The sequence below is a fragment of the Duganella lactea genome, assembly GCF_009857505.1.
Classification (GTDB): Bacteria; Pseudomonadota; Gammaproteobacteria; order Burkholderiales; family Burkholderiaceae_D; genus Rugamonas; species Rugamonas lactea.
This window is the reverse complement of the sequence record NZ_WWCP01000005.1, coordinates 56820-171421: the sequence shown is the minus strand read 5'-3', so window position 1 is coordinate 171421 and position 114602 is coordinate 56820. Positions and strand designations below refer to the sequence as shown.

Sequence of the window (114602 nt, the reverse complement as noted above, 5' to 3'; positions counted from 1 at the left end):
CTGGTGCAGCAGGCGCTGGAAGTGCTGATGAAGGGCCGCACCACGGTGGTCATCGCCCACCGCCTGTCGACGATCGAGAACGCCGACCGCATCGTGGTGCTGGAGCGCGGCCGGATCGCCGAAGCCGGCAGCCACGCCGCGTTGCTGGCGCAAAACGGCATCTACGCCCGCCTCTACCAAACGCAAAAAAGCACCACCACCTAAAAAAAACGGGTGTCAGACCTGACACCCGTTTTTCAGTTGGCGTCGTGGAAGATCAGGCCGAGCGTGTGGCGGGTGCCGGTCCGTAGCCGGCTGACGCCGTGCCGCAGGTTGACGCGGTAGATGCCGCGCGTGCCTTGCACCGGCCGCTGGTGGACGGCGAAAATAAGCAGGTCGCCCCGCTTCAACGGCACCACTTCGACCCGCGATTGCATCCGTGGCCGCTGTTCGGTCAGCACGAATTCGCCGCCGTCGAAGTCCTGGCCAGGCTGGCTGAGCAATACCGCCGCCTGCAACGGGAAGACGTGCTCGCCGTACAGGTCCTGGTGCAGGCAGTTGTAGTCGCCGGCCTGGTATTGCAGTAGCAGCGGCGTGGCACGCGTCTGGCCGGCGGCGTGGCAGCGGGCCAGGAAGTCGGCGTGCTCGGCGGGGAAGCGGTCCGGCAGGTCCATCAGTTCGTGCCAGCGGTTAGCGATGACGGCCAACGGTCCATACAGCGCGCCGCGCAGGGCGGCGATCAGCGATGGCAGCGGGTAGCGGTAGTATTGGTATTCGCCACTGCCGAAGCCGTGCTGCGACATCACCACGCGGCTGCGGAACAGTTGCGACTGGTCGTACTGCGCCGCCAGCGCGGCGCATTCTTCGGCGGCCAGCATGCCGGGCAGGATGGCGTGGCCGTGCGCGTTAAGCTCGTCGGCGATCGCCTGCCAGTCCAGTCCCGCGACGTGGACCGCGATGCCGGCCGCCGCGCCAGCCGTGGCCGGGCGCGCGGCCGGCGTGGGCTTGGGCCGGCGCGCGGCGGCGGCGTCGCCGAAATCGAGCTCGCCGTTACCGTCGCTGTTACGCATTGCCGGCCTCCCGGTTCAACAGCGCCGCCTTGCGGTCGACGCCCCAGCGGTAGCCGGACAGGCCACCGTCGTTGCGCACCACGCGGTGGCACGGTATCGCCACCGCGATCGCATTGGCGGCGCAGGCGCTGGCCACGGCGCGCGCGCCGCGCGGCACGCCGGCCAGTTCAGCCAGTTCGGCGTAGCTCACGCGCCGGCCGGGCGGGATTGACCGCAGCACCTGCCACACGCGCTGCTGGAACGCCGTGCCGCGCACGTCCAGCGGCAGTTCCAGCCCCAGCGACGGCTGTTCAACCATGCCCACCACGCGCGACACCACCTGCTCATAGGCCGGCTCGGCGCCGATCAGCTCCGCCCTGGGGAAGCGGTCCTGCAGGTCCTTCACCAGAAAATCCGGGTCGTCGTCGATCAGGATGGCGCAGATGCCCTGCTCCGTGCTGGCCACCAGGATCGGCCCCAGCGAACACTCGGCGATCGCGAAGCGGATCCGCTCCCCCGCTCCGCCGGCGCGGAAGGCTGACGGTTTCATGCCCAGCACCGCCGGCGATTGCGCATAAAACCGGCCGCTGGAGTTGAAGCCGGCCGCGTACATCGCGTCGGTCACCGAGGCCTTGGCCGCCAACCCGTCCTGCACCCGCCGCGCCCGCGCCGCGTTGGCGTAGGCCTTGGGTGTGATGCCGGTCACCGCCTTGAACAGGCGGTGAAAGTGGAAGCGGCTGACGCCCACCGCCGACGCCAGCCGGTCCAGATCCGGCATGGTGTCGGCGTCGGCGTCGTCGATCAGCCGGCAGGCCTGCGCCACCATGGCGGCATGGCGCTCGGCCAGCGGCGGCTGGTCCGGCTTGCAGCGCAGGCACGGCCGAAAACCGGCCCGCTCGGCCGCCGCGCGGCTGTCGTGGAAGGCCACGTTCTTGCGCAACGCCGGTCGCGCCGCGCACGATGGCCGGCAATACACCCCGGTGCTGCGCACCGAGTACCAGAACACCTCATCAGCGCCGCCGTCGCGCCGCTGCACCGCGGCCCAGCGTTGTTCGTCATTTCCGTACTTGCCCATTTCCGACTCCGTCTCAGGGGAATGCGGCCATCTTAGCCAGCGCAAAAATGTCACGCACTCCGCCTCTTGCTTTTGAATTGTACAAGCATGCGATGCTAGAATCAGCGTTCACCAGGAGACAGCCGTTTGGACGACCAGATCACGCAAGACAGCACCCCGATATTCCAGCGCATCAAAGATTACCTGCTGGCCGAAATCGCCGCCGGCACCTGGAAGGAAGGCGATGTGATTCCGTCCGAGCAGGCGCTGGTCAAGCAGTTCGGCGTCTCGCGCATGACCGTCAACCGCGCCGTGCGCGAACTCACGGCGGAACAGGTGCTGACCCGCCGCCAGGGTTCCGGCACCTATGTCGCCCAGCCCAAATACCAGGCCACGCTGCTGGAGATCAAGTCGATCGCCGACGAGGTGCGCGCGCGCGGCCACGCCCACCGCAGCAGCCTGCAACAACTCGAACGGGTCCGCGCCAGCGATCTGATGGCCAAGCAGTTCGCGCTGCCGGCCGGCCATCCGCTGTTCCATTCGGTGATCGTGCATTTCGAGAACGGCGTGCCGATCCAGGTCGAAGACCGCTGGGTCAATCCGCAGTGCGCGCCAGACTACATGCAGCAGGACTTCGCCCAGATCACGCCCAACGAATACCTGATGCGGGCGGCGCCGCTGCAGGGCGCCAGCTACAGCATCGAGGCGCTGGCGGCGCCGCGCGACATCGCCGAGATGCTGGCGATCGATACCCGCCAGGCGTGCCTGGTGCTCAAGCGTCAGACCTTCTCAGCCGGTCTGATCGCCTCGCTGGCGACCATGTGGCATCCCGGCCACCGCTACCAGTTCGCCGGCAGCTTCAATCAATAGCCCCGCCCGGCTAGCGTCACGCTAGCCGGGCCGTCGCGCGCATTTCCACATTTTTGTCACAAACACCGGCTAAAAATGTGAAATATGACGTTGTTTTGAGCTGGCACAATATGCAATCGTTTTCTTGTCGTAGCCGAGTCTGCCGACCTTGCTTCGATGCTATAGTTTCAACTGTACAGTACGCTTAGAGCACGCTGAATCGACCGAAAGGGATCCCTTGCTTCACTGCCGTCCGCGCTTGCGCCAGCTCCGTTGGCAACGTCTGCCGCACACGGTGGCGGGGCTGCTGCTCGCGCTCGTGCTGGCGCCGGCGCCGGCCGCCGAGAAGGTCGCCATCCAGCTCAAATGGCAGCACCAGTTCCAGTTCGCCGGCTTCTATGCCGCCCAGGACCAGGGCTATTACCGCGACGCCGGCCTCGATGTGACGCTGCTCGAAGCGGGCCCCGGTGTCGATCCGCTGCACAGCGTGATGCGGGGCCAGGCCCAGTACGGCGTCGGCAACACCTCGCTGCTGCTGGCGCGCGGCATCGGCCAGCCGGTGGTGGTGCTGGCGTCGCTGTTTCAGCATTCCGGCACCTCGCTGCTGCGCCGGCTCGACGCCGCCGGCAAGCCCGCGCCCTGGCCCGGCATGCGCCTGATGATCGCGCAGCACAACGAGGAACTGACGGTCTTCCTGAAACAGCAGGGCGTGCGCATGGACACGCTGTACCAGATCACGCACAACCACAGCCTGGACGACCTGCTGGCGGGCCGGGTCGACGCCTTGTCGGTCTACAGCACCGAGGCGCCGTATGCGCTGGACCGGCTGAACCTGAAATACGAATTGCTGTCGCCACGCGCTCACGGTCTGGATTTCTATGGTGACGTGCTGTACACCACCGAGAGCGAATTGCGCGAGCACCCGGCGCGCGCCCAGGCGCTGCGCGAGGCGACGCTGCGCGGCTGGGACTACGCCCTGCGCCATCCGGGCGAGATCGCCGACCTGATTCGCGCCCGCTACCCGGAACGCAAGAGCCGCGAGCACCTGATGTTCGAGGCGCAGCGCATCGCCGAACTGATGGAACTGCCGCTGATCGAACTAGGCTACAGCAATCCGGAACGCTGGCGCGCCATCGCCCGCGCCTACATCGAACAGGGCATGCTGCCGGCCAACTTCAGCCTCGACGGCTTTCTGTACCAGCCGCCCGGCGGCCATCCGCTGCTGCGCTACGGCGGCGCGCTGGCCGGCGCCCTGCTGCTGCTCGGCGCGTGCGCGCTGGGCTGGCGTCTGCGCCAGCAGAGCCGCGCGCTGCGGGCGGCGCGCGCGCAACTGGACAGCGCCGCGCTGGCGCTGGAAGGGACCGGCGACGGCACCTGGGAATGGCATCTGGCGGCCGGCAAGCTGGTGCTGTCGCCGCGCTACTGCGCGCTGCTCGGCTACAGTACCGAGGAATTCCATCCGACGCTGAGCGAGTGTCTCGCGCACGTGCATCCGGACGACCGCCCGCAGGTCGAGTGCGAGATCCAGACCTATCTGGGCAGCAGCAGCGACGCCAACGGCCAGATCCACAGCGAACACCGTATGCGCGCCAAGGACGGCAGCTGGAAGTGGGTGCTGGCGCGCGGCCGGATACTGTTACGCGACGCCGCCGGCCTGCCGCTGCGCGCGGCCGGCACGCTGACCGACATCAGCCAGCGGCTCGCGGCCGAGGAGGCGCGCCTGTGGACGGTGGTGGACGCCACGCCGGGCGCGGTGCTGGTCGCCGACAAGCGCGGCATCGTGCGCCACGCCAACCCGGCCTGCGCCCACAGCTTCGGCCACGACGGCGACATGGCCGGCCAATCGGTCGAACAGCTGGCGCCGGAGGCGATGCGCAGCAACGGCGGCGCGCGCGAATTGTTCTCGCGTCCGATGCTGCCGGGGCGCGTGCTGTGCGCGGTGCGCGCCGACGGCAGCAGCTTCCCGGCCATGGTGCATCTGTCGCCGGTACGGCTGGGCGAACAGGCGCTGGTGCTGATGGCGCTGCGCGACATGAGCCAGCGCCAGCGCGCCGAGGAAGCGTTGCAGGCGTCGGCGGAACGCTACCGCCAGATCGTGCAGACCGCCGCCGAGGGTATCTGGATGACCGACGCCGACGACCGCACCACCTTCGTCAACCCGACGCTGGCCAAGATGCTGGACTACGAGGTGGACCAGATGATGGGCCGCGCCATGACCGAATTCATGGACGACGCCGGCCGCGCGCTGCTCAAACAGCATTTGCGGCAGCGGCTGTCCGGCCAGGCCGGCCAGGTGGGCCAGGACGACGTCTGCTTCCTGCGCAGCGACGGCAGCACCGTCTGGTGCCTGCTGTCGACCACGGTGATGAACGCCGACAACGGCCACTACGCCGGCACGCTGGCGATGCTGACCGATATCACCGCGCGCCGCCAGGCCGAGCAGGCGCTGCACGGCTCCAGCCAGCGCCTGGCCTCGATCTTCAACGCCGTCACCAACGGCCTGGTGATGGTCGACGGCCACGGTGTGATTTTGGAGCGCAACGTCGCCGCCGCGCGCATGCTGACGCACAGCGCCGAGCTCAGTCCCGGCGGCCTGTGGGCCGGCGTGCGCGAGGACGGCACGCCCTACGACGGCGCCAGCCATCCGGTGCAACTGGCGCTGGTCACCGGCATGCCGGTGCGCGACGTGGTCATGGGCCTGTGCCAGCAGGACGGCGCGCGCCGCTGGCTGTCGGTCAACGCCGAGCCGATTGCCGACAACAGCGGCGCGGTGCAGCTGGTGGTGGCCAGCCTGACCGACATCACCGACCGCAAACGCGGCGAGGACGCGCTGCGCGAGCTGAACGAACACCTGGAGGAGCGGGTGGCGATCCGCACGCGCGAGCTCGATCACGCGCGCCGCGCGGCCGAGGAGGCCAGCCAGACCAAGGGCCAGTTCCTGGCCAATATGAGCCACGAGATCCGCACGCCGATGAACGGCGTGATCGGCATGGCCTATCTGGCGCTGAAGACCGAGCTCGATCCGCGCCAGCGCGACTACCTGGAAAAGATCCGCTTCGCCGGCGAGCACCTGCTGGGCATCATCGACGACATCCTCGACATCTCCAAGATCGAGGCCGGCAAGCTGGAGGTCGAGCAGGTCGACTTTGCGCTCGACCATGTGATCCAGACGCTGCTGACGGTGGTGGCGCCGAAGGCCGCCAGCCGCGAGCTGGAACTGCTGGTCGACCTCGACCCGACGCTGCCCAGGGTGCTGCGCGGCGATCCGCTGCGGCTCGGCCAGGTGCTGATCAACTACACCAACAACGCCATCAAGTTCAGCGAAAAGGGCCGCATCGAGGTGCGCGTGCGCCAGGTGGTCGGCGACGCCCACGGCTGCCTGCTGCGCTTCGAGGTCAGCGACTGCGGCATCGGCCTGTCGGAGGCCGAGATCGACAAGCTGTTCCAGTCGTTCCAGCAGGCCGACACCTCCACCACACGCGAATACGGCGGCACCGGCCTCGGTCTGGCGATCTGCAAGCAGCTGGCGCAGCTGATGGGCGGCGAGGTCGGCGTGCGCAGCCGCCCCGGCCACGGCAGCACCTTCTGGTTCACCGCGCGGCTGGGCATTTCCAGCGCCAGCGTGCCGCAGCTGATCGACCGCGTCAAGGACGCCGCCGCCGAGCTGCTGGCCTCCTCGCGCAGCGCCGCGCTGATGGCGGCGCTGAAGAACGCCCGCATCCTGCTGGTGGAGGACAACACCTTCAACCAGCAGATCGCGCTGGAGCTGCTGGAGGAAGTCGGCTCGTCGGTGTGCCTGGCGGCCAACGGCATGGAGGCGCTGGAGCTGCTGCGCCAGACCGCCTTCGACTGCGTGCTGATGGACGTGCAGATGCCGCTGATGGACGGCCTGGAGGCCACCCGCCGCATCCGCGCCGACCCGCGCCTGGCCGACATGCGGGTGCTGGCCATGACCGCCACCGCCACCAGCGAGGACCGGGTGCGCTGCATCGAGGCCGGCATGGACGATTTCATCTCCAAGCCGATCCAGCCGGCGCTGATGTACCAGACCATCGCCAGTTGGCTGCCCGAGCGCGACCACAACGCGGCGCCGGCGCCGCTGCCGCACAAGCCGGCGCGGGCGGCGTTCAAGAGCACGCTGGGCGGCGACCCGGCCGTGATCGATTTGTCGATTCTGGCCAAACTGCTGGGTTATCATCCACACAAGGTGCGCAAATTCGCCTTCAAGTTCCTGCAAAACACCCAAGACGGCCTGAACCAGATGGAGGCCGCGCTGCGCCGCGGCGACCTGGCCACGCTGCGCGAGCTGGGGCACCGGCTCAAATCGCCGGCGCGCACCGTCGGCGCGCTGGGCATGGGCGAACTGCTGCTGGCGCTGGAACAGCTGCCGCCGGCGGCCAGCGAGGCCGACAACCAGCAGCGCGCCCAGGCGCTGCTGCAACAACTGTGGCCGCTGCTGGAGCAGATCACCGAACACATCATGAACAACACCACCTTCGCCGACGATAACTGAGCGCCGTGCGACAAACCTGCGACAAACCACCGCACTTTTAAAAAATGGGTTATTATTTACGCCATCCCTCGCCTGCCGACCTTGTTGCCACCCCCTCCAGACATTGAAATCGCGCAAATGGCACCCAACTGCTGCCCATGCAGCGTTTGAGGCCCGTCCCCAGGCGTTATTACTGACATCACCTCGATTGAGGAAAATATGAGCGAAAATATCAAACACATTACCGATGCTTCCTTCGACGCCGACGTGCTCAAATCCGACCGCCCTGTGCTGGTCGACTTCTGGGCCGAATGGTGCGGCCCATGCAAGAGCATCGCGCCGATCCTGGAAGAAGTAGCAAAAGAATACGAAGGCAAGATCCAGATCGCCAAGATGGACGTCGACGCCAACCAGGCTGTGCCAGCCAAGTTCGGCATCCGCGGCATCCCGACCCTGATCCTGTTCAAGAACGGCGTGGCCGCCGCGCAGAAAGTCGGCGCGATGGCGAAAGGCCAACTGACCTCTTTCATCGACAGCAATATCTAAGTAAGCTACCCAGATAGCGCTGCGTTGTACCAGCGGCGCCGCGCTCGCGGCAGCCGCTGAATAATACGAGACAACCCACGTAGTCCCCTCCCCTACCTTTACTTTCCCGTCACGGGATACTCAACAATATGCATCTATCTGAATTGAAGGCCTTACACGTTTCGGCGTTGTTGGAAATGGCCATCGGACTCGATATCGACAATGCGGCGCGCCTGCGCAAGCAAGAGTTGATGTTCGCGATCCTGAAAAAACGCGCCAAATCCGGCGAACAGATCTTCGGCGACGGCGCCCTGGAAGTGCTGCCGGACGGCTTCGGCTTCCTGCGCTCGCCGGATGCCAGCTACATGGCCTCGACCGACGACATCTACATCTCGCCATCGCAGATCCGCCGCTTCAACCTGCACACCGGCGACTCGATCGAGGGCGAAGTGCGCACCCCGAAAGACGGCGAGCGCTATTTCGCGCTGGTCAAGGTCGACAAGGTCAACGGCGAATCGCCGGAAGCGTCGAAACACCGCATATTGTTTGAGAACCTGACGCCGCTGCACCCGAACGAGCCGCTGCGCCTGGAGCGCGACATCAACGGCAGCGAAAACATCACCGGTCGCATCATCGACCTGATCGCGCCGATCGGCAAGGGCCAGCGCGGCCTGCTGGTGGCCTCGCCGAAGTCCGGCAAGTCGGTGATCCTGCAGCACATCGCCCACGCCATCACCGCCAACCACCCGGACTGCACGCTGATCGTGCTGCTGATCGACGAGCGTCCAGAGGAAGTGACGGAGATGCAGCGCTCGGTGCGCGGTGAAGTGGTGGCCTCCACCTTCGACGAACCGGCCACGCGCCACGTGCAAGTGGCCGAGATGGTGATGGAAAAAGCCAAGCGCCTGGTGGAAATGAAGAAGGACGTGATCATCCTGCTCGATTCGATCACCCGTCTGGCGCGCGCCTACAACACCGTGATCCCGGCCTCGGGCAAGGTGCTGACCGGCGGTGTGGACGCCAATGCGCTGCAACGCCCGAAACGCTTCTTCGGCGCCGCCCGCAACATCGAGGAAGGCGGCTCGCTGACCATCATCGCCACCGCGCTGATCGAAACCGGTTCGCGCATGGACGACGTGATCTTCGAGGAATTCAAGGGCACCGGCAACATGGAAGTGCACCTGGAGCGCCGCCTGGCCGAGAAACGCGTTTACCCGGCCATCAACCTGAACAAATCCGGCACCCGCCGCGAGGAATTGCTGATCAAGCCGGACCAGCTGCAAAAGATCTGGATTCTGCGCAAGCTGCTGTACTCGATGGACGAGATCGAAGCGATGGAGTTCATCCTCGACAAGATGCGCGCGACGAAGAACAACAACGAGTTCTTCGACATGATGCGTCGCGGCGGCTAAAAACCGCCAACCGTCGTACCGGCGCGGGCGGGTACGACGAAAATAACAAACAGGCAACTCCGGTTGCCTGTTTGCGTTTACGGGCGTATAATCCCTGATCGCATTAAATTTAACCCTGGCAAGTGAGCGGCAATCGGGTCGAGAAGCAGGTAAGACCGACGAAGTGCTGTTTGGCTACCAAACTAACCGAGGCTACACAATGAAACCAGAAGGTCACCCAGACTACCGCGAAGTTGTTTTCCACGACCTGTCGTGCGACTTCAAATTCATCACCCGCTCGACCATCGGCACCCGCGAAAAAATCGAATTCAACGGTAAAGAATACCCACTGGTCAAGATCGAGGTATCGGCTGAATCGCACCCGTTCTACACCGGCAAACACAAAATCGTCGACACCGCTGGCCGCGTTGAGAAATTCCGCCAGAAGTTCGGTTCGGTTGGTTCGAAAACCGCCGTCGCAGCCGGCTAATCTCCGCCGCTTCGCTAAAAAAAGCAGCCTCTGGCTGCTTTTTTCGTTTGATGCCGTCATACTCCGGTTCTACTCTTAAAAACACACGATCGATGAAGCCAGTCCGTCTTGCCGCCGCCGCCACGTTGGCCTTACCGCGCTGGGCCCTGTATGCCCTGGGCCTGCTGTACATCCTGCCGGGCCTGATCGGCCGCGAGCCGTGGAAGAACGACGATGCCGCCAGCTTCGGCATCATGTGGAGCATGGCCCACGGCAACTGGCAGGACTGGCTGTGGCCCAACATCGCCGGCCTGTCGGCGCCGGACGAAGGCCCGCTGGCCTACTGGCTGGGCGCCGTCTGCATCAAGCTGTTCGGCTGGCTGCTGGGCGACGTGCTGGCCGCGCGCGTATCGACCATCGGCATCTTCCTGCTGGGCGTGCTGTCGCTGTGGTACGCCACCTTCCACCTGGGCCGCCGCCAGGACGCGCAACCGCTACGCCTGGCCTTCGGCGGCCAGCCCGAGCCGGACGACTTCGGCCGCACGCTGGCCGACGCCGCCGTGCTGATCTACCTCGGCTGCCTAGGCCTGCTGCAACACAGCCACGAAACCACGCCCGCCGCGCTGCAGGTGGCCAGCACCGCCTTCCTGCTGTACCGCACCGTGCGCTATGTGGAGAAGCCGTCGCTGCGCAACGCCGGCCTGAGCGGCCTGGCGGTCGGCCTGATGACGCTCAGCGGCGGCTGGATCGCGCCGGTGTGCCTGATGCTGGCCCTGTTCGCCTGCACCCGCTTCCTGGCACAGCCGGCGATCCGCGCGGTGCGCGACCTGGCCGCGATGATCGTGGCCGGCTGCGCCATCGCATCGCTGTGGCTGATCCCGGCGCAACTGCTGGAACCGTATCACCAGCAGCCGCTGAACGCCTGGCTGGGCTGGAACTGGCTGCAACTGGAATGGCCGAACTGGAACGCCGTCAAATTCTTTTTCCGGGTCGGGGTCTGGTTCTTCTGGCCGGCGTGGCCGTTTGCCGGCTGGGCCGTGTGGGCCTGGCGCCGCCAGCGCGGCGCGCTGCACATCGTGGTGCCGCTGGCCTTCGTGGCCATGGGCCTGGTGCTGACACTGTGCAATCCACAGCCCGATCAGGGCCAGTTGCTGGTGCTGCTGCCGCCGCTGGCCATCATGGCCGCGTTCGGCCTGCTGACGATGAAGCGCGGCGCCATCAACGCCATCGACTGGTTCTCGGTGATGGCGCTGACCCTGTGCGCGGCCATCATCTGGATTTTCTATTGCGCCAAGCTGATCGGCTGGCCGGCCAAGGCCGCCAGGAATGTGCTGAAGCTAGTGCCGGGCTATACGCCGGAGGTGGGCTGGGTGGCGTTCTTCGTGGCGCTGGCCGCCACGCTGGGCTGGTTTGCGCTGGTGCACTGGCGCGTGTCGCGCCGGCCGGCGGTGCTGTGGCGCGCGGTGGTGCTGTCCTCGGGCGGACTGATCCTGATCTGGATTCTGTCCGCGACGCTGTTCCTGCCGGAACTGAACTACAGCAAGAGCTACGCCGGCGTGGCACACCAGATCGCCGCCAACCTGCCGCAGGGCACGAACTGCATCGAGACCAACGTCGGCCCGGCGCAGCGCGCCTCGTTCGCGTTCTACGGGCAGTTGCCGTTCGTCGGCGTCGAGGGTGGCCGCTGCGACCTGCTGCTGCTGCAAGACAGCACGCGCCTGCGCGACGACCGCGAGATCGCGCCGCAACACCGCGGCAAGCAATGGAAACTGCTATGGGAAGGCCGGCGCCCGGCCGACCGCGAGGAACGCTTCCGCCTGTACCGCCGCGCCGACTAGCGGCGTGCCGCCATCATCAGCGGGCTGCCGGCGACGACTTTGGCCATCGGCAGCTTGGCGAAATCGGTGATCGCCACCGTCTCGCCCTCGTCGCGGAACTCGAAGCGCACGCCGTCGTCGGACACAAAGGTTTTGGCCGAGGTGGGGTAAATGCGCACATACTGGCCGTCATCGAGGATCGCGTAGCGCATCGTCATCACTTGCTTGAAGCTGAGTTGCTGGCCGTTTTGCAGCTGGTAGCGATTGGCGTACTGGCGGAATTCCGACTGGTCCATCAGATAGCGCTTGGTCACGCGCGGGGCTTTGACATCGACGCTATCGTCGGCGTGAACAGCAGGCAAGGCGGTCAGGGTGAGGGCGGCGACTACGCTCAGCAGAATGGTTTTCATGGTGTGCTCCTGGAGTTGTATGGTTTCGGGGCGCCACCGCTGGCTTGATCAATGCAGCGGGGACATGTGCAGATTAACAAACCTTTTCGCCAACATCCGGCGCATGCGACGAGCCGCAAAAGCGCGGCCACCAAGCGCAAAAAAACGCGATAAACGGCGCGCCGCCCGGCCGCTGTTGCACGCCACGGCTTTTTATCGGGCCGACGTGATACAAAACCCGCCAACCGGTCTATAGTTGCGCAATGAGTTGCCGCAAGGCACCAAATCGATCCCACCCGGTTGCGCCTCCAGTTCGCGCACCGGTCACGGCGGCCCAAGCTGCTGCGCCCCACCCTCGCGCCCAGCCCCGGCATCATGCTCCCGATGGTGCACTATGTTTGCTTTTTATAAACTTCAAACCGCGCTGCGCAACAACTACGTCCGCGCCGCCGTGCTGGCGATGACCATCACGCTGACACTGCTGCTGGGCCTGCGCGCCGAGGTGCCCCAGGACAGCAGCCCGATCCTGCGCACCCAGGACATCGCCCAGATCACCGCGCTGCCGGCCAAGCGCGCGCAGCTGGCCTATCTGCTGATCGCCGCCCCGCAGTCGGAAACGCCGCGCTACGTGTTCAAGTTAAAGAACGACAACACGCTGTATGTGGTCAAGGTGCCGGGCACCACCCACCTGAGCCTGGAGCGCGAAGTCCTGCTGCGCAACAACCTGCCCTATGCCATCGCCCGCGACGACTATCTGGCGTCGCACAAGGCGGTGATGCAGGACGACGACGTCAGCATGCTGGCCAACGTGGCCGCCTTCGTGGTGCGCCACCTGGTCGACATCCTGCTGATCGGGCTGGCCTTGTTCCTGCTGCGCCAGGGCCTGCCGGGCATGGGCCTGAACGCCACCGTGCTCACGCCGGACCAGTTGGGCGGCAGCATGGACGACCTGATCGGCATGGACGACATCAAGCAGGAAGTGCTGCACCTGGAAGACATGATCCGCAACCGCGCGCTGTACAAAGAACACGACATCGACAAACCGTTCAACGTCATGCTGACCGGGCCGGCAGGCACCGGCAAGACCAAGCTGGCCGGCTACCTGGCCAAGCGGCTCAACATCCCGCTGATCCAGGCGTCCGGCTCGGCGCTGGAATCGGGCTACATCGGCGGCGGCTCGAAGGCGCTGCACGCGCTGCACCGCAAGGCGCGCGCACGCGGCCAGTGCATCATCTTCCTCGACGAAGCGCAAAGCCTGTTCATGCCGCGCGGCCGTGGCGAAAAGAAATGGGAAGACGACACCGCCAACACCCTGCTGGGCCTGCTCGACGGCGTGCGCAGCGACCAGGGCGACGGCGTGATCTGGGTGGTGGCCTCCAACTTCGACGACAGCTCGACGCGCATGGACGAAGCGATGCTGCGGCGCTTCTCGGTCAAGATCAACTTCCGCTTGCCGAACAAGCACGAGCGGCGCGAACTGCTGCGCTCCTTCCTGTCGCGCAAGGCCGAGGGCTGCGTCGATTGGCAAGAGTTGAATCTCGACCACGTGGCCGAGATCACCGCCAACCTCAGCCCTGCCCTGCTGCAGACAGTGGTCGAGCGCGCCAGCATGCTGTCGATCCAGGAAAAGCAGATCATCAACACCGACCTGATGTTCCGCGCCTTCGAACGCGCCACCATCGGCCTGACCGACCGCGCCACCACCGCCGAGAAAACGCGGCAGCGCGAACGGGTCGCCCTGCACGAGCTGGGCCACTTCTTCATGCAGATCGACCCGTGGCTACGCGCCGGCATGACGCTGGCCGAGGTCAAGGCGCGCTCGCCGTTTCTGAAGATCTCGACCGAATCGGTGTCCAAGCTGGGCGCGCTCGGCTACGTGCTGTCGGCCTCGGACGACATGGCCCTGCGCACGCTGGAGGAACTGGAACACGACGTCATTCAGCTGTACGGCGGCGTGGCGGCGGAAGAACTGTTCTACGGCGCGCGCGGCATCTCGGTCGGCAGCCAGAACGACATCGAAAAAGCCACCTCGATGCTGGACCTGATGGTCAACAAACTATCGATGTACTCGCGCTCGAAGATCGACCACAGCCAGTTCAAGGACAAGGAAGCCGGCCTCGGCCAGGTAGAGGCCAAGGCGGACGAGCTGTACAGCTACACCCTGCGCGCGATCGCCGACTATCGCGGGCAAATCGAAGCACTGCAGGGCGTGCTGATGGAGCAGTACGTCCTATCGAAAGACCAGCTGTTCGCGCTACTGGAGCAGCAACAGCCGCTGAAGAGGGCGGCTTGAGCTGTCGTTGTTGGAGCCGAACCGGCGGCGAAATCCAGAGACGTGCGCCAGCAGGACAATTTACCAAAAAGACAAAATTGGCTGACAGGGTTGCGGGGCACCTCCAAATGAGTGATAATGCGGGTCGCATTGCAATACACCTGCCTCGGTGGTGGAATTGGTAGACGCAGCGGACTCAAAATCCGCCGCCGCAAGGCGTGCCGGTTCGATTCCGGCCCGGGGCACCAACAGTCTGTATTACGCAATCCGACCCAATCCAAGAAACCCGCTCCCCTCATAGGGCAGCGGGTTTTTTCTTGTCCAAAGCTTTCCAACCGGATAGCATCAGATACCAACATTTTCATGGCATTTTTGTTGGTACTTCTTTCCAATCTCAAATAAGTACCAACAGGAGAAACCAATGGCCTTAACGGACACCTTCGTTCGCCAAGTCAAACACAGTGGTGCGCCAGCAGGCGATAAGTACACCGATGGACAAGGCATGTTCCTGCTTGTGAAGGCAGCAGGTAAATACTGGCGAATGAACTATCGCTTTGCCGGGACGTGTAAGAAATTCTGTGTGTGCGGGGCCGGGTTTTAGTTAATCGCGTTTGTGAAGCGTTCGCCAAACATAATGGCAAACTGATTGGCCGCCAGCTTCCAAGTCCGCTGCGGCATCTTCCAATCTTTTTCGATATTACGCAAGGCCAGGAACAGCAGCTTGGTCGCCGCCTCATCGCTGGGGAAATGACCACGATTCTTGACGATCTTTCGCAGGCGCATATGCAGGCTCTCGATGGCGTTCGTAGTGTATATGATGGTGCGCACCTCTGGCGGGTAGGCAAAGAACGGAATCACCTGCTGCCACTGGCGCCGCCACATGGCCGCCACGGTCGGGAATTTCTTACCCCATGGCCCGGCTTCAAATTCGTCCAGTGCCGCCGCGGCCAGGTCGGCATTGGCGGCTTGGTAGACGGGTTTCAGGGCCGCAGCCAGTTCCTTGCGGTCCTTCCAGGCCGCCAGCGTGGTCGAGTTGCGGATCAGGTGCACAATGCAGGTCTGGATCTGTGCCTGTGGATACACCGCCTCAATGGCATCAGGGAAGCCGCGCAGGCCGTCAACGACGGCGATCAGGATATCGTCCAGTCCACGGTTCTTGAGCTCGTTAAATACCTTCAACCAGAACTTGGCGCCCTCGGTCTGCTCGATCCACAGCCCCAGCACCTCCTTGCGGCCGTCGGCGCGGATGCCCAGCGCCAGGTAGACGGCCTTGTTCTTGACAGTGCCCTCGTCGCGGATTTTCAGGCGCAAGGCGTCAAAGTAGACAATCGGGTACATCGTTTCCAGCGGACGTTGCTGCCACTGGGTGACTTCCTCGATCACCTCGTCCGTGATGGTCGAGATCAGCATCGGCGACACCTCGGTGCCGTACAGCTCCAACAGGTGCCCCTGGATCTCGCGCACGCTCATGCCGCGTGCATACATGCTGATCACATGATCATCGAAGCCCGGCATGCGCCGCTGGCCTTTGGCCACCAACTGCGGCTCAAAGCTGGACAGGCGGTCACGTGGAATGTCGAGGTGCAGTTCGCCGCCCGGCGCCAGAACCTTCTTGGGCGTGGTGCCGTTTCTATGATTCTTGCTCGTCGCGTCCTCGTTGGCCAAGTGATGTGTCAATTCGGCCGCCAGCATCCGCTCGGCGAGCATCTTCTTGAGCTGGCCGACCAAGCCAGACTCACCGAGGATAGACTCGGCGTTCTTGTCCTGAACTTGGGCCAGCAGCTGGTCGATCAGCTCAACTGGGAATGGATACGGCTCTTTCTTCTTGCGGGGTTTCTTGGTGGTCATCGTGTCGGTCATGGAACATCCCTTTCGGTATTATTTCATGACCCCGTTTCACACAGAAATTCTTACAGGCTCGCGGCGCTGGGTGAATTAATCGATGAGAACATCCTCGACAACTTCGTATGCCAGTCCTGCTACTTCAGCTTTGGGAAGACTGGCGCCACAGTAGCAGAACCATTCCTTGAAGATCCGTAATATGCAGTGATCTGGGCAAAGCAAAAACCGCAATTATTTCGGAGCAGGTCTACTGCGGATGTGAATTGTCCCTGCTTCAACGAATCGTTCGAATCGCTTCATGAGATTGTAATCCAGTCTATGCGCCTGTCCGCTACTGCATTTAAGAAGCATTACCAGCTCACGCAAGTCGAAAACATGAAAATAGTCACCTGTTTCCATTGCTGCGCTGCGGATTGCGTCTTCAACTTCAGTCCAGTCACCCTCATGGATCAGCTCCGTCAGCAGGACGATACAGTGAAGAGGCTTGTCTAATACAAGAGGTATCTGACTCCCCTTAGCATTGAATGCTTCTACCCCTCTCTTTGCAGTCTTCGAAGCCCCAACTAGTTGCCCTATCGCTTTTTCCGCCTGCTTTTGAACACCTAGCACTCTTCGTTCTCTCGTTCGATCCAATCCAGCAGCGAACACGGACAAGTCCTTGGCTTCAATAAAGAAACTTCCATATTGGTAAAAGGCAACAACATCAATCAATTCTCGCTGCTTTTTCCCAATTTTAACTTGTGGCGATTTATGCAAACCAAAAGGGAAAACTGATTCAAGTGAAGCCCATATCGATTTTTCTAAAACTCCGCCTTCATCTCTATCATCTAAAACAATCGTTTGTAGGTCATTATTTCCAGCAAAGGAAACCATATTCGACACCCACTTTCCATACTGAATAGGGGTTTCAATAATAGCCATCACATCGGAAGCAAGAACCTCAGTCATTTGGTTTGTGATTGAGCAGAAATTATCCAAGGCCTTAATTGCTTCTGCACTGTATTCGCCAGAATACGGAATTGGGTGCTTGGACAAGAATTCATTCAATCCAATCCGGTCACCCTCCGAAAGAATGCCATCAGACCAAGCAACGCAAACGTCCAGCTCGTTAAAAAGAAATATAGGTGTTTTTCCAACGGATGCAACTTTCCGAAGAGCGCAGTGTTCCTCTTCATGCCTTTGAATATTGCACAACAATAGAGGTTCCTCAGGTACGTCGTACACCCGAATTGCACTGCAAAGATAGCTCTCTTGGAAGGCGTAAACCATACTCATTTTAGCGCCAGAAACGATTGCCTTCAGAGCATTTGTCGGAGCCTTAATTAGCAAAGCTGTTTCTTTCCCTCCATTCGCGGGAACAATCCATGTGCCAACCTCTTCGGAGCGCATCTCCTTATAAATTCGTTCACTTGGAAGATGCATCGTAAATCTCCTAAAAGGTTAATAAATCAATGAGTTTCGTTGATCAAAGCGAAGGATAAAACGCTATTGAGCTACTTGCTCAAGGATATCAAACGAATCTTGGGAAACTCATCGGTAATCGACAGGCAACATTACCACGTTACCAGATGAGCAGGGTCAAGTGATCTGTCGCCTCCCCCCCTCCAAAAACTATCAAAACGGCACTTAATTTTAGAGACTATTGATAATTTAACCACATCTAAAACCTATTGATAGAAAGGAACTGTATGACAACATACGGCTACACACGCACCTCGACCGTTGAGCAGGTCGCGGGTCTCGCAGACCAAATCTCAAAGCTTAAGGGCACGGGCTGCACAGATCAGTCGATTTACCAGGAGCAGGTCAGCAGCGTAAAGATGGAGCAGCGTGTTGAATTTACCAAGCTGCTATTCACGTCGAGATGACTGCGGATATTATGCGAGAGCTACAAGCTCTGGACTCGCGTCTGCAACGAACGGACGACAAGATCGCGATACTCAAGTCCGAGATTGAGGCCAAGATTGCCGACACCCGAACCGACATCGTTAAATGGGTCGTCAGTGTCGGCATACTGCAATCCTCACTGATTGCAGCTTTGCTGCTCAGATTAACCTAAGCTCGGTCGCGGTGATGCTACCTGCACAGGGTCGTTATATCGTGCTGCCCGGCCTTCGCGCCCTTTCGGTAAGTGAATTTACACTCCTGTGTGTCATCGGGCAGACGGCGAGACAAGGTGACCTGATTGCGTTCGCCGTAGGTGCATTGTAGCCATTTCCCTTGCGGGAACGTCCCTTCCAGGGCATAGGTATAAGACCACTCCTTTTTGCTTCTCGACTCCTTGAAGTCTGCAAGGTCGCCTTTCATTTCAGGCGGTCCGGACATTGGTGCGGCGGCGTGCAGATACAACGGCGATGCAACATAGGGCACCCAGCCAGCTTGGGTGTCACTTAACTGGATGGCGGAGGCAGGAATAAATGCCGGGCACTGCACTGTTGCCGCTGAAACCAGCATCGGGGACACAATCAGGGACGCAAACATCAGTCTCTTGATAAACATGGTCTGCTCCTGTTATTCGATGACGAAGAAGGAATCCGCGTTGTCACTCGGACGAACATAGGCGCCACTCTTAGTCTTGCCGCGCCGTGGAATAAACCGTGACGATACCGCTGTCTTTTTATCATGCTTCCACTGGTCCATTATCCATATGCCGTTAGGACCATATCGCAGGAAGAAGGCTGCGTGATTGCCATGATCCCTGTTGGGGTAGCGGCCGTTCACAAAGGTCGCTATGGCGGTACCTTTCTTCAGCGTGGCGGCATCAACCACATGCAGCCCCTCTCGCCAGGCGGACGAGACGGGAACCTTCGCGTAGTGCTGGACAAGCGCAACACACTGACGCGTTCCAACGGGCTCCGTCCCCTCCAGATCCTCGACTTTGGTGTAGACGTAAGGCACTTTGAACCTCCCTATCAGGTGGTGGAAAATGCTTTTTACTCTAGACAGAATGCGCCGGAGGATATTGAAGCTCAACAAGCTGTACCCAACTTCGCTGCGGATTAGCTTGAACGTATCTTCTGGCGTTCTATGGATTCCAACTTTCGTGGGAATGACGGTGGTGGCGGCGGTGACGGCAGTGGCTCAGCCCAGGCTTGGGCGCTTCGGCGAGTAGGTCCAGCCGGGGACCAGATAGCGCATCGCCATGGCGTCGTCGCGCGCGGTGGTGGCGACTTTTTTGTACAGTTCGTGCGCGGCGGCGATGCGGTCCAGGTCGGGCTCGATGCCCAGGCCCGGCTTCTTCGGCACCTGCACCGCGCCGCCGACGATCTGCAGCGGTTCCTTGGTCAGGCGCTCCTGGCCTTCCTGCCAGATCCAGTGCGTGTCGATGGCGGTGATGGTGCCCGGCGCCGCCGCGGCCGCGTGGGTGAACATCGCCAGCGATACATCGAAGTGGTTGTTCGAATGCGAGCCCCAGGTCAGGCCCCACTGCTCGCACAACTGCGCCAGCCGCACCGAACCCTGCATGGTCCAGAAGTGCGGATCGGCCAGCGGAATGTCGACCGCGCCCAGCAGATGCGAGTGCGCCATCTGTCGCCAGTCGGTGGCCACCATGTTGGTGGCGGTCGGAATGCCGGTGGCGCGGCGGAACTCGGCCATGATCTCGCGGCCCGAATAGCCGTTCTCCGGTCCGCACGGGTCTTCGGCATACGCCAGGATGTGGCCCTGCCCTTTGCAGATTTCGATCGCTTCGCGCAGCGACCACGCGCCGTTCGGGTCGAGCGTCACGCGCGACTCCGGATAGCGCCGCTTGATGGCGGCGATGGCTTCCATCTCCACCGCGCCCGGCATCACGCCGCCCTTCAGCTTGAAGTCGCGGAAGCCGTACTTCTCCACCGTCGCCTCGGCCAGTTCGACGATGGCGGCCGGCGTCATCGCCTCCTCGTTGCGGCGCTGGTACCAGCCGCGCTGGCCTTCGCCGCTTTGATACGGCAGGTCGGTGCGCTGGCGGTCGCCGATGTAGAACAGGTAGGCCAGCATCGGCACGCTGTCGCGCTGCTGGCCGGAGCCGAGCAGTTCGCACACCGGCACGCCCAGGTGCTGACCGAGCAGGTCGAGCAGCGCCGCTTCGACGGCGGTGACCACGTTGTCCAGCCGCAGATTGATTTCGTGCGGCTGCTTCAGCACTTCCGCCTCGGCCGCCGACGTCACCTGATGCTGGCCGCCGATGGCCGCGCGGATCGCGTTCAGCGTGCGGTTGTACAGGCCGATCTGCGTGCCCACCACCAGCGGCACCGAGCGCTCCAGCGCCGCCAGAATGCCGGCGCCGCCCGGCACCTCGCCGATGCCGGTGTTGCCGGCGCTATCGGTCAGCAGCACCAGGTTGCGGGTGAAGTAGGGCGCGTGCGCGCCGCACAGGTTGAGCAGCATGCTGTCGAAGCCGGCGACCGGGATGACCTGCATGGCGGTGATGACGGGGGAATTGCTCATGGTTTAACTCCGATAAGTTCAGTTCAGCGATAGCGGTACAACTTCACACGCTGTATGGTATAGCCATCGCCAGGCAAATTGATATGGCGCCCCTGGTGGGTCTGGTCGCCGTTCAGCCAGCGCCCCGCCTTCCAGCGGCCGTTTTCGTAGGTGCCCTCGGCTGCGTGCTCAATGCCGACCAGATCGCCATTTTCGCTGCCGAAAACAAAAGTCAGACCCTTGCCCGCCACCAGGAATTCATCGTCACCGGTCTGAATCACCAGACCGCCGCGCGTCTGCACCTCGGCGGGTTTGAGTTTCTCCCACGGCGCGTTGAAGCTGACGGTCAGCATGTAGCCGCCCAGCCGCACCTTCTGCGGCGCGGTGTCGACTTCACCGTCAAACGACATCGGCGCCTTGAAGCCGTGCATCTTGCCGCCGCCCTGATGCTGGTTGATCACCGGCGCAATCTGCTTCAGCACGCGGAAAGCCTGCGGCAGCGAGTAGCCGCCATCCTTGACCTCATCGATGGCGAACGGCGAGAAGCCAAACGCATCGTGCTCGCCGATGGCGTAGAAAGCATCGGCGCCGGCGTCGCTGCGGTCGGCCTGATTGCCCTCGGGGACAAACAGCGGATTGTCCGGCCGCTTGAACTGTCGGGCCCAATGGGCAAAGTTGGGGAAGTAGATATCGATCGCCAATACATCCAGCGACGGCGCGCCCGCCTTCCACACATCAAACAGATGCGGCAGCGGCCCGGCGCTCGGGTATTCGCCCGGACGCTTGCCGGGACGCGGCAGCGCCACATTCACATACATCGGCAGCGGATACACCGCCTTGCCGGCGGCGGTCAGCGCCTCGACAAAGCGCGCGTAGTGCCAGGCCTGGAACACCTCTTCGGTTTCGACGGTGTCGCCAAACACCTCGGCCCAGCTGCCGGCGGTGCGCGCGCCGCGCGACTCCCACGCCGACTTCAGCGCCGGCTGCAGCGTTGCCTGGTTGGCGGCAAGATAGGCGGTCAGCGCGGCCGGCACCGGCGCGCGCCAGGCGGCGTTGGCGGCGGCGCTGTAGTCGCGCACCTCAGGCAGCATGCCGATTTCATTCTCTACCTGCACCATCAGCACCGTATGCTGCGTATCGACCTGCTTCAGGTGGGCCATCAAGGCGCGATAGGCAGCGATATCGGCGGCCAGCGTGGCCGGCGCGAACGGCGTCAGAATCTCTTGCGCGACGCCGGCGCGGGTACGCGCGCGCGGGAAGCGCTGCAGGTCTTTTTTCACCCAGGCCGGCACGTAGGTCGACATGGAGTTCTTCCATGCGCCAAACCACAGCAGCACCAGCCTGGTGTTGTTCGCGCGCGCCTGTTTCAGCATGCCATCGAGCACGCTGAAATCGAAGCGGCCCTCGGCCGGTTCAATCTGGTCCCATTCGACCGGCGCCAGCACGGTATTGACTTCGGCCGCCTTCAGGGTCGGCCACAGGGAATTCAGGAATTCCAGGTTAGAGGCGGACGAGTTGTTCAACTCTCCGCCCAGTATCAGAAACGGTTGATCGTCAACGATCAGCTGCGTCGCGCTACCCTGCTTGCGCAGGTGCGGCAAGGCGTTGGCCTGGGCCGCGCTGACGGCCATCGCGCCCAGCAAGGCGACGGCCACGGCGCAAGCGGCGGCGCGGACTTTGCGGGTCGATGCAAACATGGCTGCTCCTAAAAAAAACCGCCCCATGTAGGGGCGGGCTAAAAAAGGCCCCGCAGGGAGACGGGTGGGGCCAGACGATCAGAACTTGGCGCGCAGACCCAGCGAGTAGGTACGGCCAGGCGAGTACTGCGTGAACGGCGCGTTGGCGAACTGGAAGTAGCCGCTGCGCGAGTTGTTGTTCAGGTTGACAATGTCGAAGCTGAGCGTTGGCCAGTTGTCCTTGTCGAACACTTCCGACAGGTCGATGCTCGACGAGAAGTCCAGCTGCTTGTAGTCGTTGCTGAACAGCGCCGCTTGCGTGATGCCGTTCTGGTTGGCGCTGGCGGTCTGGCTGCCGGTCGAGAAGGTGTGCGACAGACGCGCCATGTAGCCGTGGTTCTCGTAGTAGACCGAGAAGTTGTTGGTACGCTTCGGTACACCCAGAGCGATGAAGCCGCTCGCGCCCTCGCCGCTGGCGCGCTGGTTGATGAAGGTGGCCGTTTCGTTGATGCCAAAGCCGCGGATCGGCAGGATCTTGTCGAGCGGCTGCACCCAGCCAATTTCCAGGCCGCGGATGCGCAGGTCGCCGTCGGCGTTGCGGGCACGGGTCAGCACCACGGTGGCCGCGTCAGGACCGCCACGCGAGTTGATCGCGGTCTGCTGGTTCGGCGTCAGCGTGTTGTAGTTGATGCCGTAGGCCGCCAACGAGCTGAATGGCGCGGTGATGTTCTCGTTGACGGTGAAGCCTTCCACCGTTTTCTGGAACACGGTCAGGCTGACGTAGCCTTCGCGGCCGGTGTACCAGTCCAGACCCAGGTCGATATTGTCCGACAGGTAGGGCTTGAGCGCCGGATTGCCGATCGAGCCAACGTCCGCCGACACCGACGAGAAGCTGACACCTGGACGCAGCGCGTTCGGGTCGGCGCGGGTCATGCTGCGCGACAGGGCGGCGCGCGCCACCAGGTTGTCACGCAGGCTGACGGCGACGGTGCCCGATGGCAGCGTGTTGTTATAGGTGGTGTCCTGATACACCCACTGGCTGATGTTCGGATACTTGCTGCCGTTCAGCGTCAGGCTGGCGTTGCGCGGATCGGCGATCGAGTTCAGCGAGCCCACCGACTGCTTGGTGCGGACGTAACGCACGCCGGCGTTGTAGCGGGTCGGGAAGCCCGCCAGTTCGGTCTTGCCGTTGGCTTCGAAGTACAGGCCGGTGGACTTCTCGCCGATGAAGCCGGCGGCGGCGCCGGTCGACGACGAGCCGCTGGCCGGCGCGTTGTTGTAGTAGCTCTGGTAGTTCGAATCTTTCGCGAAGCGGTCCCAGTCCACCACCACCTTGCCGTAAGGACCAGGCACGATGTAGCTGGCCAGCGCGCTTTGCGGGATCAGCGAACCGCCGTAAGTCAGCGGCGTGGTGGCGCCGGCGGTGTAGCCGGTGCCATAGCCTGGGTACAGCGCGGCGGCGCTGGCGCCCGGGGTCGAGGCGCCATCGCAGTTCGGCGCGCCGTTCGGACCTTGCAGGAACACGCTAGGATTGTTGCCGCACACCGCAGCCTGCCATCCGGCCGAATTGTCGGTGGCGCGGATGGTGCGGCTGATGTCGTCATAGGCGACGCCGCCCTTCAGGTTGAACTTGTCGTCGCCCCAGGTCAGATCGCTGTGGAAGCCCTTGGTCTTGGTGTCGCGGAACTCGTTCTGAATGTTGACGCGACCGGTGTTCCAGACATAGCTGGCCGGGTTGTTCAGATCGGTGCTGGAGACGATCGATGGGATGCCGCCTTTGTTGCTGTAGGTGACGGTGTTGCCGCTGTTCGGCGCGGTGATCAGGTAGACCGTCGGCGCTTCGTGGCTGAACTTGCTCTTGGTGTAGTTGACTTGCGCGTCCAGTTTCAGGGTCGGGGTGATCTTCCACTCCATGCCTGGATTGATGCCCAGCATGTCGACCTTGTCGCGACGGTAGCCGTGCTCGAAGAAGTTCTGGGTGTTGGCGAAGGTGCCGCCGGTGACCGTGCAGCCGTTGGCGCAGTCGGCTTTGTCGACCGTCATGTTCAGCGGAATCATGCCGCCGTTACGCACCGACCAGTCGTAGTCCATCCGGGTCATGTTGTCGTCGCGCTTGCTGTACATGGTGTCCAGGTAGAAGTGCAACGCCTCGCTCGGACGGTATTCGGCGCTGAAGATCGCCGAGCCCTTGTCCTTGGTGCCGTAGTAGTCCATGGTGCGGCCGAGGCGCGGCACGATGGCCTTGTTGATCTGGTCGATCGTCAGGCCGGGATTGTGCGCCAGCAGCCAGGCTTGATCGATCACCTGGCCGGTGACCAGGCCATTGCCGGCGCCGGCCGGCACGGTGGCCGGAATGGTCCAGTTGCCGCCGCCGGTGCTGTTGCGGCCCGGGCCCGTGTTCTGCGCGGCCGACAGGTTGGCGTTGGTGTAGCCGACGGTTTCCCAGCCGGTGGTGTGGATTTGCTGGCGCGACAGGGCGATGCCGCCCAGAATGCCCCAGTTGCCGAAGGTCTGGCTGGCCATGATCGAGCCGCGGCCGCCGGTCTTGTCGGCGATCTGCTGCTTGGTGGCGGTGATGCTGGCGGTGACGTACTTGCCTTCCTTGTCGAACGGCCGCGCACTGCGCAGGTTGACCACGCCGGCGGCGCCGCCTTCGATCATGTCGGCGGTCGGGCTCTTGCTGACGGTCAGCTTGGTGAACAGGTCGGTCGGCAGCAGGTCGAGGTCGACCTCGCGGTTGGTGTTGGCGCCGTCGATCGGGCCCGACGAGGCCACGGCGACCGGCGCGCCGTTCAGCAGAATCTTGGTGAAGCTCGAACCCAGGCCGCGGATCTGGATGGTCGAGCCTTCGCCGGTGATGTCGCGCGAGACGCCGACGCCGGGAATGCGGCTCAGCGATTCGGCGATGTTTTTGTCAGGGAATTTACCGATGTCCTCGGCGTTAATCGAATCCTGGAAGCCGACCGCCTCTTTCTTGTCCTTGGCCGACGACAGCAGCGAATTGCGGTAGCCGCTGACCTTCACCACGGTCATGCCGGCGGTGTCGTCCTGCGCCGGAGCGACGGTTGGGACAGTGTCCTGAGCATATGATTGCGCAATCAGGCCTGCCATGATGGTCAGGGTGAACGCGACTTTCCGGCCAGCATGCCGGGTTTGCTGTTGCTTAACTAACATTGACAGTCTCCTTCGGGGTTAATCACCGTGGTTATTGTTATGAAACGCGCAATTTATAGCCAAATGGTTGCGCGATCATTTGAGTGTAAGAGTTTTGAAAAGTTATTGTCAACAAAAATCACGCATCAAATGTTATGCGCTACCATTTGATGTAAAAGTGCTACCGCGATAGTCGCATGCTCAGAGGGGAAGCCGGTTTTCGGGGCAAAACCGGGGTGTGGCGGCGTAACAACTGCTTACGTTCGAAACACTTTTTAGGTCACCGGTGATGAAGCCGGCTGCGTTTTATCGGTAAGCGCCGCTGTTGGCGCGTACAGGAGAAAATAAAATGGAACATTCCCGCATGCACCCAATGATGATTGCCGCCGCCGCTTCGGTAACGCTGGTCAGCCTGCTTGGCGCCGCTTCCATTGCCGGCATCCTGCCGAATTCGCAGGCAAAACAAAATGACACTGCTATGCCTGTCGCCGCGACGATGGCGACGCCAGCCGGTGGCACCGCGCTGGCCGCCGCGCCAGTTGCCGAGGTGGCACCGGCACCGCGCCGCGTGGTGGAGCATAAGACTGTGGTGCATCACACCTACGCGCCTCAGCCGCAGCAGCAAGTGGTGCAAGCGCCGGCGCCCGCGCCGGTAGCGCAGAACAGCCCGTTGGGCATGGGGATCGGCGCGGTGGTGGGTGGTTTGCTGGGTAATCAGGTTGGCAGTGGCAACGGCCGCAAGCTGGCGACGATCGCCGGCGCCGTAGGCGGCGCTTACGCCGGCAATGAGATCGCCAAAAACCAGCAACAGCAATAAGGCCAAGCCCGTCATTCCGCCTACTGGGCGGAATGACGGGCGCTGTCATATCAGTATTTGGCTGGCGCGTTCGGCGCCGGCGTCGACGAGCGGATGAAATCGCGCAGGTCATCGTTCGACGTCGCCAGGTCTTCCGAACGCAGATACATCATATGCCCGCTACGATAGCCTTCAAAGCGCAGACGGTCCTTCATCTTGCCGCTCGGGTCCAACTGCCACATGGTGTACTTGGCGTCGAAGTAAGTGCAAGCGCCGTCGTAGTAACCCGACTGGATCATCACCTTCAGATACGGATTGGCGGCCATCGCCAGGCGCAGGTTCTCGCCGGTGTTCTCGTTCTTGAAGTCCCAGGGATGCACATCGCCGAACAGGTTGTACTTGATGTCGGTCTTGTAGCCCAGGTCATTGCGCAGATACTGATTGATGGCCGGCGTGAACGAATGCAGCCACGACGTCAACTCGGCGTTGTAATCGACCTTGTCGCCCGACTCGGTCTTGTCGATGCCAAGGTAGCGCGAATCCAGCCGCCCCACCGTTTTGCCCTGCTTGCGCAGCAACTCCTTCCAGAACTGCTGCGGTTGCACCGACAGATTATTCTGCAACACGTATTCCTGCGACAGACCGGAGTAGCGCGCGATCTTCGCGGCGATCTGCGCCCGCTTCTGCGGATCGAGGAAACCGCCCTTGGCCAGCGCCGGCAGCAATTCGTCGGTGGTGAAGGCCTCCACTTCCGGCAGCAAATCCTTCAAATCACGCGCCTGCAGGTCGGCCGGCAGCACCTTCTGATACCAGGCGGTGGCGGCGTAGTAAGGCACTTTCAGCGCATCGTCCACTACGCCGTCGCGCTTCAGGCCCAGCTCCGTCGGCGACACCAGCACCACGCCATTCAGATACATCCACTGCGCGTTCTGCAGCTCCAGCGCCAAACCGGCCACGCGCGTGGTGCCATAGCTTTCGCCGATCAGGTACTTGGGCGACGTCCAGCGCCCTTCGCGCGAGACAAAGGTGCTGACCCACTCGGCCAGGTACTGAATGTCCGCATTCACGCCAAAGAAGCGCGCGCGGTCCGCCTTGCCATCCAGGATGCGCGAGAAGCCGGTGTTGACCGGATCGATGTACACGATGTCCGCCACGTCCAGGATCGAATGCGGATTGTCCTTCACGCCGTAGGGCTGCACCGGATACCCTTCGGCATCCAGGTTAAGCACTTTCGGGCCGGTGTAGGCGATGTGCATCCACACCGAGGCCGAACCGGGACCGCCGTTAAACGACAGCACCAGCGGACGCTTGCTCTTGTCGCTGACGTCCGTGCGCTGGTAGTAGGTGTAGAACAGCGACGCCGTCACCTTGCCCTCCTTGTCCCACACCGGCTGCGTGCCGGCGGTCACCTTGTACGGCACCGACTTGCCCTTGATGGTGACCTGGCCGGTCTTGCTGACCTGGGAATCGGCCTTCAGCAAACGCTCGCTGGCCTGTAGCTCGGCGGCGCGTTCTTTGCTGAGGGCGGGCGCCTTGTCGGCGTCCTGCGCGTGGGTGACAGCGCTGACGGCCAGCAGCGCAAGGAGGGCAAGCTTGGATTTCATGGCATCTCACAAGGTTGAAAGAGCCTATGGTAGAAGTTCTACGGTTTCCAGTCCAGCACTTGTACCGGCTGCGGCGCAACCCGCGCCTGCCCTTCACCGTCCACCTGCTGCACGTTCTGCACAAACAGGCTCAATGTGCCGTCAAGGCGCCACCGTTCGGTGTCGAAGCTCGGCTCCCACGCGCCCACCGTGGTGTCGGTCAGGTCCCTCACCCGCCACACGCCGCGCGCGACATCGTCCGTGCTGGCCACCGACACCTTGCTGCCGCGTTCCTCGTCGCGGAACACCAGCAGCGCGCCGGCGTCGTTGACCATGATCTGCGGCCGCGCGATGGGAATGCGCTTGGTGCCCTGGCCGCTGAGCGAGAACGGCGTCTTGCGGAAGTCCAGCGCGCGCACCCGCCACGCCTTGCCGTCGTTGAAGATGACGTGATACTGCGGCACGCTGGCGCCGGCGTCGCGCCAGTAGCTGGCGATGTACGGGTGGCCCTGGCGGTCGGCCGCCATCGAGGTCTGGTTAATCAACTCGCTGCTCCGAGGAATGCGCAGCGCATATTCGGCGCTGGCGGCGCTGATCGGCAGCGTGTACGGCGTGCCGTCCGATCGCTCCCAGGTCACGCCGCCGTCGCGCGAGCGCGCGTAAGCCATGTCATGGTTGCTGGCCACATCCGGCGACTCGCGCCACACCCACGACAGGTGCAGCGTGCCGCGATGATCCAGAAACGCCTGCCAGTAGGCGTTGCGGCGGCCCTCGCCGGTGATCAGGTTGGTGTGCAGGCGGGTCCACTTGCGGGTGGCGGTGTCGTAGCGGTTGATGATCAAGTCGCCGCGACCCGAGCCACCAAGGCGATAAAAGAACAGCAGGTTCCCGTCCGGCAGCCGGTGAAACTCGGGGTAGGACAGCTCGTCCTCCTCGGTGCCGACCATCGCCAGCTTCGGCCCCAGTTCCAGCGATCCGGGCGCCACGCCACGCGCATAGCGCAAAGGATTGTTGTGATGGTCCCACGCCACATGCAGATAGCCGGCGCCATCGACCATGATGCTGATGGTGTTGTGCGCGTCGGCCGCATTGCCCTGCCATGCCGTGCGCCGCACCGTCCACCGCGAAGAACCCAGCATGCGCTTGCCCAGCACCAGATAGCGCTCGGCGTCGTAGTAGGCGACGTACTGGGTATCGCCCTGCGTCACCAGCGAATTTTTGCGGAACACCACCGCGTTGACGGAATTATTGGCCCAGCCTTCGCCAACCACCGATACCACCGGCGGCGGCGAAGCTGCAGCGGCCGCCTGCAAAGTCGCGGCCAGCAAGGCCGCCGAGAGTAGACGTGTGATCATGTGTTGCATGCTACGCAAACGCTCGACCTAGATCAATACCTGCAACATTTCTTCGCGGAAAATATGAGATAATCCCGCCAGCGCCCTCAAAAATTGCCGCTATGACTACGCTACACAACCACACTCTCTATCTCGACCAACTGCAAGACGATCCGCACAGCTTCTGGACGGCGCGCATCCGCGCCTGCCGCTGGATGATCTTCAAGACCTTCTGCCTGGGCGCACTGGCGGCCACGCTCGGCGTGCTGGGCCAGGGCTGGCTGGAACAGGCCGCGCCGATCTTCCCCTTCATCAGCCAGAACTACGGCATCTGGCAGTCCGCCTATCTGCTGTCGCTGCTTGTGGCGTTCCTGCTGTGGGCCTTCGCCATGCGGCAGAAAATCGGCCTGCTCGACAACAGCAAGCGGGGCCTGAATACGCAGCGCCGCATCGACCAGCATAACGCCCGTGTTGAAGAGCGGCGCCGCGCCAACAGCGCACGCCGCGAAGAGGTGCGCCAGGACCGCGAAGAGCACACCATTTACTTCAAGGCCAGTGGCCGCAGCAAGAAGTTCGACTACTGATCAACTTGCTGATTATTCGTAGCGCAGGCAGTCCACCGGCAACAGCTTGGAGGCGCGCCGCGCCGGATAGAAGCCGAAGAACACCCCCACCAGGCTGGAAAAGCCGCACGCCACCACCACCGCCTGCAAGGTGATGGCCACATCGAATTTGCCGCTGGCGGTGATGCCGGCCGCCGCCAGGCTGGCCAACAAGATGCCGAAGATGCCGCCCACCAGGCAGATCACCACCGCCTCGGTCAGGAACTGCAGCAACACGTCGCGCGGCTTGGCGCCGATCGCCATGCGGATGCCGATTTCACGCGTGCGCTCGGTCACCGACACCAGCATGATGTTCATGATGCCGATGCCACCGACCACCAGCGAGATCGCGCCGATCAGCGCCAGCAACGCGGCGATGCCGGCGCTGATCTTCTGCGCCGTCTCGGCGAAGGACGCCAGGTTATCGATGCGGAAGTCGTCCGGCTGGTCGATCTTGATGTGGTGGCGGTCGCGCAGCGTTTCGCTGATGTCGAGGATCGCATCCTGCAGGTTGCCGCCGGATTTACCCTGCGCCACCACGTAGTGCACATTGCCGGGGAACTGCATCCGCACCAGATTGGCGGAAGCGGCGGTGATCGGCACGATGACGTATTCGCTCAAGTCGCCGCCGTCCACCTGCTTGCCCTCGCCGTACAGCACCCCCACCACCTGGAACGACACGTTCTCGATGCGGATGTATTTGCCCAGCGGGTCCTGCTTGTAGAAGAACTGGTCGGCGATCTTGCGGCCTATAACCACCATGCGCGCGGCGGCGCGCACGTCGGCCTCGCTGAAGGCGCTGCCCTGGTCGATCTTCCAGCCGCGGATCTTGAACATGGATGGCGTCACCCCGTGTACCGTCTTCGACGCGTTCTCATTGCCCACCGCCAGATTGAAGCCGCCCTGCAGCACCGGCGCCGCGCCGGACAGCGACGGCAGCTGATTCAGCGCCTCGGCGTCGCGCACGGTCATCGCCGGCTGCGCGCCGCTGCGCATGCGCTGCTGCTGCGCGCGGTCGCCGCCGGGCGAAATGAACAGCATATTGGTGCCCAGCTGCTCCAGCTCCTTGCCGATGAAGCGCTTCATGCTGTCGCCCACCGCCAGCAACAGCACCACCGAGGTGATGCCGATGATGATGCCCAGCATGGTCAACAGCGTGCGCAGGCGGTTGGCCAGCATCGAGCGGAAGGCCTCGATTACGATCTGTAATAAATTCATATTGTTTATACCGTTTTATACCGTATCAGTGGCTCATGGCCAGTTGCTGCAAGCCTTCCGCCGAGGGGCCGTCGTACAGCACGCGGCCGTCCTTCAGGCGCATCAGACGCTTGCTGTAGGCGGCGATGTCCGGCTCGTGCGTCACCAGCAGGATGGTGATGCCGCGTTCCTCGTTCAGTTGCTGGAACGAGCGCATGATCTCCACGCTGGTCTGTGTATCGAGGTTGCCGGTCGGTTCGTCGGCCAGAATCAACGGCGGGTCGCCCACCAGCGCGCGGGCGATCGCCACGCGCTGCTGCTGGCCGCCGGACAGCTGGTTCGGCGTGCGCTTGGCCAGCGCCGCCAGACCCACGCGTTCCAGCTCGATGAGTGCCTTGGCGTGCGCCTTGGCGCGCGACACGCCGGCGTAGATCAGCGGCAGTGCCACGTTCTCCGCCACGCTCATGCGCTTGATCAGGTTAAAGCTCTGGAACACGAAGCCGATGGTGCGGTTGCGGATGGTCGCCAGCTCGCTGCGCGACAGCGTCAGCGTGTCGACGCCGTTAAGGAAATAGCTGCCGCCGGTGGCCTGATCGAGGCAACCGAAGATGTTCATCAGCGTCGACTTGCCGGAGCCGGACTGCCCCATCACCGCGAGAAAATCGCCGCGCGGCACGGCCAGGTCGATGCCATGCAGGACCTGCGTTTCCACGCTGCCGGAGAAGTAGCTCTTGGTGACCTGGCGGATGTCGATCAGCAGCTCATTGGCGCGCTCGGTCACATGCCACCTTCTTGGCCGTTGACGATGGCGCGCGTGATGACCTTGTCGCCCTGCTTCAAATCTCCGCCCACCACCTCGGTGTAGCGGAAGTTGGACAGGCCGATTTTGACGTCGGTGGCTTGCGGCTGGTTCTTGGCATCGAGCTTGTAGATGCGGAAGCTGCGCGCCAGGTCGGCCTTGCTGCGGAAGGACGCATCGTCGTCCTGCGGCGCGTCGGCGGCGGTGGCCGCGCTGGCGCTGGCGCTGGCGCTGGCGCTGGCCGATCCCGCCTTGCCGGCGGCGGCCTGCTTCTTCTGCTTCTCGATTTCCTCGTCGCTGAGGCGGAAGCGCAGCGCGGCGGTCGGCACGCGCAGCACGTTCTGGCGGTTGCCGACCAGCAGACGCACCTGCGCCGTCATGCCGGGCTTGAGCAGTTCATCCTTGTTGTCCACGTCCAGCACCACGTTGTAGGTGACCACGTTCTGCACCACGTTGGCGGCCAGGCGGAACTGGCGCATGCGCGCGTTGAATTCCTTGTCCGGATAGGCATCCACCACAAAGCGCGCCTCCTGCCCTTCCTTCAGCGAACCGACGTCCGCCTCCGAGACACTGGTGTCGATCTGCATCTTGGTCAGGTCGCGCGCGATCTGGAACAGCTGCGGCGTGGTGAACGACGCCGCCACCGTCTGCCCCAGGTCCACGGTGCGCTTGATGATGACGCCATCGATCGGCGATCGGATCACCGAGTTATCGAAATCGGCCTGCGCGCGCGCCAGTTGCGCCTGCGACAGCTGGATATTCGCCTGCGCCACATCGACCTCGCGCTTGGCCTGGTCCAGCGCCAGCGGCGACAGGTAGTTTTGCGCCAGCAGCGACTGGTTGCGCTGGTAAGTCGCCTGCGCCAATCGCAGCGAGGCCTTGGCAGAAGACAGTTGCGCGTCGGCCTGGCGGATCTGCGCGTTGAAGATGGTCGGGTCGAGCTTCAGCAGCACTTGGCCCTTGGTCACGCGGTCGTTGAAGTCCGCTTTCAGTTCGCTCACCGTGCCCGAGACCTGCGAGCCGATATTGATCAACGCCACCGGATTGATGGTGCCGGTCGCCGTCACCGTCTGCGTGATATTGCCGGTATCAACGGCGGCGGTGCGAAAGCGTGGCGTCTCCACCACAGGGGTCTTGCTTTTGGAATAGTAGGCGGCAGTCGCGCCACCGATCACCAGCAGGCCGATGGCCAGCGCAATCTTCTTCTTGGTCAGAAAAGCCATTGTTTTCAATAGGTTCCGTAGTGAGGTCCGGCAACATGCGGACCAACCTATCAAGTATCAAACAAATTTATCTTTTAGGCAATGCTCTCCCTTTCGGGGTGGAGAGCGCTACCCAGCCGGTGGTATATGCAAAGTTGCAACGTGGCTTTGCACCTTTGTGCGTTCCCACGGCGCGTTTTCGCCCCTAAGATAGCCTTCATTCCAGCCCGCGTATCGCGCTGCTCAACACCACCTTCAAGGAGAACATCATGTCCGAACAAATCAATCCATCCCGCCGCAACGCCATGGTCGGCAGCGCGGTCGCCGCCGCCGCTACCGCGCTGGCAGCCGTCAGCACCGAAGCCGCGGCCGCGCCAGCGGGCAAAGTGAGCAAGACCATCAGCACCATCACCACCCGCGACGGCGTTGAGATCTATTACAAGGATTGGGGTCCGCGCAACGGCCAGCCGGTGATCCTAAGCCACGGCTGGCCGCTGAACGCGGATAGCTGGGAATCGGCGGCCTTCTTCCTGGCGAATAATGGCTTCCGCGTCATCACCCACGACCGCCGCGGCCATGGCCGTTCGAGCCAGCCTTGGGACGGCAACGACATGGACCACTACGCCGACGATCTGTCGCAGCTGATCGAAGCGCTGGACCTGAAGAACATCATTCTGGCCGGCTTCTCGACCGGTGGTGGCGAGGTGGCGCGCTACGTCGGCCGTCACGGCACCAAACGCATCGCCAAACTGGGCCTGATTTCTTCGGTGCCGCCGCTGATGCTGAAGACCGACACCAACCCTGACGGTCTGCCGATCGAGGTGTTCGACGGCATTCGCGCCGCATCGGTCAAAGATCGCGCGCAGCTGTATCTGGATCTCGCCTCGGGCCCGTTCTACAACTACAACCGTCCGGGCGCCAAGCCATCGCAGGGCATCATTCAGGCGTGGTATGCGCAAGGCATGCAGGGCGGCTTCAAGAACACCTACGACTCGATCAAGGCCTTCTCGGAAACCGACTTCCGCGACGACCTGAAAAAGTTCGACAAGCCGACCTTGATCATCCACGGCGACGACGACCAGGTCGTGCCGATTAAGGCCTCCGGCATCGCCTCGGCCAAGATCGTCAAGGGTTCGAAGCTGATCGTGTATCCAGGCGCGCCGCACGGCCTGACGGAAACGCATAAAGACAAGTTCCACAACGACTTCCTGGCCTTCGCCAAGTCGTAAGGCGGAAGGCTGGGCGCCTTCCTGAAACAGATGCCCGCGCCCCTTGTTGTCAAGGAGCGCCGGGCAGAGCGTTAGTTAAATCCCTTCAAGCCACCAGGCGCTCGGCGCGTCCCGCCAAGCGCGCCATCACGCTCACCGCGTGATCGATCTGCGCCTTGGTATGGCCGGCGTTCATCATGAAGCGCAGGCGCGCTTGCCCGACCGGCGCCGCCGGGAACTGAATCGAATCCACATGCACGCCTTCCTTGCGCAGCTCTATCGCGTAGCGCTGGCAGGTCTCGGCATCGCCGATCAGCACCGGCAGGATCGGCGTTTCCGTCGAAATGATGGTGTAGCCCAGCGGCCGCATCTGCTCGATGAAGTAGCGCTGGTTGTCCCACAGGCGCTGGCGGCGCTGCGGTTCCTCTTCCAGAATATCCAGCGCGGCCAGCAGCGCCGCCGCCTGATCCGGCGGCGGCGGGCAGGTGAAGCCGTAGGCGGAGCTGGTCAGGCGAATCACGTCCGCCACATCCTTCTCAACCGCGACAAAGCCGCCGATGGAGCCGAGCGCCTTGCTCAAGGTCCCCATCTGCATGATGTTGGCGCTGTAGCAGTTGAAGTGCTCCGAGGTGCCGCCGCCATTGGCGCCAAGGATGCCGGTGGCGTGCGCGTCATCGATGTACAGCAGCGCGCCGAAGCGCTCGGCCAGCGCCACCAGCTGCGGCAGCGGCGCGATCGTGCCCTCCATGCTGAACACACCATCGCTGACGATGATCGGCGTGGTGCCTTCGACGGCGCCGGCCTGCAGCAGCGACTCCAGGTGGTTCATGTCGCAATGGCGGTAGTTGTAGCGCAGCGCGCCGGACATCTGGATGCCCTCGCGGATCGAGATGTGATTGAACTCGTCCGAATAGTAGGCGTACTTGTGGCGCGTGCGGGCGCGGAAGCCGTGCAGGCGCGCCAGCGTGGCCGCCTTGACGATCGACGACAGCACGCCGATGTTGGTCATATAGCCGGTGACGAACAGCACCGCGTCGCTCTTGTGCTTCAACGCGCCGAGGCGGCGTTCCAGTTCACGGTAGACTTCCAGGTCGCCGCCCAGCAGGCGCGATTCGCAATTGCCGACGCCATAGCGGTCCAGTCCCCGCTTGGCCGCCGCCACCAAACGCGGATGGTTGGCCAGCGCCAGGTAGTTGTTGGTGCTGAACGAAATCACCGTCTCGCCCCCGGTGACGAAGGTCGGATCGGGCAGCGTGCTGTGTACCGACGACGCGTGATGAATGGGATGGTGTTTGAGCCAGCTGGCAATGTCGCTAAGATCGTGCATGATGTGGAGAGCCTTAAGTATCTTAAAGTATCAGCCCATCTTAAAGCTGGGCGACTCTCCACAAGCTTGCGGTCACATTACGAGTTGGTTAGCTGGCCGGCGCCAGCGGCAACACGATGCGCGCGGTCAGGCCCGGCGCGTTGTCCTCCAACACCAGCCGGCCGTCATGCGATTTGGCGGTGGCGCTGACGATGGACAGACCGAGGCCATTGCCCGGCAGGTGGCGGCTCTTGTCGACGCGGTAGAAGCGCTGCGTCACCTTGTCGCGTTCCGCCTCCGGAATGCCGGGACCATTGTCGTGCACAGAAATCGCGGCGTCGCCGAGATACAGGCCGGCGCGCACATGGATCACGGCGCCGGCGCCGGCATATTTGATGGCGTTTTCGATCAGACTGGCGACGGCGCTGGCCAGCAGGTTGCGGTCGCCGTCCACGTACAGCGAGGATGGCGCGTCCACCGTCAGGCGGATCTCGCTGTCTTCGGCGATGGCCTCGTACATCTCGCCGATGTCGGCCACCACGCGGCCCAGGTCCAGCCGCTCGAACAGGCGCGCGCGCATGCCGGATTCCGCCTCGGCGATCTGCAGCAGGCGCTCAAACAGGCGTATCAGATTGTCGATATCGTCAATGGCGTCGTGCGCCGCGCCGGACAGCGTCGGCACGGTCATCTCGTGGCGCAGCGCGTCGTCCAGCCGGCCGCGGATGCGGCTCAGCGGCGTGCGCAGATCGTGGGCGATGGCGTTGGAGACGTTGCGGATACCCTCCATCAGCAGCTCGATGCGGTCCAGCATGCGGTTGATGTCGTGGTTCAGCAGCGCGAATTCGTCGCGGCCGGTGACCGGAATGCGGCGGCTCAGATCACCGGCCTCGATCTGCGCCGCCGTGCGGCGGATCTCGCCCAGGCGCGACTCGATGGTGCGGCGGAACAGCATGGCGCCGGCGATGGTCAGCATCATCGACACGCAGGCGCCGGCCAGCAGCGCGCGCCAGATCACCTCGCGCACCGCATCCTCTTCGCTCAGGTCACGCCCGACGATCAGCACCCCGCCCGTCACCAAAGGCCGCAGGTACAGGCGCGCCGGCGCGGTGCGGCCGTAGCGCAGCACGTCCGCCGTCACCATATCCGGCGCTTCATCGAGGCTGGGCCACGACGACAGATTGCCGGCCACCGGCCGGCCGTCCGCGTCGACGATCTGGAAAATTTCGCGGTCGTTATCGACGCCGTCGCTGAGCATGCGCTTCACCTCGGACCGCAGCACCACCTGGCCGCCATCGCCGACGTTGTCCAGCAGGTGCTCGGTCTGCTCCATGATCTTGCCATCGATGTTCTGATCCAGCACGCCGATGGTGCCGCTGTAGAACACCACGGAGACGGCGACGATCGAGGCGATGCCCAGCAGGCCGTAGCCCAGCACCAGCTTGGCGACGATGGAGCCGCGCAGCAGATTGGGCAGGCTAGGCACCCTGCCCCACCTCGTCCGGCGGCGTGACGCCCATGCGGTAGCCGACGCCGCGCAGCGTGTGGATCAGCATTACCGGGAAGTCCTTGTCCACCTTGGCGCGCAGGCGCGAGATCTGCACGTCGATCACATTGGTCTGTGGGTCGAAGTGGTAGTCCCACACCGATTCCAGCAGCATGGTGCGGGTCACCACCTGGTTCTCGTTGCGCATCAGGTATTCCAGCAGGCGGTATTCGCGCGGCTGCAGCGTGATCACCTTGTTGCCGCGCGTGACGCGCAGCGTGCGCAGGTCCAGCCGCAGGTCGGCCACCTGCAGCTGCGTGCTGTCGGCGGCGCCGGGCGCGCTGCGGCGGCGCAGCAGCGCTTCCACGCGCGCCAGCAGTTCGGAAAAGGCGAAGGGTTTGGACAGGTAGTCGTCGGCGCCGCCGCGCAGGCCGGTCACGCGGGCGTCGATGGTGGTCAGCGCGCTGACGATGATGACCGGCGTCTGCTTGCCCAGCGCGCGCAGTTTGTCGACGATGGACAGGCCGTCGATGCGGCCCGGCAGCATGCGGTCGAGGATGATGATGTCCCATTCCTCGCTCGTGGCGTAGTCCAGGCCATCCGGACCGGTGGCGGCGGCGGTGACCATGTAACCCGCCTCGCGCAAGCCTTTGCAGATGTAGTTGGAGGTTTCGGCTTCGTCTTCAATAACCAGGCAGCGCACGCGATTCTCCGGAATTCAGTGATGATCGCGTATTCTACCTTGCCGGCGTTACCTTGGCGTGGCCGCCAGTTCGCGATACAACGCATAGTAGTTCGCCGCCATTTTCTCGGCGGTGAACAGTTCCCAGTAGCGCGCCTCGGCGCGGCGGCCCATCTCGGCGGCGCGTTGCGGGTCCTCCCACAGCGCGCGCATCGCCGCGCCCAGCGCCGCCGGATCGTCGGGCGGCACCACCAGGCCGGTGTCGTTGTCGATGTTGATGTAGGTGGTGCCGGTGCCGATCTCGCTGGAGATCATCGGCTTGCCGAACATCGCGCCCTCCAGCAGCGAGATGCCGAACGCCTCCGAGCGCAGGTGCGACGGGAACACCATCGCATAGCTCAATTCCAGCAGCGCCGCCTTGTCTTCCTCCTCCACCGCGCCGATGAACTGCACGTGGGTCAGGCCGAGGCGCTGCGCGTGCTCCTTCAGTTCCCGCTCGGTCGGGCCGGCGCCGACGATCACCACCGGATAGTCGACATTGGCCATGGCGTCGAGCAGGATGTGCAGGCCCTTGTAGTAGCGCAGCACGCCGACGAACAGGAAGAAGCGTTCGCCGCACTGGGCGCGCCATTTGGCCTTCAGCTCCTCGGACGCTTTCGGATACACCGCCTTATCCAGGCCGTAGGTGATGGTGCGGGTCTTGTGCGCGAAACGGCGCAGCACCGGCGACGACGCCATGTAGTTGGGCGAGCTGGCGATCACCGTATCGACGCTCTGCAGGAAGCGGTGCTTGAGAGGGCTGTACAAGCGCAGCAGGTTTTTCTGGCGCACGATGTCCGAGTGGTAGGTCACCACGCTGGGCTTCTTGATGCGCGCGGCAAAGTGCGCGATATCCATGAACGGCCACGGGAAGTGATAGTGGATCACGTCCACGTCGCGCGCCAGGCGCGCCAGCTTGCGGATGGCGGCCAGCGAAAAGCCGGTCGAGGCGATCTCGAAGTTCATCGGCACGCGGTGCACGGTGAGGCCGTCGAATTCCAGGACGGGCGGGCCGCCGCGGCTGAGCGTCAGCATTTCATTGGTCACGCCCAGACGTTCGGTACCCACGCACAGCTGGCGTATCACCTGTTCGATACCGCCCCAGGTGTCCGGGTAATAGCTTTTGTAAACGTGGAGGACGCGCATGGTGATCAGTGAGAGAGGACTGCTTGATAAACGGCGACGGTGCGGCGGGCCGCCTCGTCCCAGGTGAGCTCCAGCGCGCGGCGCTGGCCGGCGGCGATGCAGCGGGCGCGCGCGGCGTCGTCGCGCGCCAGGGTGGTCATGGCGGCGGTGATGTCGTCCACCGACAGCGGATCGAATTCCAGCGCGGCGCCGTTGGCCACTTCCGGCAGCGAGGTGGTGCCGGAACAGGCGACCGGCACGCCGGCGGCGAAGGCTTCCACCAGCGGCAGGCCGAAGCCCTCGTGCAGCGAGGGGAAGATGAAGGCGCCGGCGCCGGCGTACAGATGGCGCAGGTGGCGCTCGTCGGTCAGCTGGTCCAGCCACACCACGTTCTCGCCGCGCTGCCGCGCATCCTTGATGCGGCTGACCAGTTCCTCGCTGCGCCAGCCCGGCTGGCCGACGATCACCAGCTGGCGCGCCGCCCGCAGCACCGGCGGCAAGGCCAGATAGGCGGCCAGCAGGCGTTCGACGTTCTTGCGTGGCTGTAGCGTGCCGACGAACAGGAAATAGCCCGCGCGCAGGCCGTGCAATTCCAGCGTGATGTCACGCTCGGCCACCGGCGGCGGCTCGAAGAATTGCGGCGCCGCGCCGTGGTGCACCACGCTGATGTTGTTTTCATCGACGCCAAAATGTTCGACCAGTTCGCGGATCGAGAAATGCGAGCCGGTGATCACATGCTGCGCCTTGCGCGCGGCCTTGGCCTGCAGCCAGTTCTTCAGCTTGCGCAGTTTCGGGCTGGCCCATTCCGGATGCGAAATCGGCAGCGCGTCGTGCAGCGTCGCCACCACCGGGCAGTCCATGCGCACGATGCGGTAATCGGTGGCGTGGAACAGATCCAGCGGCGCCGCGCCGGGATTACCCCGTGCCAGGGCCACCTGGGTGCTCAGGTGCACCGACCGTGGCAGGATCAAGTCGCCCAGCGTCGCCAGCGGAAACGACAGCGGCAGCGCGCGGCCCAGTTGCACCTTGCGCGGGTCGCCATGCGGCGGGAAGGACAGCGGCTGCACCTCGACGCCGGCGGCCGGCAAGTGGTCGAGCAGCGCGCGGCTGTACACACCCAGGCCGTCGAGGCGGCCGGCGGTCAGCAAGGGTTCGGCCGTCGTCACCGACAGGCCGACGCGTAACGGCGAAGTCATGCTCAAGCCAGATACATCCAGCGCAGCGTGTCGGCCAGCGGCACGATGGCCAGCGGACCGGTGGCCTCGGCCAGGCGGCGGTTGTCGCCCACCAGGCGCACCACTTCATTGGCGCGCACGAAGGCCGGGTTGACGTGGACGTTGATCTTATAGCCGGCGATGTCGGCCATCATGTCCAGCGCCTCGCCCAGCGAGTAGGCGTTGCCGGAGCAGATATTGAAGGTGCCGCCAACGGCGGTGGGCGCGGCCAGCAGCTTGCGGTAGCTCTGCGCGACCATGCGCACGTCGGAGAAATCGCGCCACACGTGCAGGTTGCCCAGCTCGATGTCGGCCGCCTTGCGGCGGAAGTGCGAGACGATTTTCGGCAGCAGGAAGTTTTCCGCCTGGCCGATGCCGGTGTAATTGAACGGCCGCACGAAGATCAGCGGCAGCTTGTCCTGCCACAGGCGCGCCATGTACTCCATGGTCAGCTTGCTGACCGCGTAGTCGTTGGCCGGCGCCGCCGGCACGTCTTCGTGGATCACGCCGACGTCGGTATTGCCGTAGATATTGGCGCTGGAGGCCAGCAGCACGGCCGACGGTTTTTTGTCGGCGGCGGCCAGCGCTTCGAGCAGGTTGCGCGTGCCGACCACGTTGACGCGGTAGATCTGGTCAACGTCGCCGTGGGCGACGAAGGCGATGGCGGCCAGGTGCGCCACCACATCCGGCTGCACCTGCCGTACCACATCGGCCAGGCCGGCGCGGTCCAGCAGATCGACGGCGAACTCGTTGTCGCCCGGCGTGTGGCCGGGCGAGATGGTGCCGAAGACCTGATAGCCGGCGGCGCGCAACTCCTGCGCGACGTACAGGCCGGTGAAGCCGGACAGACCGGTGATCAGGGCACGTTTGCCCGTACCTTCAGCGACCATGAGTACTCCTGATTTAGAACGAAAAACCGGCTTGATTGCGGCGCAGATCAGCTTCGACCATCATCTGGCACAGTTGTTCCAGCGTGGTAGATGGTTTCCAGCCCAGTTCCTTGGTGGCCTTGGCCGGATCGCCGATCAGCAGTTCCACTTCCGCCGGGCGGTAGAACTTCGGATTGACGCGCACCAGCACCTTGCCAGTTTTCTTGCAGGTGCCGATTTCGTTGTCGGCCACGCCGCTCCACTCCAGCGTGACGTCGATCGCCTTGAAGGCCATCGACACGAAGTCGCGCACGGTTTCGGTGCGGTTGGTCGCCAGCACATAGGTGCCCGGCTCGTCGGCCTGCAGGATGCGCCACATGCCTTCGACGTATTCCTTGGCGTAGCCCCAGTCGCGCTTGGCGTCCATATTGCCCAGTTCCAGCACGTCCAGCTTGCCCAGGTGGATCTTGGCGACGGAGTCGGTGATCTTGCGGGTGACGAACTCACGGCCGCGCAGTGGCGACTCGTGGTTGAACAGGATGCCGGACGAGCCGAAGATGCCATACGACTCGCGGTAGTTGACGGTCATCCAGTGCGCGTACAGCTTGGCCACGCCGTAAGGGCTGCGCGGGTAGAACGGGGTGTCTTCCTTTTGCGGCACGGCTTGCACCTTGCCGAACATTTCCGAGGTCGACGCCTGGTAGAAGCGGATCTTCGGATTGACGATGCGGATCGCTTCCAGCAGATTGACCGGGCCGACGCCGGTGATCTCGGCGGTGGTCACCGGCTGCTCGAAGGACACGCCGACGAAGCTTTGCGCGGCCAGGTTGTACACCTCGTCCGGCTGCGCGGTCTGGATCAGGCGGATGCTGGAGCTGAGGTCGGTCAGATCGTACTCGACCAGCTTCAGATTCGGGTGCGACTGGATGCCAAGTTCCTCGATACGCCAGAAATTCACCGAGCTGGTACGGCGGTAGGTGCCGGTCACTTCGTAGCCTTTTTCCAGCAGCAGTTCCGCCAGATAGGCGCCGTCCTGGCCGGTAATGCCCGTCACCAGGGCTTTTTTAATTTTCTGCATGATGAATCAATCCGAGTCGTTAGTAGTCTTAATAGTCAAATATTATAACAGAGCGCTATCCCGCGATTTCTCAAGGAAATCCACGCGATTACATCACTTACATCTTGTTACAGAGAAATAAAAAAGCCGGTGAGCCCGCGCTGGGGCGGGTCACCGGCTCGGTTGGCGGCGCTTAGACCTTGCGTTGCGCGACCGCGTCCACCACGCACAGCGCGGTCATGTTGACGATGCGGCGCACGGTGGCCGACGGCGTCAGGATGTGCACCGGCTTGGCGCAGCCGAGCAGGATCGGGCCGACCGCGATGCCGTTGCCGGACGAGGTTTTCACCAGGTTGTAGGCGATGTTGGCCGATTCGATGTTCGGCATCACCAGCAGGTTGGCGTCGCCGGTCAGGGTCGAGTTCGGCATGATGGCGTTGCGCAGCTTGGAGTCCAGCGCGGTGTCGCCGTGCATCTCGCCGTCCACTTCGAGCGACGGATCGCGTTGCTTGACCAGTGCCAGCGCGTCGCGCATCTTGCGGGCCGAGGCGCTGTCGGACGAGCCGAAGTTGGAGTGCGACAGCAGCGCGGCGCGCGGCGACAGGCCGAAACGGCGCATCTCGTCGGCGGCCATGACGGTGATCGCGGCCAGCTCGTTGGCGTCCGGATTCTCGTTGACGTGGGTGTCGACCATCACCAGCTGACGCTGCGGCAGCACCAGCACGTTCATGGCGGCGTACACGCAGGCGCCCTCGCGGCGGCCCAGCACCTGGTCGATATAGTGCAAGTGCAGCTGGGTGGTGCCGAAGGTGCCGCAGATCATGCCGTCGGCGTCGCCCTTCTTGATCATCATCGCGCCGATCAGCGAGTGGCGGCGACGCATTTCCAGCTTGGCGTACTCCTGCGTCACGCCTTTGCGGGCGGTCAGCTCGTAGTACGTGGTCCAGTAATCGCGGTAACGGTCGTCATGGTCCGGGTTGATGACGTCGAAGTCGACGTCAAGCTTCAGGCGCAGGCCGAACTTGGCGATGCGCGATTCCAGCACGGCCGGACGGCCCACCAGGATCGGACGCGCCAGTTTTTCGTCGACCACCACCTGCACCGCGCGCAGTACGCGCTCTTCTTCGCCCTCGGCGTAGACGATGCGCTTGGCGTCCAGCGGCGCCTTCTTGGCCACCGCGAACAGCGGCTTCATGAAGGTGCCCGAGCGGTAGACGAACTGCTGCAGGCTTTCCTCGTAGGCTTGCAAATCTTTAATTGGACGGGTCGCGACACCCGAATCCTCGGCGGCCTTGGCCACCGCCGGCGCGATCTTGGTCAGCAGGCGCGGGTCGAACGGCATCGGGATCAGGTAGTCCGGGCCGAACGACAGATTGGTGAAGCCGTAGGTGGTGGCGACGATGTCGGACTGCTCGGCATGCGCCAGCTCGGCGATCGCGTGCACCACGGCGATTTCCATTTCGCGGGTGATGGTGGTGGCGCCGCAGTCGAGCGCGCCGCGGAAGATGTACGGGAAGCACAGCACGTTGTTGACCTGGTTCGGATAGTCCGAACGGCCGGTGCACATGATGGCGTCGTCGCGCACGGCCTTGACTTCTTCCGGCAGGATTTCCGGATTCGGATTGGCCAGCGCCAGGATCAGCGGATTCTTGGCCATGGTCTTGACCATGTCCTGTTTCAGCACGCCGCCGGCGGAGACGCCGAGGAAGATGTCGGCGTCCGGAATCACTTCGGCCAGCGTGCGGGCGTCGGTGTCGCGGGCGAAGCGTTCCTTGTCCGGGTCCATCAGCTCGATGCGGCCCTTGTAGACCACGCCGGCCAGGTCGGTCACGTAGATGTTTTCCAGCGGGAAGCCGAGGTCGACGATCAGGTCCAGGCAGGCCAGCGCGGCGGCGCCGGCGCCGGATACCACCAGCTTGCATTGTTTGATGTCTTTGCCGACCAGCGAAATACCGTTCAGGATGGCCGCGCCAACGATGATCGCGGTGCCGTGCTGGTCATCGTGGAAGACCGGGATGTTCATGCGCTCGCGCAGCTTGCGCTCGATGGTGAAGCACTCAGGCGCCTTGATGTCTTCCAGGTTGACGCCGCCGAAGGTCGGCTCCAGCGAGGCGATGATGTCCACCAGCTTGTCCGGGTCGGACTCGTTGATCTCGATGTCGAACACGTCGATGCCGGCGAATTTCTTGAACAGTACGCCCTTGCCTTCCATCACCGGCTTGGCGGCCAGCGGGCCGATATTGCCCAGACCCAGCACGGCGGTGCCGTTGGTGATCACCGCCACCAGGTTGCCGCGGGCGGTGTATTTATAAGCATTGGCCGGATCGATGACGATCTCTTCGCACGGCGCCGCCACGCCCGGCGAGTAGGCCAGCGCCAGGTCGCGCTGGTTGGTCAGTTGCTTGGTCGGCGTTACGCTGATTTTGCCCGGTGTCGGAAACTCGTGGTATTCCAGCGCGGAGGCGCGCAGTTGTTGACGAATTGCTTCTTTTTTCTCAGGTGACGAATCCATGCTGTACAGCCTTCCCATAGTTTGCGATCGAAGGCCTGTGATTTTAACAGAGCAGTTCTTGCGCATAAGTAGGTATTTTCACGCAGAGCAATAACGGTTATCAGCATTTTTTATGAGCGAGCGTGGGGGTTAGCCGAATTTTTAGGCTAATAAACCCGAGATAGGGCCAACATAATCAATTTTTGGCCACCATTACGTTTTACTATCAAATTGTCAAATTCGATTGAAATTAGCCACATTTCACCATGCGAAGCGGGCGCGCGCCGATTTGGGCTAAGCTACTGGCTGAACGCTGCATGACTTTGCTCAACCTCGCTCACCGGAGATCGCCATGGCCGCCTTGATCGTTTCCGACCGTTTGCCGGAGCCCGCCGGCGCTTCGCCGCAGGGGGCGGCCTGGCAGCAATTGCTGCGCTGGCAGGAAAACGCTCAGCAGTTGGCCTTCGTCTACACCCGCTCGCAAGGCGGGCTGATTCACACCGGCCAGGGCCGGCTGGACCAGCTGACGCTGGACGCCACCACCATCGAGGCCGGCAACAGCAAGCTGTACATTGTGCTGGCCGGCGCCTCCTACGAGGCCGGGCCGCAGCTGTTCTTCACCCCCAACCTGCTGAGCCGCTTCCACGTCAATGGCGTGGCGGTGCGGCTGGCCAACCACGACTGGCTGTTCCTGTCGGACGAGTCGCTGCCGGCGATCGGCATGGAAAGCCTGCGGCCGCGGCTGGCACCGTGACGGCAGGCGGTACAATGCCGCCATGCTCTCCGAATTCGACCTCATCAAAGAATATTTCCAGCGTCCCCAGCATGCCGCGCGCGCCCCGGTGGCGCTGGGCATTGGCGACGATTGCGCGCTGATCGCGCCCACCCCCGGCCTGCAGACGGCCATTTCCTCCGACATGCTGGTCGAGGGACGGCACTTTTTCGCCGGCGAGGACCCGCTGCGGCTGGGCCACAAGGCGCTGGCGGTCAACCTGTCCGACCTGGCGGCGATGGGCGCGCGCCCGCTCGGCTTCACGCTGGCGCTGGCGCTGCCCGAGGCCAACCGAGGCTGGCTGCGCGGCTTCTCGCAAGGCCTGTTCGCGCTGGCCGACGCCTTCGACATCGAACTGATCGGCGGTGACACCACCAAGGGGCCGCTGACGATCTGCATCACCGTGTTCGGCGAGCTGCGTCCGGGCCAGGCGCTGCGCCGCGACGCCGCCAAGGCCGGCGACGATATCTGGATTTCCGGCACGCTGGGCGACGCCCGCCTGGCGCTGGCCGGCTACCGCCTGGAGCTGGCGCGGCCGCTGGACGCCGCCAGCCAGCGCGCCGCCGCCGTGCACATGCACACGCCGGTGCCGCGCGTGGCGCTCGGCATGCGGCTGGCCGAGCAAGGCATCGCCCACGCGGCGATCGATATTTCGGACGGGTTAATTGGCGACCTCGGCCACATTCTGAAGCGCTCGCGGGTGGGCGCCACGCTGGACGTCGACGCGCTGCCGGCCGGCACCGTACTGGCCACCCAGGACACGGCCTTGCGCCGCGCCTACTGCGCCGCCGGCGGCGACGATTACGAGCTGTGCTTCACGGCGCCGGTGGCGGCGCGCGCCGCCGTCCTCGCCGCCGCCGACAGCGTGGCGACGCCGGTCACGCGCGTCGGCACCATCGACGCCGAAGGCGGCCTGCGGCTGGTGGACGCGCACGGCGCGCCGCTCGACCTGCAACTGTCCAGCTTCGATCACTTCACTTCCTGAAGCGCCAACGGCAGCGCCGTCGCGTCCTCGCCCGGCTGCCCCACCCGCCGGCCGCTGCCATGCATCAGCCAGTAGTGGTGGAAGGCCAGGCGTATGTTGTCGCGCAACTGAGTGTCGTCCCACGGCTTGGTGTAGAAGCGGTAGATGGCGCCGCGGTTGATCGCGTCCAGCACCGCCTCCAGCCCGGTGTAGCCGGACAGGATGATGCGGATGGTGTCCGGATACATCTCCTTGACCTTGCTGAGGAACTCGGTGCCGCTCATGGCCGGCATGCGCTGGTCGCAGACGATCACCTGCACCGCGTGCAGCGCCAGCAGCTCGAACGCCTCGGTCGGCGAGGCCGCCGTCAGGATCTGGTAGCCGTCGCGGCGGAACAGCCGGTGCAGCGAGGACAGCACATTGACGTCGTCATCGACGATCAGCAGGGTTTGCGCCGGCTGCCTGGCCGCGCCCGGCGCCGGCGGCAGGCCGCGGCCCGACTGCGCCAGTTGGCCCAGCGCCTCCGGCGGCAGCGGCCGGCTGAAGAAATAGCCCTGGATCTCATCGCAGCGGCAGCGCCGCAGGTATTCCAGCTGGGCCCGCGTCTCGACGCCTTCGGCGATGACCTGCAGCTTGAGGCTGTGCGCCATGCTGATGATGGCCAGCGCGATGGCCGCATCGTTGGGGTTGGTGGTGATGTCGCGCACGAAGGCGATGTCGATCTTCAGCTTGTCGATCGGGAAGCGCTGCAGATAGGCCAGCGATGAATAACCGGTGCCGAAGTCGTCGATGGCGACCTTGATGCCGAGCGCCTTCAGGTTGGTCAGCACGGTGATGGTGCGTTCGGTGTTGACCATCAGCGCGGTTTCGGTCAGCTCCAGTTCCAGCAGTTCCGGCGGCGTCTTGTTGCGCGCCAGCGCCTCGCGCACCACACCCTCCAGGTCGCCCTCGACGAACTGACGGCTGGCGACGTTGACCGCCACCCGCACCGGCCCGGTGCCGTCGTTGAGCCAGCGGACGATCTGCCGGCAGGCGGCGTCGATGATCCAGGTGCCGACCCGCACCACCAGGCCGGTGTCCTCCAGCAGCGGCACGAACTCGGCCGGATACACCAGGCCGTGGCCGGGGCGCTGCCAGCGCAGCAGCGATTCGACGCCGGCGAACTTGCCGGTGTGCAGGTTGACCTTGGGCTGGAAGTGCAGCTGCAGCTCCTGCTGGTCGATGGCGCGGCGCAGCGCCAGCTCCATGTCCAGCCGCGCCAGCACCTGCACGTTCATGCCGGCGGTGAAGAAGCGGTAGCCGTCGCGCCCGGCCTGCTTGGCGCGCTCCATCGCGGTGTCGGCATACTTGACCAGCGTGTGCGGATCGGTGGCGTCGTCCGGATAGACCGAGATGCCGATGCTGGCGCTGAGGATGGCCTGATGACCGTCCAGCTCGAACGGCTGGCGCAGCGCCTCGCGCACCTCGTGGGCGGCCTGCACCGCGTCCTGCTGGTCGCCGCTCTTGGTCAGGATCAGCGCGAACTCGTCGCCGCCGACGCGGCCGACGGTGTCGCGGATGCGCGCGGTCTGCACCAGCCGGTTGCTGAACTGGCGCAGCAGGTCGTCGCCGAGCGCGGTGCCGAGCGAATCGTTGATGTTCTTGAAGCGGTCGAGGCCGATCATCAGCACCACGATACGCCACGACTTGTCCTGCGCCACGGCGATGGCGTCGCCGACCAGCTTGAAGAACAGCGTGCGGTTCGGCAGGCCGGTCAGCGCGTCGTAGTGGGCCATGTGCCGCAGCAGTTCCTCCGACTGGCGCCGCTCGCTGATGTCGCGCGCCACGCCCAGCATCACCGGCGGCTGGCCGGCGCGCTGCAGCAACTGCCAGTACAACTCGACCGGCACGGCGATCAGGTCGCTGCGCATCAGTTCCAGCTCGTGCAGTTCCGGCGAGCGCGCCGGGCCGACGGCGGCGGCGTAGTCGGCCAGCCGCTCGGCCTGGGCGCGCAGCGCCGCCGGCATGCCCAGACCAAGGCGGCTGCCCGACTGGCCCAGCAGATCGCCGCGCGCATAGGCCAGCATGCGGCAGGCGCCCTCGTTGACGTCGAGCAGCTCGGCGCTGGCGGCGTCGAACAGGAAGATGGCGTCGGCGGTGGCGTCCATCGCGCTGCGGAAGCGCTGCAGGTCGGCGGTGCGCTCGCGCACGCATTGTTCGAGCCGGGCGTTGTAGCCGCGCTCGCGCGCGTGCAGCAGCCGCATCTCCAGCATATTGCGGATGCGCGTCAGCGTCTCGACCGGATCGAAAGGCTTGCTGATGAAATCGCGCGCGCCGCACTCGAAAGCGCGCAGCTTGTGGTCGGGCTGGGCGGTGACCACCAGCACCGGCAGCCAGCCGTCCGGCTCCAGCGGCTTGAGCGCCTCCATCACGTCGAAGCCGCTCATGCCGGGCATCTGCAGATCGAGGATGATCAGGTCGTAGCGGTGTGCGGCGTGCCAGCCGGCCACCACACGCGGATCGGTGGTGGCGCTGACTTCCCGATAGCCGGTGGACGTCAGCAGGTATTCCAGCAATTCGACATTGACCGGCTGATCGTCAACGATCAGGATGCGGGCATGATGAATGTCGGTCTGACTGATCATTGCGTCTCCGATGGGAACGTCGTAGTTGTCAAGCTTACCAGTCTCAACAAAGAATGGCGCACAACTGGGCGATTTTTTGCGGCATTGCGACAGTGGCAATCTGCATGGTACAGTGGACGCACGCCCCCGTATCCGCATCCCGAGAAGGAGAAGCCATGAGCAACAGCGACATCATCCTCGACCTCGCCGCGCAAGTCGGCCGAGCATTACAAGACAAAGGGCTGCTGCTGGCCACCGCCGAATCGTGCACCGGCGGCGGCGTGGCCCAGGCCATCACCGAGATCGCCGGCTCCACCGGCTGGTTCGACTGCGGCTTCGTCACCTACTCGAACGCCTCCAAGACCGAGATGCTGGACGTGCCGGCGGCGCTGATCGCGCAGATGGGCAGCGTGTCGGAAGAAGTGGCCGGCGTCATGGCCAGCGGCGCGCTGGGCGCCAGCAACGCCCACATCGCCGTGTCGACCACCGGCATCGCCGGGCCGAGCGGCGCGGTGCCGGGCAAGCCGGTCGGCACCGTCTGCTTCGGCTGGGCCAACGCCGACACCGTGCACACCGAGCGCCTGGTGTTCAGCGGCGACCGCCGCGCGGTGCGCGAACAAACCGTCATCCACGCGTTGCAGGGCTTGCTACGTTTCATTAACTAGCAGATTGCCTTCCACTGATAAACCCATTACTCTCGACGCATTGACGATGCGTTCGGGAGTGGTTGATGCAAAACACGGTACATTTTATTCTCCAGGGTAAAGGCGGCATCGGCAAGACGCTGGTGTCGACCATCCTGGCGCAATGGATCGCCAGCAAGGACGTGGCCGAGGGCGAGCAACCGCTGCGCTGCTACGACACCGACCAGGAGAATCCGACCTTCTCGCGCTACAAGGCGATGCAGGTGCGGCATGTGCCGGTGATGACCGACAGCCGCACCATCGACCCCAAGCGTTTCGACGCGCTGATGATCGACCTGCTGGAGCAGGAAGGCAACTGCGTCATCGACAACGGCGCCAACACCTTCTCGCCGCTGATGGGCTACCTGATCGAAAACGACTGCTTCGCGCTGCTGCAGGAATCGGGCCGCCGGGTGTACATCCACACCATCGTCGGCGGCGGCGACACCTTGCACGACACCGCCACCGGATTCGTCGCCACCGCCAAGGCCACCAGCGTGCCGCTGGTGCTGTGGGAAAACGAACATTTTGGCGCGCTGCAATCGGCGGCCGGCAAGCACTTCATCGAATCGCAGACCTACGCCGACAACGCCGCGCGCGTGGTGGGCCGGGTGGTGCTCACGGCGCGCAACGCCGACACCTTCGGCGCCGACCTGAAGAAAATGAACACCGCGCGGCTGACGGCGGCCGAGGTGCGCGAGAGCGAGCGCTTCAACGTCATGGAAAAGCAGCGCATCAAGGTGGTGTTCCGCGACCTGTACGAACAACTCGACAAAGTGCAGTGGTAGGCGGCCATGGATCAGCACAAGCTGCGGGCCCTGGTATTTGAAAAGACCGGCGTCAGGATCGACATCGACGACCCGGTGTTCGCGCTGGTGGCGCTGAACGAAGCGGTGCTGGAAGAAGCGGTGGAACGCCACATCGCCCGCATCGACGCCGCCTCGCGGCAACTGGCGGCGCAGGCCGGCCACGCCGCCGCCCCCGCCGCCACGGCAGCGCCGGCGATCGCGCCCCGCGAGCTACGGCTGCTGGGCGCGGCCTGCGTGATCGCCCTGATCAGCGCGCTGGTGGTGCTGGGCGGCCAGGCGGCGCTGCGCCAGCCCGGCCTGAGCAGCGAGCAAGAACAAGCGCTGCGCCGTGCCGCCCGGCTGGAGCAAGCGATCCAGCAACTCGATCCCCGCGCCCGCGCCCAACTGCAAGCCGAGCTACAGAAGTAAAACCCCGTGTGCGAATGTCAGACCTGACACCGGGGTTTGTGCTAACATGTGAACACCTATTCATATGTTGGTAATCATGGGCTGTCAACACGACTATTCCCAGTGCGATCCGCAGATCGCGCAACTCGCCGATCTGTTTCATTTGCTCGGCGATCCGACCCGTTTGCGCATCGTGCTCGCCTGTATGGCGGTGCCGATCGCCGTCAGCGAGATCGCCGCCACCCTCGATCTGAGCAGCTCACTCGTGAGCCACCACCTGCGCCTGCTGCGCGCCGCCCGCATCGTCAAGTCGGAACGCCAGGGCAAGCAGGTTTTCTATACCGTCGCCGATGCCCATATCAGCGGCGTACTGAACGATATGCTGGAACATATCGCCGAACCTTCCAACGGGAACGAAGCATGAGCAAGCAACACGACCACGCCCACCACGATCATGCACACGAGCATGCGCACGATCACGCCGGCCACGGCCACGGCCATCACCACCATCACGGCGATCCCAACACCATGGGCCGCGCCTTCGCCATCGCCATCACGCTGAACCTGCTGTTCGTCGGCGTCGAGTTCTTCTACGGCTTCCTGGCCAACTCCACCGCGCTGATGGCCGACGCCGGCCATAACCTGTCCGACGTGCTGGGCCTGATACTGGCCTGGGGCGCGGCCATCCTCGCCAAGCGCGTGCCCAACCAGCAATACACCTACGGCCTGCGCAGCACCTCGATGCTGGCCGCGCTGTTCAACGCCCTGCTGCTGCTGGTGGCCTGCGGCGGCATCACCTACGAGGCGGTGCAGCAGTTGCTGAAGCCGGACCCGGTGGCCGGCCTGACCGTGTCCATCGTGGCCGGCATCGGCATCCTGGTCAACGGCTTCTCGGCCTGGCTGTTCATGGCCGGCAGCAAGGACGATATCAATATCCGCGGCGCCTACCTGCACCTGGCCGCCGACGCCGCCATTTCGCTGGGCGTGCTGGTGGCCGGCATCGTCGTCCGCTACACCGGCTGGAACTGGATCGATCCGGCGGTCAGCATGGTGATCGTGGTGATCATTGTCATGAGCACCTGGTCGCTGATGCTGCAGGCGCTGCGCATGATGCTGGCGGCGGTGCCGGACCACATCGACCGCGCCGGCATCGAGCAATTCCTGCGCGCCCACCCCGGCGTGACGGCGGTGCACGACCTGCATATCTGGGCCATGAGCACCACCGAGAACGCGCTGACGGCGCAACTGGTCATGCCGGCCGGCTATCCGGGCGACAGCGACATCGATGCCATCAGCCAGACGCTGCGCGAGACCTTCTCGATCCAGCACAGTACGCTGCAAGTGCGGCTCGGCGCCAGCGCGCTGGAATGCTGCCTGCTGGCGCCGGCCGCCGCGCCGTCAGCCCATCACGGCCACCAGCACTAGCCTAGTCGGCCAGATCGGCGTACAACGCGGTACTCAGGTAGCGCTCGCCAAACGACGGGATCACCGTGACGATGATCTTGCCGGCATTCTCCGGCCGCCGCGCCACCTGCAGCGCCGCCCACAAGGCGGCGCCGGAGGAAATCCCCACCAGCAGCCCTTCCTGGCTGGCCGCCTGACGCGCGGTCGCGAAGGCGTCCTCGTTGCTGACGCACACCACCTCGTCGTACACCTTGGTATTGAGCACGCCCGGCACGAAGCCGGCGCCGATGCCCTGGATCGGGTGCGGTCCCTTGCTTCCCTTGGACAGCATCGGCGACGCCTCCGGCTCCACCGCGACGCAGCGGAACGCCGGCTTGCGCGCCTTGAGCACCTCGCCCACACCGGTGATGGTGCCGCCGGTGCCGACGCCTGCCACCAGGATGTCGACGCGGCCGTCGGTGTCATGCCAGATTTCTTCGGCCGTGGTGCGCCGGTGCACCGCCGGGTTGGCGGGATTGTTGAATTGCTGCGGCATCAGGTAGCGTGGGTCGGACGCGACCAGTTCCTCGGCGCGGCGGATCGCGCCCAGCATGCCTTCGCCGCCGGGCGTGAGCACCAGCTCGGCGCCATAGGCGCGCAGCAGCATGCGCCGTTCGCGGCTCATGGTATCGGGCATGACCAGCGTGCAGCGGTAGCCGCGCGCGGCGCACACCATCGCCAGCGCGATGCCGGTGTTGCCGCTGGTGGGTTCGACGAAGATGGTGTCGGGGCGGATCTGGCCGGCCGCCTCGGCCGCCTCGATCATGGCCAGACCGATGCGGTCTTTGACGCTGTGGGCGGGATTGCAGTATTCCAGCTTGACCAGTACCTGGGCGGCGGCGCCCTGGGCCAGCCGGTTGATGCGGACCAGCGGAGTACGGCCGATCAGTTCAGTAACGTCGTTGGCGACTTTCATGCACACCTCGCGAGAGCAGGGAGAGAAAGGCTAGTCTACCCTGCTTCGCGCGGCGCGTTGCACATTACTTGACGTCGACCAGTTCGACGTCGAAGATCAGCGCCGAGTTCGGCGGAATGCCGCTGCCCGGCGACGGACGCGAGCCATAGGCCAGTTCCGATGGAATGATCAACGTGCGCTTGCCGCCGACTTTCATGCCGACGATGCCCTGATCCCAGCCCTTGATGACGCGGCCGGCGCCCAGCACGAAGTCGAGCGGCTCGCCGCGCGGCAGCGACGAGTCGAACAGCTTGCCGTGCATGTCCTTGGCCAGCGGACGGTACAGCCAGCCGCTGTAATGCATGTAGACGGTGGCGCCGGCGGTGGCTTCCTTGCCGGTGCCGACCTTGGTGTCGGTGATGATCAGTTTCTCGGCGGCCGGGCCCGGCGTGGCGGAGCCGACCACGACCGGCGCGGCCGGCGCGGCGGCGGCTGGCGCTGGCTGCGGCGCCTGCTCCTGGGCTTGTGCGGCGGCGGCGGCGGCGGCGGCCAACAGCATGGCGGCGAATACGGAACTACGCTTCATGGGGGTTCTTTCAATGAGGTCTGTAGACAGCGTGCAATGATAGCAAACTAGACCGTATCCGGGACCGTTGTTGTCAGTGCGCCATCGGCCAGCTGGCGCAGCGCGTGGCCGGCGCACACCATGCCAAAGGTGGCGGTCACCACCATCGCCGAGCCGAAGCCGGCGCAATTGAGGCCGGTGACGCCGGTGGTGGCGCGCTCGTCGCCATCGACCGCGCACGCTTCGCCGGTTTCCGGATACCTCAGCGGCTCGGTCGAGAACACGGCGTCGATGTGGAACTTGGTCTTTTCGCCGCGCGGGAAGCCGTACTGGGCGCGCATGATCTTGCGCACTTTCTTCAGCAGCGGTTCCTGCTCGGTCCGGGCCAGGTCGCGCACCGAAATTTGCGCGGCGTCGGTCTTGCCGCCAGCGCTGCCGATGGTAATCACCGGCAGGTCGTGCTGGCGCGCCCAGGCCAGCATGGCGGCCTTGGCTTTGACGGCGTCGGTGGCGTCGATCAGGTAGTCGTACTGGCCCACGCCGATCATCTGCGCGACGTTGTCCGGATCGACAAACTCTTCGATCTGGTGGACCTTGCAAAAGGGATTGATCTGCGCGATGCGCTCGGCCAGCGCGGTGATCTTGGCCATGCCGACGGTGCCGCTCAGCGCCTGGATCTGGCGGTTGATATTCGACTCGGCCACGTTGTCGAGGTCGATCAAGGTCAGTTCGCCGATCGCGCTGCGCGCCAGCGCCTCGACGATCCACGAACCGACGCCACCAACCCCCACCACGCAGATGTGCGCGGTACGGAACCGTTGCAGCGCATGCGCGCCATACAGGCGCGCGATGCCGCCAAAGCGCCGTTCGAAGTCGACGTCGTCAAAATCAGGAGGTGTAATGCTGTTCATCCCGGCATTTTACCGGACTCCGGCAATGTTAATATGGCAAAAAGATTAAGGATAACAACAATGCACATTGAAGTCAGGCAGGCCGAATACAGCGAGCGCATCATCGTTCGCCACATGATGGAGCTGTACCAGCACGATTTTTCCGAGTTCGACGGCACCGATCTGGACGAACACGCGCAATACGGCTACTACGATCTCGACTGCTTCTGGATCAATCCGGCCTATGCCGCCCACGTCATCAAGGTCGACGGCAAGTGGGCCGGCTTCGCGCTGGTCAACGATGAAACCCATCTGCCGGGGAACACGCGCGCCATGCTGAAATTCTTCGTCCTGCGCAAATACCGCAAACACGGCGTCGGCCGCCACGCCGCCCAGGCGATCCTGGCGATGACGCCGGCCAGCTGGGAAATCCGCGTCATCGCACAAAACCCCGCCGCCGCCACCTTCTGGCAAACCATCGCCGGCCCCGCCGTGACCACACTGGACAACGACCAATGGCAAGGGCCGGTATTCACTGTGAATAACGTTCCACGGCCGGACGCCGCTTAATTCTCGGATGTGCAAGGAATGATGAAAGAGGCAGATGGGAAAACCACGGCTGTTTATTGCGACCGCAGCTATACGTTCCCAGCAAAAAAATCCAATTTAACCAATCTGATAAAGCTAACTGTCCCCCTGTCGAATAAGCTCGTCACGCATGCGCGGCAGATCTGATTTCACAGTTCTCCAGACTATGCGGAAGTCCAGCTGAAAGTAGCCATGAGCGATAACATTACGCATCTGACAGGCTGCTGTACAAGATAGTTCTGGAGGCGCGTCGGCGAACGGCTTGTCGTGCTTCTCGATCCGACCACGGGCTTCTCCGATCACCTCAAAATTACGAAGTACCGCGTCTTGTATCAGTTCGTTGTTTAGAAAATCCTGTTCATCAAGCAGCGCCGTATAGCGTTCGATCCTAGAGATAGCATCCCGGATATGTCCCAGATAATCCGCCAACCTCTGAGGTGACATATTCATATCGGCAGCGCCTGCGCCACCACTTCGGCACGAAACCTTTCCGGCAAGGCGCACGGGGTCAGCACGTCGGCAGGTATGCCCAGCAACTCCAGCAACTCGTGCCGCATGGCGCCGATATCAAACAGCGTGGTTTCCGCCGAGGGATCAACCAGAATATCGAGATCGCTGCCGTCCCGATCCTCGCCGCGAGCGGTCGAGCCGAAGACGCGCGCATTGCCGGCACGATGTGACTCCACAATGTGGCGAATTGCGTGACGGTGACGTCTCAAGGCCTCTGACGGCGTCACTAAATCCTCCGTTTGGCGAATTATTCTAGAATACTCGTGTTTACAGCCAGCGCAGCCCGAGCCCACGCCATGAGCCATACCTTGTTCGACACCGCCCCCGATTTCAGCCAGCCGATCGCCGTGCTGAAGCATTGCCACGACCGCATCCGCAAGCAGCTGGAAACGCTGCGCAAGCTGCTCGCCCACCTGCCCCGACATGGCGCCGACGCGGAGGCGCAGCAAGCCGCGCGAGCGGTGCTGAAATATTTCAACAACGCCGCCCATCTGCACCACCAGGACGAGGAGCACAACCTGCTGCCGATGCTGCAGGCCACCGCGCGCGGCGCCGACGCCGCCCTGCTGGCCGAACTGACGCCCGCTATCCTGGCGGGTCACGAGCAAATGGATAGAGACTGGTCTATAATCAAATCACAACTTGAGCAAATCGCCAACGGCAGCGGCACCGCCCTGTCGGCAGACGATGTAGCGCGCTTCTGCGAGGCCTACGCCGACCACATGGTGGTCGAGGAAGGCCAGATCGCCCCGATGGCCAAGCGCTTGTTCAGCCCGGACCAAATGGCACAGCTCGGCAGTGCGATGCAGCTGCGGCGTGGAATCCTCCCCGCCCTGCCCACCAGCCAAGTGCCCGAACAACACGCCGCGCCGGTCAACCATACCGTGGCGGACGGCGTGGTGCTGGCGGATCTGCGCCTCGACTACGGCCGCGCCAGCCTGACGGAAGACGATGTGCTGGACGATCCAATCGCGCAGTTCGGCAAGTGGTTTGAAGAAGCCCTGCATGCGAAGGTCAACGAACCGAACGCGATGAGCGTGGCCACCGTCGACGCCGATGGCAAGCCCAGCTCGCGCATCGTGCTGATCAAGCAATACGATCACCGGGGTTTCACCTGGTACACCAATTACGAGAGCCAGAAAGGCCGGCAACTGCGCGCCAATCCGCATGCCGCGCTGCTGTTCTTCTGGAGTGAACTCGAACGCCAGGTACGGATCGAAGGCAAGGTGGTGCAAACCACCGCCGAGGAAAGCGACACCTATTTTTACAGCCGGCCGGTGAAGAGCCAGATCGCCGCGATCGCTTCGCGGCAGAGCGCGCCCATCGCCAACCGCGAACAGATGGAAGCCAATTACGATGCCGTCGCGGCAGTCAGCGGCGAGCATCCGCTGCGGCCGGCGCATTGGGGCGGTTACCGCCTCGACCCGGAGCGCATCGAGTTCTGGCAGGGACGCCGCTCGCGTTTCCATGACCGGATCGTGTATGTGAAGCAAGCTGATGGCAGCTGGGTCAAGGAGCGCCTGCAACCGTAAGCCAGCGCGGCGCACCTCCCGGGCCATCGCACGCCGCTGGCCTTTGTGTGGTCTGAACACCGGGAGGATATCTTGTTCGTACAGAATCAACTCAGTCACTGGATCGACCGTATCCGCGCGCAACTGACGCTGCCGCTGCGCATCGAATTGTGGAACGGCCAGCAAGTCGACCTGTCCAGCGAAACGCCGCGCGTCACCATCCGGCTGCCGAACGTGGCGGCGGCGCGCTACCTGCTGACGCCGTCGCTGTCCAACCTCGGCGCCGCCTATGTCGAAGGCGCGATCGAGGTCAGGGGCAAGGCCAAGGACATGATCGCGGTGGTCAACGCGCTGGCGCGCACCTCGCTAAAAGCCGAGGGCAAGTTCGCGCGGCTGGTGCGCAGCTTCAGCCACAACCGGCAGCAGGACGCCGAGGCGATCCGCTATCACTACGACGTCTCCAACGATTTTTATCAGGAATTTCTCGACCCGCACATGGTCTATTCCTGCGCCTACTTCGAGCATGGCGACGAGGACCTGGCCACCGCGCAGCTGAAAAAGATCGACCACATCCTGCGCAAGATCGAATTGCAACCGGGCCAGACGCTGCTCGACATCGGCTGCGGCTGGGGCGCGCTGGTGATCCGCGCGGCCCGGCAGTACGGCGCGCGCTGCGTCGGCGTCACGCTGTCGGCCAACCAGCACGCGCTGGCGACGCAGCGCGTGCGCGAGGCCGGGCTGGAGCACCTGATCGAGATCCGCCTGCAGGACTACCGCGACGTGCGCGGCCAGTTCGACCGCATCACCAGCGTCGGCATGTTCGAGCACGTCGGCCTGCGCCATCTGCCGGAGTACTTCGGCGCCATCCACGCGCTGCTGGCGCCGGACGGCGTCGTGATGAACCACGGCATCACCAGCACCGATCCGGACAACGGCGAGACGCCCTACGGCGGCGGCGAATTCATCGAAAAATACGTGTTCCCGCACGGCGAGCTGGCGCACATCGGCCATGTGCTGAAGGCCATGCAGCAAGGCCAGCTGGAGGTCAGCGACGTCGAAAACCTGCGCCGCCACTACGCCCGCACCTGCGCCATCTGGACCGACAATTTCGAGGCGCACGGCGAGCGCGTGCGCGAACTGGCCGGCGACAAGCGCTACCGCATCTGGCACGTCTACCTGGCCGGTTGCAGCTATGCTTTCGAGCAGGACTGGATCAGCCTGTACCAGATCGTCGGCCGCAAGGCCGGTCAGCGAGCCGCCGCGCTACCGTGGTCGCGCCGGCATATGTATCCGCCGGCTAGCGCAGGCGGTTGGCAAAAGTCTTTCTGAACTTGTCGACCTTGGGCGCCACGACGAAGGCGCAGTAGCCCTGCAGCGGATGCTGGCGGAAGTAATCCTGGTGGTAGTCCTCGGCCTTGTAGAAGGTCTGCGCCGGCGCCAGTTCGGTGACGATGGGCGCGTCCCACACATGCGCCATCTCGCCGATCACCTGGCGCGCGGTGGCTTCCTGCTGCGGCGACTGATAAAAGATGACCGACCGGTACTGCGTGCCGACATCATTGCCCTGGCGGTTGAGCGTGGTCGGGTCGTGGATGGTAAAGAAGATTTCCAGCAGGTCGCGGTACTGGATCTGCGCCGGATCGTAGGTCAGCTTGATCACCTCGGCGTGACCGGTGTCGCCGGTACACACTTGCTCATAGCTGGGGTGTTCGGTCTGGCCGCCCATGTAGCCGGACTCGACGGAATCAATGCCCTTCACCTCCCGATACACCGCCTCGGTGCACCAGAAGCAGCCACCGCCAAGGATTGCCGTCGCCATTTGATTTTGCATGATCTCGTCCCGAAAGCCTGCTATGCAGTCATATTAAAACGGTTTGGCCGGCAAGTGCGCGCCGTGTCCGCAAAGCCGACACTATTAACGCTGGCCATACGGACTTTTGATCAGCGGGCCGCGCGTCATCTGCTTCGCGCCCGGCGGGATGGCGGCCGGGCAGGCGCCGGCAAAACGTCCCGTCAGCGTGTCTTGCTGGGTTTCCATCTTGCCGCCCAACCCCGGGTAGGTGGTGCTGAATTCGATCTTGTACGCGGAAGCGAAGTCACCGCTCATGCTAAGCGATAAGCGGGTTGTCTTGTCGCACACCGCAGTGTAGCGGTAAGCCGCCCCCTCCTTCTGTTGCGACTCCAGCACGCACTCGCGCTCGAAACCGGCCCACACATCGTCTTCGATGATGCGGTCTTTGTCCGCCTGTACGCAAATCTCCCAGGAAAATGGCGAATGCTCCGGCGTGACCTTCCATAGGCCGGAGGCGCGCTGGGGTGGGACGACCTCGGCGGCATAGGCGTGTGCGGAACAAAACAACAGGGCGGATAAGGCAGCAGGAATGGCACGGTAAAACATCCAATGATTCTCCTTTAGTGACGATGTCACAACTATAGCGCAGCAGGGCTTTACCTCCGCGCACACTATCTTTGGCATAATGACTCACTATGAACACCAAATTCCCACGCGCCGAAGAGCGCAGCTTCGACACCGCCCATTTCCGCCAGGCGCTGGGCCAGTTCGCCACCGGCGTGACCATTATCACCACCCGCCTGGCCGACGGCAGCTTTCGCGGCCTGACCGCCAGTTCCTTCAACTCGGTGTCGCTGGACCCGCCGCTGGTGCTGTGGAGCCTGGCCAACGGCGCCAACTCCATGCCCATCTTCACCGGCAACTCGCACTACGTCATCAATGTGCTGAACGCCGAGCAGGCCCACCTGGCCAAGCGCTTCGCCACGCGCGGCGGCAATCCGTGGGAAGGCGTCGAGTACGAACTGTCGCGCACCGGCCAGCCGATCCTGAAGGGCGCGTCGGCCTGGTTTGAATGCCATAACCGCAGCCGCTATCCCGAGGGCGACCATGTGATTTTCGTCGGCGAGGTCGAGTTCTGCGCGTTCTCCCCATGCCCGCCGCTGATTTTCCATAGCGGCCAGTTCGCCGGACTGGGGTAAAAACGGAAATTGGTGTCGCTCTTTGAAAAGCCGGCGCCAGGGTGGCGGCATAGAATGCTGACAGCATTGATCACCATAACGAGAGACTATCTATGAGCCAAGCCCGCGCCCAATTCCACTGGGATGACCCTTTGCTGCTGGACCAGCAGTTGTCCGATGACGAGCGCATGGTGCGCGACGCCGCCGCCGCCTATTGCCAGGACAAGCTGCAACCGCGCATCCTCGACGCTTTCCGCCATGAACAGATGGACACCTCCATCTTCCGCGAGATGGGCGAACTGGGCCTGCTGGGCCCGACCATTCCCGAGCAGTACGGCGGCCCCGGTCTGAACTACGTGTCCTACGGCCTGGTCGCGCGCGAAGTCGAGCGCGTCGATTCCGGCTACCGCTCGATGATGAGCGTGCAGTCGTCGCTGGTGATGGTGCCGATCTACGAGTTCGGCACCGAAGCGCAAATGCAAAAGTATCTGCCGAAACTGGCCACCGGCGAGTGGATCGGCTGCTTCGGCCTGACCGAGCCGAATCACGGCTCCGATCCGGGTTCGATGATCACCCGCGCCAAGAAAGTGGCCGGCGGCTACGCGCTGAGCGGCGCCAAGATGTGGATCACCAATTCGCCGGTGGCCGATGTGTTCGTGGTGTGGGCCAAGGATGATGAAGGCGCGATTCGCGGCTTCGTGCTGGAAAAAGGCATGGCCGGCCTGAGCGCGCCCGCCATCCACGGCAAGTTCGGCCTGCGCGCCTCGATCACCGGCGAAATCGTCATGGACAATGTGTTCGTGCCGGAAGAGAACGCCTTCCCGGACGTGCGTGGCCTGAAGGGGCCGTTCACCTGCCTGAACTCGGCCCGCTACGGCATCGCCTGGGGCGCGCTGGGCGCGGCGGAAGCATGCTGGCACACGGCGCGTCAGTATGTGATGGACCGGGTGCAGTTCGGCCGTCCGCTGGCCGCCAACCAGCTGATCCAGAAGAAGCTGGCCGACATGCAGACCGAGATCACCATGGGCCTGCAAGGCTGCCTGCGCCTGGGCCGCATGAAGGACGAGGGCACGGCGGCGGTGGAAATCACCTCGATGATGAAGCGCAACTCGTGCGGCAAGTCGCTGGATATCGCCCGCGTGGCGCGCGACATGTTGGGGGGAAATGGTATTTCGGATGAGTTCGGCATCATCCGGCATATGGTGAATCTGGAGGTGGTGAACACCTATGAAGGCACGCACGACATTCACGCGCTGATTCTGGGGCGGGCCCAGACGGGTATCCAGGCCTTCCAGTAAAAACCGCCGTCATTCCGGCGCAGGCCGGAATGACCATTACCAGCTTACCAGCCCTTGAAGCTATAGCCGACGCTGACGTTGACCGCCAGCGGGTCCAGTCGCACGTCCTGCACCTGACCGGTCGAGTAGTGGGCCTTGGTTTTCAGCTTGGTCTTGATGACCGACGCGTCCAGGAACCATTTCTCGTTGATCTTCACCGTGCCGCCCAGCTGGAAGCTGACGGCCGCTTTATCATCCAGCTTGAAGGTCGCACCAGAAGTAGCGCCGGTGTTCAGAATCGCCGTCAGCTGACCCGAACCGCGTTCCTTCTGGAACATGGCGTAGGTGAAGCCCAACCCCACGTAAGGACGCACCACCGCGTCCGGCTTAAAGAAGCGGTACTGAATGAAAGCCGTCGGCGGCAGCACTTCGGCGGTCGCCAGCTTGCCGGTGCCCTGGATCGAACCGGCGCCATACAAACTATGCTTGTACGGCAGGCCCAGGTCCAGCTCGGCCGACACATTGTCGGTCAGCATATAGGCAATCGCGAAGCGCGGCTGGGTGTCGCTGCCGACATCGGTCTTGGTGTTCGGCAAGGCCGGCGCCGACACATTGCCCGAATCCACTTTCGGGGTGATTTTATTGGCGCCCAGCGTGCCGAGCCAGGTGCCAGCTTCCTGTTGTGCCGAGGCGGCCGAGGCTACCGTCATCGCGGCGGCCAGCGCCAGCAGTTTTACCGTGTTCTTCATAGTGTCTCCAGATATTTGTATGTGAGTCCGGCCGCCACGCCCTGCGCGGACGCGGCGGCCTGCACCGATGGAATTACAGCCAGCCCTTGGTCACCAGCGCCTTGGACACATAACGCGCCAGCAGCAGGTTGTTGTACGGGGTTGGGTGCACATCGTCGGCGAACGAGTAGTGGCTGACATCGCCCGCGACCAAATTGCTGCCGTTGCAACCGAGCGAGCTGCCGATCGGGTTCTTGGTGGTGTCGGTCAAGTTGCAGGCCGGCTCGGACACATTGGTCAGACCGTATGGGCCGGGGTTGGTGGCCTGGTCATGGCTGACCGCGTACACATCCACCACCACCACTTTCGACTCGCCGCCAAGGCCGTTGGTCAGCGCGGTGTTGTAGGCGCTGACCATGGCGTCGATCAGGGCGCGGGTCGAGGCATCCTTGGTGCGGCCGGACGGGGTGGTGGCGATGTCCGGCAGGTTGTTGACCACCACGTAGTTGGCGCCGTTGGCGAGCAGCTGGTTTTTCACCAGCGCCACCAGATCGGTACCGGCGGTGGCCATGGCGGTCACCAGTGCCGGGCCGTTGGCGCTGGCGTAGGCGGCACCCGCCGCCTGTCCGGCAGCGGTGGCGTCGGCGGTGGCCTTGGCGATGTAGGTGGCGGAGTTGGCGACCACCGCCGAGTTACCCGGCTGCGCGGCGGCGGTGCCGATGGCGGCCTGGGTGATGGTGGTCTGGGTCGCGCCCGGACGCACGGTGGCGGCCTGCACGGCGGCGGTGATGGCGGCGCCGGCGGCCTGAGGATTGGTGGCGCCGGCGGCCAGCTGCGGAATCAGGCTGGCGAAGAAGGCCGGACCGGCCGCATCGGTGCCGGCCTTGGTGGCGGCGTTGGCCAGCACGGTCAACTGGAACAGCGCGTCGTTACCGCCGGCCATCACCAGCACCAGCTCATCGCCCTTGAATTTGCCGCCGACCGCTTTCAGGTGGTTGGCGATCTGGGTGACGACGGGAATGGTCAACGCGCCCAGCGGGCTGCCGGCCAGCTTGTTGCCCGGACCAACCGGGTTGGTCACGCGGGCGCCGCCCATGGCGTAGCTGTAGCAACCGGCTTTGGCGGTGACCGGCACCGAGAAGCCCTTGCTGGCGTCGCCATCGAGGCCGGTGACGGCAGGGCATGGCGCGGCCACGCCGATCTGCGCGGCCATCAGCTCGGTCCAGTTCTTGCCGGTCAGCGTGGCATTGATCGCGGTGTTGTCGCCATTGATGGTGAACTTGCCACCTTTCAGCGCGGCGACGGTGCCGACATTGTAGGTGCCGACGTCCGACAGGCTATCGCCGAACGATACCTGCGAGGCGTATTTGACTTTGGTCGATTGATCGCCAGGCGCGGGATCGGTGCCGCCGCATCCGGCCAGAACGGCCAGGGTCATTGCAGCGAGCGCAAGTTTGGTATGACGCATGTTGTCTCCTCAAAATTTTTTTTAGGCTTGTTATACGAACGGCCGTGCTATTCGCAACCTGACTAATATGCCAGCACCAACCAAGCTTGTATAGAGGGACACCACTAAAAACACGGTTTGTGAGCAAAAAAGAACGCTTGCTCGCCATCCGTTACGCCATGTCAAATCGCAATTCACCGCGATGGTGCAGAATCGAAGAAGGCACGCGCCTCGCGCAGGCAGAACGGCGCCACCAGGCCGGCATGATAAGCGTCCCTGACCGCCTGGTCGGCCGCCGCCGCGGTGCTGCCACTGACCAGGGCGGCGGTGCGCGCGGCGAACTTAGCGGCGGCGAATTGCCCGCGCGAGGTCGCATACGGCGCGAGCATCGAGGTGTCCTCAAGATTGAGTACCGTCAGGTTCAGGCCGGCCACGTTTTGCGCGCGGAAATAGGCGGCGGTGGCGCTGGTGTTGGTGTACGGCACCACCGGATCGGCATCGCCGCCGCACAGGAACATCGGCACATTGGGCGTGTAGCTGCGCAGGTCGTTCTTCTGCAGCCATTTGCGCAAGGCGTGCGCCGGCTTGCAGCTCAGCGGCGCGGCGCTGCCGGCGTTGCACGGATTGGCCTGCAGATCGGCCAGATAGCTGTTGCGGTAGCTGGTCTTGATCAGATGGTCGGCGCCGAAGAAGCTGGCATAGCCCGAGACCTGCGGCAGCGAGTCGGCGGCAAACAGCACGTCATTCGGCAACAGCCCCGCCGCCGCCAGGCTCCCCAGGCTTTGCGTGCCGGGCAACAAACTTTCGATGCCGCTGGCGTACTTGGGTTCGTAGACGTCGGCGCTGCTGGCGTACAGGCCGGCGCCGGCGCGTTGGCCGGCGCTCAGCAGCATCGGCAGGAAGCCGGCCGAGCCGGTGGACGGCGCGCCGCCGAAGATGCCGTCACCGAACAAGGTTAGCGCGTATGGGCCGGACAGCGGCGCGACCGCGGTCGGCGCGAATTCGCTGGCGTGTTTGGTCTGCATGGCGCGCTGCGTGGCCATCGCCACAAAGCCGCCCTGCGAGTAGCCGCTGACCATCAGCCGGCTGGAGGCGTTGGCGCTGATGCTGCCGAACACGCCACGGGCGGCGCGCAAGGCGTCGATCATGTCGGCCGATTGCTGTTCCGCGTCAAGATACGGATGGTAGCCGGCGTTCGAGCCGGCATAGCCGACATAGTTCGGCGCCACCACGATGTAGCCCTGTCCCGCGAACATGCCGGCGATCAGCAACGGTTCGTTGGCGCTCAGTTTGGCCATGTCGTAGCTCTTCTGCACCGACGTGCCGTGCGCGTACAGCATCACCGGGCGACCACCCTGGCAGGCCGGGTTGGCGCCGGACGGCACGTAGATGGCGGCGCTGGCCTCGGTGTCGGCGGCGGCCGAATCGATGGTGTGATACTTGACCGTGTAGACGGTGACGCCGCAGGTCGGCGTGCTGGTGATGGTGCTGCCTAATTCGACGTTGGCGTCGATCAAGGACTTGAATTGCGTCGCATCGACCGTGTTCAGCGCGACGCCGCTGCCGATGCTCACCGGCACCAGCGTGGCGGCGCCGATGAGCTGGCCACGCAGCGAAGGCGGCGGCGCCGGCGGCGTGACCACCTGTCCGGCATGGCTGTTGCCACTGCTACCGCCACCGCCGCCACAGGAGGCCAACAGCAGTAGCATCGGAATCAGGGTCAGACGAAAGTCGCGCATATCGCATCCTTGCAAGATGGCCGGGCGAAATAGTCGGCCGGCAACAAAATTATCTTAGCAGGAAAGCAAACCGGGATGGGCATCCCGGGGGCGAGAAGCGCATTTAGTGTTGCAGCAGCGACGCAATAATCCCGGCCGAGCCAAACACCGAGCGGCGCAGGCGGTCGTTGACACCCAGCCAGTCCGCGCCTTGCGGCGGCGTTTCGACCAGGATCAGGCCGGAGCCGGTCTGATCCATATCGCGCAGCGCGGCGTACAGGCCATAGGCGTAGCCGGCCGGATCGGCCGGTAGCACGCGCTGGGCGTGCGCATGGGCGGTCAGCGCGGCCGGCAGCGCGTGACCGATCAGTGCCACCTTGACGCCCTTGGCGTGCAGTTGCGGCAGCGTATCGGCCAGTGCCGCCGCCGTCGCCATGGCGACCGGCGTGCGTGGCGCGTAGTGCGATTCCAGCGTGCCGGAGGCGCGCGGCGCGGCCTGGTCCGGCGCGGCCGGCAGCATGCCGATCACGTCGGCGATCTGCTGCGCGCTGATGTGGCCGGGACGCAGCAGCACCGGGCCGTGCGTGGCCAGGCGCGACATGTCGACGATGGTGGATTCAATGCCGACCTCGCTCGATCCGCCTTCCAGCACCATCGCCAGCGCGGACGCCGAGCAGGCTTCGCCGCCGTTGAGGGCGCCGTCGTCGTGCGCGTCCATGCCGAACTCGTCGCGCACGTGCTGCGCGGTGGTCGGGCTGACGTTGCCGAACTTGTTGGCCGATGGCGCCGCCACACCGCCCTTGCCGCCCTTGAACGCTTGCAGCAAGGCGATGGCGACCGGGTGCGACGGGCAGCGCACGCCAACCGAATCCTGGCCGGCCGAGACCGCGTCAGGAATATTCGGATGGCGTTTGAGGATCAGCGTCAGCGGACCAGGCCAGAAGGCTTGCGCCAGCTTGCGCGCCGCTTCCGGCACCTCGCTGGTCCAGTAGTCCAGATCGGCGCCGGGGGCGACGTGCACGATCACCGGGTGGTCGTGCGGACGGCCCTTGGCGTCGTAGATGCGCGCCACGGCGGCCGGGTTTTCCGCATCCGCACCGAGGCCGTAGACGGTCTCGGTCGGGAAAGCGACCAGACCGCCCTCTTCCAGGATGGCGGCCGCCGCCGCGATCAGCGCCGGGTCGGCCACGGGTGCGGCGGGCTGCTTCACGGCGCCGCCTCCGCTTCAATGCCCAGGACGGCGCAGGCGGCGTTGAGTTGCTGCCGCGCTTGCTCAAGCGTGGGCGCGATGAAGGTCACGTGGCCCATCTTGCGCGCGCGGCGCGGATCGTCCTTGCCGTACAAATGCAGATTGGCGCCCGGCAAGGCCAGGATTTCATTCCAGGCCGGCTCGCGCGTGTTGTCGCTATCATCGGTGAACCAGAGGTCGCCCAGAATATTCAGCATCACCGCCGGCGAATGCTGGCGCACATCGCCCAGCGGCAGGCGCGCCATCGCCCGCACCTGCTGCGCGAACTGGCTGGTGACGCACGCGTCGATGGTGTAGTGGCCGCTGTTGTGCGGACGCGGCGCCATCTCGTTGACCACCAGCGAACCGTCGGTCAGCACGAAGAATTCGATGCACAGCACGCCCACGTAGCCGAGTTCGGCCACGATGGCTTGCGCCGCCTGCTGCGCCTTCAAGGCGCTGTCGTCCGACACGTTCGGGCCGGGCACCGTGGTGGTGAACAGGATGCCGTCGCGGTGGACGTTCTCGGCGATCGGATAGACGACCGATTCGCCGTCATGACCGCGCGCGGTCAGCACCGACACTTCGTAAGCCAGCGGCAGCATCTTCTCCAGCAGGCAAGTCACCTTGCCCATGGCCTCGAACGCCGCCTGCACGTCGGCGCGCGACGTCACGCGCACCTGGCCCTTGCCGTCGTACCCCATGCGCACGGTTTTCAGAATACCCGGCAGCAGGTCGTCGCCGATGGCGTCGATATCTTCCTGCGTGGCGATCACCTTGTGCGGCGCCGGCATCACGCCCGACTTCGGCGCGCAGTCGACGAAGAAACGCTTCTCGGCCACACGGTCCTGCGCCACCGACACGCCATGCGCGTTGGGCGCCACGAACACCGATTGCGCCAGGCGCGACAGGCTGTCCGCCGGGACGTTTTCAAACTCGGTGGTGACGGCGGCGCACTGCGCGGCCAGCGCGTCGAGGCCGGCGGCATCGCTGTAGCCGGCGTTGACCAGCCGCTGCGCGACCTGGCCGGCCGGGCAATCTGCCGACGGCTCCAGCACGGCGACCTGATAGCCCATGGCCTGCGCGGCCTGGGCAAACATGCGGCCCAACTGGCCGCCGCCCATCACGCCCAGCCACGCTGGCGGGTGGGCTTGCGGCAGGATGGATTTCAACTTCGTATCACTCATTGTTCACAGCGGCAGAGTCATGGCCTTGGCGGCCTCGGTTTGGGAAACGCGGAAAGCTTCCAGCTGCTCGGCCAGCGCCGCGTCGGTGGCGGCGATCATGGCCACGGCGGTCAGCGCCGCATTGGCCGCGCCCGCTTCACCGATGGCGAAGGTCGACACCGGCACGCCTTTCGGCATTTGCAGGATCGACAGCATGGAGTCCTCGCCGCGCAGGTACTTGGACGGCACCGGCACGCCCAGCACCGGCACGATGGTCATGGCGGCGACCATGCCGGGCAGGTGCGCCGCACCGCCGGCGCCGGCGATGATGGCGCGCAGGCCGCGCGCGCGCGCGCTCTTGGCGTAGGCATACATCTCGTCAGGCATGCGGTGCGCGGAAATCACTTGCGCCTCAAACGGCACGCCGAACTGCTTGAGGATGTTGACCGCGTTCTGCATCACGTCCCAGTCCGAGGACGAGCCCATGATGACGCCGACCAGTGGTGGTTGATCGGCCATCTTATGCTTTCAGCTTTTCGCCGGTCAGGCGTTCGATGGCTTCAAAATACTTGGCCTGGGTTTTTTCGATGACCTCGGCTGGCAGCGGCGGCGCCGGTGCGGTCTTGCCCCAGTCGGTCAGGGTTTCCAGGTAGTCGCGCACGAACTGCTTGTCGAACGATGGCGGCGAGATGCCGGTGGCATACGAGTCGGCCGGCCAGAAGCGCGACGAATCGGCGGTCAGCACTTCGTCCATCAGGTGCATGACGCCGTTTTCGTCCAGGCCGAATTCGAACTTGGTGTCGGCGATGATGATGCCGCGCGAAGCGGCGTATTCCGATGCCTCGGTGTACAGTTTGATGGCGACTTCGCGCATTTTGGCGGCCAGTTCGGCGCCGATGCGCGATTCCATCTCTGCAAAGCTGATGTTTTCGTCGTGCTCGCCCAGATCGGCCTTGGCGGCCGGCGTGAAGATCGGCTGTGGCAGTTTTTCCGCTTGTTGCAGACCTTCCGGCAGCGTGATGCCGCAGATCGCGCCGGTGGCCTGGTAGTCTTTCCAGCCCGAGCCGATGATGTAGCCGCGGACCACCGCTTCCACCATGATCGGTTTCAGTCGCTTGGCGACCACGGCGCGGCCCTTGACCTGCGCCACTTCGTCGGCCGCCACCACGGACTCCGGCGCGACGCCGGTCAGGTGGTTCGGCACGATGTGGCCCAGCTTCTCGAACCAGAAGTCGGTCATCTGGTTCAGTACCATGCCCTTGCCGGGAATCGGTTCATTCATGACAACGTCAAAGGCCGACAGGCGGTCCGACGTGACGATGAGGATTTTGTCATCGCCGACAGCGTAGTTGTCGCGGACTTTGCCGTGGCCGAGGAGTGGCAGGGACTTGATGGAAGACTGGTAGAGGCTGTTCATAGCAGGGGAATGTAATGAAAAAGCAAAAACCGGCGGATGAGGAAATCCTCGATCGCCGGTCGAAAGAGTCGGGTTAGTCCGCAAGAACCAACCCGTTCCAAAACAGAATTTTACTTCACAATCTGGGACAGCTCGCCGGCTTTGTAGCGCTCGGCCATTTTTTCCAGCGGAATTTGCTTGATTTTCGACGCCTGGCCTTCGCAGCCGAACGCCTGGAAGCGCGCGCGCACCACTTGCTCGGCAGCCAGACGGGCTGGCTTCAGGAAGTCGCGCGGGTCGAACTTCGACGGGTTCTGGAACATGTACTGACGCACGGCGGCGGTCATGGCCAGACGGATGTCGGTGTCAATGTTGATCTTGCGCACGCCATGACGGATGCCTTCCTGAATCTCTTCCACCGGCACGCCGTAGGTTTCCTTCATGTCACCGCCGAATTCGCGGATGATGGCCAGCAGTTCCTGCGGCACCGACGACGAACCGTGCATCACCAGGTGGGTGTTCGGAATACGCGCGTGGATTTCCTTGATGCGGTCGATCGCCAGAATGTCGCCGGTTGGCTTGCGGGTGAACTTGTAAGCGCCGTGCGAGGTGCCGATGGCGATGGCCAGCGCGTCGCACTGGGTTTTCTGCACGAAGTCGGCGGCTTGCGCCACGTCGGTCAGCAGCTGTTCGCGGGTCATCAGGCCGTCGGCGCCGTGGCCGTCTTCCTTGTCGCCCTTCATGGTTTCCAGCGAACCGAGCACGCCCAGTTCAGCCTCCACCGTCACGCCGATGGCGTGCGAGAACTTGACCACTTCGCGCGACACTTCGACGTTGTATTCGTAGGAAGCGACCGATTTGCCGTCGGCTTCCAGCGAGCCGTCCATCATCACCGAGCTGAAGCCCGAGCGGATGGCGGCCATGCAGACCGCCGGCGACTGGCCGTGGTCCTGGTGCATGACGACCGGAATGTGCGGGTACGCCTCGATGGCGGCGTCGATCAGGTGACGCAGGAAGGCTTCACCGGCGTACTTGCGGGCGCCGGCCGAGGCCTGCATGATGACCGGCGCGTTCAGCGCGTCGGCGGCAGCCATGATGGCCTGCACTTGTTCCAGATTGTTGACGTTGAACGCAGGGATGCCATAGCCGTTTTCAGCAGCATGGTCCAGCAGTTGACGCATGGATACGAGGGACATGGTAAGACTCCAAAAACAATAAAAAAACCTGTCACCGGCCCGTCGTCATCCCCGACGACCGGTTGAATTAACTAAATTCGCCGACCTTGACGATCTTCAGCGCGTTGGTGCCGCCGACCTGGCCCATTGGGGAACCCCAGGTCACGACGATCAGATCACCCTTCTTGACCACGCCTTGCGCGACCAGCAGTTCTTCGGCCTTCTTCAGCACGGCGGCGCTGCCGCCTTCCTGCAGCAAATTGTAGGCCTTCACATTGCGGTACAGCGCCACTTTGCGCAAGGTCGTGGTCGACGGCGTCAGCGCGAAAATCGGCGTATCGATGTTGTGACGGCTCATCCACAACGCGGTCGAACCGGACTCGGTCAACGCGACGATCGCCTTCACCGCCAGGTGGTGCGCGGTGAACAGCGCGGCGTAGGCGATCGACTGGTCGATGCGGGTGAAGGTCGCATTCAGGAAGTCGGCGTCGAGCTTGTTGTACTCGGACTGCTCGGCTTCCACGCAAATGGCGGCCATCATTTCCACCGTTTCAATCGGGTAGCGGCCCGACGCGGTTTCGGCCGACGTCATCACCGCGTCGGTGCCGTCCAGCACGGCGTTGGCCACGTCCGACACTTCGGCGCGGGTCGGCACGGCGTTGAAGATCATCGACTCCATCATCTGGGTCGCGGTGATCGCCAGCTTGTTCGACTCGCGCGCCATGCGGATCATACGCTTCTGCAATGCCGGCACCGCCGCGTTGCCCACTTCCACCGCGAGATCGCCACGGGCGACCATGATGCCGTCCGAGGCGTCGAGGATCTCCTGCAGCACAGGGATCGCTTCGGCGCGCTCGATCTTGGCGATCATCAGCGGCTTGTGGCCGAACGGCTCGCCGGCGATATTGGCCAGCTGGCGCGCCATTTCCATATCGGTCGCGCTTTTCGGGAACGAGATCGCCAGGTAATCGCACTGGAAACTCATGGCCGTCTTAATATCTTCCATGTCCTTGGCGGTCAGCGCCGGCGCGGTCAGACCGCCGCCCAGGCGGTTGATGCCCTTGTTATTGGACAGTTCACCACCGATTTTGGTGGTGGTGTAAATCTCGGAGCCGACCACCTTGTCGACCACCAGCACGATCAGGCCGTCGTTCAGCAGCAGCTGGTCGTTCGGTCGCACGTCCTGCGGCAGCGCCTTGTAGTCCAGACCGACGCGGTCCTGGTTGCCCAGTTCGCCATTCTCGCCCCACTTCGCGTCCAGGATGAACTTGTCACCCTTGGTCAGTTCGATCTTGCCGTTTTCAAACTTGCCGACGCGGATTTTCGGGCCCTGCATGTCCGCCATGATCGCCACTTCGCGGCCGCACTCGGCCGCCGCCTCGCGCACCAGGCGCGCGCGGTCGATATGGTCCTGGGCCTTGCCGTGCGAGAAATTCAGGCGCACGACATCCACCCCCGCACGGATCATCTTGACCAGTACGTTGAAGTCGGTAGAAGCTGGGCCGATCGTGGCGACAATTTTGGTGCTACGAGACATAGTATTCCTTAGCGGTAGGTCATGCGAACAGTTCCCGCACGGCGCGGAAACCCGGGTTTGTTGTGGTCAAGACATCAAATCTGTAAATCCACTACAGATTTGATGCCCTTCCCAGGCATTACCTGGATTCTACTGTTAGTTTGCTACAAAGCACGACCGTGCTATTCACTGCCTTTTATTTTGACGCGGCGCGCTGGGTCAGGATCTCGACCGCCGGCAGGGTTTTACCTTCCAGGAACTCCAGGAAGGCGCCACCGCCGGTGGAAATGTAGCCCACTTGCGCGCCGATGTTGTACTTGGCGATCGCCGCCAGCGTGTCGCCGCCGCCGGCGATCGAGAACGCTTTCGACTCGGCGATGGCCAGCGCCAGCGTCTTGGTGCCTTCGGCGAACTGGTCGAACTCGAACACGCCCACCGGGCCGTTCCAGACGATGGTGCCGGCGCTGGCGATCTGCGCGGCCAGGATGGCGGCGGTTTGAGGACCGATATCCAGGATCATGTCGTCATCGGCCACGTCTTTGACGTCTTTGACGGTGGCGACGGCGCTTGGCGAGAATTCCTTGGCGGTCACCACATCGACCGGAATCGGCACTTGCGCGCCGCGCGCGGCCAGCTTGTCGATGATGATTTTGGCGGCGCCCACCAGATCCGGCTCGGCCAGCGATTTGCCGATCTTCAGGCCGGCGGCCAGCATGAAGGTGTTGGCGATGCCGCCGCCGACGATCAGATTGTCGACCTTGTCGGCCAGCGATTCCAGGATCGACAGCTTGGTCGAGACTTTCGAGCCGGCGACGATGGCCAGCAAAGGACGGGCCGGGGCGCCCAGCGCCTTGCCCAGCGCGTCCAGCTCGGCGGCCAGTAACGGACCGGCGGCGGCCACCGGCGCAAATTTGGCGATGCCATGCGTCGACGCTTCGGCGCGGTGCGCGGTGCCGAAGGCGTCATTGACGTAGATGTCGCACAAAGCGGCCATTTTCTGCGCCAGTTCGTCGGCATTCTTTTTCTCGCCCTGGTTGACGCGAACGTTTTCCAGCAGCACCACCTGGCCAGCCTGCAGGCCTTCCAGGCCGGCGCCATCAACCCAGTTCTGCTTCAGCTCAACCGGCTGGCCCAGCAGCTCGGACAGGCGCGCGGCGACCGGCGCCAGGCTGTCTTCCGGTTTGAACTCCCCCTCGGTCGGACGGCCCAGGTGGGACGTGACCATGACCTTGGCGCCAGCGGCAACCGCTGCCTGAATGGCAGGAACCGAGGCGCGGATACGCGTATCTTCGGTGATATTGCCGGCATCATCCTGCGGCACGTTCAGGTCGGCACGGATGAAAACGCGTTTGCCTTGCAGTGCGTTTTGATCGATGAGGTCTTGCAGACGGATGAAGTTCAGAACAGCGGACATGGCTACCCAAGGTCGAGTTGTTGGAAGAGCGCTATTTTACCCGAAGCTTAACGTGATTTTTCTGTTATTAAGTTACAGAAATCAAGCGTAGTGCCGTAAAGAAAGCCATGCCGAATATGATGGTCTCCAGCATATTGCGCCGCAGCAAATAATAAATCGTCGCCACAATCCCCGAGATCAGCTTCAGATTGCTGGCATCCAGCACCGCCTGGCCGTCCGCGCCCAGGATCAGGTCCGGCGCCACAATCGCCGCCAGCGCGCAGGCCGGCGCGTAGCGCAGCATCTCCTGCACCCGCTTGGGGATGGTGATGTGGTGGCCGATCAGCCAGAACGAGCTGCGCGTGCAGGCGGTCGCCAGCGCCAGCACCGCAATCACCAGCCAAATTTCCCAGTCAGCCACGCTTGCTTCTCCATTTTTCGGCGGTTTCCTCGATGACCATGGCGGTCAGCATGCCAACCAGCACCGCCGCCAGCAGGCCCAGCTTGTAAGGCAGCTGATGCGCCAGCACCGACACGGCGCCCGCCACCAGCACCCCGGCCAGCGCCGGACGCCCGGCCATCAGCGGGATCATCACGCAAATGATGGCCAGCGTGCCGGCAAAGCCCAGCGCCCATTCGGCTGGCACGGCGCTGCCGAGGAAGATGCCGGCGATCGAGCCGATCTGCCACGAAGCCCAGTTCGGATACAGCAGGCCTTTCAAATAAGACAACTTGCCGACCTGCGGCGCTTCGGACGGGTATTTTTGCAGGAACAGCGCCACCGTCATGTCGCCGGCGACATAGCCCAGGGCCAGGCGCTGGCGCCATGGCAGATGCGAAAAGTGCGGTGCCAGCAGCGCGGAAAAGATCACAAAGCGCAGGTTGACCACCAGCGCGGTCAGGAAAATCACCCAGATCGGCGCATTGGCCGCGATCAGCGGCAACGCCGCCAGTTGGGCGGAGCCGGCGAACACCACCAGCGTCATGCCCAGCGATTGCGGCATCGTCAGCCCGGATTTCACCATGGCGATGCCGACCACCAGGCCCCAGGCGCCGATGCCGAACAGCGAAGGCAGGCCGGTCCTGACGCCTTCGCGCCAGGATGGTTCGTGGTGGGCTGCGACGCAGGGCGCCGTGGCAGTGCTGCTCATTTCAGTCATGGGATCGGTTGTGGCATTCCTGCCACATGGCGGGCCGGGGAGGTATTGTAGAGGCGCTATTTTACCGACGATTTTTGCTCCATGCGCGAATCCGTTAAAATCGTGGTTTTCTCTCAGCCATCCGGAGCCACAAGAAATGACCAACCCAAACGCCGCTGTTACCGCCGTAGAACTCGATGGCAAGGATCTGCCGGCCCACTGCCCGAACCCAGCCATGCCACTGTGGTCGTCGCACCCGCGCGTCTTCCTGGAGTTCGACGCCCACGGCGTCGCCAAGTGCCCGTACTGCGGCACGGCCTACAAGCTGAAACCCGGCGCGGTTGTTGGCCACCACTGAGCAAGCCACCGCCATGCCGACCAAGAAGACGCATAACGGTAGCGCCGCCGAGACCGAAGCGGCTTTTTACGACGCCCTCAACCGGGCCGACCTGAATGCGCTGATGGCGCTGTGGGGCGACGAAGACGAAATCGTCTGCGTCCATCCGGGCGGCCCGCGGCTGATCGGCCATGCCGCCATCCGCGCCTCCTGGGCGGCCATTCTTGAGCATGGCGGGTTGAACATCCATCCCTCGTCGCTGCACGAAACGCATACTTTGATGAGCTCGGTGCACACCGTGGTCGAGGGCGCGACCGCCGCCAGCGGCGAGCCGGCGCATTTGATCGCCACCAATGTGTACGCGAAAACGCCGAAAGGCTGGCGCCTGACGCTGCATCACGTATCGATCGCGCCGGGACCGGCGCCGGTGGAATCACCCAACCAGATCCTGCATTAAGTTCCCGCCGTGAAGTACACCGCGCCGTTGTGGCTGCCCAGCGGCCACCTGCAAACCATTTATCCGGCCATCGCCATCAGCAAGCCGGCGGTGAGCTTCCGGCGCGAGCGCTGGGATACGCCGGACGGCGACTTCATCGACGTTGATTTTGTCGACGGCCAGCCGGGGCAGCCGTTGGTCGTGTTATTTCACGGTCTCGAAGGTTCCTCCAACAGCCACTACGCGCGCGCGCTGATGGCCGAGTTGCAGACGCGCGGCTGGTCCGGCGCCGTGCCGCACTTTCGCGGCTGCTCGGGCGAGGCCAACCGCGCGCCACGCTTCTACCACTCGGGCGACGCCGCCGAAATCGACTGGGTCATCCGCCGCCTGCACGCCGGCCACGCCAGCGACATCCACAGCGGCAAGTTCTACGCCACCGGCGTCTCGCTGGGCGGCAACGCGCTGCTGCGCTGGCTGGGCGAATCGCGACACGCGGCCGATTTCGTCGCCGCCGCCTGCGCGGTATCGGCGCCGCTGGACCTGGCGCAAGGTGGCGCGTCGCTGTCGAGCGGCTTCAACATGCTCTACACGCGGATGTTTTTGCAGACGCTGAAACCGAAGTGCGTAGCCAAACTACAGCAATTCCCCGGCCTGTTCGATCTCGACGCGCTGCACGCGGCGCGCGATCTGTACGCCTTCGACAACGTCGTCACCGCCCCGCTGCACGGCTACCGCGACACCGACGATTACTGGCACCGCGCCAGCGCCAAGCACGTGCTGAACGACATCACCGTGCCGACGCTGGTGCTGAATGCGAAAAACGATCCCTTCCTGCCGGGCCGCCATCTGCCACGGCGTGCGTCGCCGCGCGTGGTATTGGACTATCCTGAGCACGGCGGCCATGTCGGCTTTGCCGTCGGCGGGCCGCCGGGCCGCATCAACTGGCTGCCGGCCAAGCTGATCACTTTCCTCGAACAACATGGATGACATCGTCAAACAGGCGCTGGCCAAGTGGCCCAACGTACCGCACTGCTACGGCTGGCTGGCGCTGGACGCGCGCGGCAACTGGCGCATGCGCGACGAGCGCGCCCAACACCTCCACCTGCCCGGCGACAAGCTGACCAATGCGGCGCTGGTCGGTTTCATCACACGCAATTACGCGGCGGATGAGCGTGGCTGCTGGTATTTCCAGAACGGTCCGCAGCGCGTGTACGTGCAACTGGAAGCGACGCCGTACATCGCCCGCACCGATCCGTCCGCCGGTTGGCTGCTGCACACCGGCGCGGCGCTCGGCCCGCTGGACGCCGCGTTGCTGACCGACGCGGGCGCGCTGATCCTGCGCAGCGCCGACGTGTACGCCCAGCTGGACGATCGCGACGGCGCCGACGTGCTGCCGCGCCTGCGACTGAACGGCGCGCCGGTTGATGACGAGGTCTTGCTGGAATGGATGGCGGGCCGCGCGCAAGGCGCGCTGAGCCTGGATGGCGTGGCGGTCGAGCGCATCGCCGCCGATCAGTTGGCGGCGCGCGGCGGCTTTGTCAGCGTACCGACGGCCCCTGCGGCAACGTAGGATTGCTCAACCTGCGCAGCCGGTCGAGCGGGCTTTCCGATAGCTCGAATGGATTGTTGTGCTCGTCAGCGTCGGACTTGAGCTCGGCCTTGAACGCCGAACGCGATTCCGTCATGTCCTTCTTGCCCTTGTCGCCCATGGCCTCGCGCCGCGCCGCCTGCCATTCGCGCTCGCGCGCATCGATCAGCGACTGATCGTAAAACGACGCGTCCGGCGACTTGCGCGCATAGTTCAGCTGATCCAGCGCCGCCATCACGCCGCCCTGCAGGTTATACGACTCCGCCAGCGCGATATGCTGTAGCGCCAGCTTACCTTGCTTGGAATACACCTGCGCCAGCAAATCATAGGCCTCGATATCTTCGCGGTACAGCTGCACCTGATCGCGCAGATACACCGCCGCCGCCTCCAACCGGTCGGCCTTCAGCAGCGCCTCGCCGTACTGATGCGCGATGCCGCGCGACAGCGGGAATTTTTCACGGGCCGCGTTCGCCTCGTCGACCGCCTTGGCCAGCATCGCCTTGTTGTCCGGCTGCGCCAGCTTGATCTCGATCGAGGTCGCGGCAAAGATCGACTCCGCCTTGCTACGCGGGCCGACACCGATCACGCCGGCCGGCGGCGGCCGGTTGACCGTCTCATACGCCTTGTCCAGCCAGCTTTGCGCGGCGACGGTATCGCCCTGCTTCATCGTCAGGAACGCCATGCCGTACTGACCGGCGGCCTTCTGCTGCCAGCTGTCCTGCTTGATCTGATTCTCAAAGAAGGTTTTGGATTCGCTGTAGCCGCTGCTGCTCTGGTCCTGCAACACGCGGGCGCGCGAACGCACCAGGAAAAAGTCCAGACTGTCGGAACGCTGCTTGTAAGGATGCTCGCGGATGCGCGCCTGAATATCGGCGATGCGCTCGGCAGGCAGCGGGTGGGTCAACAGCCAAGCCGGCACCAGATCGCTATAGTTCTTGGTCGATGCCTGCATTTGCTGGAAGAAGGCCACCATGCCCGAGGTGTCGAAGCCGGCCTCGCCCATGATCTGCAAACCGATGCGGTCGGCTTCACGCTCGGCCTCACGGCCGAAATTCAGCTGCCGCTGGATCGCCACGCCCTGTCCGCCGAGGAACACGCCGATGGCCGCGTCACCGCCGGCGCGCGAGGCCAGCGCGGCCAAAATCATCGCCGCCAGCGGGATCAGCGCATCCTGCTTCTGCTGGCCGATGGAGCGGGCGATGTGCCGCTGCACCACGTGGCCGATCTCGTGGCCGAGCACCGACGCCAGCTCGGACTCGTTCTGCGCCTGCAACAGCAGCTGCGAATGGACGGCGATGAACCCGCCCGGCAAGGCGAACGCGTTCAACTGGTTGTCGCGCACCACAAAGAAAAAGTAATCGTACTTGGCCTCGCCGCGTGCGCCGGGACGGGCATCGACCAGCGCGTTGCCGAAGTTATTCATGTACTCCAGGATGGGGCCGTCGTCGAGATAATCGCGGTCGCGGCGGATATCGCGCATGATTTCCTCGCCGATTTTGCGTTCCATCAGCGGCGACAAATCCTGGCTTTCGGTGCCGCCCAGCGACGGCAGATTCGGAATGCGGGCCGGCGCGATCACATTCTGCGCCATGGCCATCGGCATGGCGACCAGCAGGGCCATGGCAACAGCGCGCATGCGGCCGGAGTAAGAGGAGCGTTTTGCTTTCACGGTGATATGATACCCGCAACCTGGGCACAAAAACTTAGTGCCACATTATGACTCATTTTAAGCCGCGATCATGACCACCGACCACCTCACCCATTTCGACGCCACCGGACAAGCCCACATGGTCGACGTCGGCGCCAAGGATGAAACCCACCGCACCGCCCTGGCCAGCGGCTCGATCCGCATGAAATCGGAAACGCTGGCCATCATCCTCGGCGGCACGGCGAAAAAAGGCGACGTGCTCGGCATCGCCCGCATCGCCGCCATCATGGCCGCCAAGCGCACCAGCGACCTGATCCCGCTGTGCCACCCGCTGGCGCTGACCCGCGTGACGGTCGACTTCGAGACCGATGTCGACAACGCCAGCGTGCACTGCAAGGCGCAAGTCGAGACTTACGGCAAAACCGGTGTTGAAATGGAAGCCCTGACCGCCGTCCAGGTCGGACTGCTGACGATTTACGATATGTGCAAAGCCGTGGACCGGGGCATGGTCATGTCCAATATCCGCGTCACTGAAAAGCACGGCGGCAAGTCGGGGGATTGGACGGCGGAAATCGACAAGTGATGACCCTGCGGGGGGCGGGAATGCCCCGGCCATGCATCGAAATGCCGACGCCAACGGATATGGGAATGCGCCGAACTAATCAGCGGGCAAAGGTTGTTGGGGATCGGCGGCGAGGCTCATGTGGTCCAGCCGCCAACGCTTGAGTTGCTTAAACACCTGATAGGTCAGCACCGACTCGGACAGCGGCTCGCATGAGCGCAGCTCGATGTGCTGCCACTTCTTCGTGGGGCCGAAGAGCTTGTCAGTGAACGCCTTCTCGATGGCCTTAGCTGCTTCAGTGGCTGCCTTCTCAGCCGCGTCAAAGTCCATATCGGCCCGATGCAAGATAGTGATGTCAAGGGTGTACGTGTCGTCGGGACCATCCCGCGTCACCTCGACGCCCCCGTCCACGTCGAAGAAGACGCCCACGATAAGTTCGCCATGTGGTTTCACCGCCTTGGCAATCTTCTCGTTCAGCTTAGTTTCCCGTATCAGGCGGCGCTCGAACTCATCAGGGAAGGCTGAGCGCCGATAGCGGCTGGCCAGCCACATCTGGAACGTGGCCTGGTCCTCAGGAGACAGGGTTGCGTCAGTGCGGGGCTGGAACTCGTTCAGTGCCCATTTGTCGATAGCGAACTTGCCTGTTGCCTCGAACTCCCCCCAGCAGGCAGAAGCTCCCCCGAACTCGATATGAAGTTTGCGGGCACTCTTTGCGTGGACGTAGGTTCCTTCTTTTTTCGCCAACAGGCTGCCGACCATAACCTCGACAACAGGTTCTCCGTCCGGGTGCTGCGCGAGGTCGCAATCATGGCTGGCGACGATAGCCAGGGTCTGTTCAGGCTCCGCGGTGTGACGTAGCCCCAAGGCTGCGACGGCGTCGCTGCCTAGCAGATGCCCTTGGCGCCATAGGGTGTCACGGTTCCACTCGGCCACGTCTCACCCTCAAGCATGGTCGTCGGCCCAAGGCAGGTCGAAGTCGGCGCTGGTTGGCGTCCTCGCACGATTCGCGAACCGGGCTGCCATACGTTCACGCTGGGCCACCTCACGCTTGTGGATGTGCGCCAGTTGGAGCGCGGCATCCCGTGCCGACTCACCGGCCTGAGCCACCTGCAGCAGCGTCCTACCATTAGCGAACTTGCGCTTCAACAGTGCGGCATTGACTTCGATGCCCTCATGGTCCAGCGCATCAGCAGCTTGGGCAAGGTCTTGCAGCTTGGCGGCATTCTCATCCGCTACTTGATCCCCATTGAGCCAGTTGTACACGGACTGACGAGAAACACCTAACGTGGTCGCGAGGTCGGAAACAGCGGGTTTCAGCACCTCGCGGATGCGAGACAGGTCTTCACGCGGAGTGCGAACTAATGCGGCTTCCACAACTTCAATCGCCGGAGATTCCTTCTGGGCATGGTATGAGTCAGTCTGCAAATGCTTGGCGATCAATTCCCCCCCAGTCCCAATGCTGGCGAGTGTGGCCGTCGCCGCCGCCACCCAACCGACTAGCCGAACGACTGTAGAAGTGGTGCCAGTCACCGTCCGCTCAGGAACCCAGCCGCCGTGGTCGTATATCAAAGAAGTGTTCATTGTGCTCTCCAATCAGGCCCACGCAGCACGAGCGTAGTCCGTAACCGTTCCGCTGAAGGAGGTAACGATTTCGTCGTGGAGCGCCGTCAAACGCACCTCCACATTGGGCAGATCAAATGCCTCCCGATGAGCGAAGGAAGCATCTGTATCGACAATAGCATGCAGTCCCTCACGCTGAGTGAAACGCGGGTCAATGGTGAGAGGCGCGCCGCTTAGTTCCATGGGTAGACCCAGTTGCCCATTGCGTACAACGACACGCGAAATCAGCTGGCCGGCAGAAGTTGCAAGTGAGGTCTCACTGATTGATTGCTGAAGGGTGCCCTGCCCACGCAGAGCTAGTCCCTGCACCTCTGGCACAAGAAACTCACGGAGAGACTCGCCTTCCTTGGATGGTTGAACAGCATCCAAATAGCGAAGACCAATGCGCTCGACGAAGTCAAGGCGCAGTGCACTATGCAGGATGCCAAGCCCCGCCATCAGCGTCTTTGAAAACGTCTCGAAAGTGTCGTAAGCCGTCGTCTGCAGCGTGAGCGCATTTGACTCCAGAAGAAAGACCGTCCGCCCTAGCATGTCCCCAAACAGATAGCGCGACTGGGTAGTCAACGTAGGCGGAACCATCTGACCTTGCTGAGTTCCCAGTACAGGGAAGTCCAAACGCTGAAAGACCTCTTTTTTGAAGTCAGGGAAGTACACTTCACGCATCCTGGACTGGATGGCAGGGATGTACCCATCCAAGTCCAGCACTGGATTGAACTGGACCTGCGCAACCGTATAGTAGACAGGAGCGTTGCTCAGCTTGTTTCCCATGGCGTCCCCGACAGTTTAACTTGACATTTGAGTTGACACTTTACACCATGGTTGACATGGAAGGCAAGGAAAGTTAGGCGCGCTGCCCAAGCAGCTAGGGAAATGGATGCTAGTCATTTTGCCATCATCATGTTTGACGAAGACTTCACAAACGCGATTAAGTAAAACCCGGTCCCGCACACATAGAATTTCTTACGCGCCCAATAAGAGACCTGTGCGGTCCTCGCAGTTAAGTCCAAATAGCACGTCGTCATTCCCGCGCAAGCGGGAATCCATGCGCGGCATGACTTCCATCGATAGAGCCTCCGCCCTGCAAAGTCAGCATGGGTTCCGACTTTCGCCGGAGCGACGGCGGTGAGCTGAAGCGGGCGCCGGGTTTGCTTCGGCGCTCAGATGGTTACGGGGCGATGTTGTTCTTCTGTAGCGCGTCGCGGGCTGCGGTGTTGGTCACGGCGGTCGCATTCACATTCCAGGTCAGATTACTGGCGCCGGCCGCGATGGTTGGGCTGTAGACCACGGCCAGGGTGTCGACGCCCGAGCCTACGCCGGTATCCTGGAAGGTGGCGGTGATCACGCCTGCCGCCACCGTGGCGGTTTTCACTTCCTTGGTCGGGGTGAAGGCGGGGATGCCGTTGGAGCCGGTGTTGCAGTCGGTGAGCACGCCGCCGGCTTCCTGCACGCACAGCGCCACGGCGGTCTTCAGCGAATCCACAGCGCTTTGCGCGTTGGCCATCTTGGCTTTGATGGTGTAGTTGCTGTAGGCCGGAATCGCCACCGCGGCCAGAATGCCGATAATGGCCACCACAATCATCAGCTCGATCAGCGTGAAGCCTGCCTGTGCCTGCTTTTTCATCATGTTCATGGATTTCATTTGCGACTCCTATGGAATGATTCAAGACGTTATTGGGGCTACACCGCTCTTATTGCAACCAGTGTGCCATCCCTTGTCCGCCTTGTTTTTCTTCAAACCCGGCAAAAACTGCCGCTTTTTGTCAGCCTGACCTGACAAAAATTGTCAGGCGACGCGGAGTGTCAGCCGCGTGCCAAGCCGCCGCCGAAAAAAATAAAGGGGAGCACAAGGCTCCCCTTCATTACTCCACGCTCAGGTGGCGGAAAATTACAGCATGGCTTTCAGCAGACGTGCCATTTCCGATGGATTTTTGGTGGCTTTGATGCCGCACTCTTCCATGATGTCCAGCTTGGCTTGCGCGGTGTCGGCGCCGCCCGAGATCAGCGCGCCGGCGTGGCCCATGCGCTTGCCTGGAGGAGCGGTAACGCCGGCGATGAAGCCAACCACCGGTTTCTTCATGTTGTCTTTGACCCAACGTGCGGCGTTGGCTTCGTCCGGACCGCCGATTTCACCGATCATGATGACCGCGTCGGTCTCAGGATCTTCGTTGAACATGCGCATCACGTCGATGTGCTTCAGACCGTTGATCGGGTCGCCGCCGATACCAACCGCCGACGATTGGCCCAGGCCCAGCGCGGTCAGCTGACCAACCGCTTCGTAGGTCAGGGTGCCCGAACGGGAAACCACGCCGATACGACCTTTACGGTGGATGTGGCCTGGCATGATGCCGATCTTGATTTCGTCAGGGGTGATCAGGCCTGGGCAGTTAGGGCCCAGCAGCAGGGTTTTCGAACCGGCTTTGGCCATGCGATCTTTCAGGGCCATCATGTCACGGACAGGAATGCCTTCGGTGATGCAAATCGCCAGTTCCAGTTCGGCTTCAACCGCTTCCCAGATCGCGGCGGCGGCGCCTGCTGGCGGCACGTAGATCACCGACACGGTGGCGCCGGTGTTCGACGCGGCTTCTTTAACCGAACCGAAAATTGGGATGCCTTCGAAATCTTCGCCGGCTTTCTTCGGGTTCACGCCGGCTACGAAGGCGTTTTTGCCGTTCGCGTAGTCGCGGCACATGCGGGTGTGGAACTGGCCGGTTTTACCGGTGATACCCTGGGTGATGACTTTGGTGTCTTTGTTGATCAGAATAGACATATCGGTTCCTTAATTATTTACCAGCAGCGGCTGCTACAACGCTCTTCGCTGCATCTTCCATGGTGTCGGCGGCGATGATCGGCAGGCCGGAGTCAGCCAGCATTTTCTTGCCCAGATCTTCGTTGGTGCCCTTCATGCGGACCACCAGCGGTACTTGCAGCGAAACCGCTTTCGATGCGGTGATGACGCCTTCGGCGATCACGTCGCAACGCATAATGCCGCCGAAGATGTTGACCAGGATGGCTTTCAGGCCTGGGTTTTTCAACATGATCTTGAAGGCTTCGGTCACTTTCTCGGCCGTGGCGCCACCGCCAACGTCCAGGAAGTTGGCAGGCTCGCCGCCGAACAGCTTGATGGTGTCCATGGTGGCCATGGCCAGACCGGCGCCATTCACCAGGCAGCCGATGTTGCCGTCCAGCGAGATGTAGGCCAGGTCGAATTTCGATGCTTCCACTTCAGCTGGATCTTCTTCGTCCAGATCGCGGTAGGCGACGATTTCTGGTTGACGGAACAGCGCGTTGGCGTCGAAGTTGAACTTCGCGTCCAGGGCGATGATCTTGCCCGAACCGGTGACGATCAGTGGATTGATTTCGGCCAGCGACGAGTCGGTTTCCCAGTAGGCTTTATACAGGCCTTGCAGGTTGGTGACGGCGTCGGCGATCGAACCTTCCGGTACGCCAATTTTCGCGGCGATGCCAGCGGCTTCAGCGTCGGTCAGGCCCACGGCTGGATCGATGGCGATCGAGTGGATTTTTTCTGGGTGCGACTCGGCAACTTCTTCGATGTCCATGCCGCCTTCCGACGAGGCCATCAGCACAACGCGCTGGGTCACGCGGTCGGTGACCAGCGAAACGTACAGTTCTTGCTTGATGTCGGCGCCTTCTTCGATCAGCAGGCGACGTACTTTTTGACCTTCAGGGCCGGTCTGGTGGGTCACCAGTTGCATGCCCATGATCTGGTCAGCGTATTCTTTGACTTGTTCCAGCGACTTGGCAACTTTGACGCCGCCGCCTTTGCCACGGCCACCGGCGTGGATCTGTGCTTTCACAACCCAGACTGGGCCGCCCAAGGTTTCAGCAGCTTTCACTGCTTCTTCTACGGTCATGCACGGAATACCGCGCGGTACCGTCACTCCGTATTTTCGGAGAATTTCTTTGCCTTGATACTCATGGATCTTCATGCTGGCTTCCCTTCTGATGCTGATTGTATAAATCGGTTGAATGATTAAGCAGATATTGTTGCTACGCGCTACCCGGTGCTGCTTTGTCCACCCAGCGCGGGTAAAACTTCGCCGCTGCGCCGGGGTCACGGTACAGGACTTGGAATTCTTCGGATTGAAACAGTTGATGCAGAGGGGCTGCCAATAACCCGCACGCCGTCCTCGCTGGGGACAGCTGTGGCGCGCGTGCACACAGCGCACGACGGGTAACTGGAGTTAACAGAGACATAAGATCGACACCGCTCTCGCGGCGTTAGTTAGTTAGCAGCCTGGCGCATTTCTCTTATTAAAAACGCACGTTGCCGCAGCTTCTACGGACAACCACCGCACCCGCGGTGCTGCAAAAACCCACAAAGTTTAGCACACAAGGAACCGAATTAGCATCTGCGTATTTTCAACTAATAACAAATTAATCGGCGAAAAGCGGCTATTCCAGCCCGTCCAGGTCGGCGCCTTTGACGGCTTGCATGATGGCGCGCTGGGAAAAGCCGCGCTGCAGCAAAAAGCGGATTTGCTTGTTGCGTTGCTGGGGATCGGTGGCGACCGTGCCGAATTTGCGCTGCCAGATGTCGCGGGCGCGGTCGATTTCGGTGTCGGCGAGGGAGGATTTGAGTTCGTGCAGCGCTTCGCCCTGCACACCGTGGCTTTGCAGCTCGGCGACGATGCGGCTGTTGCCGTAGCGGGCGGCGCGGCGGTGGATCAGCGATTCGGAGAAGCGTTCCTGCGACAGCCAGTTGTTCTTTTCCAGCAGGTCGAGCAGGGCGTCGATGTCGTCGCCCTCTTCGGCATACTTGGCGAGCTTGCGGGCCAGCTCCTGGCGGCTGTGCTCGCGCAGGGAGAGAAAGCGTAGTGCCCGGGCTTTCAGGCTAAGTTTGGGTGCGGGCATAAGTTATTCTTTACCGCGTCGTCGCCCCGGCGGAAGCCGGGGCCCATGCTGAGCATGCGTTCTATCGGTTCCGGCTTTCGCCGGAACGACGTGCATGGCTGCGACGTGCTGGCTTAGGCGGCGTCGGCTTCAGGCTTGCCTGGCTTGAGCTTGACCACGGTGTTGTCGACGGCCAGCGGCGGCAGCGCGCGCACGCCCAGCGATTCGCGCACCTTGTTTTCGATTTCCCAGGCCAGCTCCGGACGCTCTTGCAGGAAGGCGCGGGCGTTGTCCTTGCCCTGGCCGACGCGCTCGCCGTTGTAGCTGTACCACGAACCCGACTTCTCGACGATCTTGGCTTCCACACCCAGGTCCAGAATCTCGCCTTCGCGCGAGGTGCCGGCGCCGTACAGGATGTCGAAATGCGCTTCCTTGAACGGTGGCGCGATCTTGTTCTTGACCACTTTGACCTTGGTTTCGTTACCGATCACCTCGTCGCCGGACTTGATCGAGCCGGTGCGGCGGATGTCCAGACGCACCGAGGCGTAGAACTTCAGCGCGTTACCGCCGGTGGTGGTTTCCGGCGAACCGAACATCACACCGATCTTCATGCGAATCTGGTTGATGAAGATCACCAGCGTGTTGGTGCGGTTGATCGAACCGGTCAGCTTGCGCAGCGCTTGCGACATCAGACGGGCTTGCAGGCCCGGCAGCGAATCACCCATGTCGCCTTCGATCTCGGCGCGTGGCGTCAGCGCGGCAACCGAGTCGACCACCACCATGTCCACCGAACCGGAGCGCACCAGCGCATCGCAAATTTCCAGCGCTTGTTCGCCGGTGTCCGGCTGCGAGATCAGCAGCTCATGCAGGTTGACGCCCAGCTTTTGCGCGTAGCCAACGTCCAGCGCGTGCTCGGCGTCGATGAAGGCGCAGGTGCCGCCCAGTTTTTGCATTTCTGCAATAGTTTGCAAGGTCAGCGTGGTTTTGCCCGACGATTCCGGACCGTAGATTTCCACCACGCGGCCGCGTGGCAGGCCGCCGACGCCCAGCGCCACGTCCAGCCCCAGCGAGCCGGTCGATACGACCTGCACTTCTTCGATCGGCGCACTGGCATCCATGCGCATCACGGAACCTTTACCGAATTGCTTTTCGATCTGGGCCAGCGCAGCCGCCAGCGCCTTGGCTTTTTCAGATGCAGGTACTACGCCTTTTTTATCGTCCATAATGTGCTTTCAGCCAGTGGGTTGTTTAGTACAGGTAGCACTGTATAAAAAAACAGTGATCAATGCAAGCGTGTTTTGGGTATTTCTTTGAGAATGCACAAAAAGTCGCCAAAATAGGGACTTGTGCAGCTGGAGTGGTTTACATGCGTATTTTACTTGCCGAAGACGATGGTGTGCTAGCCGACGGGCTGACCCGGTCCCTGCGTCAATCCGGCTATGCCATCGATTGCGTCCGCAACGGGCAGGAAGCCGACACCGCCCTGTCGACCCAGGAGTTCGACCTGCTGATCCTGGATCTGGGCCTGCCCAAGCTGTCCGGGCTGGAGGTGTTACGCCGTCTGCGCGCGCGCGCGTCGCTGCTGCCGGTGCTGATCCTGACCGCCGCCGATTCGATCGAGCAGCGCGTCAACGGCCTCGACCTCGGCGCCGACGATTACATGGCCAAGCCCTTCGCGCTGTCCGAACTGGAAGCCCGGGTGCGGGCACTGACCCGGCGCGGCGCCGGCGGCGGCGCCACCGTCATCCGGCACGGCCCGCTGAGCTACGACCAGGTCGGCCGCAGCGCCTACATCAACGAGCAGATGCTGGACCTGTCGGCCCGCGAGCTGGGCCTGCTGGAAATCCTGCTGGCCCGCACCGGCCGCCTGGTATCCAAGGAACAGCTGGTCGACCACCTGTGCGAATGGGGCGAGGAAGTCAGCAACAACGCCATCGAGGTCTATGTGCACCGGTTGCGCAAGAAAATCGAGGTCGGCGGCGTGCGCATCGCCACCGTGCGCGGCCTCGGCTACTGCCTGGAGAAATTCAACGAGGCCGCCGCGCGCGCCAGCGCCGAGGCCGACGCCGGGAACCCCAACAAGTGACCCAGCCACAGGAAGCCGCCGAACTGGAGTATCAACCGCCCGCGCCCGACGCGGACGAGGACATACAGCATTCCCTGTTCGGCGAAATCCTCGACTGGATGCTGGCCCCGCTGCTGCTGCTGTGGCCAATGAGCATCGCCATCACCTACCTGGTCGCCAAGTCGATCGCCAACCAGCCGTTCGACCATGCGCTGGAAGACAGCGTGACGGTGCTGGCGCAGCAGGTGCGCTCGGTCGACGGCAAGCACGTGCGCAGCCTCAGCGGCTCGGCGCGCGACATCCTGCGTGCCGACGACATCGACAACGTCTATTTCCAGATCCAGGGCCCGCGCGGCGAACACATCGACGGCGACCGCGACATGCCGCAACCGGTGCTGGACGACGAGGACAAGACCAGCTCCGGCGGCGTGCGCTTCCGCAACGACGCCATGCATGGCACGCCGGTACGGGTGGCGTTCGCCTACGTGCAGCTGGAACGCGGCGACGGCGGCGCGCCGCAACTGGCGCTGGTGCAGGTGGCCGAGACGCTGGAAAAGCGCGCCCAGCTGGCCAACGCCATCATCAAGGGCGTGATCCTGCCGCAGTTCATCGTGCTGCCGATCGTGCTGGCCCTGGTGTGGTTTGCGCTGTCGCGCGGGCTGTCGCCGCTGGCGCAACTACAGGAGCGCATTCGCGCCCGCGGTTCGGAGGACCTGAGCCCGATCGCCTCCAACCAGGTGCCGGAGGAAATCTCGCCGCTGGTGCGGTCCTTGAACGAGATGCTGTCGCGCCTGTCCTTGACCATCGACATGCAGAAGCGCTTCATCGCCGACGCCGCGCACCAGATGCGCACGCCGCTGGCCGGCATGCGCATGCAGTCCGAGCTGGCGCTACGCCAGACCGACCGTGGTGAAATCCACCGTTCGCTGGAGCAGCTGGCCAAGAGTTCGGAGGCGGCTACACGGCTGGTCAATCAGTTACTGGCCCTGGCGCGGGCGGAAAATCAGCCGCAGACCGGCGGCGGCATGCAGCCGCTGGACCTGGCCGAACTGGCGCGCACGGTGGTGCAGGACTGGGTGCAGGCCTCGTTCGCCCATCGCATCGACCTCGGCTTTGAAGCGCCGCCGGCGCCGCTGACCATCACCGGCAACCCGACCACGCTGCGCGAGCTGCTGTCCAACCTGATCGACAACGCACTGCGCTACACGCCGGCCGGCGGCAGCGTGACGGTGCGGGTGCGCGGCGATGAGCTGGGGCATGGCTATCTGGAGGTCGAGGACACCGGCCCCGGCATCGCGCAAGGCGAACGCGAGCGCGTGTTCGAGCGCTTCTACCGGATACTGGGCAACACCGCCGAGGGCAGCGGCCTGGGCCTGGCGATCGTGCGCGAGATCGCGCAGCAGCACGGCGCCGAGGTGGATATCTTCAGCAATCCGCGCGCGACCCAGCCCAAGCTGCCGGGCGCGCTATTCCGGCTCAGCTTCCCGCTGCCGCCGGCGCCGCCCGAACCGACCGAGGAGCCGCCGCATTATGGCTAAGCCCGTGCCACCGCCCCGCCCCGTACAGCCGCCGCTGTCGCGCACCGCCCACTGGCGGCGCGCGCACCGCATGACCATCCTGCTCTTGCTGCTGTGGCTGTTCACCGGCTTCGGCGCCGCCTTCTTCGCGCGCGAGCTGGCCGGCCTGAGCGTGTTCGGCTGGCCGCTGTCGTTCTACCTGGCGGCGCAGGGCGCGTCGCTGGTCTACCTCGGCATCATCGTCTTCTACGCCTGGCGCATGCGCCAGCTGGACCGTGCCGCCGCCCAGGCCACCGTGCCGGAGCCCCACGCTTGAAACCGCCCCGCACCTTCTTCCAGCGCCTGCGCTACTACTACAGCCTGTTCACGCTCGGCTTCGCCGGCTTCCTGATCGCGCTCGCCGCGCTGGAACAGGAGGGCATGCCGCGCCAGTGGATCGGCTACCTGTTCATGTTTGCCACCATCGTGCTGTACGCGTTGATCGGCCTCATCAGCCGCACCTCGAACGTGCTGGAATACTACGTGGCCGGGCGCCGCGTGCCGGCCATATTCAACGGCATGGCCACCGCCGCCGACTGGATCTCGGCCGCCAGCTTCATCAGCCTGGCGGGTGGACTGTACCTGCACGGCTTCGACGGCCTGGCTTACATCATGGGCTGGACCGGCGGCTACTGCCTGGTGGCGCTGCTGATCGCGCCCTATCTGCGCAAGTTCGCGCAATACACCATTCCCGACTTCCTGGCCGAACGCTACGGCGGCGCCGACGACGCCGACCACGGCGGCCGCGGTGGCCGGGCGGTGCGCATCCTGGCGGTGATCGCCACCATCATCGTCTCGTTCACCTACGTGGTGGCGCAGATCTACGCGGTGGGCCTGATCGCCTCGCGCTTCACCGGCGTCGACTTCTCGGTCGGCATCTTCCTCGGCCTGGCCAGCATCCTGGTGTGCTCCTTCCTCGGCGGCATGCGCGGCATCACCTGGACCCAGGTGGCGCAGTACATCATCATCCTGGTGGCCTTCCTGATTCCGGCCATGTGGCTGTCGGCCAAGCACAGCGGCAACCCGATCCCGCAAGTGGCCTACGGCAAACTGCTGCCACAGCTAAGCGCGCGCGAACACGTGCTGCAGCAAGACCCGAAAGAGGCCGAGGTGCGCGCCATCTACCTTCAGCGCGCCAACGAATACCAGGCCCGCCTGAAGGCGCTGCCGGCCTCGTGGGAAGTGGGCCGCAACGACGCCCAGCGCAAGCTCGACCGCGTCAAGGCGCGCAACGCCTCGCTGCTGGAAATCCGCAACGCCGAGCGCGAACTGGTGGCCTACCCGAAAAACGCCGACGAGGCCGAGCGCTTGTGGAGCGAGGCGCGCGACCAGTACCAGCAGCGCGCCCAGCCGATCACGCCGCACGCCACGCCCTACCCCGGCGACCCGGCCACCTCCGACATCAAGCGCAACAACTTCCTGGCGCTGGTGTTCTGCCTGATGCTGGGCACGGCCGCGCTGCCGCACATCCTGATGCGCGCCTACACCACGCCGTCGGTGCACGAGACGCGCGTGTCGGTGTTCTGGACGCTGTTCTTCATCCTGCTGATCTACCTGACCATACCGGCGCTGGCGGTGCTGGTCAAATACGATATCTACAGCGCGCTGGTCGGCACCGACTACCACCACCTGCCCAACTGGGTGTCGTACTGGGCCAATGTGGACAAGCTGAATCCGCTCTTCAGTATCAGCGACGTCAACCACGACGGCGTGGTGCAGTTGGCCGAAATCACCATCGACGCCGACGTGCTGGTGCTGGCCACGCCGGAAATCGCCGGCCTGCCGTATGTAATTTCCGGCCTGGTGGCGGCCGGCGGCCTGGCGGCGGCGCTGTCGACCGCCGACGGCCTGCTGCTGGCCATCTCCAACGCGCTGTCGCACGACGTCTATTACAAGCTGGTCGATCGCGGCGCCTCGACGCAAAAGCGGGTCACCATTTCCAAGCTGCTGCTGCTGGGCGTGGCCTTCATCGCCGCCTACGCCGCCTCGACCAAGCCGGGCGACATCCTGTCGCTGGTCGGCGCCGCCTTCTCGATGGCCGGCTCGACGCTGTTCCCGGTGCTGGTGCTGGGTGTGTTCTGGCAGCGCGCCAACCGCTACGGCGCCATCGCCGGCATGACCAGCGGCTTCCTGCTGTGCGTGTTCTACATGCTGCACACCCATCCGGTGCTGGGCGGCGGCGCGGCCAACCAGTGGTTCCACATCGCGCCGATCTCGGCCGGCATCTTCGGCGTGCCGACCGGCCTGTTGACCATCGTCGTGGTCAGCCTGCTGACGCCGCCGCCGGGCAAGTCCACCGAGGCGCTGGTCGACTACATCCGCGCCCCGGAAAAGCAGTAGCGGCGCGGCGCGCTTAGTGCTATTGTGCATTAGTTACTTAATTAACAATCACACTATGCATCCCCTCCACCTGCTGCGCGCGCTGGCGCTCACCGCCGCCGTGCTGTGCGGCCACACGCTGGCGGCCGACGCCGCCACGACGCCGATCGCCGACTTCTTCAACAATCCGCAATTCAGCGACGCCGAGCTCTCGCCCAGCGGCAAATACCTGGCGGTGCGGCTGGCGAACAAGCAAAACCCGCGCGACATGCTGGGCGTGGTCGACCTGAGCAACAACAGCGTCAAGGTGGTGGGCAACTTCAGCGACGCCGACATCGGCCGCTACGCCTGGGTCAACGACAACCGCCTGGTGTTCACCGCCACCGACCGCGACCTGGCCCAGGGCGACATGCGCTATGCGCCCGGCCTGTACGCCGTCAACCGCGACGGCAGCGGCTTCCGCCAGTTGGCCATGCGCAACGGCAAGGCCTTCATCACCGACGCCTCCAGCCTCGGCGCGCGCGAACTGCTGCCGTGGCACACCTATCTGAGCGGCCAGGACGGCGCCCAGGATTCCGACTTCCTCTACGTCCAGAACCACAACTACAGCGACTCGGGCGAACTGCTGGACATCGAGCTGCTGCGCCTGAACACCGTCAACGGCCGCGCCGGCGCCGCCATCGAACGGCCCGGCAACAGCTACTACTGGATGCTGGATCAGCAGGGCGAACCGCGCCTGACCATCACCCGCGACAAGGCCATCAGCACCGTCTGGTATCGCGCGCCGGCCAGCAAGGCCTGGCGCAAGCTGAACGAGTTCGACACCTATACCGGACACGGCAGCAATTTCCGGCCGCTGGCCTTCGGCCCGGACGGCACGCTGTACGTCACCAGCAACCAGCAGGGCGACACCACCGACGTCTACGCCTACGACCTCAAGACCGGCAAGCTGAGCGACAAGCCGCTGGTGCGCCTGGAGGGCTACGACTTCAGCGGCGAGCTGATCATGAACAACAACCAGCTGCTTGGCATTCGCCACCTGACCGATGCCGACGCCATCACCTGGATCGATCCGGCCATGAAGGCGATGCAGGAAAAGGTCGACGCCCTGCTGCCCAACACCGTCAATCTGCTAAGTGTGCCGACGCGCGCGGAAACGCCGTGGGTGCTGGTGACCGCCTATGCCGACATCTGGCCCAAGCGCATGATGTTGTACAACAGCCAGACCGGCAAGCTGACCATGGTGGGCGCGGCGTATCCGGCCATCAACCCCAGCCAGATGGCGCGCAAGGTGCTGGTCCACTACACCGCGCGCGACGGCCTGACCATCCCGGCCTGGCTGACGCTGCCGCAAGGCGCCACCACGCGCCGGCCGATGGTGGTGCTGGTGCACGGCGGCCCGTGGGTGCGCGGCGGCAGCTGGGAATGGGACCCGGAAGCGCAGTTCCTGGCCTCGCGCGGCTACGCGGTGCTGGAGCCGGAATTTCGCGGCAGCACCGGCTACGGCAGCCGGCTGTTCCGCGCCGGCTGGAAGCAATGGGGCCTGAAGATGCAGGACGATATCGCCGACGCCACCCGCTGGGCGATCGGCAAGGGCTATGCCGACGCCCAGCGCATCTGCATCGCCGGCGCCAGCTACGGCGGCTACGCCACGCTGATGGGCCTGATCAAGGACCCGAACCTGTACCGATGCGGCGTCGAATGGGTCGGCGTCACCGACATCAACCTGATGTACGACGGCAGCTGGTTCTACCGTTCCGACATGACCAACGACTGGAAACAGTACGGCATGCCGGCGCTGATCGGCGACCAGGTCAAGGATGCCGACCAGTTGAAAGCCACGTCGCCGCTGCTGCAAGCCAACAAGATCCAGCAGCCGCTGCTGATGGCCTACGGCGGCGCCGACGAGCGCGTGCCGCTGCCGCACGGCACCCGGTTCTACAAGGCGATCAAGGCGACCAATCCGAATGTCGAATGGATCGAGTACGCCGACGAGGGCCACGGCTGGAAACTGCCAAAGACGCGCATCGACTTCTGGGGCCGCGTGGAGCAGTTCCTCGACAAGAACATCGGCAAGCCCTGAAGATCGCGCTATAGTCTCGGAGCAGCAAGCCTTTCAACCATCACGGAGGAGCGGGCATGGCATCGGGCAAAATTCTGGTCGCACAGGGAGGCGGGCCGACCGCCGTCATCAACCAGTCGCTGGCGGGCGTGGTGCTGGAGGCGCGCCGCTTCCGCGACTGCAGCCGGGTGTACGGCGCGCTGCACGGCGTGCGCGGCATCATCAACGAGGACCTGGTCGACCTCACCCGCGAGACCAGCCAGAACCTGGAGCTGGTGGCGGCCACGCCGTCGTCGGCGCTCGGCTCCACCCGCGACAAGCCGGACGCGGCCTATTGCGCCGAGATCTTCAACGTGCTGCGCGCGCATGACATCGAACAGTTCTACTACATCGGCGGCAACGACTCGTCCGACACGGTGCGCATCGTCAGCGAGCAGGCGCACGCGGCCGCGTATCCGCTGCGCTGCATCCACATTCCCAAGACCATCGACAACGACCTGGTCGGCAGCGACCACACGCCGGGCTTTCCATCAGCCGCGCGCTTCGTCGCGCAAGCCTTCGCCGGCGCCAACCTGGACAACGCCGCGCTGCCGGGCGTGTATGTGGGCGTGGTGATGGGCCGGCACGCCGGCTTCCTGACAGCCGCCTCGGCGCTCGGCAAGAAATTCCCGGACGACGGTCCGCATCTGATCTACCTGCCCGAGCGCGTGTTCTCGCTGGAGCGGTTTTTGCAGGACGTGCAAGCCACCTATGCGCGTTACGGCCGCTGCGTGATCGCCGTTTCCGAAGGCATCCACGACGCCCGCGGCGCGCCGATCGCCTCGCTGCTGGCCAAGGAAGTCGAGCGCGACGCGCACGGCAATGTGCAGCTGTCCGGCACCGGCGCGCTGGCCGATCTGCTGTGCGACGAAATCAAGGCCAAGCTCGGCATCAAGCGCGTGCGCGGCGATACCTTGGGTTATTTGCAGCGCTCCTTCATCGGCTGCGTGTCGGATGTCGATCAGCGCGAGGCGCGCGAAGTCGGCGAGAAGGCGGTGCAATTCGCCATGTGGGGCGAGCGCGACGGCTCGGTGGCCATCCAGCGCACCGGTTTCTATTCGGTGGATTATGAACTGCTGGCACTGGCCGACGTGGCCGGCAAAACGCGCACGATGGAAGACGCGTTCATCAGCGCCAGCGGCACCGACGTCACCGACGCTTTCCGCCTGTACCTGCGCCCCCTGCTCGGCTCCGGCATGCCCGACGCCTTCCGCCTGCGCCCGGCGCCGGTCGCCAAAATCCTCAAGCGCTAGGCCGCGTCTTTACGCGGAGGAAAAGCGAAAGGTCGAACCGCGGCGGGATCGACTTTACTCGAATAGCGGTTGAGTTAATCGGCGTCATTCCGGCGCAGGCCGGAATCCATAGGACGTGTGCCGGGCACATTCAGCATGGGTCCCGGCTTTCGCCGGGACGCCGCCGCTTAGCTGAGAGGCGGCAGGACTCACGGTCGGCTTTTCTCTGCCGCCGCCGTCGCTTAGACGACGATGGTCTGATGCTCGTCGCCGACGCGGGCGCGGATCTTGCCGATGGTGTAGACGGTTTCGCCGGCCGCTTGCAGCTGGGCGATCGCCGCCGCCGCGTTCTCTTGCGCGACGATCACGGTCATGCCGATGCCGCAGTTGAACACGCGGTGCATCTCGGCATCGGCCACGCCGCCGTGCTGTTGCAGCCACTGGAACAGCGGCGGCAGCGTCCACGACTTGCCGTCCAGTTCGGCCACCAGGCCGGGCTGCAGCACGCGCGGAATGTTCTCGACCAGGCCGCCGCCGGTGATGTGCACCATGCCTTTGACTTCGAGCGATGCCATCAGCGCCAGCAGCGGCTTGACGTAGATGCGGGTCGGCGCCATCAGCACGTCGGCCAGCGGACGGCCGTGGAAGTCGGCGGCCAGATCCGGCTTCGACACTTCGATGATCTTGCGCACCAGCGAGTAGCCGTTCGAGTGCACGCCCGACGAGGCCAGGCCCAGAATCACATCGCCCGGCGCGATCTTGGTGCCGTCAATGATCTTCGATTTTTCCACCGCGCCGACCGCGAAACCGGCCAGGTCGTACTCGCCATCCGGGTACATCGACGGCATCTCGGCGGTTTCGCCGCCGATCAGCGCGCAGCCGGCCTGTTCGCAACCCTGGGCCACGCCCTTGATCACGTTGGACGCGGTCGCCACGTCCAGCTTGCCGCAAGCGAAGTAGTCGAGGAAGAACAGCGGCTCGGCGCCCTGCACCAGGATGTCGTTGACGCTCATCGCCACCAGGTCGATGCCGACGGTGTCGTGACGGTTCAGCTCAAACGCCAGTTTCAGCTTGGTGCCCACGCCGTCGGTGCCGGAGACCAGTACCGGTTCTTTGTACTTTTTGCTAATCTCGAACATCGCACCGAAACCGCCCAAGCCGGCCAGCACGCCCTCGCGCATGGTGCGCTTGGCATACGGCTTGATTGCTTCGACTAAGGCGTCACCGGCATCGATATCGACGCCGGCGTCACGGTAGGACAGGGAAACATTAGAAGTTTGGCTCATGGTGTATTTCGCAGCGGAGGCGGTAAAATAGAAGGCGGAGACCTGTTCAGGTGTCAAAACCGTCGAAAAAAACGCCAAAAACAGCGCAATTTCAACAACACCACCCGGTCAATCCGCTATTTTATCAAAATTGCCCCGTCCAACCGCCTTTTTAACCAGCGATTTCGCCTCCATGCCATTTCCCCTCTCCGCTGAGCAAAAGCAAACAGCATTCTGGCTGGCGGTCTGGGCTGCATTCATCTTCCTGCTGATCACGCTCGGCCCGGTGCTGACGCCCTTCCTGGCGGCCGCCATCTTCGCCTACGCGCTGAACCCGGCCGTCGACCGCCTGGACCGGGTGCGCCTCGGCCGCCGCCACACGCTGCCGCGCGCGGTGTCGGTCACCGTGGTCATCACGCTGTTCTTCGCCGCGCTGGCCGCCATGGTGCTGATCGTGGTACCGGTGCTACAGAAAGAAATCCCGCTGCTGCAGGCGCAGATCCCGGCCTTTCTGGTCAAGACCAACGACCTGCTGGCGCCCCGGCTGCGCGAACTGGGCCTGAACGTGCGCCTCGACAGCGCCGGCATGCGCCAGCTGGCGACCGAGCAACTGGCCGCCAGCGGCGACGCCATCTGGTCCGCCGTGCTCAACTCGGCCCGCGTCGGCGGCACCGCCGTGCTGGGCTGGCTGGCGACGCTGACGCTGATCCCGGTGGTGCTGTTCTACCTGCTGCTGGACTGGCCGGCGATGCTGGCGCGCGTGGCCCGCTGCGTGCCGCGCCGCTACATCGAACCGACCATGGGCATGGCGCGCGAGGTCGACACCCTGCTGGCGCAGTACCTGCGCGGCCAGCTGCTGGTGATGCTGGTGCTGGCCGTGTACTACTCGGTGGCGCTGGGCATCGCCGGCTTCGACGTCGCCCTGCCGGTGGGCATCATCACCGGCCTGCTGGTGTTCATCCCCTACCTCGGCTTCGGCCTGGGCCTGGTGCTGGCGCTGATTTCGGCGGTGCTGCAATTTGCCGACTGGAGCGGCGTCATCGCCGTGGCCGTCATCTACGGCGTCGGCCAGGTGCTCGAAGGCTTTTTCCTGACGCCGCGCCTGGTCGGCGAGCGCATCGGCCTGCATCCGCTGGCGGTGATTTTCGCCCTGCTGGCCTTCGGCCAGCTGTTCGGCTTTGTCGGCGTGCTGCTGGCTTTGCCGGCGTCGGCGGTGCTGATGGTGGCTTTCCGTCATCTGCAACGCCACTATCTTGGCAGCACCTTTTATAATGCATGATGTGAAACAGATAAACGTTATGCAAAAGACCACTAGGTGTACGCCATGAAACAACTGGTGCTCGATTTAGGCGCGGAAGCAGCGCACAGCCTCGCCTCGTTCGAGGTGGGACAGAATGCCGAGGCGGCAGCGCTGATGCGGCAGTTCGCCGACCGCAGCGCGCGCGAGCACTTCGCCTACCTGTGGGGCGCGGTCGGCGTCGGCAAGTCGCACCTGCTCAAGGCGCTGGCCACCAGCGGCGGCGAGGCCGAGCAGGCGCGCGCGCGCTACATCTCGCCGTTCTCGATCGAGTCCGAATTCGTCTACTCGCCGGAGGTGGACCTGTACCTGCTGGACGACTGCGAAAAGCTGTCGCCGGTGGCGCAGATCGACGCCTTCGCGCTGTTCAACGAAATCCGCGCCAACCACGCCTTCATGGTCTGCAGCGGCAACGTCGCGCCGGCGGTGCTGCCGGTGCGCGAGGACCTGCGCACGCGCATGGGCTGGGGCCTGATCTACCAGATCCACGGCCTGACCGACGACGAAAAGAGCGCCGCGCTGGCGGCGGCGGCGGCGGCGCGCGGCTTGACGCTGTCGGCCGGCGTGATACCCTACCTGCTGTCGCACTTCCAGCGCGACATGCGGTCGCTGTCGACCATCCTCGACTCGCTGGACCAATATTCCCTTGAAACCCAACGCCCGATCACTCTGCCGCTGCTGCGCGAGTGGCTGCAGGCGGAAGCGAAAGCATAATGAATCTCGCCCTCTTTGACCTCGACCACACCCTGCTGCCGATCGACTCCGACTTCGAGTGGGGTCAGTTCCTGGTCCGCACCGGCGCCGTCGACGCCGCCGAATACGACCGCCGCAACCGCGCATTCTTCGCCCAATACCAGGCCGGCACGCTCGATCCGGTAGAATATCTCGAATTCACGCTGGGCACCCTGGCCGGCTTCCCGCGCGCCCAACTGGACGCCATGCACGCGCAATACATGGCCGAAGTGATCGAGCCGGCGCTGCGCCCGGCGGCGCGCGCGCTGCTGCAAAAGCATCTGGACCAGGGCGACCTGGTGGCGATCGTCACCGCCACCAACCACTTCGTCACCGCGCCGATCGCCAGGGCGCTGGGCGTGCAACACCTGATCGCCGCCATGCCGGAAGTGGACGCCGACGGCAACCTGACCGGCAAGCTGCTCGGCACCCCGACCCAGGGGCCGGGCAAGATCGTCCACACCAAGGCGTGGCTGGAAAAAATGGGCAAGACGCTGGAAGACTTTGACACAGTCCACTTCTACAGCGACTCGCACAACGACCTGCCGCTGATGTCCATCGTCAGCCATCCGGTGGCGACCAACCCGAACGAAAAACTGAAAACGCACGCCGCAGCCAACGGCTGGCCATTAATTGAGCTGTTCAATGATTAAGAAACTGATCCGCAAAATCCTCGGCACCAAGAGTAAAGCGGTCCGCGACACCAACACCCCGGTGGTGCTGGGCCCCGAAGCCCACGGCATCGACCCGCGCCTGCTGTCGAACAACGCCGTCCGCGTCACCAGCACACTGCAGGAAGCCGGCTACGAAGCCTTCGTCGTCGGCGGCGCCGTGCGCGACCTGCTGCTGGGCGTCAAGCCGAAGGACTTCGACATCGCCACCAACGCCACGCCGGAGCAGGTGAAGCGGCTGTTCCGCCGCGCCTTCATCATCGGCAAGCGCTTCCAGATCGTGCATGTGATGTTCGGCCAGGACCTGCTGGAGGTGACCACCTTCCGCGGCACCACCTCGGACAACGCGCCGAAGGATGAACATGGCCGCGTTTTGCGCGACAACACCTTCGGCTCGCAGGCCGAGGACGCCGAGCGCCGCGACTTCACCATCAACGCCATGTACTACAACCCGGCCAACCAGCAGGTGCTGGACTACCACGGCGGCATCGAGGACATCCGCGCGAAGACGCTGCGCATCATCGGCGTGCCGGAAGCGCGCTACCGCGAAGACCCGGTGCGCATGCTGCGCGTGGTGCGCTTCGCCGCCAAGCTGAAATTCGCCATCGAGCCGGAGACCGGCGCGCCGATCAAGGTCATGGCGCCGCTGATCAACAACGTGCCGGCCGCGCGTGTGTTCGACGAAATGCTCAAGCTGCTGATGAGCGGCCACGCGCTGGCCTGCCTGCAGCAGCTGCGCAAGGAAGGCCTGCATCACGGCCTGCTGCCGCTGCTGGACGTGGTGCTGGAGCAGCCGCTGGGCGTCAAGTTCGTGACGCTGGCGCTGGACTCGACCGACGCCCGCATCCACGCCGGCAAGACCGTCTCGCCGGGCTTTCTGTTTGCGTCGCTGCTGTGGCACCAGGTGCTGGAGAAATGGACCGCCTACCGCGCCGCCGGCGAGCAGACCATCCCGGCGCTGCACCTGGCCGCCGACGACGTGCTCGATTCGCAGACCGAGAAACTGGCCTTGCAGCGCAAGATCGGCACCGACATGCGCGACATCTGGTCGATGCAGCCGCGCTTCGAGCGCCGTACCGGCAAGGCGCCGTACAAGCTGCTGGAACACCTGCGCTTCCGCGCCGGCTACGACTTCCTGCTGCTGCGCTGCGCCTCCGGCGAGATCGACGCCGACATCGGCGACTGGTGGACCGCCTTCTATGAAGGCGACGAGATCACCCGCGAAGAGCTGATCGCTTCGGTCCATGCGCCGCGCGAAGGCGGCGGCGGTGGTGACAATGGCGGCGGTGGCGGCGGTGGCGCCGGTGGCCCGGCCAAGCGCAAGCGCGGTCCGCGTCGCGGCGGCCGTAACCGCGGTGGCCGTGGTGGCGAGGACGGCAACGCCAACTCGCCGGCGCCAGCCCACGACGGCGGCGCCGACTAATCTGCGCAGCACCATGAACACCGCCCTCGCCTACATCGGCATCGGCGCCAATCTGGGCGACGCCCGCGCCAACGTGCTGGACGCGCTGGAACGCCTGCGGCGCCAGCCCGGCTGCACGCTGACGGCGGCGTCAAGCCTGTACCGCACCGCGCCGATCGACTCCAGCGGCGACGACTACATCAACGCCGTCGCCCGCATCGCCACCACGCTGGACGCGGAAGCGCTGCTGCAAGCGCTGCACGGCATCGAGCAGGCGCACGGCCGCGAGCGCCCCTACCGCAACGCCCCGCGCACGCTGGATCTGGATCTGCTACTGTACGGCGACGCCGTCATCCACAGTCACACGCTGAGCGTGCCGCACCCGCGCATGACCGAACGCGCCTTCGTGCTGGTGCCGCTGCTGGAACTGGCGCCGTCGATTCATATTCCTGGCCTCGGCGCGGCGTCGCAATATGCCGCCGGCGTGGCCGACCAGGGCATCCGCCCTCTTTAACCAAGGATTTATCATGTCTGGATACTTGCAAGGCAACGAACTGGCCGCGAGCCAAAAGCCCGCCGACGCCACCGCACCTGCAGCGGCCAAGCCGGTCGTCAACAAAGCCGTCACCGTCAACACCTTGTCCACGCTGCGCGGCGCCGGCGAGAAGATCACCATGCTGACCTGCTACGACGCCAGCTTCGCCTCGCTGATGGACCGCTGCGGCGTGGAGATCCTGCTCATCGGCGACTCGCTGGGCATGGTCTGCGCCGGCCACACCTCGACGCTGCCGGTCACCGTCAACGACATCGCCTACCACACCGCCTCCGTGGCCCGTGGCGCCAGGAACGCGATGATCGTCGCCGACCTGCCGTTCGGCGCCTACGGCACACCGGAAACCGCCTATGCCAACGCGGTGCAGGTGATGCAGGCCGGCGCGCACATGATCAAGATCGAAGGCGGCGCATGGCTGGCCGACACCATCAAATTCCTGACCGAGCGCGCGATTCCGGTCTGCGCCCACCTCGGCCTGACGCCGCAATCGGTGCACCAGCTGGGCGGCTACAAGGTACAGGGAAAAACCACCGAAAGCGCCGAGGTGCTGAAAGCCGACTGCCTGCGCATCCAGGCGGCAGGCGCCTCGCTGCTGGTGCTGGAGGCGATTCCCTCGGCGCTGGGCAAGGAAATCACCGATTCGCTGTCGATTCCAACGATCGGCATCGGCGCGGGTCCGGACTGCTCCGGCCAGGTGCTGGTGATGCACGACCTGCTGGGCGTCTTCCCTGGCCGCAAAGCGCGCTTCGTGAAGAACTTCATGGATGGCCAGACCAGCATCGAAGCCGCCTTCACAGCCTACGTCAGCGAAGTCAAAAGCGGCGCCTTCCCGGCGCCGGAACACTGCTTCTAAGGCCCTTCAGTCAAATCTGAATCCAGGTGGTTTTCAGTTCGGTATATTTATCGAAGGCGTGCAGTGATTTGTCCCTGCCGTTACCGGACTGCTTGTAACCGCCGAAAGGCACGGTGATATCGTCGTTATCGTATTGATTGACGTGCACCGTGCCGGCGCGCAGCGCGCGTGAAGTCTTGATGGCTTTGCTCAGGTCCGCCGTCCACACGGCGGCGTGCAAGCCATAAGGTGTGGCGTTAGCCTGCCGCACCGCCCCCTCCACATCGGTAAAACTCAGCACCGACAACACCGGCCCGAAAATCTCTTCGCGGGCGATCGTCATGCCGCTGTCCACCTGATCGAACAACGTGGGCTCGACGTAGTAACCGCCGCCGTCGGTGCGTGCTTGCCGGCCGCCGGCCAACAGACGCGCGCCGTCGCTCTTGCCAGCCTCGATGTAACCCATCACCGTCTTGAGCTGCGTGGCATCCACAATCGCGCCCATCACGGTATTCTCGTCCAGCGGATCGCCCGGCTGATACGCCGGCACTTTGGCCAGCGCCTTTTCGATAAAGCGATCCTTGATCGACGCCTCGACGAACAGCCGCGAAGGCGCGTTGCAGCTCTCGCCCTGATTGAAGAAGATCGAGCCGATGGCCGCATCCACCGCCGCATCCAGATCGGGACAGTCCGCACACACGATATTGGCCGACTTGCCGCCCAACTCAGTCCACGCCCGCTTCAGGTTCGACTGGCCCGCCATCTGGATGATCTGCTTGCCCACGCGCGTGGAGCCGGTGAAGCCGATGCAGTCCACATCCATGTGCAGCGCCAGCGCGGCGCCGGCCTCCGCGCCATAACCCGGCAGCACGTTGAACACGCCCGCCGGCACACCCGCTTGCAGCGCCAGCTCCGCCAGCCGCATTGCCGTCAATGGCGATTTTTCGGACGGCTTCAGCACCACGCTATTCCCCGCCGCCAGCGCCGGGCCAATCTTCCACGACGCCATCAGCATCGGATAATTCCACGGCACCACGGCCGCCACCACGCCGACCGGCTCGCGCGTGATCAGCGCCAGGCTGTCGGCCGGAGTCGGCGCGATTTCGTCGTAGACCTTGTCGATCGCCTCACCATACCAGCGGATGCAATTGGCGGCGCCACCCACGTCCACCGTCCGGCTGTACTTGATCGGCTTGCCCATATCGAGCGTTTCCAGCAGCGCCAGTTCGTCGACATGCTGCTGCATCAGGTCCGCGAATTTGATCAGCACCCGCTTGCGCTGCGCCGGCGACTTGCCCGCCCAGCGCCGGTCCTCAAACGCCGCGCGCGCCGCCGCCACCGCGATGTCCACGTCCGTGCCATCGCAACGCGCCACCATGCCGAGCGAACGCCCATCGATGGGCGAAAAATTCTCGAACTGCTGCCCGGACTTCGCCCACACCCGCTCACCGCCGATGAAGGCGCGGCCGTCCACTGTCAGCGCGGCCACCTTGTCGTGCCAGATACCCATGCCTGTCTCCTTTATAGCCAGCCGCGTTCCTTCACATCGGCATACGTCAGATCGAGGCAGTGGCGTATCAAGGCCAGCATCTCGTCGATCTGCGCCGTGCTCAGAATCAGCGGTGGCGCGATGATCATGCGGTCGCCAACGGCGCGCATGATCATCCCGTTGTTGAACATATAGCTGCGGCAGACCATGCCAACAGCCAGCGATTCGTCGAACGCCACGTTATCGTGCACGGTGGCGCCCTTGCTGCGCACCAGATTCAAGCCCGCCACAAAGCCGCGGCTGTCCGCATAGCCAACCAGCGGATGATCCGCCAGCTCCGCAAAGCGCTTCTTCAGATACGGCCCGGTTTCATTGGCCACGCGCTCGATCAGCTTTTCATCCTCGATGATGCGAATGTTCTCCAGCGCCGCCGCACACGCCACCGGATGGCCGGAATACGTGAAGCCGTGATTGAACTCGCCACCCTGCTCAATCAGCACCTTGGCCACGCGGTCGCCCACCAGCACACCGCCCAGCGGCACATAGCCCGAGGTCACGCCCTTGGCGAAGGTAATCAGATCCGGCTTGATGCCGAACAGCTCCGACGCGAACCAGCGCCCCAGCCGCCCGAAGCCGCAGATCACCTCATCGGCGATCAGCAGAATGCCGTACTTGTCGCAGATGCGCTGTATCTCCGGCCAGTAGGTCGATGGCGGAATAATCACACCACCCGCGCCCTGTATCGGCTCGCCGATAAACGCCGCCACCTTGTCCGCGCCCACCTCCAGTATTTTTTTCTCCAGCCACGAGGCGGCCTCGATGCCGAAAGCCTCCTCCGTCATGCCCTTGCCCGACTCCAGATAGCTGGGCTGACCGATGTGCACAATGCCCGGTATCGGCAGGCCGCCCTGTTCGTGCATGCCGGCCATGCCGCCGAGCGAGGCGCCGGCCATGGTGCTGCCGTGATACGCATTGTGGCGGCTGATAATCACCTGGCGCTGCGGTTGTCCCAGCACATCCCAATAGCGGCGCACCATGCGCACATTGGTGTCGTTGCCCTCCGAGCCGGAGCCGGCGAAGTACACATGATTGAACTGCGGCGGCGAAATCTGCACCAGCTTCGCCGCCAGCCGCACCGCCGGCACATTGGTGGTGTTGAAGAAGCTGTTATAGAACGGCAGCGTCTCCATCTGCGCATACACCGCTTTCGAGATGCTGGTGCGGCCATAGCCCACGTTCACGCACCACAGCCCGGACATGCCGTCGATGATCTTGTTGCCCTCCGAATCCCACAGATAAATGCCATCGCCGCGCACCATCACGCGCGCGCCCTTCTCGCCCAGCGCCTTGTGGTCGGTGAACGGATGCAGGTAATGCGCCGTATCCAGCTTCTGAATCGCGGTCGTATCGTAAGTGCTCATATCGCTTCTCGCTTAAACGTGCAGCAGCAGGTGCTCGCGCTCCCACGGGCTGATGACGGTCATGAATTCCTGATGCTCCAGATCCTTGATGGCGGCGTAGACGTCGATAAAGCGCTCGCCCAGCACGGTGCGCAGCCGGTCCTCTGCGCGCAGCAGCTGCAACGCTTCCGGCAAGCCTTGCGGCAGCTCGACTTTCAGGTCGTAGGCGCTGTCGGTGGTCATCGGCGTCGGCTCTTCCTGGTCCACCATGCCGAGGTAGCCGCAGGCCAGCGTGACGGCCAGCGCCAGATACGGATTGGCGTCGGCGCCGATGATGCGGTTTTCCACGCGGCGATCCTGCACGCCGGATTCCGGTACGCGGAAGCCCACGGTGCGGTTGTCCATGCCCCATTGGATATTGATCGGCGCCGCCGTGTGGCGCACGATGCGGCGGTACGAATTCACATACGGCGCCACAATCGCCATCGCCGATGGCATGTAGCGCTGCAGGCCGCCGATATAGTGCTTGAACAGCGGCGATGCCGAACCGTCTTCGGCACTGAAGATATTTTTGCCGGTCGTGGCGTCCACCACGCTCTGGTGCACATGCATCGCCGATCCGGGTTCGCCGGCCATCGGCTTGGCCATGAAGGTCGCGTACATATCGTGCTTCAGCGCCGCCTCGCGCAAGGTGCGCTTGAAGAAAAACACCTTGTCGGCAAGGCCCAGCGGCTCGCCGTGCAGGAAGTTGATTTCCATCTGGCCGGCGCCGATTTCGTGAATCAGCGTGTCGACATCAAGGCCCATCAGATCGCAGTAGTCGTAGATATCCTCGAACAGCGGATCGAACTCGTTCACCGCGTCGATGCTGTAGACCTGGCGGCTGGTTTCCGCGCGTCCGCTACGGCCGATCGGCGGTTTCAAAGGCAGATCGGGATCGCTGTTTTTGGCGGTCAGGTAGAACTCCAGTTCCGGCGCCACCACGGGCTTCCAGCCTTTGTCCGCATACAGCTTGAGCACACGCCGCAGCACCGAGCGTGGAGCGAAATCGACCAGCCTGCCATCGGCGAAATAGCAGTCGTGGATCACCTGCGCGGTGGGATCGGTGGCCCACGGCACCATGGTGATGGTGGTCGGATCGGCCTTTAAAATCATGTCGCGGTCGGTGCTGGAAATGGCGCGGTCGTAGCCCGCGTCCTCGGTCGGATAATTGCCGGTGACGGTCATGCCCAGTACCGCCTCCGGAATGCGCATGCCGCGCTCCTGCGTGAATTTACCGCGCGGCAGAATCTTCCCGCGCGCCACGCCGGTCAAGTCCGGCACCAGGCATTCAATCTCTGTGACGTGCTTCTCGTTCAGCCACAAATCCATATCGGTGTACGTAAAGTTTTCGCGAATTGCCATGTGATTCTCTCGTTGTTGTTATCGATCGGCCTTGTAGGCGCGGCAGGCGTCGCCAAAGGCTCTGAATAATTTGACGGAATCCGGGTTCTCGGAAAAGCGCCATTCCGGGTGCCACTGTACCGCGAGCGCAAAACTTTTGGCGCCCTCTACGCGGTAGGCCTCGACCAGTCCATCGTCCGCGCGCGCCTCCACAGCCAGGCCGGCCGCCAGACGATTGATGCCCTGACCGTGCAGCGAATTGACCATGATCTCGCCGGCGCCGTCGAGCAGCCGCGCCAACTGCCCTCCAGGGTCCAGCAGCACGCGGTGCGATGGCGCGTATTGCTGGTCCAGCGGATCGTCCTTGCGTTCGCGATGGTCGGCCATGCCAGGCACACCATGCAGCGCCTGATGCAGCGAGCCGCCCAGCGCCACATTCATTTCCTGAAAACCGCGACAGATCGCCAGCAAGGGAATGCCGCGCTTGATGGCGGCGCGGCTCAGCGGCAGCGTGGTGGCGTCGCGCGCCGGGTCCTGCGGCAGCGACGGATCGAGCACCGTTTCGCCATACAGGCCGGCATTCACGTTGGAGGGAGAGCCGGTCAGCATCACGCCGTCGGCCACGGCCAGCAGGGCCTCGAAGTCGGTGGCCGCGCCGAGGGCGGGCACGATCAGCGGCGTGCAGCGCGCGCCGTCCGCCACCGCCGCCACGTACTTGAGGTGCGCGCTGTGCGCGAGATGCGGGCCGGCTTGGGCGACGCACGCGGGAACCAGAACGATTGGGCTACGCATAGAGAAGCTTTCATCTATTTGGATTTGATTAAATGATAATCCTATTTTGGTATGATGGCGAACTCAAATCAGGAGCTCGCGCATGAAGAACATGCCATGGCGCGATTTCATCGCATTAGTCGCCAGCATCGGCGTTGTCGGCCTGGGGCTCGGCGCCACCATTCCGCTCACCGCATTGACGTTGGATCAGCGTGGCGTGGGCACAGACATCATCGGCATCGTCACGGCCATCAGCGCGGCGGGCATACTCGTGGCCGCGCCGTTCGTCTCGCGCTGGGTGGCCGGCCACGGCCCGCGCGGCTGCATGATCGCCGCCATCGTCACCGCCGCCGTCTCCACCGCGCTGATGGAAACCACCGACAACCTGCTGGCATGGGGCGCGCTGCGCTTTGTGTTCGGCGCCTGCATGGGCGTGCTGTTCACCATCGGCGAAGCGTGGGTCAACAATCTCGCGCCGACCAACTCGCGCGGCCGCGTGGTGGCGATCTACACCACCGCCTTCACGCTGTTCCAGCTGCTCGGCCCCACGCTAGTGGCGGCATTGGCCGGCAAGATCGCGCTGCCGTTCGCGTCGTGCGGCGCGCTGTTCCTGCTCGCGCTGCCCGGCATGCTGCTGATCGGCGGTGGCGCCCAAGGCCACGCGGACGAAGCGCCGGTCGCCTGGCAGCGCATCCTGCCGCGCATGTGGATGATCGCCATCGGCGCGGCTTTCTTTGCGATGTTCGACACGCTGGCACTGAGTCTTCTGCCGGTGTACGCCATGCGTCACGGCATGGCGACCGAGCTGGCGGTGCTGTCGGCCACCGTGGTGCTGGTCGGCGACACGGCGCTGCAATTCTTTTTCGGCTGGCTGGCGGATCGCGTCGGCCGCCGCAAGGTGCATATCGGCTGCGGCATCGCCGTCTGCGTGCTGCTGCCCGCGCTGCCGTTTGCGGCCGGCACGCCGTGGCTGTGGTGGACGTTGCTGCTGGCGCTGGGCGCGGTGGCCGGCGCCATCTACATGCTGTCGCTGGTCGCTTGCGGCGAGCGTTTCGAAGGCCAGTCGCTGGTCGCGGCCAGCGCGGTGGTCAATGCCGCCTGGGGCATTACCAGCGCCGGCGGGCCATTGGTGACGGGAGTATTGATGCAAACGGCCGGCGTGAACGCACTGCCGGCCGTGCTGTGGATAGGCGCCGCGATCTTCATCGCCAGCGCGGCATGGGATAAAAAGTAACTATGTCATCTGCAAGTAACACGAGTTGTTTATCGTGAGCGCGTCACCTCACACGGGAAGCGCGATATGGAAAAGAACAAGTCGGATCAGGCTCAGGATGCACAGCGCCGATCATTGTTGAAAATGGGCCTGGCGTCAGGCCTGTCGATGAGCAGCTTGCTGGCGGCGTGCGGCGGCGACAACCCGCCTGCCAGCGGCGGCGCCACCACCACCGCGCCCAGCACGCAGATTTCCAGCTTTGCGCTGGCGGTACTGCCGGACACGCAATTTTATTCGCGCTACGCCACCTCGGGCGAGAGCAATCAGTACGAACGCCACTACGGCAACGAGCCCTATGCGGCGCAAACCAACTGGGTCGCCCGCAACGCGCAGGCGCTCAACATCCCATTCCTGATTCACCTCGGCGATGTGGTCGACCAGGTCGGCAAGCCCGAACAGTGGAAGGTGGCCGACAGCGCCATGCAAGTGCTGGAAGCGGCCAAGCTGCCGTACTCCATCCTGGCCGGCAACCACGATGTCCTCAACGACATCGACTACGACAGCGATCCGACCAAGGGCACCGATACCCAGCGGGTGCTGGCCAACGAGCCTTATCTGCAATGGTTCAGCACCAAACGCGCGCAACGCCAGGCCACCTTCGGCGCGCGCGATGATACCGGCTTCCACGAGTACCACATCTTCAAGGCACAGGACCAGCAATTCCTGGTGTTGTCGCTGTCGTGGCGCATCTCCGACGCCGGCATCGCCTGGGCGCGCAAGGTGCTGGCCGATCATCCGACCCTGCCGGCGATTCTGGTCAACCACCAGTTGCTGAACATCGCGCCCGATGCCGTCAGCCCGCTGGAAACCGGCTACGGCAAAATGCTGTGGGAAAAACTGATCCGCGATAACGACCAGATTTTCATGACGCTGAACGGCCACCACCACGGCGGCGCGCACCTGACCAAGACCAATAATTTCGGCAACGCGGTCGAGGAGATGGTGGTCGATTACCAGATGGACTATCAAGGCGGCAATGGCCTGATGAGGCTATATGAATTTGACCTGACCAATAAACAGATCAAGGTACTGTCGTTCTCGCCGTGGGTGCCGATGAAGCCTGCCGACACGCTGAACGCCTTCGACCGCGCGGTACTCACCGAGAGCAACCACAGTTTCACGATCAACATGGACTTCGCCAAGCGCTTCGCCCGTTTCAATCCGGGCTTCGGCACCGGCAAGGCGACGGTGGCGTCGTCGCTGGTCGAGCAGGCCAAGGCCCTGGTGCTGAAGGGTTATACAGAACCAGCAGTGGTGACGCCGGTGCTGCCCAAGGATACCGACGACTATCCGAAAGTGGCATCGACCGTCGCGCACTGGCGCTTCTACGGCGGCAGCGACGGCGCGGCGGTGGCGCCGGGCACCCGCATCAACGACGTCACCGGCGCCAACCCGCTGACACGTGATCAGCTCAATCAGGGCGGCATCGTCGGCGCCACCGCCGGGGATATTGTTTGGAGCAGCGACCATCACCGCCTGTCGTCCGCACCGGGCTCGGTCAGCTTCCTGAACACCGACAAAAACGCGCCGCGCCTCAGCTACTTCCTGACCGATGCCGCGGCCGCGATCAACGCCCAGACCTTCGCCACCACCGGCTACACGATCGAAGCGTTCATCAAGATCAATCCGGCGTGGGACAAGACCAAGCACGCGTGGATGAACATCATGACGCGCGACGGCAAACGCGGCAACCTGGCCGGATTCGATGGCGGCGATCCGGAATCGCCACCGCTGCTGTTCGCCATTTCCAGCCTGCGCGAAGTGCAATGGGAGGTGGTGCCGGCGGTCAGCGGCAACCGCGATGCCATGGCCAGTTGGTCGGGCGAGATCATCGCCGGCAACTGGGTCCATATCGCCATCGTCAACGACCCGACAACGCATGACACCATCATGTATGTGGAAGGCGCGCCGGTGCTGCGCAACAGCAGCAATGTGGTGGGCCTGGCGACTTTGTCGGCAGCCTCGCCGTGGGTGGTCGGCGGCGGCTCGTGGGATGGCGCGCGCGCCGATGGCTTCTTCGGCAACATCGGTGAAGTACGCGTCGCGTCCGCCGCGCTGCCGTCCAGCCAATGGCTGACGGCGCGCCGTAGCTAAGGGGCTAAGGGCTAAGGGCTAAGGATTAGCCTTTGGCCGCGGCGGCCAGCTGTTTCGAGCGCTGACGCTCGGCGCGGGCAATGTACAGGCTCGATGCGATCACGCCGATCGTCACCACCAGAATGGTCAGCGCCGCCACCGCGTTCACGCGCGGATCGAGCCCCAGGCGCGCGCGCGAGAAGATCACGATCGGCATCGTCGATGAACCGGGGCCGGACAGGAAGGCCGACAGCACCACGTCATCCAGCGACAGCGTGAAGGTCAGCAGCCATGCGGAACCCAGCGCCTGTTTGATGTTCGGCAGCGTCACCAGGAAGAACACCTGGAAGGGGCGGCAGCCCAAATCCATCGCCGCCTCTTCCAGCGACTTGTTCATCTCACTCAAGCGCGATTGCACCACCACCGTCGCATAGGCCATGCCGAGCAGCGTATGACCGAGCCAGATGGTCAGCATGCCGCGCTCCGGGAAGCCGAACATCTTCTGCACCGACACCAGCATCAACAGCAGCGACAGGCCGATAATCACCTCCGGCATCACCAGCGGCGCGCTGACCATGCCGGTGAACAGCGTGCGGCCGGAGAAGCGCTGGTAGCGGTCCAGCACAAACGCCGCGAACGTCCCGAGAATCACCGAGCCGCAAGCCGTCAGCAGCGCGATCCGCAGCGACAGCCCAAAGCCGCTGATAATCTCCTGATCGTTCAACAGCGCCGCATACCACTGCAACGAAAAGCCACTCCACACCATGTCCTGGCGCGAGCTGTTAAACGAGAACACCACCAACACGATAATCGGGATGTACAGGAACAGATAGCCCATTGAGAGCCAGCCGCGCCCGAACCAACGATGCAGGAACTGGGTCATTTGCGCACCTCCTGTTCTGCCTGGTATTTATTAAAGATCGCCATCGGCACAAGAATCAGCAGGATCACCACCACCGTCACCGAGGACGCCAGCGGCCAATCGTTATTGGTAAAGAACTCGTCCCACAACTGGCGGCCAATCATCAGCGTTTCCGGGCCGCCCAGCAGCTCGGGAATCACGTACTCACCGACCGCCGGAATAAACACCAGCATGGTGCCGGCGATGATGCCCGATTTCGACAGCGGCACCGTGATACGCCAGAAAGTCTGCCACGGCGTGGCGCCCAGGTCGGCCGCCGCCTCCAGGAAGCGCACGTCCATCTTCACCAGATTCGCGTACAGCGGCAGGATCATGAACGGCAGGTAGGCATACACCATGCCGATGATCAGCGAGAACTGAGTGTTCATCAGGTGCAGCGGCTCGGAGATAACGCCGATGTTCATCAGGAAGCTGTTGAGGATACCGTTGTTGGCCAGGATGCCCTTCCACGCGTAGATACGCAGCAGGAAGGACGTCCAGAACGGCATCATCACCAGCATCAGCAGCACCGGGCGGATGGCCGGCTTGGCGCGCGCCATGAAGTAGGCGAACGGATAGCCGATGGCCAGGCACAGCGCCGCCGTGATCGCGGCGAACTTCAGCGAATTCAGATAGGTGATCGCATACAGCTCGTCCTGCAGGATGTACAGGTAGTTGGCGACTTTGACCTTCAGCGTCATCACGCCATCGGCCACCGTCACCAGGCTGCCGAACGGGCCGCCATCGCCGCTGTCGAGATCCACGAAGCTGATGCGCAAAACGATCAGGAACGGAATCAGGAAGGCAAACGTCAGCCACAGGAAAGGCACGCCGATCACCACGGCGCGGCCTGGGTGCTTGATCAGGTTTTTCAAAGAGTTCATGACCACCGCGCCTTAGCTGGTCAGCACGACAACGTCTGAGCCGTCCCACCACGCGAACACGCGCTGGTCGCGCTTGAGCGCCGCGTCGTCGTGACGCGCGACGTTGGTGCGCGAGGCCTTGACCACCATGCCGCTGTCCAGCGTAATGTGGTAGCTAGTCTCGTTGCCGAAGTAGGACACGCCGGTGACCACACCCTGCACGCAGTTGTAGCCATGTTCGGCCGCCTTGGCGCGCTGCTCCCGCGTTGGCGCCTCCGCCTGCACGGCGATCTTCTCCGGACGCACCGCCACCGACACCGGCATGCCCATGGTGCCGGTAATACCGTGGGTGACGTAATGCTTGCCCTCCGGCGTATCGATGATGACGTGGTCCGGCTCATCTTCCGTCACCGAACCGTTGAACAGATTGACGCTGCCGATGAAGTCCGCGACGAAGCGGCAGTTCGGCGTTTCATAGATTTCGTCCGGCGCGCCCACTTGCAGAATGCGGCCCGCGCTCATGACGGCGATACGGGTGGCCATGCTCATGGCTTCGTCCTGGTCGTGGGTGACCATCACGCAGGTCACGCCCACTTCCTCGATGATGCTGACCAGTTCCATCTGCGTGCGCTCGCGCAGCTTCTTATCCAGTGCGCCCAGCGGCTCGTCCAGCAGCAGCAACTGCGGACGTTTGGCCAGCGAACGCGCCAGCGCCACGCGCTGCTGCTGGCCGCCCGACAGCTGATGCGGCTTGCGCTTGGCATATTCCGTCAACTGCACCAGCGCCAGCATCTTTTCCACGCGCGCCGCGATTTCATCTTTCGGCAGGCCGTCGCGACGCAGGCCGAAGGCGATGTTGTCCCACACCGACAGGTGGGGGAACAGCGCATACGACTGAAACATCATATTGATCGGGCGCTGGTACGGCGGCACGCTGACGATATCCTGGCCGGCCAGCGTGATGCTGCCCGAGGTCAGCGTTTCAAAACCGGCCAGCATGCGCAGCAGCGTCGATTTGCCGCAGCCCGAGCTGCCCAGCAGCGCGAAGATTTCGCCCTTGTTGATCGCCACCGATACGTCATTGACGGCGCGCACGCCATCGAATTCCTTCACCAGGTTACGGATCAGGAGAAAAGGTTCAGCAGCTCGCTCTATGGTCATGTTATTAGAAAGGTAAAATAATATCCGCCAAACCGGTGATTATAAAGCCAGCAGCGCTCAAACATGCAGCAATAGGTGTTCCCGCTCCCATGGGCTGATGACGGTCATGAACTCCTGGTGCTCCAGTTCCTTGATGGCCGTGTACACATCGACAAAACGCTCGCCCAGCACGTCGCGCAGGCGGTCCTCTTGCCGCAGCAGCGTGAGCGCCTGCGGCAGCCCTTGCGGCAGTTCGTAGAAGTGATCGTAGGCGCTGCCGTTATACATTGGCGTCGGCTCCAGCTGGTCGATCAGGCCCAGGTAGCCGCAGGCCAGCGTCACCGCGATGCCGAGGTAGGGATTGGCGTCCGCGCCGATGATGCGGTTCTCCACCCGCCGCTGCTCAACGCCGGATATCGGAATGCGGAAGCCCACGGTGCGGTTGTCCATGCCCCACTGGACGTTGATCGGCGCCGCCGTGTGGCGCACGATGCGGCGGTAGGAATTGACATACGGCGCCAGAATCGCCATCGCCGCCGGCGTGTAGCGCTGCAAGCCGCCGATGTAGTGGCGGAACTGCGGCGACGGCGAACCATCCGCAAGGGTGAAGATATTGCGGCCGGTGACGGCGTCGCTCACGCTCTGGTGGACGTGCATCGCCGATCCGGGCTCGCCGCCCATCGGCTTGGCCATGAAGGTGGCGTACATATGGTGCTTGAGCGCCGCTTCGCGCAAGGTGCGCTTGAAGTAGAACACATTGTCGGCCAGCGCCAGCGCATCGCCATGCTGGAAGTTGAGGCCCATCTGACCGGCGCCGGTTTCGTGGATCAGCGTGTCCACGTCGAGATTCATCAGCGCGCAGTAGTCGTAGATATCCTCGAACAGCGGATCGAATTCGTTGACCGCGTCAATGCTGTAGACCTGGCGCGTGGTCTCGGCGCGGCCGCTGCGGCCCACCGGCGCGCGCAAAGGCAGGTTGGGATCGATGTTCTTCTCGGTGAGGTAGAACTCCAGCTCCGGCCCGACGATCGGCTGCCAGCCCTTGTCCGCATACAGCTTGAGCACACGGCGCAGCACCGAGCGTGGTGCGAAATCGACCAGCGTGCCATCGGCGAAATAGCAGTCGTGAATGACCTGCGCGGTCGGATCGATGGCCCAGGGGACGGTGGTGATGCTGCCGGGGTCCGCGCGCAGGATCATGTCGCGGTCCGTGTTGGAGATGGCGCGGTCGTAGGCCGGGTCTTCGGTCGGGTAGTTGCCGGTGACGGTCATGCCCAGCACCGCCTCGGGGATGCGCATGCCGCGGTCCTGGGTGAATTTGGCGCGCGGCAGAATCTTCCCGCGCGCCACGCCCGTCAGATCGGGCACCAGGCATTCAATTTCAGTGACGCGATTATCATTGAGCCACTGGTCCATATCGGCATCGGAGAAGTTCTCACGGATAGACATGCGCGCTCCATTTTGCTGTCGACAGGTCTAGCTTACCATAATCACAACCTTACTTCTTCAGCCTCCACGCGGGTTTGCACCAATATTTTCTTGATCTCCGGGACGCAGGAACCGCAATTGCCGCCGGCCTTCAGGCACGCCGTCACCTCCGCCACCGTCTTCAGGTCTTTCTCGATGATGGCGTTGCAGATGGTGTTGCGGCCGACACCAAAGCACGAGCACACGGTGGGACCGGTGTCCGCGCCCTTCTCCACCGGCATGCCGACCAGCAGGCCAACGCGATCGATTTCACTCAACTGCTCCTTGGCGAACAGGCTGGCCAGCCACGCGCGCGACGGCATGTCCTGGCGCGGCGACATGAAAATACATTGTTCGATGCGATCGTTCACCACGTGCACGGCACGGTACACGCCGGCGGTCTTGTCCTCGTATTCCAGCCAGTCCGCGTCTGGATCGCCCACGCCCAGCAGCGCGCGCGACCACCCGGCGTGATCCTTGATCGTGTTGCGGCCGGCCAGCTCGTAGCGCGCGAACTCGCGGCCCTGAATGCGGGTCCAGTGAGCGATGCTATCAAGGTTCAGCGCATCGCGGCTCAAAATGAAACCGTGCCAGTTGACCCGGAACTGCTCTACGCGCACCGGCGTGTGCTTGAACTCAGGCTCGCCGGAT

The 114602-nt window shown here is 63.7% G+C and carries 106 protein-coding genes and 1 tRNA gene (2 of these 107 cut by a window edge); 45 read left to right on the top strand and 62 right to left on the bottom strand.

The features are described from left to right. Positions 1–204, top strand: the 3' portion of a protein-coding gene (msbA, locus tag GTP44_RS07345; RefSeq protein ID WP_161018899.1) for a lipid A export permease/ATP-binding protein MsbA. The gene continues 1638 nt to the left of window position 1, outside the view; the window shows 204 of its 1842 coding nt (coding positions 1639–1842); its start codon lies off the left edge, out of view; its stop codon occupies positions 202–204. A 32-nt stretch (positions 205–236) separates the two neighbouring features. Here the strand turns inward: msbA and GTP44_RS07340 are convergent, their stop codons facing one another. Together GTP44_RS07340 and ada are read right to left on the bottom strand one after the other, a co-directional pair. After that, positions 237–1049 (bottom strand): 2OG-Fe(II) oxygenase, encoded by an 813-nt coding sequence (locus GTP44_RS07340; protein ID WP_161018898.1) that lies wholly within the window; start codon positions 1047–1049, stop codon positions 237–239. Continuing rightward, complete coding sequence (gene ada / locus GTP44_RS07335) at positions 1042–2103, bottom strand: bifunctional DNA-binding transcriptional regulator/O6-methylguanine-DNA methyltransferase Ada (RefSeq protein ID WP_161018897.1); 1062 nt, start codon at positions 2101–2103, stop codon at positions 1042–1044. The genes GTP44_RS07340 and ada overlap by 8 nt, the downstream gene beginning before the upstream one ends. Before the next feature lie 126 nt (positions 2104–2229). Between ada and hutC the strand changes: the two genes are divergently transcribed. From hutC to GTP44_RS07305, 6 genes are all read left to right on the top strand, one after another. Further along, entirely contained in the window at positions 2230–2952 is a 723-nt protein-coding gene (gene hutC / locus GTP44_RS07330) for a histidine utilization transcriptional repressor HutC (protein WP_160989251.1), read from the top strand. 238 nt (positions 2953–3190) lie between these two features. Next, positions 3191–7444, top strand: a complete 4254-nt coding sequence (locus tag GTP44_RS07325) for a PAS domain S-box protein (protein ID WP_229256813.1) — start codon at positions 3191–3193, stop codon at positions 7442–7444. Between the two features lie 198 nt (positions 7445–7642). After that, on the top strand, positions 7643–7969 hold the full coding sequence (gene trxA, locus GTP44_RS07320) for a thioredoxin TrxA (protein WP_160989249.1): 327 nt from the start codon (positions 7643–7645) through the stop codon (positions 7967–7969). Positions 7970–8097: 128 nt separating this feature from the next. Further along, on the top strand, positions 8098–9360 hold the full coding sequence (rho, locus tag GTP44_RS07315) for a transcription termination factor Rho (protein ID WP_160989248.1): 1263 nt from the start codon (positions 8098–8100) through the stop codon (positions 9358–9360). A 199-nt stretch (positions 9361–9559) separates the two neighbouring features. Beyond that, entirely contained in the window at positions 9560–9829 is a 270-nt protein-coding gene (locus GTP44_RS07310) for a type B 50S ribosomal protein L31 (protein WP_161018895.1), read from the top strand. A gap of 92 nt (positions 9830–9921) precedes the next feature. Continuing rightward, entirely contained in the window at positions 9922–11646 is a 1725-nt protein-coding gene (locus GTP44_RS07305; RefSeq protein WP_160989246.1) for an ArnT family glycosyltransferase, read from the top strand. On the opposite strand, the gene GTP44_RS07300 is transcribed toward GTP44_RS07305, so the two are convergent. Beyond that, positions 11643–12035, bottom strand: a complete 393-nt coding sequence (locus GTP44_RS07300; protein ID WP_161018894.1) for a gel scht — start codon at positions 12033–12035, stop codon at positions 11643–11645. The two genes, GTP44_RS07305 and GTP44_RS07300, sit on opposite strands and share 4 nt — an antisense overlap. Positions 12036–12408: 373 nt before the next feature. On the opposite strand from GTP44_RS07300, the gene GTP44_RS07295 reads away from it, so the two are divergent. The 3 genes from GTP44_RS07295 (at position 12409) to GTP44_RS27430 (ending at position 14887) form a co-directional block, all read left to right on the top strand. Beyond that, positions 12409–14307, top strand: coding sequence for an AAA family ATPase (locus tag GTP44_RS07295; protein WP_161018893.1), 1899 nt, complete (start codon positions 12409–12411; stop codon positions 14305–14307). A gap of 142 nt (positions 14308–14449) precedes the next feature. Beyond that, positions 14450–14534: transfer RNA gene (locus tag GTP44_RS07290), tRNA-Leu, on the top strand. Between the two features lie 173 nt (positions 14535–14707). After that, the gene (locus GTP44_RS27430; RefSeq protein WP_371867168.1) at positions 14708–14887 is read left to right on the top strand and encodes an Arm DNA-binding domain-containing protein; all 180 of its coding nucleotides are present in this window, start codon (positions 14708–14710) and stop codon (positions 14885–14887) included. On the opposite strand, the gene GTP44_RS07285 is transcribed toward GTP44_RS27430, so the two are convergent. Together GTP44_RS07285 and GTP44_RS07280 are read right to left on the bottom strand one after the other, a co-directional pair. Next, positions 14884–16134 carry an IS256 family transposase gene (locus GTP44_RS07285; protein WP_202424020.1) on the bottom strand — a complete coding sequence of 417 codons (1251 nt, stop codon included), beginning with the start codon at positions 16132–16134 and terminating at the stop codon, positions 14884–14886. The genes GTP44_RS27430 and GTP44_RS07285 overlap by 4 nt on opposite strands. 225 nt (positions 16135–16359) lie before the next feature. Continuing rightward, on the bottom strand, positions 16360–17550 hold the full coding sequence (locus tag GTP44_RS07280; protein ID WP_161018891.1) for a hypothetical protein: 1191 nt from the start codon (positions 17548–17550) through the stop codon (positions 16360–16362). 266 nt (positions 17551–17816) lie between these two features. Between GTP44_RS07280 and GTP44_RS28185 the strand changes: the two genes are divergently transcribed. Next, entirely contained in the window at positions 17817–17996 is a 180-nt protein-coding gene (locus GTP44_RS28185) for a recombinase family protein (RefSeq protein ID WP_161018890.1), read from the top strand. Positions 17997–18204: 208 nt separating this feature from the next. Here the strand turns inward: GTP44_RS28185 and GTP44_RS07270 are convergent, their stop codons facing one another. The 5 genes from GTP44_RS07270 to GTP44_RS07250 all read right to left on the bottom strand — a co-directional run bounded on the left by GTP44_RS07270 (position 18205) and on the right by GTP44_RS07250 (position 25385). Beyond that, a complete protein-coding gene (locus tag GTP44_RS07270) occupies positions 18205–18627 on the bottom strand; it encodes an STY0301 family protein (protein WP_161018889.1) in 423 nt (140 codons plus the stop codon). Positions 18628–18639: 12 nt separating this feature from the next. Continuing rightward, positions 18640–19101, bottom strand: coding sequence for a BPSL0067 family protein (locus GTP44_RS07265; RefSeq protein ID WP_229256812.1), 462 nt, complete (start codon positions 19099–19101; stop codon positions 18640–18642). A gap of 108 nt (positions 19102–19209) precedes the next feature. After that, positions 19210–20556, bottom strand: a complete 1347-nt coding sequence (locus GTP44_RS07260) for an enolase C-terminal domain-like protein (RefSeq protein ID WP_161018888.1) — start codon at positions 20554–20556, stop codon at positions 19210–19212. Positions 20557–20579: 23 nt separating this feature from the next. Continuing rightward, a complete protein-coding gene (locus GTP44_RS07255; protein ID WP_161018887.1) occupies positions 20580–22232 on the bottom strand; it encodes a GH35 family beta-galactosidase in 1653 nt (550 codons plus the stop codon). A 78-nt stretch (positions 22233–22310) separates the two neighbouring features. Then, the gene (locus GTP44_RS07250) at positions 22311–25385 is read right to left on the bottom strand and encodes a TonB-dependent receptor (protein WP_161018886.1); all 3075 of its coding nucleotides are present in this window, start codon (positions 25383–25385) and stop codon (positions 22311–22313) included. Between the two features lie 328 nt (positions 25386–25713). Between GTP44_RS07250 and GTP44_RS07245 the strand changes: the two genes are divergently transcribed. Then, positions 25714–26181: a glycine zipper 2TM domain-containing protein gene (locus GTP44_RS07245; RefSeq protein WP_160989239.1), complete on the top strand. Its 468-nt coding sequence runs from the start codon at positions 25714–25716 to the stop codon at positions 26179–26181. Between the two features lie 50 nt (positions 26182–26231). Here the strand turns inward: GTP44_RS07245 and GTP44_RS07240 are convergent, their stop codons facing one another. After that, complete coding sequence (locus GTP44_RS07240; RefSeq protein ID WP_161018885.1) at positions 26232–27764, bottom strand: S10 family peptidase; 1533 nt, start codon at positions 27762–27764, stop codon at positions 26232–26234. Between the two features lie 38 nt (positions 27765–27802). Beyond that, entirely contained in the window at positions 27803–29098 is a 1296-nt protein-coding gene (locus GTP44_RS07235) for a BNR repeat-containing protein (protein WP_229256811.1), read from the bottom strand. Positions 29099–29199: 101 nt separating this feature from the next. On the opposite strand from GTP44_RS07235, the gene GTP44_RS07230 reads away from it, so the two are divergent. Next, positions 29200–29661 carry a hypothetical protein gene (locus GTP44_RS07230; RefSeq protein WP_161018883.1) on the top strand — a complete coding sequence of 154 codons (462 nt, stop codon included), beginning with the start codon at positions 29200–29202 and terminating at the stop codon, positions 29659–29661. A 12-nt stretch (positions 29662–29673) separates the two neighbouring features. Here GTP44_RS07230 and GTP44_RS07225 read toward each other — a convergent pair whose 3' ends face one another. The 3 genes from GTP44_RS07225 to GTP44_RS07215 are packed head-to-tail and all read right to left on the bottom strand — an operon-like array spanning position 29674 to position 32898. Further along, positions 29674–30897, bottom strand: a complete 1224-nt coding sequence (locus GTP44_RS07225; protein WP_229256333.1) for an ABC transporter permease — start codon at positions 30895–30897, stop codon at positions 29674–29676. Between the two features lie 25 nt (positions 30898–30922). Beyond that, entirely contained in the window at positions 30923–31657 is a 735-nt protein-coding gene (locus tag GTP44_RS07220) for an ABC transporter ATP-binding protein (RefSeq protein ID WP_371867167.1), read from the bottom strand. Continuing rightward, complete coding sequence (locus GTP44_RS07215) at positions 31654–32898, bottom strand: efflux RND transporter periplasmic adaptor subunit (protein WP_161018882.1); 1245 nt, start codon at positions 32896–32898, stop codon at positions 31654–31656. The genes GTP44_RS07220 and GTP44_RS07215 overlap by 4 nt, the downstream gene beginning before the upstream one ends. A gap of 248 nt (positions 32899–33146) precedes the next feature. Between GTP44_RS07215 and GTP44_RS07210 the strand changes: the two genes are divergently transcribed. Further along, complete coding sequence (locus GTP44_RS07210) at positions 33147–34106, top strand: alpha/beta fold hydrolase (RefSeq protein WP_161018881.1); 960 nt, start codon at positions 33147–33149, stop codon at positions 34104–34106. A gap of 85 nt (positions 34107–34191) precedes the next feature. On the opposite strand, the gene GTP44_RS07205 is transcribed toward GTP44_RS07210, so the two are convergent. The 8 genes from GTP44_RS07205 to GTP44_RS07170 form a co-directional block, all read right to left on the bottom strand. Further along, on the bottom strand, positions 34192–35412 hold the full coding sequence (locus GTP44_RS07205) for an aminotransferase class I/II-fold pyridoxal phosphate-dependent enzyme (protein ID WP_161018880.1): 1221 nt from the start codon (positions 35410–35412) through the stop codon (positions 34192–34194). Between the two features lie 88 nt (positions 35413–35500). Then, the gene (locus GTP44_RS07200; protein WP_371867166.1) at positions 35501–36874 is read right to left on the bottom strand and encodes a HAMP domain-containing sensor histidine kinase; all 1374 of its coding nucleotides are present in this window, start codon (positions 36872–36874) and stop codon (positions 35501–35503) included. Continuing rightward, positions 36867–37577 (bottom strand): winged helix-turn-helix domain-containing protein, encoded by a 711-nt coding sequence (locus GTP44_RS07195; RefSeq protein WP_161018879.1) that lies wholly within the window; start codon positions 37575–37577, stop codon positions 36867–36869. Before GTP44_RS07195 ends, GTP44_RS07200 begins: the two co-directional genes overlap by 8 nt. A 48-nt stretch (positions 37578–37625) precedes the next feature. Continuing rightward, positions 37626–38741, bottom strand: coding sequence for a glycosyltransferase family 4 protein (locus tag GTP44_RS07190; RefSeq protein WP_161018878.1), 1116 nt, complete (start codon positions 38739–38741; stop codon positions 37626–37628). 5 nt (positions 38742–38746) lie between these two features. Continuing rightward, the gene (locus GTP44_RS07185; protein WP_161018877.1) at positions 38747–39916 is read right to left on the bottom strand and encodes a glycosyltransferase family 4 protein; all 1170 of its coding nucleotides are present in this window, start codon (positions 39914–39916) and stop codon (positions 38747–38749) included. Positions 39917–39918: 2 nt separating this feature from the next. Next, positions 39919–40824, bottom strand: coding sequence for a GDP-mannose 4,6-dehydratase (locus GTP44_RS07180; protein ID WP_161018876.1), 906 nt, complete (start codon positions 40822–40824; stop codon positions 39919–39921). A 13-nt stretch (positions 40825–40837) separates the two neighbouring features. After that, positions 40838–41881: a GDP-mannose 4,6-dehydratase gene (gmd, locus tag GTP44_RS07175; protein ID WP_160989227.1), complete on the bottom strand. Its 1044-nt coding sequence runs from the start codon at positions 41879–41881 to the stop codon at positions 40838–40840. 172 nt (positions 41882–42053) lie between these two features. After that, complete coding sequence (locus GTP44_RS07170; RefSeq protein ID WP_161018875.1) at positions 42054–44372, bottom strand: NADP-dependent malic enzyme; 2319 nt, start codon at positions 44370–44372, stop codon at positions 42054–42056. Between the two features lie 331 nt (positions 44373–44703). Here GTP44_RS07170 and GTP44_RS07165 point away from each other — a divergent pair, with 331 nt between their 5' ends. Together GTP44_RS07165 and thiL are read left to right on the top strand one after the other, a co-directional pair. Beyond that, positions 44704–45105: a hypothetical protein gene (locus GTP44_RS07165; protein ID WP_161018874.1), complete on the top strand. Its 402-nt coding sequence runs from the start codon at positions 44704–44706 to the stop codon at positions 45103–45105. Positions 45106–45127: 22 nt separating this feature from the next. Then, the gene (gene thiL / locus GTP44_RS07160) at positions 45128–46108 is read left to right on the top strand and encodes a thiamine-phosphate kinase (RefSeq protein ID WP_161018873.1); all 981 of its coding nucleotides are present in this window, start codon (positions 45128–45130) and stop codon (positions 46106–46108) included. On the opposite strand, the gene GTP44_RS07155 is transcribed toward thiL, so the two are convergent. Beyond that, the gene (locus GTP44_RS07155) at positions 46093–48711 is read right to left on the bottom strand and encodes an EAL domain-containing protein (RefSeq protein ID WP_161018872.1); all 2619 of its coding nucleotides are present in this window, start codon (positions 48709–48711) and stop codon (positions 46093–46095) included. The genes thiL and GTP44_RS07155 overlap by 16 nt on opposite strands. 155 nt (positions 48712–48866) lie before the next feature. Between GTP44_RS07155 and GTP44_RS07150 the strand changes: the two genes are divergently transcribed. The 5 genes from GTP44_RS07150 to GTP44_RS07130 all read left to right on the top strand — a co-directional run bounded on the left by GTP44_RS07150 (position 48867) and on the right by GTP44_RS07130 (position 51994). Continuing rightward, positions 48867–49355: a CinA family protein gene (locus GTP44_RS07150; protein ID WP_160989222.1), complete on the top strand. Its 489-nt coding sequence runs from the start codon at positions 48867–48869 to the stop codon at positions 49353–49355. 65 nt (positions 49356–49420) lie between these two features. Then, positions 49421–50161, top strand: coding sequence for a P-loop NTPase family protein (locus GTP44_RS07145; protein ID WP_161018871.1), 741 nt, complete (start codon positions 49421–49423; stop codon positions 50159–50161). A gap of 6 nt (positions 50162–50167) precedes the next feature. Beyond that, positions 50168–50590 (top strand): hypothetical protein, encoded by a 423-nt coding sequence (locus GTP44_RS07140; RefSeq protein ID WP_161018870.1) that lies wholly within the window; start codon positions 50168–50170, stop codon positions 50588–50590. 76 nt (positions 50591–50666) lie between these two features. Then, complete coding sequence (locus tag GTP44_RS07135; protein ID WP_161018869.1) at positions 50667–50993, top strand: ArsR/SmtB family transcription factor; 327 nt, start codon at positions 50667–50669, stop codon at positions 50991–50993. Continuing rightward, positions 50990–51994 (top strand): cation diffusion facilitator family transporter, encoded by a 1005-nt coding sequence (locus GTP44_RS07130; protein WP_161018868.1) that lies wholly within the window; start codon positions 50990–50992, stop codon positions 51992–51994. The genes GTP44_RS07135 and GTP44_RS07130 overlap by 4 nt, the downstream gene beginning before the upstream one ends. Before the next feature lies 1 nt (position 51995). Here GTP44_RS07130 and cysK read toward each other — a convergent pair whose 3' ends face one another. The 3 genes from cysK to GTP44_RS07115 form a co-directional block, all read right to left on the bottom strand. After that, a complete protein-coding gene (gene cysK / locus GTP44_RS07125) occupies positions 51996–52928 on the bottom strand; it encodes a cysteine synthase A (protein ID WP_160989217.1) in 933 nt (310 codons plus the stop codon). A 64-nt stretch (positions 52929–52992) separates the two neighbouring features. Then, on the bottom strand, positions 52993–53493 hold the full coding sequence (locus GTP44_RS07120; RefSeq protein ID WP_202424008.1) for an FKBP-type peptidyl-prolyl cis-trans isomerase: 501 nt from the start codon (positions 53491–53493) through the stop codon (positions 52993–52995). Positions 53494–53540: 47 nt separating this feature from the next. Next, the gene (locus GTP44_RS07115; RefSeq protein WP_161018867.1) at positions 53541–54383 is read right to left on the bottom strand and encodes a tRNA threonylcarbamoyladenosine dehydratase; all 843 of its coding nucleotides are present in this window, start codon (positions 54381–54383) and stop codon (positions 53541–53543) included. A gap of 60 nt (positions 54384–54443) precedes the next feature. Here GTP44_RS07115 and GTP44_RS07110 point away from each other — a divergent pair, with 60 nt between their 5' ends. Beyond that, complete coding sequence (locus tag GTP44_RS07110; RefSeq protein ID WP_161018866.1) at positions 54444–54932, top strand: GNAT family N-acetyltransferase; 489 nt, start codon at positions 54444–54446, stop codon at positions 54930–54932. A gap of 114 nt (positions 54933–55046) precedes the next feature. Here GTP44_RS07110 and GTP44_RS07105 read toward each other — a convergent pair whose 3' ends face one another. Next, positions 55047–55400 carry a HepT-like ribonuclease domain-containing protein gene (locus GTP44_RS07105; RefSeq protein WP_161018865.1) on the bottom strand — a complete coding sequence of 118 codons (354 nt, stop codon included), beginning with the start codon at positions 55398–55400 and terminating at the stop codon, positions 55047–55049. Next, positions 55397–55687, bottom strand: coding sequence for a nucleotidyltransferase family protein (locus GTP44_RS07100; RefSeq protein ID WP_161018864.1), 291 nt, complete (start codon positions 55685–55687; stop codon positions 55397–55399). Before GTP44_RS07100 ends, GTP44_RS07105 begins: the two co-directional genes overlap by 4 nt. A 69-nt stretch (positions 55688–55756) precedes the next feature. Between GTP44_RS07100 and pdxH the strand changes: the two genes are divergently transcribed. Next, complete coding sequence (pdxH, locus tag GTP44_RS07095) at positions 55757–56992, top strand: pyridoxamine 5'-phosphate oxidase (RefSeq protein ID WP_161018863.1); 1236 nt, start codon at positions 55757–55759, stop codon at positions 56990–56992. Between the two features lie 72 nt (positions 56993–57064). Then, complete coding sequence (locus GTP44_RS07090) at positions 57065–58300, top strand: class I SAM-dependent methyltransferase (RefSeq protein ID WP_161018862.1); 1236 nt, start codon at positions 57065–57067, stop codon at positions 58298–58300. Here the strand turns inward: GTP44_RS07090 and msrA are convergent. Continuing rightward, on the bottom strand, positions 58269–58802 hold the full coding sequence (msrA, locus tag GTP44_RS07085; RefSeq protein ID WP_229256809.1) for a peptide-methionine (S)-S-oxide reductase MsrA: 534 nt from the start codon (positions 58800–58802) through the stop codon (positions 58269–58271). The two genes, GTP44_RS07090 and msrA, sit on opposite strands and share 32 nt — an antisense overlap. An 84-nt stretch (positions 58803–58886) precedes the next feature. Then, entirely contained in the window at positions 58887–59369 is a 483-nt protein-coding gene (locus GTP44_RS07080; RefSeq protein WP_161018861.1) for a DUF3617 family protein, read from the bottom strand. Between the two features lie 89 nt (positions 59370–59458). On the opposite strand from GTP44_RS07080, the gene GTP44_RS07075 reads away from it, so the two are divergent. Both GTP44_RS07075 and GTP44_RS07070 read left to right on the top strand, forming a co-directional pair. After that, entirely contained in the window at positions 59459–59962 is a 504-nt protein-coding gene (locus GTP44_RS07075; RefSeq protein ID WP_160989209.1) for a flavin reductase family protein, read from the top strand. 92 nt (positions 59963–60054) lie between these two features. Then, positions 60055–61239 (top strand): acyl-CoA dehydrogenase, encoded by a 1185-nt coding sequence (locus tag GTP44_RS07070; protein WP_161018860.1) that lies wholly within the window; start codon positions 60055–60057, stop codon positions 61237–61239. Positions 61240–61283: 44 nt separating this feature from the next. Here the strand turns inward: GTP44_RS07070 and GTP44_RS07065 are convergent, their stop codons facing one another. The 12 genes from GTP44_RS07065 to GTP44_RS07010 all read right to left on the bottom strand — a co-directional run bounded on the left by GTP44_RS07065 (position 61284) and on the right by GTP44_RS07010 (position 74145). After that, positions 61284–61967, bottom strand: coding sequence for an OmpW/AlkL family protein (locus tag GTP44_RS07065; RefSeq protein ID WP_160989207.1), 684 nt, complete (start codon positions 61965–61967; stop codon positions 61284–61286). Between the two features lie 73 nt (positions 61968–62040). Then, on the bottom strand, positions 62041–63414 hold the full coding sequence (locus GTP44_RS07060) for an SGNH/GDSL hydrolase family protein (RefSeq protein ID WP_161018859.1): 1374 nt from the start codon (positions 63412–63414) through the stop codon (positions 62041–62043). A 173-nt stretch (positions 63415–63587) separates the two neighbouring features. Next, the gene (locus tag GTP44_RS07055; RefSeq protein WP_161018858.1) at positions 63588–65132 is read right to left on the bottom strand and encodes an alpha/beta hydrolase family protein; all 1545 of its coding nucleotides are present in this window, start codon (positions 65130–65132) and stop codon (positions 63588–63590) included. Between the two features lie 103 nt (positions 65133–65235). Continuing rightward, positions 65236–66321 (bottom strand): L-threonylcarbamoyladenylate synthase, encoded by a 1086-nt coding sequence (locus tag GTP44_RS07050; protein ID WP_161018857.1) that lies wholly within the window; start codon positions 66319–66321, stop codon positions 65236–65238. Continuing rightward, a complete protein-coding gene (locus GTP44_RS07045; protein WP_161018856.1) occupies positions 66318–67526 on the bottom strand; it encodes a 5-(carboxyamino)imidazole ribonucleotide synthase in 1209 nt (402 codons plus the stop codon). The genes GTP44_RS07050 and GTP44_RS07045 overlap by 4 nt, the downstream gene beginning before the upstream one ends. A 3-nt stretch (positions 67527–67529) precedes the next feature. Next, complete coding sequence (gene purE / locus GTP44_RS07040) at positions 67530–68024, bottom strand: 5-(carboxyamino)imidazole ribonucleotide mutase (protein ID WP_160989202.1); 495 nt, start codon at positions 68022–68024, stop codon at positions 67530–67532. A 1-nt stretch (position 68025) separates the two neighbouring features. Then, a complete protein-coding gene (locus GTP44_RS07035) occupies positions 68026–68922 on the bottom strand; it encodes a phosphoribosylaminoimidazolesuccinocarboxamide synthase (RefSeq protein ID WP_161018855.1) in 897 nt (298 codons plus the stop codon). 110 nt (positions 68923–69032) lie between these two features. Beyond that, positions 69033–70097, bottom strand: coding sequence for a class II fructose-bisphosphate aldolase (fba, locus tag GTP44_RS07030; protein ID WP_090182861.1), 1065 nt, complete (start codon positions 70095–70097; stop codon positions 69033–69035). 67 nt (positions 70098–70164) lie between these two features. Next, positions 70165–71613 (bottom strand): pyruvate kinase, encoded by a 1449-nt coding sequence (pyk, locus tag GTP44_RS07025; protein ID WP_160989200.1) that lies wholly within the window; start codon positions 71611–71613, stop codon positions 70165–70167. 175 nt (positions 71614–71788) lie between these two features. After that, positions 71789–73006, bottom strand: a complete 1218-nt coding sequence (locus GTP44_RS07020; RefSeq protein WP_161018854.1) for a phosphoglycerate kinase — start codon at positions 73004–73006, stop codon at positions 71789–71791. 67 nt (positions 73007–73073) lie between these two features. Next, the gene (locus tag GTP44_RS07015; RefSeq protein ID WP_160989198.1) at positions 73074–73406 is read right to left on the bottom strand and encodes an AzlD domain-containing protein; all 333 of its coding nucleotides are present in this window, start codon (positions 73404–73406) and stop codon (positions 73074–73076) included. Continuing rightward, positions 73399–74145 (bottom strand): AzlC family ABC transporter permease, encoded by a 747-nt coding sequence (locus tag GTP44_RS07010; protein ID WP_161018853.1) that lies wholly within the window; start codon positions 74143–74145, stop codon positions 73399–73401. The genes GTP44_RS07015 and GTP44_RS07010 overlap by 8 nt, the downstream gene beginning before the upstream one ends. Positions 74146–74281: 136 nt before the next feature. Between GTP44_RS07010 and GTP44_RS07005 the strand changes: the two genes are divergently transcribed. Genes GTP44_RS07005 through GTP44_RS06990 form a run of 4 tightly spaced genes read left to right on the top strand, consistent with a single transcriptional unit; the run spans position 74282 to position 76467 of the window. Further along, positions 74282–74482: a zinc-finger domain-containing protein gene (locus GTP44_RS07005; protein WP_161018852.1), complete on the top strand. Its 201-nt coding sequence runs from the start codon at positions 74282–74284 to the stop codon at positions 74480–74482. A gap of 13 nt (positions 74483–74495) precedes the next feature. Beyond that, entirely contained in the window at positions 74496–74918 is a 423-nt protein-coding gene (locus tag GTP44_RS07000; protein ID WP_161018923.1) for a YybH family protein, read from the top strand. Positions 74919–74927: 9 nt separating this feature from the next. Further along, positions 74928–75884, top strand: coding sequence for a YheT family hydrolase (locus tag GTP44_RS06995; protein ID WP_161018851.1), 957 nt, complete (start codon positions 74928–74930; stop codon positions 75882–75884). Next, the gene (locus GTP44_RS06990) at positions 75877–76467 is read left to right on the top strand and encodes a DUF2946 family protein (RefSeq protein WP_161018850.1); all 591 of its coding nucleotides are present in this window, start codon (positions 75877–75879) and stop codon (positions 76465–76467) included. The genes GTP44_RS06995 and GTP44_RS06990 overlap by 8 nt, the downstream gene beginning before the upstream one ends. On the opposite strand, the gene GTP44_RS06985 is transcribed toward GTP44_RS06990, so the two are convergent. Continuing rightward, complete coding sequence (locus GTP44_RS06985) at positions 76436–78121, bottom strand: M48 family metalloprotease (protein ID WP_161018922.1); 1686 nt, start codon at positions 78119–78121, stop codon at positions 76436–76438. The genes GTP44_RS06990 and GTP44_RS06985 overlap by 32 nt on opposite strands. Positions 78122–78224: 103 nt before the next feature. Here GTP44_RS06985 and moaC point away from each other — a divergent pair, with 103 nt between their 5' ends. Beyond that, positions 78225–78716 (top strand): cyclic pyranopterin monophosphate synthase MoaC, encoded by a 492-nt coding sequence (moaC, locus tag GTP44_RS06980; RefSeq protein WP_161018849.1) that lies wholly within the window; start codon positions 78225–78227, stop codon positions 78714–78716. Positions 78717–78791: 75 nt separating this feature from the next. Here the strand turns inward: moaC and GTP44_RS27165 are convergent, their stop codons facing one another. The 8 genes from GTP44_RS27165 to recA all read right to left on the bottom strand — a co-directional run bounded on the left by GTP44_RS27165 (position 78792) and on the right by recA (position 86389). After that, a complete protein-coding gene (locus GTP44_RS27165) occupies positions 78792–79628 on the bottom strand; it encodes a hypothetical protein (RefSeq protein ID WP_371867165.1) in 837 nt (278 codons plus the stop codon). 9 nt (positions 79629–79637) lie between these two features. Then, complete coding sequence (locus GTP44_RS06970) at positions 79638–80276, bottom strand: hypothetical protein (RefSeq protein ID WP_161018848.1); 639 nt, start codon at positions 80274–80276, stop codon at positions 79638–79640. A gap of 12 nt (positions 80277–80288) precedes the next feature. Further along, positions 80289–81083, bottom strand: coding sequence for a TIGR04255 family protein (locus tag GTP44_RS06965; protein ID WP_161018847.1), 795 nt, complete (start codon positions 81081–81083; stop codon positions 80289–80291). 397 nt (positions 81084–81480) lie between these two features. After that, complete coding sequence (locus GTP44_RS06960) at positions 81481–81954, bottom strand: pilin (RefSeq protein ID WP_308494317.1); 474 nt, start codon at positions 81952–81954, stop codon at positions 81481–81483. Positions 81955–82200: 246 nt separating this feature from the next. Continuing rightward, positions 82201–83082: a succinate--CoA ligase subunit alpha gene (sucD, locus tag GTP44_RS06955; RefSeq protein ID WP_160989192.1), complete on the bottom strand. Its 882-nt coding sequence runs from the start codon at positions 83080–83082 to the stop codon at positions 82201–82203. Positions 83083–83095: 13 nt separating this feature from the next. After that, positions 83096–84262, bottom strand: coding sequence for an ADP-forming succinate--CoA ligase subunit beta (gene sucC / locus GTP44_RS06950; protein WP_160989191.1), 1167 nt, complete (start codon positions 84260–84262; stop codon positions 83096–83098). 466 nt (positions 84263–84728) lie between these two features. Then, a complete protein-coding gene (gene recX / locus GTP44_RS06945; RefSeq protein WP_160989190.1) occupies positions 84729–85187 on the bottom strand; it encodes a recombination regulator RecX in 459 nt (152 codons plus the stop codon). A 113-nt stretch (positions 85188–85300) separates the two neighbouring features. Then, entirely contained in the window at positions 85301–86389 is a 1089-nt protein-coding gene (recA, locus tag GTP44_RS06940) for a recombinase RecA (protein WP_160989189.1), read from the bottom strand. A gap of 143 nt (positions 86390–86532) precedes the next feature. On the opposite strand from recA, the gene GTP44_RS06935 reads away from it, so the two are divergent. The 6 genes from GTP44_RS06935 to GTP44_RS06910 are packed head-to-tail and all read left to right on the top strand — an operon-like array spanning position 86533 to position 94460. Continuing rightward, positions 86533–87252, top strand: coding sequence for a response regulator (locus GTP44_RS06935; protein WP_160989188.1), 720 nt, complete (start codon positions 86533–86535; stop codon positions 87250–87252). Beyond that, positions 87249–88769, top strand: coding sequence for a sensor histidine kinase (locus GTP44_RS06930; protein WP_161018846.1), 1521 nt, complete (start codon positions 87249–87251; stop codon positions 88767–88769). Before GTP44_RS06935 ends, GTP44_RS06930 begins: the two co-directional genes overlap by 4 nt. After that, positions 88762–89064, top strand: coding sequence for a DUF4212 domain-containing protein (locus GTP44_RS06925; protein WP_161018845.1), 303 nt, complete (start codon positions 88762–88764; stop codon positions 89062–89064). The genes GTP44_RS06930 and GTP44_RS06925 overlap by 8 nt, the downstream gene beginning before the upstream one ends. Beyond that, on the top strand, positions 89061–91127 hold the full coding sequence (locus tag GTP44_RS06920) for a sodium:solute symporter family protein (RefSeq protein ID WP_161018844.1): 2067 nt from the start codon (positions 89061–89063) through the stop codon (positions 91125–91127). The genes GTP44_RS06925 and GTP44_RS06920 overlap by 4 nt, the downstream gene beginning before the upstream one ends. A gap of 55 nt (positions 91128–91182) precedes the next feature. Next, a complete protein-coding gene (locus GTP44_RS06915) occupies positions 91183–93189 on the top strand; it encodes an alpha/beta hydrolase family protein (RefSeq protein WP_161018843.1) in 2007 nt (668 codons plus the stop codon). A 56-nt stretch (positions 93190–93245) separates the two neighbouring features. Next, positions 93246–94460: a 6-phosphofructokinase gene (locus GTP44_RS06910; protein ID WP_161018842.1), complete on the top strand. Its 1215-nt coding sequence runs from the start codon at positions 93246–93248 to the stop codon at positions 94458–94460. A 221-nt stretch (positions 94461–94681) separates the two neighbouring features. Here GTP44_RS06910 and purM read toward each other — a convergent pair whose 3' ends face one another. Continuing rightward, entirely contained in the window at positions 94682–95725 is a 1044-nt protein-coding gene (purM, locus tag GTP44_RS06905) for a phosphoribosylformylglycinamidine cyclo-ligase (protein WP_161018841.1), read from the bottom strand. 172 nt (positions 95726–95897) lie between these two features. On the opposite strand from purM, the gene GTP44_RS06900 reads away from it, so the two are divergent. From GTP44_RS06900 to panB, 6 genes are read left to right on the top strand one after another with little or no spacing between them, the layout of a single operon-like run. After that, positions 95898–96983 (top strand): AI-2E family transporter, encoded by a 1086-nt coding sequence (locus GTP44_RS06900; RefSeq protein ID WP_161018840.1) that lies wholly within the window; start codon positions 95898–95900, stop codon positions 96981–96983. A 45-nt stretch (positions 96984–97028) separates the two neighbouring features. Continuing rightward, positions 97029–97715: a DnaA regulatory inactivator Hda gene (hda, locus tag GTP44_RS06895; RefSeq protein ID WP_160989180.1), complete on the top strand. Its 687-nt coding sequence runs from the start codon at positions 97029–97031 to the stop codon at positions 97713–97715. Further along, entirely contained in the window at positions 97715–98386 is a 672-nt protein-coding gene (locus GTP44_RS06890) for a histidinol-phosphatase (RefSeq protein ID WP_160989179.1), read from the top strand. Before hda ends, GTP44_RS06890 begins: the two co-directional genes overlap by 1 nt. Then, positions 98379–99827 (top strand): polynucleotide adenylyltransferase PcnB, encoded by a 1449-nt coding sequence (gene pcnB / locus GTP44_RS06885; RefSeq protein ID WP_161018839.1) that lies wholly within the window; start codon positions 98379–98381, stop codon positions 99825–99827. The genes GTP44_RS06890 and pcnB overlap by 8 nt, the downstream gene beginning before the upstream one ends. A 13-nt stretch (positions 99828–99840) precedes the next feature. Beyond that, positions 99841–100320: a 2-amino-4-hydroxy-6-hydroxymethyldihydropteridine diphosphokinase gene (folK, locus tag GTP44_RS06880; protein WP_161018838.1), complete on the top strand. Its 480-nt coding sequence runs from the start codon at positions 99841–99843 to the stop codon at positions 100318–100320. Positions 100321–100333: 13 nt separating this feature from the next. Continuing rightward, positions 100334–101212: a 3-methyl-2-oxobutanoate hydroxymethyltransferase gene (panB, locus tag GTP44_RS06875; protein WP_202424006.1), complete on the top strand. Its 879-nt coding sequence runs from the start codon at positions 100334–100336 to the stop codon at positions 101210–101212. 10 nt (positions 101213–101222) lie between these two features. On the opposite strand, the gene GTP44_RS06870 is transcribed toward panB, so the two are convergent. From GTP44_RS06870 to GTP44_RS06855, 4 genes are read right to left on the bottom strand one after another with little or no spacing between them, the layout of a single operon-like run. Beyond that, on the bottom strand, positions 101223–102701 hold the full coding sequence (locus GTP44_RS06870) for an aldehyde dehydrogenase (RefSeq protein ID WP_161018837.1): 1479 nt from the start codon (positions 102699–102701) through the stop codon (positions 101223–101225). Positions 102702–102712: 11 nt separating this feature from the next. Continuing rightward, positions 102713–104101: an aspartate aminotransferase family protein gene (locus GTP44_RS06865; RefSeq protein WP_161018836.1), complete on the bottom strand. Its 1389-nt coding sequence runs from the start codon at positions 104099–104101 to the stop codon at positions 102713–102715. A 12-nt stretch (positions 104102–104113) separates the two neighbouring features. After that, positions 104114–105484: a glutamine synthetase family protein gene (locus tag GTP44_RS06860; protein ID WP_160989174.1), complete on the bottom strand. Its 1371-nt coding sequence runs from the start codon at positions 105482–105484 to the stop codon at positions 104114–104116. Between the two features lie 18 nt (positions 105485–105502). Then, a complete protein-coding gene (locus GTP44_RS06855) occupies positions 105503–106255 on the bottom strand; it encodes a gamma-glutamyl-gamma-aminobutyrate hydrolase family protein (RefSeq protein ID WP_161018835.1) in 753 nt (250 codons plus the stop codon). 82 nt (positions 106256–106337) lie between these two features. Here GTP44_RS06855 and GTP44_RS06850 point away from each other — a divergent pair, with 82 nt between their 5' ends. Together GTP44_RS06850 and GTP44_RS06845 are read left to right on the top strand one after the other, a co-directional pair. Further along, positions 106338–107468, top strand: coding sequence for an MFS transporter (locus GTP44_RS06850; protein ID WP_161018834.1), 1131 nt, complete (start codon positions 106338–106340; stop codon positions 107466–107468). A gap of 66 nt (positions 107469–107534) precedes the next feature. Next, the gene (locus GTP44_RS06845) at positions 107535–109601 is read left to right on the top strand and encodes a LamG-like jellyroll fold domain-containing protein (RefSeq protein ID WP_229256808.1); all 2067 of its coding nucleotides are present in this window, start codon (positions 107535–107537) and stop codon (positions 109599–109601) included. 25 nt (positions 109602–109626) lie between these two features. Here the strand turns inward: GTP44_RS06845 and GTP44_RS06840 are convergent, their stop codons facing one another. The 5 genes in view from GTP44_RS06840 to GTP44_RS06820 are tightly spaced (at most 57 nt apart) and all read right to left on the bottom strand, a layout consistent with a single transcriptional unit that may run on beyond the window. Then, positions 109627–110463 carry an ABC transporter permease gene (locus tag GTP44_RS06840; RefSeq protein WP_160989171.1) on the bottom strand — a complete coding sequence of 279 codons (837 nt, stop codon included), beginning with the start codon at positions 110461–110463 and terminating at the stop codon, positions 109627–109629. Further along, entirely contained in the window at positions 110460–111365 is a 906-nt protein-coding gene (locus GTP44_RS06835; protein WP_160989170.1) for an ABC transporter permease subunit, read from the bottom strand. Before GTP44_RS06835 ends, GTP44_RS06840 begins: the two co-directional genes overlap by 4 nt. Before the next feature lie 12 nt (positions 111366–111377). Continuing rightward, positions 111378–112505, bottom strand: a complete 1128-nt coding sequence (locus tag GTP44_RS06830; protein ID WP_161018833.1) for an ABC transporter ATP-binding protein — start codon at positions 112503–112505, stop codon at positions 111378–111380. A 57-nt stretch (positions 112506–112562) separates the two neighbouring features. Then, positions 112563–113933 (bottom strand): glutamine synthetase family protein, encoded by a 1371-nt coding sequence (locus GTP44_RS06825; protein WP_161018832.1) that lies wholly within the window; start codon positions 113931–113933, stop codon positions 112563–112565. A 41-nt stretch (positions 113934–113974) separates the two neighbouring features. Then, a protein-coding gene (locus GTP44_RS06820) for a nitrate reductase (protein WP_161018831.1) crosses the window boundary here: on the bottom strand, positions 113975–114602 show its 3' portion. The gene runs 2096 nt beyond the window's last position; 628 of the gene's 2724 nt are visible here — the last part of the coding sequence; the start codon falls outside the window, past its right edge; its stop codon occupies positions 113975–113977.

Coding starts and splice junctions, on each gene's coding strand:
- GTP44_RS07340 (WP_161018898.1), bottom strand. CDS start 1,049: ATGCGTAACAGCGACGGTAACGGCGAGCTCGATTTCGGCGACGCCGCC.
- ada (WP_161018897.1), bottom strand. CDS start 2,103: ATGGGCAAGTACGGAAATGACGAACAACGCTGGGCCGCGGTGCAGCGG.
- trxA (WP_160989249.1), top strand. CDS start 7,643: ATGAGCGAAAATATCAAACACATTACCGATGCTTCCTTCGACGCCGAC.
- rho (WP_160989248.1), top strand. CDS start 8,098: ATGCATCTATCTGAATTGAAGGCCTTACACGTTTCGGCGTTGTTGGAA.
- GTP44_RS07310 (WP_161018895.1), top strand. CDS start 9,560: ATGAAACCAGAAGGTCACCCAGACTACCGCGAAGTTGTTTTCCACGAC.
- GTP44_RS07305 (WP_160989246.1), top strand. CDS start 9,922: ATGAAGCCAGTCCGTCTTGCCGCCGCCGCCACGTTGGCCTTACCGCGC.
- GTP44_RS07300 (WP_161018894.1), bottom strand. CDS start 12,035: ATGAAAACCATTCTGCTGAGCGTAGTCGCCGCCCTCACCCTGACCGCC.
- GTP44_RS07295 (WP_161018893.1), top strand. CDS start 12,409: ATGTTTGCTTTTTATAAACTTCAAACCGCGCTGCGCAACAACTACGTC.
- GTP44_RS27430 (WP_371867168.1), top strand. CDS start 14,708: ATGGCCTTAACGGACACCTTCGTTCGCCAAGTCAAACACAGTGGTGCG.
- GTP44_RS07285 (WP_202424020.1), bottom strand. CDS start 16,134: ATGACCACCAAGAAACCCCGCAAGAAGAAAGAGCCGTATCCATTCCCA.
- GTP44_RS07280 (WP_161018891.1), bottom strand. CDS start 17,550: ATGCATCTTCCAAGTGAACGAATTTATAAGGAGATGCGCTCCGAAGAG.
- GTP44_RS28185 (WP_161018890.1), top strand. CDS start 17,817: ATGACAACATACGGCTACACACGCACCTCGACCGTTGAGCAGGTCGCG.
- GTP44_RS07270 (WP_161018889.1), bottom strand. CDS start 18,627: ATGTTTATCAAGAGACTGATGTTTGCGTCCCTGATTGTGTCCCCGATG.
- GTP44_RS07260 (WP_161018888.1), bottom strand. CDS start 20,556: ATGAGCAATTCCCCCGTCATCACCGCCATGCAGGTCATCCCGGTCGCC.
- GTP44_RS07255 (WP_161018887.1), bottom strand. CDS start 22,232: ATGTTTGCATCGACCCGCAAAGTCCGCGCCGCCGCTTGCGCCGTGGCC.
- GTP44_RS07250 (WP_161018886.1), bottom strand. CDS start 25,385: ATGTTAGTTAAGCAACAGCAAACCCGGCATGCTGGCCGGAAAGTCGCG.
- GTP44_RS07245 (WP_160989239.1), top strand. CDS start 25,714: ATGGAACATTCCCGCATGCACCCAATGATGATTGCCGCCGCCGCTTCG.
- GTP44_RS07240 (WP_161018885.1), bottom strand. CDS start 27,764: ATGAAATCCAAGCTTGCCCTCCTTGCGCTGCTGGCCGTCAGCGCTGTC.
- GTP44_RS07235 (WP_229256811.1), bottom strand. CDS start 29,098: ATGATCACACGTCTACTCTCGGCGGCCTTGCTGGCCGCGACTTTGCAG.
- GTP44_RS07230 (WP_161018883.1), top strand. CDS start 29,200: ATGACTACGCTACACAACCACACTCTCTATCTCGACCAACTGCAAGAC.
- GTP44_RS07225 (WP_229256333.1), bottom strand. CDS start 30,897: ATGAATTTATTACAGATCGTAATCGAGGCCTTCCGCTCGATGCTGGCC.
- GTP44_RS07215 (WP_161018882.1), bottom strand. CDS start 32,898: ATGGCTTTTCTGACCAAGAAGAAGATTGCGCTGGCCATCGGCCTGCTG.
- GTP44_RS07210 (WP_161018881.1), top strand. CDS start 33,147: ATGTCCGAACAAATCAATCCATCCCGCCGCAACGCCATGGTCGGCAGC.
- GTP44_RS07205 (WP_161018880.1), bottom strand. CDS start 35,412: ATGCACGATCTTAGCGACATTGCCAGCTGGCTCAAACACCATCCCATT.
- GTP44_RS07190 (WP_161018878.1), bottom strand. CDS start 38,741: ATGCGCGTCCTCCACGTTTACAAAAGCTATTACCCGGACACCTGGGGC.
- GTP44_RS07185 (WP_161018877.1), bottom strand. CDS start 39,916: ATGACTTCGCCGTTACGCGTCGGCCTGTCGGTGACGACGGCCGAACCC.
- GTP44_RS07180 (WP_161018876.1), bottom strand. CDS start 40,824: ATGGTCGCTGAAGGTACGGGCAAACGTGCCCTGATCACCGGTCTGTCC.
- gmd (WP_160989227.1), bottom strand. CDS start 41,881: ATGCAGAAAATTAAAAAAGCCCTGGTGACGGGCATTACCGGCCAGGAC.
- GTP44_RS07170 (WP_161018875.1), bottom strand. CDS start 44,372: ATGGATTCGTCACCTGAGAAAAAAGAAGCAATTCGTCAACAACTGCGC.
- GTP44_RS07165 (WP_161018874.1), top strand. CDS start 44,704: ATGGCCGCCTTGATCGTTTCCGACCGTTTGCCGGAGCCCGCCGGCGCT.
- thiL (WP_161018873.1), top strand. CDS start 45,128: ATGCTCTCCGAATTCGACCTCATCAAAGAATATTTCCAGCGTCCCCAG.
- GTP44_RS07155 (WP_161018872.1), bottom strand. CDS start 48,711: ATGATCAGTCAGACCGACATTCATCATGCCCGCATCCTGATCGTTGAC.
- GTP44_RS07150 (WP_160989222.1), top strand. CDS start 48,867: ATGAGCAACAGCGACATCATCCTCGACCTCGCCGCGCAAGTCGGCCGA.
- GTP44_RS07145 (WP_161018871.1), top strand. CDS start 49,421: ATGCAAAACACGGTACATTTTATTCTCCAGGGTAAAGGCGGCATCGGC.
- GTP44_RS07140 (WP_161018870.1), top strand. CDS start 50,168: ATGGATCAGCACAAGCTGCGGGCCCTGGTATTTGAAAAGACCGGCGTC.
- GTP44_RS07135 (WP_161018869.1), top strand. CDS start 50,667: ATGGGCTGTCAACACGACTATTCCCAGTGCGATCCGCAGATCGCGCAA.
- GTP44_RS07130 (WP_161018868.1), top strand. CDS start 50,990: ATGAGCAAGCAACACGACCACGCCCACCACGATCATGCACACGAGCAT.
- cysK (WP_160989217.1), bottom strand. CDS start 52,928: ATGAAAGTCGCCAACGACGTTACTGAACTGATCGGCCGTACTCCGCTG.
- GTP44_RS07120 (WP_202424008.1), bottom strand. CDS start 53,493: ATGAAGCGTAGTTCCGTATTCGCCGCCATGCTGTTGGCCGCCGCCGCC.
- GTP44_RS07115 (WP_161018867.1), bottom strand. CDS start 54,383: ATGAACAGCATTACACCTCCTGATTTTGACGACGTCGACTTCGAACGG.
- GTP44_RS07110 (WP_161018866.1), top strand. CDS start 54,444: ATGCACATTGAAGTCAGGCAGGCCGAATACAGCGAGCGCATCATCGTT.
- GTP44_RS07105 (WP_161018865.1), bottom strand. CDS start 55,400: ATGAATATGTCACCTCAGAGGTTGGCGGATTATCTGGGACATATCCGG.
- pdxH (WP_161018863.1), top strand. CDS start 55,757: ATGAGCCATACCTTGTTCGACACCGCCCCCGATTTCAGCCAGCCGATC.
- msrA (WP_229256809.1), bottom strand. CDS start 58,802: ATGCAAAATCAAATGGCGACGGCAATCCTTGGCGGTGGCTGCTTCTGG.
- GTP44_RS07080 (WP_161018861.1), bottom strand. CDS start 59,369: ATGTTTTACCGTGCCATTCCTGCTGCCTTATCCGCCCTGTTGTTTTGT.
- GTP44_RS07075 (WP_160989209.1), top strand. CDS start 59,459: ATGAACACCAAATTCCCACGCGCCGAAGAGCGCAGCTTCGACACCGCC.
- GTP44_RS07070 (WP_161018860.1), top strand. CDS start 60,055: ATGAGCCAAGCCCGCGCCCAATTCCACTGGGATGACCCTTTGCTGCTG.
- GTP44_RS07065 (WP_160989207.1), bottom strand. CDS start 61,967: ATGAAGAACACGGTAAAACTGCTGGCGCTGGCCGCCGCGATGACGGTA.
- GTP44_RS07060 (WP_161018859.1), bottom strand. CDS start 63,414: ATGCGTCATACCAAACTTGCGCTCGCTGCAATGACCCTGGCCGTTCTG.
- GTP44_RS07055 (WP_161018858.1), bottom strand. CDS start 65,132: ATGCGCGACTTTCGTCTGACCCTGATTCCGATGCTACTGCTGTTGGCC.
- GTP44_RS07045 (WP_161018856.1), bottom strand. CDS start 67,526: ATGAGTGATACGAAGTTGAAATCCATCCTGCCGCAAGCCCACCCGCCA.
- purE (WP_160989202.1), bottom strand. CDS start 68,024: ATGGCCGATCAACCACCACTGGTCGGCGTCATCATGGGCTCGTCCTCG.
- GTP44_RS07035 (WP_161018855.1), bottom strand. CDS start 68,922: ATGAACAGCCTCTACCAGTCTTCCATCAAGTCCCTGCCACTCCTCGGC.
- fba (WP_090182861.1), bottom strand. CDS start 70,097: ATGTCCCTCGTATCCATGCGTCAACTGCTGGACCATGCTGCTGAAAAC.
- pyk (WP_160989200.1), bottom strand. CDS start 71,613: ATGTCTCGTAGCACCAAAATTGTCGCCACGATCGGCCCAGCTTCTACC.
- GTP44_RS07020 (WP_161018854.1), bottom strand. CDS start 73,006: ATGTCCGCTGTTCTGAACTTCATCCGTCTGCAAGACCTCATCGATCAA.
- GTP44_RS07010 (WP_161018853.1), bottom strand. CDS start 74,145: ATGACTGAAATGAGCAGCACTGCCACGGCGCCCTGCGTCGCAGCCCAC.
- GTP44_RS07005 (WP_161018852.1), top strand. CDS start 74,282: ATGACCAACCCAAACGCCGCTGTTACCGCCGTAGAACTCGATGGCAAG.
- GTP44_RS07000 (WP_161018923.1), top strand. CDS start 74,496: ATGCCGACCAAGAAGACGCATAACGGTAGCGCCGCCGAGACCGAAGCG.
- GTP44_RS06990 (WP_161018850.1), top strand. CDS start 75,877: ATGGATGACATCGTCAAACAGGCGCTGGCCAAGTGGCCCAACGTACCG.
- GTP44_RS06985 (WP_161018922.1), bottom strand. CDS start 78,121: ATGCGCGCTGTTGCCATGGCCCTGCTGGTCGCCATGCCGATGGCCATG.
- moaC (WP_161018849.1), top strand. CDS start 78,225: ATGACCACCGACCACCTCACCCATTTCGACGCCACCGGACAAGCCCAC.
- GTP44_RS06970 (WP_161018848.1), bottom strand. CDS start 80,276: ATGAACACTTCTTTGATATACGACCACGGCGGCTGGGTTCCTGAGCGG.
- GTP44_RS06965 (WP_161018847.1), bottom strand. CDS start 81,083: ATGGGAAACAAGCTGAGCAACGCTCCTGTCTACTATACGGTTGCGCAG.
- GTP44_RS06960 (WP_308494317.1), bottom strand. CDS start 81,954: ATGAAATCCATGAACATGATGAAAAAGCAGGCACAGGCAGGCTTCACG.
- sucD (WP_160989192.1), bottom strand. CDS start 83,082: ATGTCTATTCTGATCAACAAAGACACCAAAGTCATCACCCAGGGTATC.
- sucC (WP_160989191.1), bottom strand. CDS start 84,262: ATGAAGATCCATGAGTATCAAGGCAAAGAAATTCTCCGAAAATACGGA.
- recX (WP_160989190.1), bottom strand. CDS start 85,187: ATGCCCGCACCCAAACTTAGCCTGAAAGCCCGGGCACTACGCTTTCTC.
- recA (WP_160989189.1), bottom strand. CDS start 86,389: ATGGACGATAAAAAAGGCGTAGTACCTGCATCTGAAAAAGCCAAGGCG.
- GTP44_RS06935 (WP_160989188.1), top strand. CDS start 86,533: ATGCGTATTTTACTTGCCGAAGACGATGGTGTGCTAGCCGACGGGCTG.
- GTP44_RS06925 (WP_161018845.1), top strand. CDS start 88,762: ATGGCTAAGCCCGTGCCACCGCCCCGCCCCGTACAGCCGCCGCTGTCG.
- GTP44_RS06915 (WP_161018843.1), top strand. CDS start 91,183: ATGCATCCCCTCCACCTGCTGCGCGCGCTGGCGCTCACCGCCGCCGTG.
- GTP44_RS06910 (WP_161018842.1), top strand. CDS start 93,246: ATGGCATCGGGCAAAATTCTGGTCGCACAGGGAGGCGGGCCGACCGCC.
- purM (WP_161018841.1), bottom strand. CDS start 95,725: ATGAGCCAAACTTCTAATGTTTCCCTGTCCTACCGTGACGCCGGCGTC.
- GTP44_RS06900 (WP_161018840.1), top strand. CDS start 95,898: ATGCCATTTCCCCTCTCCGCTGAGCAAAAGCAAACAGCATTCTGGCTG.
- hda (WP_160989180.1), top strand. CDS start 97,029: ATGAAACAACTGGTGCTCGATTTAGGCGCGGAAGCAGCGCACAGCCTC.
- GTP44_RS06890 (WP_160989179.1), top strand. CDS start 97,715: ATGAATCTCGCCCTCTTTGACCTCGACCACACCCTGCTGCCGATCGAC.
- pcnB (WP_161018839.1), top strand. CDS start 98,379: ATGATTAAGAAACTGATCCGCAAAATCCTCGGCACCAAGAGTAAAGCG.
- folK (WP_161018838.1), top strand. CDS start 99,841: ATGAACACCGCCCTCGCCTACATCGGCATCGGCGCCAATCTGGGCGAC.
- panB (WP_202424006.1), top strand. CDS start 100,334: ATGTCTGGATACTTGCAAGGCAACGAACTGGCCGCGAGCCAAAAGCCC.
- GTP44_RS06870 (WP_161018837.1), bottom strand. CDS start 102,701: ATGGGTATCTGGCACGACAAGGTGGCCGCGCTGACAGTGGACGGCCGC.
- GTP44_RS06865 (WP_161018836.1), bottom strand. CDS start 104,101: ATGAGCACTTACGATACGACCGCGATTCAGAAGCTGGATACGGCGCAT.
- GTP44_RS06860 (WP_160989174.1), bottom strand. CDS start 105,484: ATGGCAATTCGCGAAAACTTTACGTACACCGATATGGATTTGTGGCTG.
- GTP44_RS06855 (WP_161018835.1), bottom strand. CDS start 106,255: ATGCGTAGCCCAATCGTTCTGGTTCCCGCGTGCGTCGCCCAAGCCGGC.
- GTP44_RS06850 (WP_161018834.1), top strand. CDS start 106,338: ATGAAGAACATGCCATGGCGCGATTTCATCGCATTAGTCGCCAGCATC.
- GTP44_RS06845 (WP_229256808.1), top strand. CDS start 107,535: ATGGAAAAGAACAAGTCGGATCAGGCTCAGGATGCACAGCGCCGATCA.
- GTP44_RS06840 (WP_160989171.1), bottom strand. CDS start 110,463: ATGACCCAGTTCCTGCATCGTTGGTTCGGGCGCGGCTGGCTCTCAATG.
- GTP44_RS06835 (WP_160989170.1), bottom strand. CDS start 111,365: ATGAACTCTTTGAAAAACCTGATCAAGCACCCAGGCCGCGCCGTGGTG.
- GTP44_RS06830 (WP_161018833.1), bottom strand. CDS start 112,505: ATGACCATAGAGCGAGCTGCTGAACCTTTTCTCCTGATCCGTAACCTG.
- GTP44_RS06825 (WP_161018832.1), bottom strand. CDS start 113,933: ATGTCTATCCGTGAGAACTTCTCCGATGCCGATATGGACCAGTGGCTC.